At 34.9% G+C, this 115,343-nt stretch carries 94 protein-coding genes (2 of these 94 running past the window's edge); 33 read left to right on the top strand and 61 right to left on the bottom strand.

All coding sequences use genetic code 11. From position 1 onward, the window contains the following. From EGI22_RS02300 to EGI22_RS02220, 17 genes are all read right to left on the bottom strand, one after another. Positions 1-324, bottom strand: the 5' portion of a protein-coding gene (locus EGI22_RS02300) for a MarR family winged helix-turn-helix transcriptional regulator (protein WP_255066037.1). Its footprint begins 141 nt before the window's first position; the window shows 324 of its 465 coding nt (coding positions 1-324); the start codon lies at positions 322-324; the stop codon falls past the left edge of the window. Positions 325-414: 90 nt separating this feature from the next. Further along, complete coding sequence (locus EGI22_RS02295) at positions 415-906, bottom strand: penicillin-binding protein activator LpoB (protein ID WP_255066034.1); 492 nt, start codon at positions 904-906, stop codon at positions 415-417. Positions 907-910: 4 nt separating this feature from the next. Next, positions 911-2,242, bottom strand: a complete 1,332-nt coding sequence (gene rseP, locus EGI22_RS02290) for an RIP metalloprotease RseP (RefSeq protein WP_255066033.1) — start codon at positions 2,240-2,242, stop codon at positions 911-913. Positions 2,243-2,481: 239 nt separating this feature from the next. Beyond that, positions 2,482-3,234: a succinate dehydrogenase/fumarate reductase iron-sulfur subunit gene (locus EGI22_RS02285; protein WP_255066070.1), complete on the bottom strand. Its 753-nt coding sequence runs from the start codon at positions 3,232-3,234 to the stop codon at positions 2,482-2,484. Positions 3,235-3,270: 36 nt separating this feature from the next. Beyond that, positions 3,271-5,259 carry a fumarate reductase/succinate dehydrogenase flavoprotein subunit gene (locus EGI22_RS02280; protein ID WP_255066031.1) on the bottom strand — a complete coding sequence of 663 codons (1,989 nt, stop codon included), beginning with the start codon at positions 5,257-5,259 and terminating at the stop codon, positions 3,271-3,273. Between the two features lie 13 nt (positions 5,260-5,272). Continuing rightward, entirely contained in the window at positions 5,273-6,052 is a 780-nt protein-coding gene (locus EGI22_RS02275) for a succinate dehydrogenase cytochrome b subunit (RefSeq protein WP_255066030.1), read from the bottom strand. Positions 6,053-6,291: 239 nt separating this feature from the next. Continuing rightward, the gene (gene serS, locus EGI22_RS02270; protein ID WP_255066029.1) at positions 6,292-7,563 is read right to left on the bottom strand and encodes a serine--tRNA ligase; all 1,272 of its coding nucleotides are present in this window, start codon (positions 7,561-7,563) and stop codon (positions 6,292-6,294) included. Beyond that, positions 7,551-7,994: a DinB family protein gene (locus EGI22_RS02265; RefSeq protein ID WP_255066027.1), complete on the bottom strand. Its 444-nt coding sequence runs from the start codon at positions 7,992-7,994 to the stop codon at positions 7,551-7,553. The genes serS and EGI22_RS02265 overlap by 13 nt, the downstream gene beginning before the upstream one ends. Before the next feature lie 3 nt (positions 7,995-7,997). Continuing rightward, complete coding sequence (locus EGI22_RS02260) at positions 7,998-9,326, bottom strand: aspartate kinase (protein ID WP_255066025.1); 1,329 nt, start codon at positions 9,324-9,326, stop codon at positions 7,998-8,000. Positions 9,327-9,396: 70 nt separating this feature from the next. Continuing rightward, entirely contained in the window at positions 9,397-9,876 is a 480-nt protein-coding gene (ribH, locus tag EGI22_RS02255) for a 6,7-dimethyl-8-ribityllumazine synthase (RefSeq protein ID WP_255066024.1), read from the bottom strand. Between the two features lie 87 nt (positions 9,877-9,963). After that, complete coding sequence (locus tag EGI22_RS02250; protein ID WP_255066022.1) at positions 9,964-10,659, bottom strand: tetratricopeptide repeat protein; 696 nt, start codon at positions 10,657-10,659, stop codon at positions 9,964-9,966. Between the two features lie 124 nt (positions 10,660-10,783). After that, positions 10,784-11,803, bottom strand: coding sequence for a pyruvate dehydrogenase (acetyl-transferring) E1 component subunit alpha (gene pdhA, locus EGI22_RS02245; protein ID WP_255066021.1), 1,020 nt, complete (start codon positions 11,801-11,803; stop codon positions 10,784-10,786). A gap of 47 nt (positions 11,804-11,850) precedes the next feature. Further along, positions 11,851-12,135, bottom strand: a complete 285-nt coding sequence (locus EGI22_RS02240) for a 4a-hydroxytetrahydrobiopterin dehydratase (protein ID WP_255066020.1) — start codon at positions 12,133-12,135, stop codon at positions 11,851-11,853. Further along, the gene (locus EGI22_RS02235) at positions 12,132-12,806 is read right to left on the bottom strand and encodes a hypothetical protein (RefSeq protein WP_255066019.1); all 675 of its coding nucleotides are present in this window, start codon (positions 12,804-12,806) and stop codon (positions 12,132-12,134) included. Before EGI22_RS02235 ends, EGI22_RS02240 begins: the two co-directional genes overlap by 4 nt. Continuing rightward, on the bottom strand, positions 12,797-13,531 hold the full coding sequence (locus EGI22_RS02230) for a hypothetical protein (RefSeq protein WP_255066018.1): 735 nt from the start codon (positions 13,529-13,531) through the stop codon (positions 12,797-12,799). The genes EGI22_RS02235 and EGI22_RS02230 overlap by 10 nt, the downstream gene beginning before the upstream one ends. A gap of 14 nt (positions 13,532-13,545) precedes the next feature. Then, positions 13,546-14,307 carry a hypothetical protein gene (locus EGI22_RS02225; protein ID WP_255066017.1) on the bottom strand — a complete coding sequence of 254 codons (762 nt, stop codon included), beginning with the start codon at positions 14,305-14,307 and terminating at the stop codon, positions 13,546-13,548. Then, on the bottom strand, positions 14,304-14,636 hold the full coding sequence (locus EGI22_RS02220) for a PadR family transcriptional regulator (RefSeq protein WP_255066016.1): 333 nt from the start codon (positions 14,634-14,636) through the stop codon (positions 14,304-14,306). Before EGI22_RS02220 ends, EGI22_RS02225 begins: the two co-directional genes overlap by 4 nt. Before the next feature lie 150 nt (positions 14,637-14,786). Between EGI22_RS02220 and EGI22_RS02215 the strand changes: the two genes are divergently transcribed. After that, positions 14,787-15,890: a DNA replication and repair protein RecF gene (locus tag EGI22_RS02215; protein ID WP_310588110.1), complete on the top strand. Its 1,104-nt coding sequence runs from the start codon at positions 14,787-14,789 to the stop codon at positions 15,888-15,890. 100 nt (positions 15,891-15,990) lie between these two features. Here the strand turns inward: EGI22_RS02215 and EGI22_RS02210 are convergent, their stop codons facing one another. From EGI22_RS02210 to EGI22_RS02200, 3 genes are read right to left on the bottom strand one after another with little or no spacing between them, the layout of a single operon-like run. After that, entirely contained in the window at positions 15,991-16,773 is a 783-nt protein-coding gene (locus EGI22_RS02210) for an SDR family oxidoreductase (protein ID WP_255066015.1), read from the bottom strand. A gap of 18 nt (positions 16,774-16,791) precedes the next feature. Next, entirely contained in the window at positions 16,792-18,354 is a 1,563-nt protein-coding gene (locus EGI22_RS02205; RefSeq protein WP_255066014.1) for an aldehyde dehydrogenase (NADP(+)), read from the bottom strand. After that, complete coding sequence (locus EGI22_RS02200) at positions 18,355-19,182, bottom strand: fumarylacetoacetate hydrolase family protein (protein WP_255066013.1); 828 nt, start codon at positions 19,180-19,182, stop codon at positions 18,355-18,357. 90 nt (positions 19,183-19,272) lie between these two features. Here EGI22_RS02200 and idi point away from each other — a divergent pair, with 90 nt between their 5' ends. Then, a complete protein-coding gene (idi, locus tag EGI22_RS02195) occupies positions 19,273-19,785 on the top strand; it encodes an isopentenyl-diphosphate Delta-isomerase (protein WP_255066012.1) in 513 nt (170 codons plus the stop codon). A gap of 5 nt (positions 19,786-19,790) precedes the next feature. On the opposite strand, the gene EGI22_RS02190 is transcribed toward idi, so the two are convergent. Then, positions 19,791-20,459 (bottom strand): DUF2461 domain-containing protein, encoded by a 669-nt coding sequence (locus EGI22_RS02190; RefSeq protein WP_255066011.1) that lies wholly within the window; start codon positions 20,457-20,459, stop codon positions 19,791-19,793. 156 nt (positions 20,460-20,615) lie between these two features. Then, positions 20,616-22,289, bottom strand: coding sequence for a hypothetical protein (locus EGI22_RS02185; protein ID WP_255066010.1), 1,674 nt, complete (start codon positions 22,287-22,289; stop codon positions 20,616-20,618). Between the two features lie 303 nt (positions 22,290-22,592). On the opposite strand from EGI22_RS02185, the gene EGI22_RS02180 reads away from it, so the two are divergent. Both EGI22_RS02180 and EGI22_RS02175 read left to right on the top strand, forming a co-directional pair. Then, positions 22,593-22,772 (top strand): hypothetical protein, encoded by a 180-nt coding sequence (locus EGI22_RS02180; RefSeq protein ID WP_255066009.1) that lies wholly within the window; start codon positions 22,593-22,595, stop codon positions 22,770-22,772. A 55-nt stretch (positions 22,773-22,827) separates the two neighbouring features. Continuing rightward, positions 22,828-23,472 (top strand): hypothetical protein, encoded by a 645-nt coding sequence (locus EGI22_RS02175; protein WP_255066008.1) that lies wholly within the window; start codon positions 22,828-22,830, stop codon positions 23,470-23,472. A gap of 3 nt (positions 23,473-23,475) precedes the next feature. Here EGI22_RS02175 and EGI22_RS02170 read toward each other — a convergent pair whose 3' ends face one another. Continuing rightward, on the bottom strand, positions 23,476-24,090 hold the full coding sequence (locus EGI22_RS02170) for a MarR family winged helix-turn-helix transcriptional regulator (RefSeq protein WP_255066007.1): 615 nt from the start codon (positions 24,088-24,090) through the stop codon (positions 23,476-23,478). A gap of 137 nt (positions 24,091-24,227) precedes the next feature. Here EGI22_RS02170 and EGI22_RS02165 point away from each other — a divergent pair, with 137 nt between their 5' ends. The 6 genes from EGI22_RS02165 (at position 24,228) to EGI22_RS02140 (ending at position 29,641) form a co-directional block, all read left to right on the top strand. Further along, on the top strand, positions 24,228-24,917 hold the full coding sequence (locus EGI22_RS02165) for an ABC transporter ATP-binding protein (protein WP_255066006.1): 690 nt from the start codon (positions 24,228-24,230) through the stop codon (positions 24,915-24,917). Beyond that, the gene (locus EGI22_RS02160) at positions 24,910-25,878 is read left to right on the top strand and encodes an HlyD family secretion protein (RefSeq protein ID WP_255066005.1); all 969 of its coding nucleotides are present in this window, start codon (positions 24,910-24,912) and stop codon (positions 25,876-25,878) included. Before EGI22_RS02165 ends, EGI22_RS02160 begins: the two co-directional genes overlap by 8 nt. Positions 25,879-25,882: 4 nt before the next feature. Further along, entirely contained in the window at positions 25,883-26,998 is a 1,116-nt protein-coding gene (locus EGI22_RS02155) for an ABC transporter permease (RefSeq protein WP_255066004.1), read from the top strand. A 288-nt stretch (positions 26,999-27,286) separates the two neighbouring features. Beyond that, positions 27,287-28,597, top strand: coding sequence for a TolC family protein (locus tag EGI22_RS02150; protein WP_255066003.1), 1,311 nt, complete (start codon positions 27,287-27,289; stop codon positions 28,595-28,597). Positions 28,598-28,826: 229 nt separating this feature from the next. Beyond that, positions 28,827-28,952, top strand: coding sequence for a hypothetical protein (locus EGI22_RS02145; protein ID WP_255066002.1), 126 nt, complete (start codon positions 28,827-28,829; stop codon positions 28,950-28,952). 5 nt (positions 28,953-28,957) lie between these two features. Then, complete coding sequence (locus EGI22_RS02140; RefSeq protein ID WP_255066001.1) at positions 28,958-29,641, top strand: hypothetical protein; 684 nt, start codon at positions 28,958-28,960, stop codon at positions 29,639-29,641. Between the two features lie 282 nt (positions 29,642-29,923). Here EGI22_RS02140 and EGI22_RS02135 read toward each other — a convergent pair whose 3' ends face one another. The 4 genes from EGI22_RS02135 to EGI22_RS02120 all read right to left on the bottom strand — a co-directional run bounded on the left by EGI22_RS02135 (position 29,924) and on the right by EGI22_RS02120 (position 33,684). Further along, the gene (locus EGI22_RS02135) at positions 29,924-30,967 is read right to left on the bottom strand and encodes a Fic family protein (protein WP_255066000.1); all 1,044 of its coding nucleotides are present in this window, start codon (positions 30,965-30,967) and stop codon (positions 29,924-29,926) included. A gap of 200 nt (positions 30,968-31,167) precedes the next feature. Continuing rightward, positions 31,168-32,235, bottom strand: coding sequence for a DUF2971 domain-containing protein (locus EGI22_RS02130; RefSeq protein WP_255065999.1), 1,068 nt, complete (start codon positions 32,233-32,235; stop codon positions 31,168-31,170). A 53-nt stretch (positions 32,236-32,288) separates the two neighbouring features. Next, positions 32,289-33,299 (bottom strand): type II toxin-antitoxin system antitoxin SocA domain-containing protein, encoded by a 1,011-nt coding sequence (locus tag EGI22_RS02125; protein WP_255065998.1) that lies wholly within the window; start codon positions 33,297-33,299, stop codon positions 32,289-32,291. A 37-nt stretch (positions 33,300-33,336) separates the two neighbouring features. After that, positions 33,337-33,684, bottom strand: coding sequence for a hypothetical protein (locus EGI22_RS02120; protein WP_255065996.1), 348 nt, complete (start codon positions 33,682-33,684; stop codon positions 33,337-33,339). A gap of 158 nt (positions 33,685-33,842) precedes the next feature. Here EGI22_RS02120 and EGI22_RS02115 point away from each other — a divergent pair, with 158 nt between their 5' ends. The 5 genes from EGI22_RS02115 (at position 33,843) to EGI22_RS02095 (ending at position 40,766) form a co-directional block, all read left to right on the top strand. Continuing rightward, complete coding sequence (locus tag EGI22_RS02115) at positions 33,843-36,014, top strand: radical SAM protein (protein WP_255065994.1); 2,172 nt, start codon at positions 33,843-33,845, stop codon at positions 36,012-36,014. A gap of 121 nt (positions 36,015-36,135) precedes the next feature. After that, positions 36,136-37,191, top strand: coding sequence for a DNA-binding protein (locus EGI22_RS02110; RefSeq protein WP_255065993.1), 1,056 nt, complete (start codon positions 36,136-36,138; stop codon positions 37,189-37,191). Then, complete coding sequence (locus EGI22_RS02105; RefSeq protein ID WP_255065992.1) at positions 37,188-37,625, top strand: type II toxin-antitoxin system death-on-curing family toxin; 438 nt, start codon at positions 37,188-37,190, stop codon at positions 37,623-37,625. The genes EGI22_RS02110 and EGI22_RS02105 overlap by 4 nt, the downstream gene beginning before the upstream one ends. A gap of 173 nt (positions 37,626-37,798) precedes the next feature. Next, positions 37,799-39,889 (top strand): alpha-glucuronidase family glycosyl hydrolase, encoded by a 2,091-nt coding sequence (locus EGI22_RS02100; protein WP_255065991.1) that lies wholly within the window; start codon positions 37,799-37,801, stop codon positions 39,887-39,889. Beyond that, positions 39,879-40,766, top strand: a complete 888-nt coding sequence (locus EGI22_RS02095; RefSeq protein ID WP_255065990.1) for a Nif3-like dinuclear metal center hexameric protein — start codon at positions 39,879-39,881, stop codon at positions 40,764-40,766. The genes EGI22_RS02100 and EGI22_RS02095 overlap by 11 nt, the downstream gene beginning before the upstream one ends. Before the next feature lie 33 nt (positions 40,767-40,799). On the opposite strand, the gene EGI22_RS02090 is transcribed toward EGI22_RS02095, so the two are convergent. Continuing rightward, positions 40,800-41,822, bottom strand: coding sequence for an acyltransferase (locus EGI22_RS02090; RefSeq protein ID WP_255065989.1), 1,023 nt, complete (start codon positions 41,820-41,822; stop codon positions 40,800-40,802). A 38-nt stretch (positions 41,823-41,860) separates the two neighbouring features. Next, positions 41,861-42,943, bottom strand: coding sequence for an alpha/beta hydrolase (locus tag EGI22_RS02085; protein ID WP_255065988.1), 1,083 nt, complete (start codon positions 42,941-42,943; stop codon positions 41,861-41,863). A 330-nt stretch (positions 42,944-43,273) separates the two neighbouring features. On the opposite strand from EGI22_RS02085, the gene EGI22_RS02080 reads away from it, so the two are divergent. Next, a complete protein-coding gene (locus tag EGI22_RS02080) occupies positions 43,274-43,612 on the top strand; it encodes a DUF5668 domain-containing protein (RefSeq protein ID WP_255065986.1) in 339 nt (112 codons plus the stop codon). Positions 43,613-43,676: 64 nt separating this feature from the next. On the opposite strand, the gene EGI22_RS02075 is transcribed toward EGI22_RS02080, so the two are convergent. Then, a complete protein-coding gene (locus tag EGI22_RS02075; RefSeq protein ID WP_255065985.1) occupies positions 43,677-46,616 on the bottom strand; it encodes an FAD-binding and (Fe-S)-binding domain-containing protein in 2,940 nt (979 codons plus the stop codon). A gap of 283 nt (positions 46,617-46,899) precedes the next feature. Here EGI22_RS02075 and EGI22_RS02070 point away from each other — a divergent pair, with 283 nt between their 5' ends. From EGI22_RS02070 to EGI22_RS02050, 5 genes are all read left to right on the top strand, one after another. After that, on the top strand, positions 46,900-49,914 hold the full coding sequence (locus tag EGI22_RS02070; RefSeq protein WP_255065983.1) for a SusC/RagA family TonB-linked outer membrane protein: 3,015 nt from the start codon (positions 46,900-46,902) through the stop codon (positions 49,912-49,914). Between the two features lie 30 nt (positions 49,915-49,944). Next, the gene (locus EGI22_RS02065; protein ID WP_255065982.1) at positions 49,945-51,438 is read left to right on the top strand and encodes a RagB/SusD family nutrient uptake outer membrane protein; all 1,494 of its coding nucleotides are present in this window, start codon (positions 49,945-49,947) and stop codon (positions 51,436-51,438) included. Between the two features lie 112 nt (positions 51,439-51,550). After that, positions 51,551-52,105, top strand: coding sequence for a hypothetical protein (locus EGI22_RS02060; protein ID WP_255065981.1), 555 nt, complete (start codon positions 51,551-51,553; stop codon positions 52,103-52,105). Then, positions 52,106-55,450 (top strand): VCBS repeat-containing protein, encoded by a 3,345-nt coding sequence (locus EGI22_RS02055; RefSeq protein WP_255065980.1) that lies wholly within the window; start codon positions 52,106-52,108, stop codon positions 55,448-55,450. After that, a complete protein-coding gene (locus EGI22_RS02050) occupies positions 55,447-58,758 on the top strand; it encodes a VCBS repeat-containing protein (protein WP_255065979.1) in 3,312 nt (1,103 codons plus the stop codon). Before EGI22_RS02055 ends, EGI22_RS02050 begins: the two co-directional genes overlap by 4 nt. Here the strand turns inward: EGI22_RS02050 and EGI22_RS02045 are convergent. The 4 genes from EGI22_RS02045 to EGI22_RS02030 form a co-directional block, all read right to left on the bottom strand. Then, the gene (locus EGI22_RS02045) at positions 58,737-61,133 is read right to left on the bottom strand and encodes a TonB-dependent receptor (RefSeq protein WP_255065978.1); all 2,397 of its coding nucleotides are present in this window, start codon (positions 61,131-61,133) and stop codon (positions 58,737-58,739) included. The genes EGI22_RS02050 and EGI22_RS02045 overlap by 22 nt on opposite strands. A gap of 16 nt (positions 61,134-61,149) precedes the next feature. Next, positions 61,150-62,367, bottom strand: a complete 1,218-nt coding sequence (locus EGI22_RS02040; RefSeq protein ID WP_255065977.1) for a DUF4249 domain-containing protein — start codon at positions 62,365-62,367, stop codon at positions 61,150-61,152. Between the two features lie 103 nt (positions 62,368-62,470). Continuing rightward, entirely contained in the window at positions 62,471-64,954 is a 2,484-nt protein-coding gene (locus EGI22_RS02035; RefSeq protein WP_255065976.1) for a carboxypeptidase-like regulatory domain-containing protein, read from the bottom strand. Between the two features lie 578 nt (positions 64,955-65,532). Then, positions 65,533-67,254: an alpha-glucosidase gene (locus tag EGI22_RS02030; RefSeq protein WP_255065975.1), complete on the bottom strand. Its 1,722-nt coding sequence runs from the start codon at positions 67,252-67,254 to the stop codon at positions 65,533-65,535. Positions 67,255-67,372: 118 nt separating this feature from the next. On the opposite strand from EGI22_RS02030, the gene EGI22_RS02025 reads away from it, so the two are divergent. Both EGI22_RS02025 and EGI22_RS02020 read left to right on the top strand, forming a co-directional pair. Continuing rightward, the gene (locus tag EGI22_RS02025; RefSeq protein WP_255065973.1) at positions 67,373-67,627 is read left to right on the top strand and encodes a hypothetical protein; all 255 of its coding nucleotides are present in this window, start codon (positions 67,373-67,375) and stop codon (positions 67,625-67,627) included. Beyond that, positions 67,624-67,884 carry a Txe/YoeB family addiction module toxin gene (locus EGI22_RS02020; protein ID WP_255065972.1) on the top strand — a complete coding sequence of 87 codons (261 nt, stop codon included), beginning with the start codon at positions 67,624-67,626 and terminating at the stop codon, positions 67,882-67,884. The genes EGI22_RS02025 and EGI22_RS02020 overlap by 4 nt, the downstream gene beginning before the upstream one ends. 1 nt (position 67,885) lies before the next feature. On the opposite strand, the gene EGI22_RS02015 is transcribed toward EGI22_RS02020, so the two are convergent. Then, positions 67,886-69,010: a cysteine desulfurase family protein gene (locus EGI22_RS02015; protein ID WP_255065971.1), complete on the bottom strand. Its 1,125-nt coding sequence runs from the start codon at positions 69,008-69,010 to the stop codon at positions 67,886-67,888. A gap of 253 nt (positions 69,011-69,263) precedes the next feature. After that, positions 69,264-69,458 (bottom strand): hypothetical protein, encoded by a 195-nt coding sequence (locus EGI22_RS02010; protein WP_255065970.1) that lies wholly within the window; start codon positions 69,456-69,458, stop codon positions 69,264-69,266. A gap of 766 nt (positions 69,459-70,224) precedes the next feature. On the opposite strand from EGI22_RS02010, the gene EGI22_RS02005 reads away from it, so the two are divergent. Further along, the gene (locus EGI22_RS02005; RefSeq protein ID WP_255065969.1) at positions 70,225-70,566 is read left to right on the top strand and encodes a n-acetylglutamate synthase; all 342 of its coding nucleotides are present in this window, start codon (positions 70,225-70,227) and stop codon (positions 70,564-70,566) included. Here the strand turns inward: EGI22_RS02005 and EGI22_RS02000 are convergent. The 6 genes from EGI22_RS02000 to EGI22_RS01975 all read right to left on the bottom strand — a co-directional run bounded on the left by EGI22_RS02000 (position 70,563) and on the right by EGI22_RS01975 (position 79,092). Further along, a complete protein-coding gene (locus tag EGI22_RS02000) occupies positions 70,563-72,059 on the bottom strand; it encodes a response regulator (protein ID WP_255065968.1) in 1,497 nt (498 codons plus the stop codon). The genes EGI22_RS02005 and EGI22_RS02000 overlap by 4 nt on opposite strands. A gap of 1 nt (position 72,060) precedes the next feature. Further along, entirely contained in the window at positions 72,061-73,197 is a 1,137-nt protein-coding gene (locus EGI22_RS01995; RefSeq protein WP_255065967.1) for an FIST signal transduction protein, read from the bottom strand. Positions 73,198-73,264: 67 nt separating this feature from the next. Beyond that, positions 73,265-75,766 carry a PAS domain S-box protein gene (locus EGI22_RS01990; RefSeq protein ID WP_255065966.1) on the bottom strand — a complete coding sequence of 834 codons (2,502 nt, stop codon included), beginning with the start codon at positions 75,764-75,766 and terminating at the stop codon, positions 73,265-73,267. Beyond that, positions 75,766-76,305: a heme NO-binding domain-containing protein gene (locus tag EGI22_RS01985; protein WP_255065965.1), complete on the bottom strand. Its 540-nt coding sequence runs from the start codon at positions 76,303-76,305 to the stop codon at positions 75,766-75,768. The genes EGI22_RS01990 and EGI22_RS01985 overlap by 1 nt, the downstream gene beginning before the upstream one ends. An 11-nt stretch (positions 76,306-76,316) precedes the next feature. Beyond that, positions 76,317-78,356: a tetratricopeptide repeat protein gene (locus EGI22_RS01980; RefSeq protein ID WP_255065964.1), complete on the bottom strand. Its 2,040-nt coding sequence runs from the start codon at positions 78,354-78,356 to the stop codon at positions 76,317-76,319. Beyond that, complete coding sequence (locus EGI22_RS01975; protein ID WP_255065963.1) at positions 78,340-79,092, bottom strand: DUF4184 family protein; 753 nt, start codon at positions 79,090-79,092, stop codon at positions 78,340-78,342. The genes EGI22_RS01980 and EGI22_RS01975 overlap by 17 nt, the downstream gene beginning before the upstream one ends. A gap of 49 nt (positions 79,093-79,141) precedes the next feature. Between EGI22_RS01975 and EGI22_RS01970 the strand changes: the two genes are divergently transcribed. The 4 genes from EGI22_RS01970 (at position 79,142) to EGI22_RS01955 (ending at position 82,431) form a co-directional block, all read left to right on the top strand. Continuing rightward, positions 79,142-80,278 carry a response regulator gene (locus EGI22_RS01970; RefSeq protein WP_255065962.1) on the top strand — a complete coding sequence of 379 codons (1,137 nt, stop codon included), beginning with the start codon at positions 79,142-79,144 and terminating at the stop codon, positions 80,276-80,278. 3 nt (positions 80,279-80,281) lie between these two features. Beyond that, complete coding sequence (locus EGI22_RS01965) at positions 80,282-80,566, top strand: hypothetical protein (RefSeq protein WP_255065961.1); 285 nt, start codon at positions 80,282-80,284, stop codon at positions 80,564-80,566. A gap of 7 nt (positions 80,567-80,573) precedes the next feature. Then, positions 80,574-81,806 (top strand): oligosaccharide flippase family protein, encoded by a 1,233-nt coding sequence (locus tag EGI22_RS01960; RefSeq protein ID WP_255065960.1) that lies wholly within the window; start codon positions 80,574-80,576, stop codon positions 81,804-81,806. 238 nt (positions 81,807-82,044) lie between these two features. Beyond that, the gene (locus EGI22_RS01955) at positions 82,045-82,431 is read left to right on the top strand and encodes a PleD family two-component system response regulator (RefSeq protein WP_255065959.1); all 387 of its coding nucleotides are present in this window, start codon (positions 82,045-82,047) and stop codon (positions 82,429-82,431) included. A gap of 303 nt (positions 82,432-82,734) precedes the next feature. On the opposite strand, the gene EGI22_RS01950 is transcribed toward EGI22_RS01955, so the two are convergent. The 5 genes from EGI22_RS01950 to EGI22_RS01930 all read right to left on the bottom strand — a co-directional run bounded on the left by EGI22_RS01950 (position 82,735) and on the right by EGI22_RS01930 (position 90,684). Further along, positions 82,735-83,922 (bottom strand): glycosyltransferase, encoded by a 1,188-nt coding sequence (locus tag EGI22_RS01950; protein ID WP_255065958.1) that lies wholly within the window; start codon positions 83,920-83,922, stop codon positions 82,735-82,737. A gap of 12 nt (positions 83,923-83,934) precedes the next feature. Continuing rightward, entirely contained in the window at positions 83,935-85,647 is a 1,713-nt protein-coding gene (locus EGI22_RS01945; RefSeq protein ID WP_255065957.1) for a cellulase family glycosylhydrolase, read from the bottom strand. Next, on the bottom strand, positions 85,648-86,859 hold the full coding sequence (locus tag EGI22_RS01940; protein ID WP_255065956.1) for a hypothetical protein: 1,212 nt from the start codon (positions 86,857-86,859) through the stop codon (positions 85,648-85,650). After that, on the bottom strand, positions 86,860-89,979 hold the full coding sequence (locus tag EGI22_RS01935; RefSeq protein WP_255065955.1) for a hypothetical protein: 3,120 nt from the start codon (positions 89,977-89,979) through the stop codon (positions 86,860-86,862). It lies immediately after the preceding gene. Between the two features lie 120 nt (positions 89,980-90,099). After that, positions 90,100-90,684 (bottom strand): ribonuclease HII, encoded by a 585-nt coding sequence (locus tag EGI22_RS01930; RefSeq protein WP_255065954.1) that lies wholly within the window; start codon positions 90,682-90,684, stop codon positions 90,100-90,102. A 178-nt stretch (positions 90,685-90,862) separates the two neighbouring features. Between EGI22_RS01930 and EGI22_RS01925 the strand changes: the two genes are divergently transcribed. Further along, on the top strand, positions 90,863-92,041 hold the full coding sequence (locus EGI22_RS01925; RefSeq protein WP_255065953.1) for an MFS transporter: 1,179 nt from the start codon (positions 90,863-90,865) through the stop codon (positions 92,039-92,041). A 38-nt stretch (positions 92,042-92,079) separates the two neighbouring features. Here EGI22_RS01925 and EGI22_RS01920 read toward each other — a convergent pair whose 3' ends face one another. Beyond that, positions 92,080-93,285, bottom strand: coding sequence for an ATP-binding protein (locus EGI22_RS01920; protein WP_255065952.1), 1,206 nt, complete (start codon positions 93,283-93,285; stop codon positions 92,080-92,082). 213 nt (positions 93,286-93,498) lie between these two features. After that, positions 93,499-94,158, bottom strand: a complete 660-nt coding sequence (locus EGI22_RS01915; protein WP_255065951.1) for a phosphatidylserine decarboxylase family protein — start codon at positions 94,156-94,158, stop codon at positions 93,499-93,501. A 126-nt stretch (positions 94,159-94,284) separates the two neighbouring features. On the opposite strand from EGI22_RS01915, the gene EGI22_RS01910 reads away from it, so the two are divergent. Both EGI22_RS01910 and dnaN read left to right on the top strand, forming a co-directional pair. Further along, positions 94,285-96,837 (top strand): hypothetical protein, encoded by a 2,553-nt coding sequence (locus EGI22_RS01910; RefSeq protein WP_255065950.1) that lies wholly within the window; start codon positions 94,285-94,287, stop codon positions 96,835-96,837. Positions 96,838-97,023: 186 nt separating this feature from the next. Beyond that, positions 97,024-98,148: a DNA polymerase III subunit beta gene (gene dnaN, locus EGI22_RS01905; protein ID WP_255065949.1), complete on the top strand. Its 1,125-nt coding sequence runs from the start codon at positions 97,024-97,026 to the stop codon at positions 98,146-98,148. Between the two features lie 202 nt (positions 98,149-98,350). On the opposite strand, the gene EGI22_RS01900 is transcribed toward dnaN, so the two are convergent. The 12 genes from EGI22_RS01900 to mraY form a co-directional block, all read right to left on the bottom strand. Further along, complete coding sequence (locus EGI22_RS01900; RefSeq protein ID WP_255065947.1) at positions 98,351-98,983, bottom strand: hypothetical protein; 633 nt, start codon at positions 98,981-98,983, stop codon at positions 98,351-98,353. A gap of 77 nt (positions 98,984-99,060) precedes the next feature. Continuing rightward, on the bottom strand, positions 99,061-99,819 hold the full coding sequence (locus tag EGI22_RS01895) for a hypothetical protein (RefSeq protein ID WP_255065945.1): 759 nt from the start codon (positions 99,817-99,819) through the stop codon (positions 99,061-99,063). A 13-nt stretch (positions 99,820-99,832) separates the two neighbouring features. Further along, a complete protein-coding gene (locus EGI22_RS01890; RefSeq protein ID WP_255065944.1) occupies positions 99,833-101,059 on the bottom strand; it encodes a M14 metallopeptidase family protein in 1,227 nt (408 codons plus the stop codon). Positions 101,060-101,072: 13 nt separating this feature from the next. Beyond that, complete coding sequence (locus tag EGI22_RS01885; RefSeq protein ID WP_255065943.1) at positions 101,073-103,178, bottom strand: penicillin-binding transpeptidase domain-containing protein; 2,106 nt, start codon at positions 103,176-103,178, stop codon at positions 101,073-101,075. Between the two features lie 12 nt (positions 103,179-103,190). Next, on the bottom strand, positions 103,191-103,571 hold the full coding sequence (locus EGI22_RS01880) for an FtsL-like putative cell division protein (RefSeq protein ID WP_255065942.1): 381 nt from the start codon (positions 103,569-103,571) through the stop codon (positions 103,191-103,193). A gap of 106 nt (positions 103,572-103,677) precedes the next feature. Beyond that, complete coding sequence (gene rsmH, locus EGI22_RS01875; RefSeq protein WP_255065941.1) at positions 103,678-104,595, bottom strand: 16S rRNA (cytosine(1402)-N(4))-methyltransferase RsmH; 918 nt, start codon at positions 104,593-104,595, stop codon at positions 103,678-103,680. 153 nt (positions 104,596-104,748) lie between these two features. Beyond that, a complete protein-coding gene (locus tag EGI22_RS01870) occupies positions 104,749-106,170 on the bottom strand; it encodes an amidohydrolase (protein WP_255065940.1) in 1,422 nt (473 codons plus the stop codon). Between the two features lie 111 nt (positions 106,171-106,281). After that, positions 106,282-107,097, bottom strand: coding sequence for a glutaminyl-peptide cyclotransferase (locus tag EGI22_RS01865; RefSeq protein WP_255065939.1), 816 nt, complete (start codon positions 107,095-107,097; stop codon positions 106,282-106,284). A gap of 428 nt (positions 107,098-107,525) precedes the next feature. After that, complete coding sequence (dinB, locus tag EGI22_RS01860) at positions 107,526-108,758, bottom strand: DNA polymerase IV (protein WP_310588109.1); 1,233 nt, start codon at positions 108,756-108,758, stop codon at positions 107,526-107,528. Positions 108,759-108,934: 176 nt separating this feature from the next. Next, positions 108,935-109,804, bottom strand: a complete 870-nt coding sequence (locus EGI22_RS01855; RefSeq protein WP_255065938.1) for an ion transporter — start codon at positions 109,802-109,804, stop codon at positions 108,935-108,937. Further along, positions 109,785-112,553, bottom strand: a complete 2,769-nt coding sequence (locus EGI22_RS01850) for a S9 family peptidase (RefSeq protein WP_255065937.1) — start codon at positions 112,551-112,553, stop codon at positions 109,785-109,787. The genes EGI22_RS01855 and EGI22_RS01850 overlap by 20 nt, the downstream gene beginning before the upstream one ends. A gap of 89 nt (positions 112,554-112,642) precedes the next feature. Further along, positions 112,643-113,833: a phospho-N-acetylmuramoyl-pentapeptide-transferase gene (gene mraY, locus EGI22_RS01845; protein WP_255065936.1), complete on the bottom strand. Its 1,191-nt coding sequence runs from the start codon at positions 113,831-113,833 to the stop codon at positions 112,643-112,645. A 163-nt stretch (positions 113,834-113,996) separates the two neighbouring features. Between mraY and EGI22_RS01840 the strand changes: the two genes are divergently transcribed. Then, complete coding sequence (locus tag EGI22_RS01840; RefSeq protein ID WP_255065935.1) at positions 113,997-114,599, top strand: Crp/Fnr family transcriptional regulator; 603 nt, start codon at positions 113,997-113,999, stop codon at positions 114,597-114,599. A gap of 202 nt (positions 114,600-114,801) precedes the next feature. Further along, positions 114,802-115,343, top strand: the 5' portion of a protein-coding gene (locus EGI22_RS01835) for a hypothetical protein (RefSeq protein ID WP_255065934.1). 202 nt of this gene lie beyond the right edge of the window; 542 of the gene's 744 nt are visible here — the first part of the coding sequence; the start codon lies at positions 114,802-114,804; its stop codon lies off the right edge, out of view.

Below are 115,343 nucleotides of genomic sequence, written 5' to 3'. Positions count from 1 at the left end.
AACACCTAACCTGGCAAAATTTCTTTTTTCTTTTCCCAAATCAGTCAAAAATACATTCACAAATCGTTTATCTTGAGGATTAATCTCTCTATATATCCATCCTTTTTCTTCTAAAGACTTTAACATTCTGGTCAAGCTCCTAGGCTCCATGCCAATAGATGGGCCTATTTTAGTTGCAGGCGTTCCTTTTTCTAAATCAATATTTAGCAAAACATAACCGATAGACATTGTCATATCTTCACTTGCAGCATACACATTATACATACGCGATATAGCATGCCAAACCCATTTTATGTGAAAATCTATGGTTTGCTCTTTTTTCATTCTGACGTATCGGTTTTATAAAACATTCTTGCAAAACTAAGCATTTTTAATATTATGCAAGCATACTATAACCAATTTTCTAAATGAGAATTAAAAAGGCCAGGTAGAAATTCGAGTCTTAGTATTATAGACAACTGTCTTTTTTTGAGAAGGATATATAATATTTACAAGGTTAGTTTGGTCTTCAAACAACTCTTGCATAATAGCATTATAAAGTGTAAAACCTTTGATTTCCTGACAATCAAATATTTCTAAATAAATCCATGTGGCTTCACTTTCCTTTTCTTTTCCATAGAACTTCCCAAACTTAACTTCTTTTTCTGGAGAGACTAAAGCAAGATTTTTTCTGATATATTGCTCAATCAAAGGATCTACTTCTGATTCAGGATCTTCCATTCTAACTAGTTTTCCTTTATTAAAATTAGTAAGAGCAGTTTCCAAATCATCTGTAAAAACCCTCACAGATAATTCTAATGATTTAGACTTGGGATTGAAATTAATCTCAGTAAGGGAAGTATGAAAATCATGCTTTAGGCTTGAAAAATTACAAAATATCAATATAATTAAAAAAGCCCTAAGCATATTTTTAGAACATTAGTTTTATGGTATCATTGAAGAGTACATAAACCATTAACGCCAATAAAATAAATGTGCCGACTTGCTGAGTTCGTTCCATAAATTTCTCGGAAGGCTTGCGGCCACTGATCATTTCATAGAGCAAAACTATCACATGTCCACCATCCAAGGCTGGTATCGGCAATGCGTTCATGAAAGCTAAAGCCATAGAAAGCAATCCAGTTAAACTCCAAAATAATTCCCAATCCCATTTAGGAGAGAACATTTGAGCTAAACCTACTGGCCCTGTCAGTGCATTTTTAGGAGAAATATGTCCCTTAAAAATTCGGGCAAACCCATTGATTTGTTGAGGAATTATACTCAATGCTTCTAAAGAACCAACTTTAAAAGCCTCAGGGAACGAATATTTGGCTTTAGTAGAAACTAGCAAACTTTTTGGATAGAATCCGATAGTGGAATCAGCAGTAACAACTGGAAAAATCTTTAACAACGTACCCTTTCTCTCAATTTCAAGTTCAATTTTCTTATTTGCTTCTTTTTTAATAAGTGGTTGAATCTGCTGGTAATAAGTAATCGGAGTTCCATTTATTCCAACTATTTTATCATCTACTCTTAAACCTGACTTTTCAGCAGGCATACCTTTTGAAACACTTTTAACAGCAAAAGGCATCATTGGCTCTAAAAATAAGTTTCTTTGAGCTACTTTATCAATCATCTCATTCGGCACAGGAATATCTAATTCTGAACCATCTCTTGCTACGGTAAGTAAAAGATTCTCATTGGTAATTGACCCACGCAACTCACTCATAGTTTTATAGTCTTTCCCATTGATTTTCAAAACTTTATCACCAGTTTTTAAACCTATTTTCTCAGCCAATGGATAAGCAAACATTCCCCTTTTATTAATTTCAGCTTTCGTGTAGTCTTCATCACCCCACACAAACTTTACACCTGTGAAAATTATTATTCCCAAAATTACATTGACAATAATTCCTCCCAACATTACCAATAATCTCTGCCAAGCCGGCTTTGCTCTAAACTCCCAAGGTTCTGGGGTAGCTGAAAGTTGCGAAGCATCTTTGGTTTCGTCTATCATACCTGCTATATCAACATAGCCACCCAAAGGAAACCAACCTAAACCATATTCAGTATCGCCTTTTTTTCTCTTCCAAAGGGCGAAATTCAGAACATTAGGTAAAGGAAAAAGAAAATCAAAGAAGATATAAAACTTGTTAACTCTAATGTTGAAGATTCTTGCAAAAATAAAATGCCCAAATTCGTGTAATCCAACTAAAATTGTAAGTGCCAGCAAAAGCTGAGCGGCCATAATTAATCCTTCCATATTTTATCGGCTAAGCCTAATAGTTTGTCTTTTCTTTGTGAAACACAAAAATCGTTATAAAAATTAGATACAAAAAGTTAAACGAACTTAAAATACTCAAAATGTCCTATTTTTATAAAAAAAGGCATAAAAAAACACCCAAACCGGAAACCGACTTGGGTGTCACGCTACTAAATCCACACAACTTTGATGCAAAGTTAAAAAACTTTTTCAATGTTGCAACATATATTTTTGATTTTTTAAAGTTCTTGACTGCTAATACTAGCACCTAAAAATTCCCTATTTAATCTTGCAATGTTATCTAAAGAAATTTCTTTTGGACATTCAGCCGCACAAGCACCTGTATTAGTGCATGCACCAAATCCTTCACTGTCCATTTGAGCTACCATATTCAATGCTCTTACCTCTCTTTCAGGTTGGCCTTGGGGCAATAACGCTAGCTGCGAAACTTTTGCCGAAACAAAAAGCATGGCAGAGGCGTTTTTACACGCTGCTACACAAGCTCCACAACCAATACAAGCTGCTGCTGCAAAAGCCATATCCGCTTTATCTTTTCCAATAGGCAAATTGTTTGCATCTTGAGCATTACCAGTATTGACTGATACAAAACCTCCAGAAGCAATAACACGATCCATTGCTGTACGGTCAACAACTAAGTCTTTGATAACCGGAAAAGCTGAAGCTCTCCAAGGTTCCACAACGATTGTATCTCCGTCTTTAAAGCTCCTCATATGAAGCTGACAGGTGGTAACACCCTTCAGTGGTCCGTGAGGCTGGCCATTTATATACATCGAACACATACCACAGATACCTTCGCGGCAATCATGGTCAAATGCTATCGGTTCTTTATTGTCCTGAACAAGTTGCTCATTTAGCACATCAAACATCTCCAAAAACGACATATCGGGAGAGACGTGATCTACGGTATAATTCTCCAAATGACCGCTTGAATTAGCATTTTTTTGCTTCCAAACTTTCAACTTTATGGTCATATCTCCTTTACTCATGATTCAAAAATTTTGAAATAATTATTTATAGTTACGTTGAGCTATTTTGATATTCTCATATTTAAGCTCCTCTTTGTGTAATTCCCACTGGTTTTCGGCTTTATATTCCCAAGCCGCTACGTACATGAAGTTCTCATCATCTCTCATTGCCTCACCTCCATCCTCTTGATATTCCTCTCTGAAGTGGCCTCCACAAGATTCTTTACGGTCAAGAGCGTCAATACACATCAACTCGCCTAGTTCTATAAAATCAGCCACTCTACCAGCCTTATCTAACTCAGGGTTAAATCCTTCTGCATCACCTAAAACTCTCAAATCACTCCAGAACTCTTTCTTAAGGGCTTGGATTTCAGAAATTGCTTCAAGTAACCCTTTTTCATTACGAGCCATACCACACTTCTCCCACATGATTTTTCCTAAACGCTTATGGAATGACTCAGGTGATTGTTTTCCTTTAATAGCCAACAATTTTTCAATACGCTCTTTGGTAGCTTTTTCAGCCTCCACAAAAGCTTCGTTGTCAGTTGGAATCGGTTTCGTTTTTATTTCTTGTGACAAATAAGCACCGATGGTATATGGAATAACAAAATATCCATCAGAAAGCCCCTGCATCAAAGCTGAAGCCCCAAGTCTGTTGGCTCCATGATCAGAGAAATTAGCTTCCCCGAGACAATAAAGACCAGGAACCGTAGTCATTAAGTTATAATCAACCCAAACACCACCCATAGTATAGTGAACAGCAGGATAAATCATCATTGGCACTTCGTAAGGATCTTCCCCAGTGATTTGTTTGTACATATCAAACAAATTACCATATTCTTCTTTTACTACTTCTTTTCCAAGACGTGTAAGAGTTTCTATATCTGGATTTTCTATACCGTGCTTTGTTGCTTCAGCTCTACCATATTTGTTGATTAGATTATATTTAAAATCTAAATAAACAGCCATTTTTGTAGCACCTACACCATAGCCCGCATCACATCTTTCTTTTGCTGCTCTGGAAGCGATATCTCTAGGTACAAGGTTACCAAATGCAGGGTAACGACGCTCTAGGTAATAATCTCTTTCTTCTTCAGGAATATCATTGGCAGCTCTTTTATCGTCTTTTTGTTTTGGCACCCAGATACGACCATCGTTTCTTAAAGATTCTGACATCAATGTCAGCTTAGACTGATGATCTCCAGAAACAGGAATACAAGTAGGGTGTATTTGTGTAAAACATGGATTGGCGAAAAACGCACCTTGTTTGTGTGCTTTCCAAGCAGCGGTAACATTGCTTCCCATTGCATTGGTTGATAAATAAAATACATTACCGTATCCGCCAGTACAAAGCAAAACTGCATGACCGAAATGTCTTTCAAGTTCACCAGTTACTAAGTTTCTTGCAATGATTCCTCTTGCCTTTCCGTCTATTTTGACTACATCAAGCATTTCGTGTCTTGAGTAATTTACTACAGAACCTTTTCCAATTTGTCTTTCAAGTGCAGAATAAGCTCCTAAAAGCAATTGTTGACCAGTTTGTCCAGCAGCATAAAACGTACGCTGAACTTGGGTACCGCCAAAAGAACGGTTACGCAACATACCACCATAATCACGAGCAAAAGGTACGCCTTGGGCTACGCATTGATCGATGATATTTGCCGAAACTTCAGCAAGACGATGCACATTTCCCTCACGAGAACGGTAGTCACCACCTTTGATGGTATCATAAAACAAACGATAAGTAGAGTCACCATCGTTTTGATAATTTTTTGCTGCATTTATACCTCCCTGAGCGGCAATTGAGTGTGCTCTGCGAGGGGAATCTTGAAAACAGAAAGTCTTTACTTTGTAACCCATCTCAGCTAAAGATGCCGCAGCAGAAGCACCAGCAAGGCCAGTACCAACTACAATCACCTCAAGACTTCTCTTATTTGCAGGATTTACTAAAGGGATAGAAGATTTATATTTTGTCCATTTTTCGGCTATTGGGCCCTCAGGTACTTTAGCGTCAAGTTTGAATGTATCCATGATTAAGCTGAAATTATTTAATGAAATAAAAATAAATTGGCATAGCTGCATATCCTATCGGAATCAGAATGGCAAAAATCCATACTCCAATGTTTTTTACCAATGGGGTATATTTTGGGTGACTCCATCCCAGTGTTTGGAATGCACTTTGAAAACCATGAATCAAGTGAAACGAAACCGCAAACATGGCCAAAACATAAAACAAAACCAATAAAATATTTTGGAAAGAATAAGATACAACTCCATAAAGGTCTTTTACTATTACGGTTCTAGTACCTGCTTCTTCATTGAATGTCTCTATTTTCTTTACTTCTTGCGTATAGCTGTCATCCAAATAGGTAGTGCTTATTTGACCAGTACTTACTTGTTCTGTGTATTGTACATAAGGCAAGTGCTCATTGTGGTATCTGTACCAAAAATCACTCATGTGAACTACTAGATACACCAGCAAAATAGTTCCCATTACCGCCATGTTTCTACTAAAAACGGAAGATGAGTTTCTAACCACGGCATACCCAATTGGGCGTGACTGACGATTTTTGTAAGTAATATACAATCCCCAGAATGCATGAAACAAAATCAAGGCGTAGTTTACATAAGAAACTATCTTGATCAATGGAAAGGTCGTCATAAAAACTGCGTAGTTATTAAATGCATAACCACCGTCGTTTTTAAACAATTGCAAGTTTCCTATCAAATGCACCACCAAAAAGGTACATAAAAACAAGCCAGTAAGAGCCATTAGGAGCTTTTTACCGATGGAGCTTGTCAAAGTTTTTGTTATCCAAGACATATTATAAATTAATTTTTTGATGTTAGTAAATACTTAGAAAAATCCAATTTACTTTCGAGTGTCAAATCTAAGGCAGAAACGGTTTAGAATCAATATAAATATAAAAAAAATATTTAAAATCCTTTAGATAAAACTCTTGAATAAATCAAAATAATACATGTTTATATGTAAACAATATTAGAATAATTATGTTTTAAAATTTCAAAAAAAAGCCCCTAAAATAATTTAGAGGCTTCATTTTAATTTATTAATTCAAATCCGCAGAAGGCTTGCAATACTTTTGGTACTCTTATCCCTTCAGCCGATTGGTTGTTTTCCAAAATAGCTGCCAAAATTCTAGGCAAAGCCAAAGCCGAGCCATTTAAAGTATGTAAAAGTCTTGTTTTACCATCTACTTTATATCTCAATTTTAGTCTGTTAGCTTGATAAGCTTCAAAGTTAGAAACCGAACTAACCTCTAGCCATCTGCCTTGTGCAGCAGAAAATACTTCAAAGTCAAATGTAAGTGCAGCCGTAAAGCTCATATCTCCTCCACAAAGTCTTAAAATCCTGTAAGGTAATTCTAGCTTAGTTAATAGACCTTTTACATGTTCAACCATTTCTTCCAAAGCTTGATAAGATTCTTCTGGCTTCCGGATCTGAACAATCTCCACCTTATCAAACTGGTGAAGTCTATTTAACCCACGAACATGAGCTCCCCAGCTTCCTGCTTCTCTTCTAAAGCAAGGCGTGTATGCTACGTTTTTTGCAGGCAATTCGGCATCAGAAAGTATTACATCGCGATACATATTGGTAACCGGCACCTCAGCAGTAGGTATTAAATACAAATCATCGGCTGTAGCGTAGTACATTTGTCCTTCTTTGTCAGGCAATTGACCTGTTCCGAAACCCGAAGCAGCATTGATAACTATTGGTGGTTGAACTTCAAAATAACCCGCAGCCTCTGCTTCATTCAAAAAGAAATTAATCAATGCTCTCTGGATTTTTGCACCTTTACCTTTGTAAAAAGGAAAGCCTGCACCAGAAACTTTATTTCCTAATTCAAAATCTATAATGTCGTATTTTTTGATAAGTTCCCAGTGCGGTTGGGCATCGCCTGCCAATGTCGGAATTTCGCCTGCAGAAAAAATATTAAGATTCTCTTCTGGTGTTCTACCTGGAGGCACACTTTCATGAGGCAAATTAGGTAATGTCACCATTATTTCCTGTAGGCTTACCTCTAAAGCTTTCAGTTGCTCTTCTAATTCTTTCGAAGTTGTTTTTAATTCAGCCGTTTTACCTTTTATGGCTTCAGCTTCTTCCTTTTTACCTTCTTTCATCAAACCTCCAATCTCTTTAGCTAGGTTATTTGCCTGAGCCAAAGTATTGTCAAGTTGGAGTTGTGTATCTTTTCTGTTTTGATCTAAATCTAAAACCTGCTCAACAGTTTCGGCGGCGTTTTTAAAATATTTACGCTCTAAACCTGCGATAGTCAAGTCTTTGTTTTCTTTGATGAAATTTAGTTGTAACATAATATTCTTCTATGATAATTAATTTGTCCTAAATGATAGTTAAGGTGTCCAACAAGATGAATCAAAAAGTAATCGGTTTTCATCTCGAATCCAAATACATTGTCGGGGTAAATTTGCTCAAAAACTTTTGAATCTAAATTGGTAATAACTGTCTTTACCATTTTTGTGGTTTCTTCAAGAGCATTAATCAAATCTTCTTTTGAAACTTTATCAGTAAATTCAGTAGGTCTATTTCTGATATACCCTGTATTTCCTAAAATAGCTCCAATGTAATTGTTCAAATTTCCAATTATATGTGAACAAAGATTTCCTGCCGAATTGCTAATTCCTTCAGAAACCAGCCACAAATTGGCCTCATCATTGTATAATTCGATTTCCTTTTTTAAACGAATCAAATCTTTTTCAAAAACTTCAGCAAGTGATTTTTGCATGATTTAAAATTTAAAAAGCCCTTCATTCAAAGCCTCCAAAGCCTTACTTTTGTCTTTAGTGTCAACCAAAATAGACATATTGTGCTCAGATGCTCCGTAAGCAATCATTCTGACTGGAATATCTATTAGTGCATCAATTACATTTTTTGCTATGCCTGCTTTATCCGCCATGAAATTACCTACAATACAAATAATGCTTTGATTGTAATCATGAGGTTCTAAATCAGCAAATTGACTTAGTTCTTCTGTGATTAGATCTAAATTTTCGGGATTGTCTATAGTTACTGCCACTGAAACCTCAGAAGTAGTAATCATATCCACAGGTGTTTTGTATTTTTCAAAAACCTCAAAAACTCTTCTCAAAAATCCATATGCATTCAGCATTCTGGTAGAATGAATATAAATGGCTGTGATGTTATCTTTAGCTGCTATTGCTGTTATTTCGTTTACATTTTTAACATTAGAGGTAATCAAAGTACCTGGTGCATTTGGTTCCATTGTGTTTTTCAGTCTTACAGGCACTCCACGCATTTTAGCTGGTGTAATAGTACTCGGATGCAAGATTTTAGCACCAAAATAAGCCAATTCTGCTGCCTCCTCAAAACTCAATTCACGCACAGGAAATGTTCTTTTTACAATCCTCGGGTCGTTGTTGTGCATTCCATCTATATCTGTCCAAATCTGGATTTCTTCAGAGCGAGTAGCTCCGCCAATAAGCGAGGCTGTATAATCAGAACCTCCTCTTTTAAGATTATCCACTTCACCACGAGGGTTTCTGCAAATAAAACCTTGAGTCACTATTATTTGCTTATCTGATTGCTGAGAAAGCAAGTTGTTTAGCTTTTCCTCAATAGTGGCTAACTCAGGTTCGTTATCTGCATCTATCCTCATAAAATCAAGTGCTGGTATCAAAACCACATTATCTCCTGCTTCTTCCATATAAGCCGAGAAAATCTGGGTAGAAAGTAACTCGCCTTGTGCCACAAGTTCTTTATCTTGCTTTAATGTAAAAGGACTAATGTTGACCAAAGAACCTATAAAATCAAATTCTTTTTTTATTATTTTTTGACCTTTAGCTTTTCCTTCAGCGGTAGTGTATAGCTCTTCAATAAATGCTTGGTAATGAGCTTTTAGTTTTGTAATTACTGCATGGGCTTGGTCACTTTCATTTTGCTTTATCGCCTCACCTATTTCCAATAAACTATTTGTAGTCCCAGATAAGGCAGACAAAACCACTATTTTCCTTGTTTTATCTTCAATTACAAGGTTCCTTATCGACTTCATTCTTTCTGGCTTCCCAACAGATGTTCCGCCAAACTTCCAAACTTGCATATATTTTTTTATGTTATATTTTATTCGTTATACTTTGTCTTTAGCGTTTTTACTAAGTTTTAAAATGAAGTTATTGTAATCCCAGCATCTTTATTGCCGTTATCGCCGCTTCATCTCCTTTATTTCCATGCTTTCCACCTGCCCTATCCGCGGCTTGCTGATGTGTGTTTGGGGTTAGTACTCCAAAAATTATAGGTTTATTGTATTTCAATGAAACTTCTGTAAGTCCTCCAGCCACAGCATGGTTGATGTAGTCGTTGTGTTTTGTTTCACCTTGAATCACACATCCAATTGCTATAACAGCATCTATTTCATCTTTTTGGGCAAATACTTGTGCACCGTAACTTAGTTCGTAACTTCCAGGTACATATACTTTCAAAACATTTGCTTCTTTAGCTCCATACTTTAATAGGGTATCTATGGCTCCTTGGGCAAGAGGCTCAGTAATATCATCGTTCCATTCGGCTACTAGTACGACAAATTTTTTCCAGCTAATATCTGGTAGGTTTTCTGTTTTGAAAATACTTAAATTCTTATGAGCAGATGACATAGAAATTGGAATTATTAGTTTTTTTTGCACAAAAAAAGGATAAACCAATATGGCTTATCCCTTTGATTATCTTTATTTCAATCTTGGTTATTCGCCACTTTCAGTTTCCAATCTCGATTTGTATTTTTTCGCCAACAATGCTTCAGTACCTGTAGGATATTTGTCAACTAAGTCAGCATATACTGAAATAGCCTCTTTGGATTTCTTAGCCTCAGTATATGCTCCTGCCAACTTCATCATATATGCTGGTGTTGCAAATTTGTTAGGTTTGAAATCTACTGCTTTCTCATAATATTTGATTGCATCTTCAACTTTCTTAGTTTCCATATAACAATCTCCGATTAAGCTGTAAGCTCTTCCTTGCAAAACTTGATCATCCGCAGAAAACTTATCTAATCTTTCGATAGCCTCGGCATATTTAGCTTCTTTCATATAAGCTATACCAGCATAAAGATTGGCTAATTTACCAGCTTTAGTGCTGCCATAGTTGTCAGCCACCGAAAGTAAACCCTCATTTCCTCCTTGGCCTTTAAGTGCTTTGCTCAAAGAATCAGACTCAAATGAGAAAACTGCGTCATATATTGCAGCCTGAGCTTCTTTTTCTTGTGTGTCGTTGTAATATTTGTATCCGAAATACAAAGCAACTAAACCAATAATACCCGCTCCTATATAGGTAAGTAGTTTTGAATTCTTCTCTAGAAGTCCTTCATATTTAAAAAACTCTTTCTTAAGAGCTTCTGAATTCTCTATAATATCAATACCAGAATTGTCTTTTTTAGCCATTTTGCTGTTGTTCAAAATTTTTGGAGTGCAAATTTATGAAAATGATTTATAAGATTTATACTATTTCAATTAAAAAATGTGCCAAAAATGAGCACAATAAAAAAAAAGACCGAAAATCGGTCTTTTATTCTCTTAAAAAAGGATAGTCTTTCTGAACATATATATCTTCAAATGCCTCCTCTGGCTTTGGCCAAGGCGACTCTTCAGCAAATTTTACTGCTTCGTCTACTTGAACTTTAATTTTTGCGTCAATAGCATTAAGTTCTTCTTCAGTAGCCAATTTTTGCGTTAAAATCCTATCTTTTATTAATTCGATAGGGTCTCTTTGCTTCCATTCAGCAACTTCCTCTTTGGTGCGATACTTCTGAGGATCAGACATTGAGTGTCCTCTATATCTATATGTTTTAAATTCTAAAAATGTTGGCCCATCTCCTTTTCTAGCTCTATCCGCTGCTCTGCCTACAGCTTCATGTACGATTTCTACATCCATAGCATCAACAGGCTCGGCTGGCATATCGTAAGCTTCGGCAAGGGTATATAGTTCTCTAACATTAGATGTTCTTTCTACTGAAGTTCCCATGGCATAACCATTGTTTTCTACAACAAATATCGTCGGGATTTTCCAAGTCATGGCCATGTTAAAAGCCTCGTGCAAAGCACCTTGACGCGTAGCACCATCACCAAAATAACAAATACAAAGTTTGCCAGTATTCAAATATTTTTCGGCAAAACCAATACCAGCACCCATAGGAATCTGAGCACCAACTATACCGTGCCCTCCTACAAAACCCACTTCCTTATCAAAAATGTGCATTGAACCTCCTTTTCCTTTAGTAGTACCAGTTGCTTTACCATAAAGCTCAGCCATAATTCTACCTGGATCTGTACCTAATACCAATGGATGACCATGGTCACGATAAGCAGTGATATATTTATCGCCTTTTTCTAGAGCCGAAACTGCTCCTGAAGAACATGCTTCCTGGCCAATATACAAATGGCAAAATCCTCTTATTTTTTGCTGACCATACAATTGGCCTGCTTTTTCTTCAAACTTGCGTTGCAATTGCATAGTTTCATACCAAAAGATGTATTGCTCTTTTGAGTATTTTACCTTTGCTGCTTCTTTCTTTTTGCTGGTTGCCATAAAGTTTTCGCTTAGAATTTTTTGGATTGCAAAAATAAGGATTAAAACTATATCGAAGGAAAAATATTAATAAAATCTACGGCTTTGGCAAAAAAATAGCATTTATCCGAGATATTTTTTTCCTCATGGTTGTTGATACTAATCAAAACTTGACTATGATCAATCACCATTTCGGGATGATGGTTTTGGGTTTCTGCAATCTTAAAAACTTCGTTTGAGAACTTTATCACTTCTTGAAAATCCTTGAACTTGAATTTTTTGCTGAGTAAACCATTTTCGACTTTCCAGTTTTGGCTAAATAGCTCTTGGGTTTGTGTTGATGTTATTTTCATGTTGTTTTAAATGCTTCGGGATATTGAGAACGTAAATTTACGTGAATATTTTTATGTGTTGTAGATTCAGCCCAAACGCCAATTATAAAAAATGTAACTATGGCAGCAAGAAACCATGGCTGATACCAAAAGTACTCTTTATTTTTATCATTAAAAACAATATTGTTAAGATTTAAAAATGAACCGGAAATAGAAATCCAAAAAGGCTGATAGGTTTTTTGGACAAGTTTATGTGTTAGATCTTTTTTCATTTTTTGGAAAAAAATCAATGTATACAAGCCCAAAGGAATAAACACTGAACCAAGAATAACAACTGGATGTATTGATGGGTAAAAAGTAAAAAGCAAATAAAAAAGAACGTAAATCAAAGCAGTATATACAAATTTTGGAATCTTAAAAAACGCAAAGAATTGCTTCCAATATTTTTTTCTACTATCTGAATAAACAGCCATAGCACGCTCCTCCACAAAATCTGAAAAACCAAAAATGCCGAATGCTTTGTATTTGGATAACAACACTTTTTCAAAATCTTGATTAGGAAACTGCTCCAATTCGGTTTCAATAGCAGAAGCCAAATGATCAACCAATTCTACTTGAATATCATAATATTCAACATATTTACTTTTTACAAAAGCCTCTATTTCCTCTATTTGTTTTTGATTTACGGCCATTGGATTTTGGGTTTTAGTTCAGTGAATTTTAGAAAAACTTGAAAAGTTATAATAGATAAAAAACACATTATTAACGAAACAATAAAACTAAATGGGTTCGAAAGATCATTAAAAAGATAGTTTTTGTTAAAAATACTATTGAGCAAATTATTGAAATTTACTATGAAAATTAATAGTGTGTTTTGAGCAATTGCGAGAGATCCTATCTTCATGTTACCTTTCAGTAGTTTTACTCTTTCTTTTATAGCCAATTGGTATTCTGGATAAAACATTTTAATCGAAAACTTTGCTTTTGAAAGGAATAAAATCAGTAGTAAATTAATTAAAATGATTGAAACAGTACCTATGAAGTAGTATTTTCCATATTGCGGAAATTTGTAGAAGACATAGCTAATACAAGCCCAAATTATCAATCTCCACGAAGTAATTTGCTTAAGAAAGGCTTGTTTTTGCATCTTGGAATATGAACTAGAATAGTTCATAACTGCTTCCATTTCATAAGCTTTAATTCCATAATATTCTGTATTTTTTCTCGATAATACCTTTCCTGTAAATTTTTTTCCAGTGATATTGAATGCTGTATAAAAATCCTCCCCATTACCCATTTGAGTTTCAATGTCCGCAATGAAATGGTCTAGCATCTCGTCATAAAACGATCTATATTCAATTTTCCAATCAAGGATATATTTTTCGATTTCCTCTATTTGTTCGGTGGTAAGTTTCATCTAAGATTTTAGAATTAGATTTTTAAAATATTTATATCTTTAAAAAAGAGTTTTGTTTTAGTCAAATAAGCTATAGTAGTTGAAAAAATAAAAGCAAAAAGTGTAACAAAAACAGTCAAACTGATTTTTGAAATTGGAAAGTTTAATAAGGCAAAAAACTCAAAAAAGAGAATAATTGTCAAAATTGAAAAAATAAAAAGTTTAAGGATTGCAATTTTTCTAATTCCAAATCGGGCATCTTTCTTAAAACTAGTATTTAGCAAAAATTTGAAACTTGAGTTTTTAAGACTATCTATCAAGGACGAATTACTAAAAGTTAAAGCCAACAAAAGATAGGATATTCCTATAAAAAATCCACCCAAGAAGCTCCACTTAGAATTTTCAAGAGAAATTATATCAAATTGATTATACAAAAATTTATATTGGACAATTATTACTATAATCCAAAATAAGATTCTTGGACTGAAAAGTTGTTTTAAAATAAACTTAAAATATTCACTTTTTACTTTTTTATCAACCGCGGAATATTGAGAGCTTTCTAAAGCTTTAAGTCCATAAACTCTTGTTATTTCACCCCATGAAACCTTTTCTTCCAGATTTTCAAATTGTTGATGTGTTTCATTGAATGCTGTATGAAAATCAATTCCGTTATCCATTTTGGTTTCTATTTCAGTACAATAGTGGTCAAACATTTCATCGTAAAACTCCTTATAAACTAGATTCCAATCTGAAAAATATCCTTCAATTTCAGCTATTTGAATTTTATTTAATTTCATGATAAACTTAGTTTAGGGTTTAAAATCAAGTTCAAATTTTCGGCAAATGCTTTCAGCTCTGCTATTCTATCTACAGCCACGGCATTGCCTTTTGGTGTGATTTTATAATATTTTCGCACTCTACCATCTACTTTTTCTGTTTCTGCGGTTAAAACTTCTTCTGCCTCCAGCTTGTGTAAAATTGGATACAAGGCACCTTCGGTGATTTGTATATCGTCTTGCGTCAATTCTTTTACCTTTTGGGTTATCTCATAGCCATACATTCGGCCATTATCGTGCAGTAACTTCAATATTATAGTACTTAAACTTCCTTTTAAATGCTGATTCATTAATAAATAAATTTATGCCACAAACATACATAATTTTCTTATGCATCCAAATGTTAGGTATAGTTTTTTTTCTAAAATTCAATTTTACTAAAATAAAATATCACAATGATTCAAAATACCGATTTCAAAATTTAAAGATTCCCTAAGAACTTGAACAAGCCGAAATTCTTCCGCACCTTTGTACACGATATGCATTTAGAAAAACTCCAATTGTCCAATTTCAGAAATTACGAAAACCAATTCTTTGAGTTTTCGGAAGGACTAAACTGTATAGTTGGCAAAAACGGAAGTGGCAAAACCAATCTTTTAGATGCCATTTACTTTTTATCTCTTTGCAAAAGTTCGATACACAGCCAAGATGCCCTGAGCATAAAATTTGACGAAGATTATACGCAAATAGAAGGCCGATTTGGTGAAGAACTCATTACCTGCTCGCTCATTAGAGGTGGCAAAAAGTCATTTTTCTACGATAAAGTACCCTACGAAAAGCTCTCAGAACATATCGGAAAATATCCGGTAGTACTCATTGCTCCAGACGATACCGACCTGATCAGAGACGGAAGTGAGACACGCCGTAAACTTTTTGATGGCATACTTTCGCAAATAGACGCCGACTATCTGAAACTTTATCTGTCTTATAACAAGTCTCTTGACCAAAGAAATAGTCTTCTGAAACAGTTTGCTGAGCATAATTATTTCGATGAGGACCTGGTGAGAATTTATTCTGACCAATTGTTGGCCACGGGTAAAAAAATTCATGCTTTTAGAAAGGAATTTGTTGAAACCTTGATTCCACTTTTTAAAAAACATTATGATGAAATATCTGATGGTAGAGAGGAGGTAAACATAGTTTATACCTCAGACTGGTTTGATCAAAATTTCGAAGAAGCTTTTCATAAGTCCATTGGAACTGACCTTGCTGCCCAAAGAACCACCAAAGGCATTCATAAAGATGATTTTGAGTTTTGGATGGAAGAAAAACCCGTCAAAAAATTCGGTTCACAAGGCCAAAAAAAGTCCTTTATCATGGCCATCCGAATGGCTCAGTTTGATATTTTGACCCAAACCAAAAACCAAAAACCCATACTCCTACTCGATGACATTTTTGATAAACTTGATGAAAAACGTATTCAGAAACTGGTAGAAATGGTGGATGCTGGCGTATTTGGACAGGTATTTTTGACTGACGCCAGACCTAATCGAACAAAGGAATTGTTGAAAAATATAAGTGTTAAGTTTGTGGAAATTGTATGAGGAAATTGTGTTGATTGTGGGGACACAAACAACTGCCAAATTGTGTTGATTGTGAGGACACAAACAACTGTCACACAATCAATGGCAACACAATCAATGGTTATAGAAGTGCTCTGTCCAAATGTACATAACCGCCATCAACGTGAATCAATTGACCAGTAGTGTGGCTAGAGCGATTTGACATTAGAAAAACCACCATATTAGCTAATTCTTCCGTGCTTGTCATTCGCTTTCCTAATGGTATTCTTTGGTTTATCTTTTCTAAAACCTCCACTTGATTTGGCATTGCAGCTAACCAATCTTTATACATTGGCGTAAGGCATTCAGCCACAATTACAGAGTTTACCCTTATTCCGTATTTTAATAATTCAACCGCCCACTCTCTCGTTAGTGCATTTCTTGCACCATTTGCTGCCGCATATCCAGAAGTGCCGCCTTGACCTGTTTCAGCTACTTTCGAACTGATATTTACTATTGACCCTTTTGTAATTTTTAAAGCTGGCAGAGCATAATGAGCCAGCAAATAATAATGCACAGTATTTTTATGATAGGATGACAGAAAACCTTCATATGTACCGTTTTCTAAGCTTACGCCATCATTTGAGCCTGCATTGTTTACTAAACCGTGAATAGTACCAAACCGCTCCATTACCAAATCAATAGCTTTTTTGCATTGATCAGGATCTGTAAGTTCAACCTCAACAGTAAAACCAAAACCTCCCGCAGCCATTATTTTCTCCAATGCCAATGCATTGTCATTTTCATTATTTCCAACAATTACCGGAAAAGCTCCCTCTAATGCCAATTGATTTACAATGCCTTCGCCTATTCCTTTGGCACCTCCAGATACTATTATTACTTTTTCTTTTAAGTTGAGATTCATATTAGTCTTTTGAAAAGTTTATTTTTCAAGATTTCCATTCACCTTTCTCCAAATCCCCAAAGAATTTTCGTTTTGCAGTTCTGCCGGTAACAAAGTATCGGGCATGTCTTGAAAACAAACTGGACGCGTAAATCTAGTTATGGCCATTGTGCCAACCGATGTGCTTCGGCTATCTGTGGTCGCTGGAAACGGCCCTCCGTGCACCATAGCGTGCGTAACTTCAACACCTGTAGGGAATCCGTTAAATATCAACCTGCCTACTTTTTGCTCTAACAATTCTATAAGATCGGCGTATTCGGCCAACTCGTCTGGCGAACCAAAAACAGAGGCGGTCAAATGTCCTGACATCGTACGAGCAACTTCTAACATCTCAGCTTTTGAGCTCGCCTCCACCACCAAACTTGATGGACCAAAAACCTCTTCTTTTAAGGCATCGTTGTCATTAAATGTCTGATAATCTGCTTTAAAAATCACAGGCTGAGCAGCAGTAAAACCTTCCGATTTTTTACCAAAATTGACAACTTTGGCATATTTCTGAAATTCTTCCACACCTTTATGGTAAACGGATTGTATACCCTTATTGAGCATGTTTCCGCCAACGGCATCTACAGATACTGATTCTAGTTTTCCCACAAAATCATCATTTTTTTCTATTACCAAAAGCCCTGGATTGGTGCAAAATTGGCCAACACCCAATGTTACAGAATTCATATAAGCCGATGCCAAAGAATCGCCTTTTTCTTGCAAAGTTTTTGGCAAGATGAAAACTGGATTTATACTTCCCATTTCAGCGTAAACCGGTATGGGTTCAGGTCTTGCAGCGGCAGCATCAAAAAGCGATTTCCCCCCTCTGAACGAACCCGTAAATCCTATGGCCTTAATCAGTGGATGTTTTACAAGTGCTTGTCCAATTTCGATACTATCATCAAAAACCAATGAGAATACCCCATCTGGCATATTGGTTTTTTCGGCTGCGGCCAATATGGCCCTACCAATCAACTCTGAAGTACCCAAGTGCGAGGGGTGGCCTTTAAAAACTACTGGACACCCAGCAGCTAATGCCGAAGTAGTGTCTCCACCAGCTACAGAAAATGCCAAAGGGAAATTACTTGCTCCAAATACACCAACTGGACCCAATGGTCTTTCCATTGCTCTAAGGTCGCACTTTGGTAGCGGCTGCCTGTCTGGCTGGGCGGTATCCACTATGGCATTGACCCATGAACCTTCTTTTAACAGACTTGCAAATAACCTCAATTGTCCACAAGTACGACCTCTTTCGCCTTGAGCTCTGCCCATTGGCAACGCACTCTCGGCTACATATCTTTCTATTAATTCGTCTCCAAGAGCTTCTATTTCTGTTGCGACGGCTTCAAGAAACTGAGCTTTTTCTGCACCTGATTTTTTTCTGTAAATTGCAAAAGCAGCATTGGCTTTATGAACAGCCAAGTCGAGTTCACTTAATGTAGCTTTAAAAAAAAGTGGGCCGATTGGCTCACCCGAAGCGGGATTAATAGCCTGAATTCCGACTGTACCTTCTGAGGATTCTGTGTTTCCGATTAAATTTTTTCCTAGCACTTGCATTTATTCAACTGTATTTATAAGTGTTCCTATTGATTCTATACTAATTTTAACTATATCGCCACTGATCATGGTGAAGTCATCTGGCGGTACTGTACCTGTGCCGGTCATTAAAAAACATCCTTGCGGAAAACTACACTCTCTAGTCAGAAATTCAACTAATTCGGGTAACTCTCGCTTCATTTGAGACAATTTTGTGCCTCCTGAAAACACTGTTTTTTCTCCTCTAAGAATTTCAACAGAAATAAAAACTTCTTTACTTATGGGCTCCTTAAAAACAGCAATACAAGGGCCAATAGCGGCACTTTTGTCGTAACTTTTAGCTTGCGGAAGATAAAGAGGATTTTCGCCTTCTATGTCTCTAGAACTTACATCATTGCCAATGGTATAACCGGCTATCTGGTTTTGATTGTTTACAAAAAGCGTTAGCTCTGGCTCAGGCACATTCCATTTGGAATCTTTTCTGATTCGGATATTTTCTAAATGACCGACCGTCCTGGCGGCAGTTGCTTTGAAAAATATTTCTGGTCGGTCTGCATCATACACTCTGTCATAAAAATCGCCTCCTCCGGCATCTTTTGACTCTTCCATTCGGGCAGTTTTACTGCGTAAATAAGTTACACCTGAAGCCCAGATTTCCTGAGAAACAATGGGAGCCAAAAGAGTGGACTCATCTAATCCTGCTACAATTGGAGCAGTTTTGATTTGTTCGGACAAAAAAGAAAATAAATCAGGTTGATTAATAAACGAATCCCAGCTAAAATCTGAAATTTGATAGAACTTGGCTTCGTTTTCAACAATAATTCCTTTGGTAGTATTGTATATTTTCACGGGTTGATTTTTTGGCAATTTAGCAAATTTTTAATTATTCGAAACACTTAAAGCTAAGATTGTGTTAACATTTAAACGCAAACTATTAGAATGTCGCTAATTATAAATATCCCCCTTGTAGATGATCAAGATAATATCATTGGACATGCCGAAAAATTGGATGTGCATGTAAGAGGATTACTTCATCGGGCTTTTTCTATTTTGGTGTTTAATGAAAAAAAAGAAATCCTAATTCACCAAAGAGCTTTCAGCAAATACCACTCTCCAGGTCTTTGGACCAACACCTGTTGCGGGCATCCGAATGAGGGTGAAAGCATGGAATCAGCAGTACATCGTAGATTGTTTGAAGAAATGGGTTTTGATTGTGACCTTAAGTATTCTTTTACATTTAGATACCTCGCAAAATTCGACAATGGTCTGACTGAGAATGAAATAGACCACGTTTATACGGGAGAATATAATGAAGATTTTACGGTTAACCCTGATGAAGTGGCAGATTATAAATGGCTTTCAAAATCAGAAATAATAAATCAGATAGCCGAAAATCCTGAGAATTTCACGGTTTGGTTTAGGGAAATAATGAAAAAGGATTTTAATTTTTAAAGAATTTAATTTCTATTCAAAAAATCCCCCAACGGCTTTAATGTTTTAAAAACATTGGCTGCAGTATCTAAGAAATCATCTTTCATAATTTCTTTGTCTGAAACTTTGTGAGTAGCTAAGAAACTTTTTAATTTTAGCAATTCAATATGCTTGTGATCTTCTGGATATCCTTTAGGCATTTTCTTTAGTTTTTCGCCTTCAATTTCCCCAAAAACATTTCTGAAATCAGGATTTTCGAGAATTTCCACCAAGTCATTTCCATTATAATCTATCTCTTGTCTAATTCCTTTGAGCCAATCTCCCTGTGGAAGGTAGGCTCCACCAGCCAACATGGTTTCGCCAGATTCAATATGAATATAATATCCTGACCGTGAATGAATATCTGATTTGGTATTAGCTGCTGTGATGTGAGCTCCGAAATGTGTTTTGTATGGTGACTTATCTTTTGAAAACCTCACATCTCTGTATATTCTAAAAACACAATCCTTGGCTTTGTGTTGAGCTATCGAAGGATCAAAAACGGCTATTTTTGCAATAAGTGCATCTATAAAGCTTTCAAAATCTGCTTTAGCTTCTTCGAAACGTTTTTTGTTTTCCAAAAACCACTCTCTGTTATTATTTGCTTTTAAGTCTTTTAAAAAACTTATGATTTCAGGAGAAATGTTATTTTTCATTTCAAAAGTTTAAGAATCATAAAAAAGTAAATTTTATGCAATTTAATAACATAAAAAAAGCAAAAACTGTTTTTCTAAAATTTATAGCAATAGCTAAAGCTAATTCTATTAACAAAGAAAAACAGCCTATTTATATTGAGTTTTACTTTATGGGTCTTATTCTAAGTGCTTACCTATCGTGTCTAAAACACTTGTGTCTATTTTTCCATCGGGACTTTTAGTTGGTACAATCGGGTTGCCACTTTCTAAAACCTCGTTCGCCGCATACCAAAGTATAGCTGGGACTTTATTTGGATGTTCATTTATAAATGTTTTCATCAATTCCAGCTTTTCTTCCAATTGTGGCAAGGTAGCTTTCGGAATTACCTGACCATCTTTTTGAATTATTGAACTTCTTTGATAAAGATTCTCAAATCCAGTAGAAAGAACAGGAATAAGATTTACAAAAGAATCCTTAAACTGGTTCATAAAAATATTACGTGCTTTTACTTCAGCTTTTATCATCATATCTGCATCACCAGAACCCATACTTAGGGTATATGAACTTGCAGCATTGGCATTATACTTTTGATAATCAGCAAAATCTCCTGGATAGCCACCTATAGAGAAGTAAACCACATAGATATCTCCGCCACCCTTCGCTCTCATATAACTTCTGTATTTCTCTAAGTCACCAATGTCATCTATCGTAAAATACAAAACAGGTTTGTTATCAATCTTAAACCAATAGTCTTTCAACATCAAATCTGTGATATAATTTATCTCTGTTTCGCTTCTGTTTGGTGCTACCATAAAAGTCATTTTCATGTTTCTTTTATGTTCTGAAGCCACAAACATCAGACGTGCTTCACTTAAAGGGCTATTGTCATTGTAGTAATTAAAACAAAGAAAATCTATGCCCGCTTCATCATAATATTGAATTTCTCTGTCTGCATCATCTTGACTTTTGTCGTATTTTACGGTTACTTCTTTTTCGACTTCGTCGTAGATATTCTGTCCTGATGCCTGATCCCATCTTACGTTATATCTAATCTTAATTTTTTCAGGATCATGGTATTGACCATAAAAAGGAACTACATTAAACTGGTCTCTCCACTCTGATGCCACCAATCTGGTTTCTGATACATAGTTTATCAATGGATCGTATTTCGGATTTTCGTCGTTCCAATAATCACGGTAGTAAACATCCCACATAATCATACCTACAGGTATCTTGATTTTTTCAATAAACGGTGGTTCTACTATAACAGTGTCTAATACAGTTGTATCTGGTACTACTTCAATAACTGTGGTGTCTACCACTATAGTATCTGGGTCCACTGGGTCAATAACTATAATTATTTTACTGTAAACGCCTTCAGCGTTTTTGGTGTAACCATTCTCTTCCCACCAAGCAATCTCCCATTTAGCAGGCAGGTCTCCAGTTTTAGAAGCTTTTAAACCTCCAGACTTTGTCACCTCGTTTGCCAACCTTGCACTATTGAAAAGTTTATCAATTTGGACATTCGGGTCGTATACAAAATTCCTACCTCTGATTACATAATAAGATCTTTGCTTATCTGTTTGCAACAACCAAAAAGTATTGTTTGTTTTTTTGATAACTAGCACACTGCCAGGCACTAAAGTATAAGTACCTATTTCTTCTTCGTCTTCATTTGCCAAAACAGAAAATGAAGTTCTTGAAAACTTTAAATAGGCTGCACCATAAGGGTTAATACCTACAGGAGATGCCGACTTTGTAGGCGAAAAGATTGCTTCAGATCCCATGGTTTTCGAAGTAAAAACACAGGTGTAAACAAAAATTAGGAAAAACAATCTCGAAAGATTCATGAAAATATTTATTTAATAATCAGGAAAAACAAATTGTAAAGTCTATAAAAAGAAATAAAAAAACACGTTTTTTCCAATAAATGGAATTTCAGTTCAAACCACGATTACTTATTAAACGGTATTATTTCTGAAAAGGGTGTCTCAAAAACTTTGCCAATTTTCTAAAGTGTTTTAAATTTTTGATTAAATAACTGATAAAGAACGAAATAAATGATACCTAATCTCCGAAATTTTGATGTGAAAATTTAAATCTTTAAAATTTAATCAATACTTTAGGAGCAAAGAACTTAACCCTATAAAATAATGAAAAACAGAAGATTAGTAATGCTAGCCGTGTTATTGTTACTTTCCATTACCACATTTACACGCATTGAAGGAAATGATGGTATTCGAACAATTCAGTTTCTCTCAATTTTCGCAATTGGAGCTATTACTTCGCTTATCATTAGAGAAGTAGCTGAGAAAATAAAAGCCGGAAAATAATTTTTCTTTTGTAGAGTGCTTTTTATTTTTGTTGAAAATCCAGAATTCAATAAAAATGAAGAAAATCCTGCTTTTAATATTTCTATCTCTTAACCTATTAGCACAAAACAGAAAAGGTCAAAACGAAATAGCTTTGCCTCTTCATCCTTGGATAGCACTAACGGGCAGCTTTTATGGCGACTTCGAACATTTTCATTCTCCCAGAAGATCCACAACCATTAGAATCGGCCATCAAGGTGATAGTTTTTTGATTTCTTATTTTTCCAACCGGCATTTTCAAGGCAATAGACTTGACCTAGGACAAAGGTGGTACCTGAATGGAGAGACTGCAAAATCAGCTAGGTTTTTTGCAGGAATAAACGCGACTTTTGAACTTTCAAAGCTGACAATAAATGACAGAGGCTTCAACTTGCCACTAGATTCAATACAAACTAAAGGTCTGAGTTTTGCACCTGAAATAAATGGTGGAATGAAATTAGTGATTCTCAAACATTTTACAATTTCGCCGAGTCTAGGCTTTAGATATTATTTCAACACCATGAAGCCCGAAAACCTCACTAAAAATCCCTCCTATTGGGCTTATGATAATTGGGTCAACAGTAAACTAACTTGGCAAGAAAACAGAGAAGAAATTTATTTAAAAAACTTCCGAAAAGGTTTGACTATCGTACCTTATCTACATTTTGGGTGGATTTTCTGAAAGTCAACTTTGACTCACCAAAGTTTTATAAGCCACCTCTAAACTAGCATTTCTGACATTAAGATAGTGTGTTTTATGAAAATCATTAAGACGATTTAATAACTCTATCAAAAGTGCTTTTTCTGACTCAAGCAATTGATTAAAAGCCATATCTGATATTTTTTCCATCCACGGAAGGCTTTTTCCTAGTATTTCAATTCCGGCTGAAGTAATTTGAATGCGTTTAGATCGCTTGTCCAATTCGTCTGCAAATTCATGAACAAAACCCGATTTAACCAAGCGTTTGATTACGTCAATGCCAGACGGAAACTCCGAAATCATGTCATAAATCAGTTCACTTTTCTTTGGGGTTCCCATTTCTCGGAGTCTCATCAAATACACCCAATCTTCAATATTATTCAATGAAAATTTCTCCAAGGCTTTTTTTGAATAAAAACCTGCATATTTAGAAAGTTTTCCAGTCAAGCTAGCCAATTGACCATTCACGGATATAAAACTAGGTTTCTTTTCTTGGTAATCTTTCAATATAAAATCCATACAGAAGTCTTTAATCTCTGCCTCAGGATTTTTGGCTTCAAAATCAGCCCAAAGGTTTACCAATTGTACAAGTTTATTCACAACACTGTTCGATTGTTATTATTTTAAACAAAACTAACACTTATTCTGTTTTCATATTAAATTATGATAAAAATTTATAAATATCAATTTATTTTATAAATAATAAATTATATTTACTACGTTTTCATACAAAAATAATGATAGCGGAACTAAAAAACGTAAGCAAAGAATATAAAACTGGCGACCAAACCATAGTTGCACTTCAGCCCACCAACGTAAAAATAAATGAAGGTGAATTGGTGTTAATTATTGGTCCTTCTGGTTCTGGCAAAACCACTTTGCTTTCTTTGATCGGTTGTGTGATTTACCCAAGCAAAGGCGACCTCTACGTAGACGGCAATCATGTAAATACCATGAGTGAAAAAAAACTGGCCAAACTCAGGTTAAACAACATAGGTTTTGTTTTTCAAAACTTCAATCTTTTGGCTCCGCTCAATTCTCTCGAAAATGTGGCCATGCCTTTGCAATTATTGGGATTGTCTGCAACAGAAACCAACAAAAGAGCTAAAGCGGCCTTGAAAATGGTGGATATGAGCGACAGAGAAAAGAGTTTACCCAAGGAGCTTTCGGGAGGACAACAACAGCGGGTAGCCATAGCTAGGGCTTTGGTAAGCAATCCGAAAATCATATTGTGTGACGAACCTACTGCATCGCTCGACAAAGGCTCGCTAGGCGTGGTAATGGAAGAACTCCAACAACTGGCCCGAAAAGGAAAAGCCGTAGCAGTAGTCACCCACGACCCAAGACTAAGAAAATATGCCGACAGAGTGCTGGAGGTGGAAAATGGAATAGTAACAGAAGTTAAAGATTTTTTGAAAAATGAATAAGAAACTACTTTCGATTAGTATAATATCGGGCTTTATTTTGGCCTTGGCTATGTCTTCTTGTGGCAACAGCAAGAAGGAAAAAGCAGCCGCTGTTGCGGATTCTTTGGCCAAAGCCACGCCTTTAGAAATAAACAAAGTAATGGGCATAGCTATAATAGAACCCGCAGAACAGATTGCCAACTTGGCGTCGGAAAGCAATGGTGTTATAGAAAAAATAAATGTAAAAGCAGGAGAAAGTGTGTCGGCTGGCCAAACAATTTTAAGTTTAAACAATGACCTAGAACTGGCCCAAATACAGCAAGCTAAAAGCAAAATAGGTACACAAAAACAAGTGATTGCAGCCGCAGAAGCAAATTTGTCGCAATTGAAAACCCAAATAGAAAAAGCCAGGCGAGATTTGAACCGTGACCAGGGATTGTTTGATGGAAAAGCCCTTACGCAAGAAACCCTAGATAACTCAAAATATACCATTGAAAATCTAGAAAAGCAGATGGCGAGCCAAAGAGTAGCCATAGAACAGCAAAAAGCCAAAATTTCGGAGATCAATGCCGATATAAAATATTATCAAACCTTGCTTTCGAAAAAAGTCGTAAAAGCTCCACAGGCTGGTGTTTTATTATCCTTAAATGTACACCTAGGTGAGTTTTTGGCTACCAGCCAAAGCATTGCAGATTTTGCTCCAAACGGCCCTACTATAGCTCTTACCGAAATAGACGAGCTTTTTGCTTCAAAAGTAAAAGTGGGGCAAAAAGCCGAAATAAAAAATCAGGGAAGTGGAGACGTGATAGCAACCGGAACGGTGATTTTAACTTCACCTTATTTACGGAAAAAGTCATTGTTTTCTGAAAACTCAAGTAATCTGGAAGATCGACGTGTACGCGAAGTGCGTGTTCAACTTGATGATGCCTCAAAGGTGATTTTGGGTGCTCGTGTGGAATGTTGGATAGATACCAAAAACTAAGACGATGTTTAAAACCGCCATTCGATTTTTGATGTTTGACAAAGCCAAGACTTTCGGAGCCTTGTTTGGTATCATTATATCCACGTTTTTAGTTGGGCAAAATGTCGGCATCTTTATTTTTTTGAGCAATGCCATGAAGGCAATTGTGGCCAATAATACGCAATACATTTGGGTAATTGACGACAAAACCCAAAATGCAACCCAGCTTTCAGCACTTGACATGCGTATCAACCGTGAAATAAAAAGTATTGATGGAGTTTTCAACTCTTATCCTATGGTAGTCTCGGCTGGAGCGGCAAAGTTTAGCAATGGAAAAACCTCCGGATTGGTACTAGTGGGCACTCAGGCACCAGAGTTTGCTGGAATTTGGGGTTTGTATACTGCCAAAAAAATGGATTTATTGCCAGAAGGTGCTGTTGTCACAGAACTATTTGACTCCAAAACTTTGGGCGGATTAAAAGTGGGCGACTATTTCGAAATAAACGGCAAGAAAGTTTATAATGCAGGCCTAACCAAAGGCGTAAGAGGATTCGGCGGGGTTTATGGATTTACAACCATAGAACGTGCGAGATATTTGACCAATTATTCGGTAAACAAAGCCAATGCGTTCTTGGTAAAATGGAAAACAGGTGCCGACAAACAAAAAATTATTAGTGAAATAAACGCAAATATTCCAGGTATACGAGCTTGGGATGGGAACGAATTGGCGAATGCTACGCTAATGGAAGTGCTGAAAACCAACGGGATAGCTACTTCATTTGGGAGTTTAATAGGCTTCGCTATACTTTCTGGATTTGTCATAATTGGCTTGACGCTCTTTTCGGCAGCAGTAGACAGAATGAAAGACTACGGTACACTTAAAGCCATAGGAGCTACGAATGGCTACATCACCAAATTAATTGTTTTGCAAGCCGTTTTGGTAGCTATTTTTGGATTCATAATTGGCCGATTGATGGTGCAGGGCTTCAAAGCTGGTATAGCTAGTTCGGGTACAATTTTCCAGTTTCCGTTTTATATAGAAGTGGCTTTGTTTCTTGTAATTCTGATAATTTCGGTTGGGGGAAGTTTGTTTGCAGTACGAAAAATCAACTCGCTAGAGCCTGCTGCTGTGTTTAGATGAAAAAATATAAAATTTGAATTTAATAAATGAATTGGTTCCTTAAAATCATAAAATAGTCCGTTCTAAAAAATTGACATGGTGAATATTTAAATTTTAAAAAATGCTATCAATTTTTTAGAGAGGATCATTATTTTTTGACTGTTTTTTGAAGGTCGGCCGTTGCCGTTACTTTTTTTCGAAAAAAAGTAACTCCGCCTGAAAGGCAACACAAAGAGAATAAACACTTTAAACAAAAATCTGTGGTTTAATCTTTTTAAATAAAATTTTGATGAATATGAAAGTATTAAAATGAAAACCTTAATAAAAATTTTACTTCTACTGCAAATTCCAGTTTTTGGTATTACCCAAACATTTACCCTCGAAAACGCTTTAAACGAAGGGCTAAAAAATCGCATTGAAATCAAAAACCAAAAGCTTTTGAGCGAAATAGCCAAGCGTCAAAATGCCAAAATAGCTGCACAATGGTTGCCCCAAATAAGTGGCTCTGTAGATAAGAGATGGAATACCCAATTGCAAACAACGATTTTGCCTTTTGATATTACAGGTCAAAATCCCGACGGAAGCTCAAAAGTGAAATTTGGCGTGCCCTTTAACAATCTCGTCGGACTACAAGCTGACCAAAAAATATTTGACGCCAATAAAAAAATTGATATTGCCATAAATGAAAATACGATTACACAAAGAGAAATCGATTTAGAAAAACAAACAGTTGCCATAAAACAAGCAGTTTCTGAAGCCTATTATGCGGTAATATTGCAACAAGAGCAGCGAAAACTTAATCAGGAAGCTTATGATAGAACAATAAAAGCCAAAGAAAATGCCCGCACAAAATACCAAATGGGCACGCTTCTCGAAAACGACTACAACAGATTCATTCTTGATGAAAACAATGCAAAAATCTCCATCGAAAAATCAAATCTGGAAGTAGAACTGGCCCTCAGCACTTTGAAATACCAAATGGGTTTGCCAGAAACCGCCAAAATAGAAGTACAAGAAGACTTAAATACCATCTTAGCAAAAACCTCCAAATCTTATGATTTACAATACGAAAACCGTCCAGAAATAAAAGCTGAGGAAACGGCTCTTAAACTAAATGCCCTGAATGTAAACAAACAAATGGCCAAAAACAAAGCTACAATTTCGGCCTATGGCAATTATTCACTCCTGCAACTCAACACTAAGTTCAATCCATTTTCGGCTAATACCTGGTTTCCGTACAATTACGTAGGTATCAAACTCAACTTGCCGATTTTCAACGGAAAACAAAGCAGTCTTAACGCCACAGATTTTAAAATACAGCAAGAGATAAACCAAAACAACCTCCAAAAACTTAGGGCTGATTTTGAACAAGAAACTATCACCAGCACCAAACAAATGGTACAAGCCAAACTTGACCTAGAACAAACCCAAAAGAACATCCAACTCGCACAAAGCATTTATGGTATTGATAAGTTCCGTTTCGAAAGTGGCGTATTGGTACTCTCAGACCTCAAAAACTCCGAATACAGCCTCAAACAAGCTGAAAGCAATTATCTAAACGCCATTTATTCCTTCCTTTTGGCGGAGCTGAAGTATAAGAAGGCTACGGGGAATTTGTAGAGTTGAGAAATAATTTACAAATTTAGATCTTAAAAGAATAGGAATAAGTTTTCAGGACTTATTCCTATTTTTGTTTTTAATTGAAAATCGAACTTTTAAAGGATTTTTGTAAAAAAACAATTACTAGCCTCAAAATTAAAATCAATTTTAAAAATTATTTTTATCTTAGAAAAAAGAAACTTGAACACTAAATTTTAATAACTCAACTTTGACAAAAAATTAAATCAATATGAAAATTCTTAAGACCAAGAAGCAAGAAAATCATAGATTTTTGGATGAGGCTGGTGATACAAATTTTTCGGCAAGAAAAAGAAAGTTATCCTCGGAGAGGATGGCGTTTCCAAATGTTTCATAATTGGAATGGTTAAATTTAAAGAACCGCTAGAACAAGTAAGAAATAATGTAAAAGAACTTCAAATAGAAATCCAGAACAATCCTTTTTTTGAAACCTCAAGTTTATTGAAGAAGAAAAATTCAAAGGGAGGTTACTACCTTCATGCCACTGACGATATTCCAGAAGTAAGGTTAAAAATGTTTGAACTAATTTCTACTATAAAGTGCTCATTTGAAGCAGTAGTGGGCAGAAAAAACACCGAGAGATATATTGAGAGGCATAAAGGTAAAGAGGAGTATTTTTATGCGGATATGTTATCTCACCTACTAAAAAACAAGCTTTCAAAATCTGAGAAAATAGTCATGCATATTTCTGAAAGAGGCAAAAGTACAAAAAACCTAAATCTAGAATTAGCTTACAAAAAAGCACTGCAAAGGTTTAAAAAGAAAGGCGGTGAAGAAAATGAGGAGAACAAAATCGTATTCAATGTAAATGTACCTACATCCGAACCATTACTAAATGTTGCAGATTACTTTTGCTGGAGTATCCAAAGACTGTTTGAAAAAGGAGAGGTTAGATATTACAATCTGCTTAAAGACAAAATTTCTCTTGTTGTTGATATCTATGATTCAGCCAACTATGAAAATTACAGAAACTACTATGGCCCTAAAAATGAACTTAAAAAGGAGAATAAAATTCCTGAAATTTGAGCAAAAAAAATAAGCCCACAAATACACTAATCTCGAAATTTTATCGAGAAACGACATGGAGTCGACGTTCATGCACAGCAGACTTACGATACAAAAGTACAAATATTATTAATTACAACCAAATATAGAAGTCACTAATTATTAAGTGCTTATAAATCATTTAACTAAGAATTGTTAAAATTCATATTTATGTACGACGAACAATAATTCTACAAAGTAAATTGGAACTTATTCCTTCATGCAAAGCTGAAGTATAAGAAGGCTACGGGGAATTTGTAAGTCTTAGAAATACGTTTTCACCGCAAATTCGTATTGGTCGATGAAGATTTGTTTCATCGGTTGTACATTATTTTGTTCATAAAATACGAGCATAGCTTTCTTGTATTCTAAAGAATCAACAGTCCTAAAGGATGTAGGGCAATATTTGTTAGCAATCAGAATAGCATTGCTAACGATACGGGCAGTACGTTTATTCCCGTCTACAAAAGGCTGGATATAAGAAAGTAATACCAAAGCAAGGAAAGATTTTTCAAATATAGATTCCTTTTTATTGATCAATTTACACATTTCATACAAAGCATCTTTAATCTGAAACTCGTTGTCAATGGGCATGTAATTAGTTCCCGAAATTCCAACTTTCCCTATTCGGATGTTTCTTTCTATCCCTAATTCTTTTATCAGAATGCTATGGATGTCTTCGATTCTGCTTAAAGAAAGTGGACTCAGATAATCGGTATGCTCCAAGATAAAATCAATAGCATCTTTGTGGTTGAGGAGCATCACGGCGTCATCTTTGGTTTTGCCTTTTGCCGTTAACTTTTCTTTTAAAAGCAATTCGGTTTCAAGCAAAGAGTACGTATTTCCTTCAATTTGAGACGATTTCCAACTTAAATCAATGACCAGTCGCTCCATTTCTTTGTTATACTCAAAGGCGGATAGTTTGCCGATATTTTCTAGAAATTGACCTTGAAGCTTTTCAAGTTTTTCAAGTTCAGCCTCTGTAAACAGATTTACCTTGCTGAGCGTTTCGGGCATAAGTTCAAAATCAAAACTGTCTTTTATTTTTCTTTGATCAACTTCTTTTCCAAAATAAATTTCTAGATCAACAGGATAAAAAAGCTGATAAGACTTTGAAAAAGAATATGTAGTGGCTTTTCCGACGCCATTTACTTCAATAAGTTTTTCTGCAGCGAGTTGCGAGAGCAATCTTTTTAGTGTAGCATAGCTAATGGGCAGATTGATTTTGTCAAAAATGTCTTTTGAAGAAAGCCCCTGATTTTCTTTCAGAAATCCTATCACCTCAGACGCATATTTGCCCTTTATCATATTTGTAGCTCAAAATATTGTCAAATTTAGCTTATTTTTTGATATTTTGAGCTTGAAATCGAAATATTTTGAGCTTGAAGTTGACTTGTGGCTCAAGTATTTTGAAAATATAGCTTAAAATGTAGGAATTTTGAAATTTATTTGGATTAAGAATTATGATTTATTTTCAATAAGGATTAATTATTAATTGTATTACTTAATTATTCAAACTTATCTTTTTTCCAATTTAAACCACCATATTGTTTATACTGATAATCCTGAAGAGGATACCATTGTATTAAATCTTCTTCAAAAGCGTTGGAACAAGCAATAAAATGGTCTGCATAAAATAAATATTGGTCTCTATTTAAGGGATAAACTCCAATCAGTTTTAAGACTTTTTCAGAATCAAATAAATTTATAGTACTTATTTTAGTGGCAAAATTTTCTCTAAAAGCCTTTAGAAAGTAATTAATTTCGACAATATTTAAAAGAGGTGTTTTTACATATACATAATAATTCTCAACCATTTGATTATGATTGGTTTTCAATATTTGAAAGGAATATTTGTCTATCGAGTTTACAATATTTCGTTTATTTTCATGTATTAGCTGCCATTTAAACATATAAGAATTTTTTTCTTTAAATGACTTGTAAAATTTAATATTCCTATTATCTAATGCTTCGATAAGCCTATTTTGATATGAATCTGGCATATTCACTCCAAAAAATATTGACGATAGTGCTGATGAATGATAATTTTTTAAAGACGAATTATTATAAATCAACCTTATCTCTTTTTCATATTCCCAATCTTTAGATTTAGTAGCAAACAATTTTATCGAAAATGTCTTTTGATTTAAAATATCATCAATTTTTAGTTCTGGTGTTTTTTCTAAATATTCTACTTGAAATAAATCTTCGAATGAATTTTCAAAACCACCTAACTTTAATTTATCAATATTATATTCCAAGCAATAACCTTTTCCACCACTAGCATAATGTGACCATAACAATTTGTGTGAATTCGTCTTTGATAATGAATAAATTCCAATTTTAGATTTAAATGCTAAGAGACTATATAAAGCCTCTTTGACATTTTCCCCACCACCATTTCCCATAAGGTTAAAAAAATCTAATGATTTTTCGAGCTTTTCTATAATTACAGACGCTTCAAATGGGTCATTTAAATCTTCAATCTTCGAAGCGAAAATTTGATTATTAATAATACTATTAAAATCTCTTTCAAATTCTTCACTACCCAAGCCTCTAAATTTATATCCTTTCATACTTTTTTGATATCATTATCTTAGCTTTTCTATAACTACTTGTATCCAATTGTTTAATTCAATTCAAACCCCCACCGATAGCTAATCAAACCTTTGGAAGGATAATTTTCAATCCAAGCTTTTTCTTGGTGACTGCGGGCTATGAGGTCTTGGGTTTTTAGTATTGCAAGAGTTTCTGCCACAGTTCTTAAAGTATTGAGTTCAATTTCAGTAAAGAGATCTTTGTCGAAGATTTGACCGTTTTTCGGCAAAAACTGCTCCCCTATTCCGCCATTTTCAAAACTCGTACTTTTTATTTCTACCAGATTTTGGTTAGACATATATTCAAAAATACTACTGAAATTATTAGGCACCGGACCCATCTCTATAGCTCGGTATTTTACGCCACTCATAGAAAAACCCGTAAGAGCAAATGTCTGAAAATCAGCGTAAAAAAGCAGTTTGTTGAGCTGAGTTTTCCAAGGTTTTAGTTTTTCTGCAAAATATATCACCATGTGGGCGAGTTTTTGCATATTAGGCCTTTGATAACCAGTGTATTCGTTGGGCAAGTCGGTATTGAATAAGTAGTGTTCCAATCCTGCTTCCTCTGCTTGGTCAGTGGTCAAAAGCTTGTCAATTTTCTGCAGCAAAGTTTCCTTTGCCTTTGGCTCTAATGCGTCGGAGATTTCTACCAAAGACCTGAATTTTAATGGATCTGAGGCCATTTGAATCAACTTCCCATTAGACAAACTTGGCACTTCTCCTGCTTCATATTGCCTGAAGCCATTTACGCCAAAACCCAGTATGTCAGACATCTTGCTGGCAGAAAGACCGTATTTTTGACGGGTCTTCAATACTTCAGCCGGAAAAGGCAAACGATGTTTTTCTCTGTATAAATTATACACCTGAATTTGGTTCAATTCGTCCAATTCAGAGTTTGTAAATTCCTGCAATTCACCATTTGGCAATTTGTCTTCAAAATAATGATAAACTATTTCGAATGTTTCTTTTCTAAAACTCAACTGAGCAGATCGGGTTTTTACATTCAAAATATTATCTGAAAAGGGGCTATTTATTTTTCTCATTTTGTCTAATTGTTATTTAATTTTTATTTTTTGTGGATTACTTAAAAGGATATTTCATGGGAAATTCTGCTATGTGAAAAGAAATGCAAATGGTGCTTTTGTTTGGAAGTCCCATAGAAATTTTTATATATACTTCTTTGTTTTTCAATGTTTTACCAAATACCCAAAGGTCGTTCCCTACAAAATTCTGGTCAGGAATAGGCCCCTCACTATAATCTTCCACTTTTAAGTTTTCAATTACTTTTCTCCTTTCCAATGGCTTAATTTCCAAATCAAGCAATGTTTGAAGATTCTTATTTCTGCTGTCCAAAAAGATGATGTCGTAGATTCTTAATTTCAATTTAAAATCATGTAGAAACTGTTCGACGGATTCTCTCAAAGTCATGTCAATAATTTTAAAATACAAATTTAATGCCTTTTTGTATATATTTTCAACTTTAAAATGGTTTTGCTAATATTTTTAGAATAAAATAGCTATTCGAATAATCTAAATGCAATCAGTTTTCCCAAAACAAATCCTTAATTTTACAAAAAAAAACGCTTTTGAAAGACCTCCTTCTCATTACGCCGCCATTTACGCAGCTCAATACGCCCTATCCGGCTTCGGCCTATTTGAAGGGGTTTTTGAATACCAAAGGTATCGGGGCTTTTCAGATGGACTTGGGCATTGAGGTTATTTTGGAGCTTTTTTCTAAGGATGGCTTGCGTTCCATTTTTGAGAAAGCACAGCTTGAAGGTATTTCTGAAAATTCCCAAAGGATTTTTGGTTTACAGCAAGATTATATCCAAACTATTGAAGAGGTAATTGCTTTTCTCCAAGGGCATAAGCCTACTTTGGCTCGGCAGATTTGTAGCGGAAATTTCCTGCCTCAAGCGACAAGATTTTCTCAGGAAAATGATTTGGAATGGGCCTTTGGCAACATGGGCATGCAAGACAAAGCCAAGCATTTGGCTACGCTGTATCTCGAAGACTTATCTGATTTTATAGTGGAATGTCTCGACGAAAACTTTGGCTTTAGCCGCTATGCCGAGCGGCTCGGTAGAAGTGCCAATTCGTTTGATGAATTGTATGAACATCTACAAAAAACGCCAACATTTATAGACGAAATAACACTCAGGATTTTAAAACAAAAACTAGAGGAAATCCAACCCAAATTGGTCTGTTTTTCGGTACCTTTTCCAGGCAATTTGTACAGTGCATTTCGGTGTGCTGCTTTTATAAAAGAGCATTTTCCAAAAGCAAAAACCGCCATGGGAGGTGGATTTGCCAATACCGAACTCAGAAGTGTAAAAGACACTCGAGTTTTTGAATATTTTGATTTCATCACCCTTGACGACGGCGAACTTCCGATAGAATTATTGGCAAAACACGTTTTGGATGAAGACGAAAACTCAACGTTTAAGCGAACTTTTTGCCTGCAAAATGGCGAAGTAAAATATATCAACAATTCCACCCAAAAAGACTACAAACACAGCGAGGTAGGTACGCCAGACTACTCAGACTTGTCATTGGACAAGTACATTTCGGTAATAGAACTGACCAATCCTATGCACAGCCTTTGGTCAGACGGTCGCTGGAATAAGCTCACGATGGCCCATGGATGTTATTGGGGCAAGTGTACTTTTTGCGATATTTCACTAGATTATATCAAACTTTACGAACCCATCGCCGCCAGAATTTTGGTAGACAGAATGGAGCAAATGATAGCCCAAACTGGCGAAAATGGTTTCCATTTTGTTGACGAAGCCGCACCGCCCGCTCTCATGCGTGAGGTGGCTTTGGAAATTATGAGACGCGGACTGGTAGTAACCTGGTGGACCAACATCCGATTTGAAAAAAGCTTTACGGCCGACCTCTGTGTTTTGCTTAAATCTTCGGGTTGCATAGCGGTTTCTGGTGGACTAGAAGTTGCATCTGATAGGCTTTTGGCTTTGATAGACAAGGGTGTTACGGTAGCCCAAGTGGCTCAGGTAAACCGCAATTTTGTGGAGTCGGGCATTATGGTGCATGCATATCTGATGTATGGCTACCCAACACAAACCGTGCAGGAAACAGTGGATAGTTTAGAAATGGTACGGCAGATGTTTGAATTGGGCATTTTGAATTCCGGATTTTGGCATCAGTTTGCTCTTACGGCCCATAGTCCTGTAGGTTTGAACCCTGAAAAGTTTGGTATTTTGCCTGATTATAAAGACATTACATTTGCCGACAACGACATCCAGTTTAAGGATTCAACAGGCATTGACCACGACAAATTTAGTTTTGGACTGAAAAAATCGCTCTTTAACTATATGCATGGACTTTGTTTTGAATATCCGCTGCAAGATTGGTTTGATTTCAAGATTCCGAAGACCAAAATTCAGCCAGATTTTATAGTAGAATGTCTGGAAGAAGAAGACCATACTTTGATAAAACCTAATGCTAAAATAGTCTGGATTGGCAATGAACCAATTGTAATAGAAACCAAAACAAAAAAAGGCCAAGCTTTGACTTTTACGTTTCATGAAAAAATGGAGACTTTCACGATTAGCATAGAAAAAGAGAAAGGCGAGTGGTTTTTAGAAAATCTATCATTAATGAATGTAAGAAATTCAAAAACCATCGCCTTCGGTGAATTGAAGACTTCTTTCGAAAAGAAATTTGAACATTTTGAGCTTTTTTGGTACGCTAAACCCATCAACGAAATGCGTGAGCAGGGGCTTTTGGTTTTGTAGGATTTTTGTATATTTGGGAAGGAATTTACCTACAGGGAAAATTTCATTTTGTGATTTCATTATAATTAGACTCATTTCTTATTAATCAACCCAGACTTCTTTCTTAATGTAAAAATTTAAAATGACTAAAGATTTAACTACTTCGGATTTACATCGAAAAAATATTTTAAACAACCAATTTGCACTTGATGAAATTCAAAAGGAAGTTTCTTTTATGGGTGTAGTATTCAAAGGTTCTTTTAGATACACTAAAAGACAAATTGCAGATTTTTATGATGTAGATGAAAGAACTATAGATAGGTATATTGAAAACCATGAAGATGAGTTCAGAGAAAATGGTTACGAGGTTTTAAGGGGAAATGATTTAAAAGAATTTAAGGAGGCATTTGAATTATATACGAATAGTATTAATGATGGTAACGACATTGATGTCGCTACCATAGAAGAAAACATAAAAAAAATTTCTGTTTTAGGAATCTTTACGTTTAGAGTATTTTTAAATATTGGAATGCTATTGACAGAAAGTGAAAGAGCAAAACAACTAAGAAGTTTAATTTTAGATATTGTTTTAGATACAATTAATAAGAAACTTGGAGGTAATACAAAGTATATAAATCAAAGAGAAGAGGATTTTTTACCAAGTGCAATTAGAGAAAACAATTATAGAGTAGAATTCACTAAAGCAATAGATGAGTGTGTTGAGCATAGTAAATGGAAATATCCACAGTTAACAGATGCAGTATATAAATGCATTTTTCATGAAAATGCTAAAGAATATAAACAGATTTTGAAATTAGAGAAAAATGAAAACTTAAGAGAAACTTTATACTCTGAAATTCTAGATTTGGTGGCTGCTTATGAAAACAGTTATGCAGAGTTATTAAGACAAAGAATGAAGCAATTAGGTCGACAGCTTCGACTTTCAGAAGCAAATCAATTATTTAAAGAATTAGAAGAAAAGCATTTTGATTTTTCTAAACCTCTATTAGACAGAGCAAGAACACTTATGGCAAGTAGAGATATGGCTTTTAGAGATGCCTTACACGAGAAACTAAAAGATTATATAACTCATCTCAATGAAACTGAATTTGATAAATTCTTAGGGGAAAAGAGCAAATCAATACAAGAAAGAATTGAAGAAAACATTGATGTATTCAAAAGATTAAAAGATAGATGATACAATTTCTATACTTCAATAAGGAATACGCTATTTTAACTCATGATTTCATAATTGAGAAATCAGGAGGTTCGCACGGGACAAAAGACATTGGCCTTTTAGAAAGTGTTTTAGAACATATCCAGAACGACATATACTACCCAGATATTGAAAGCAAAACGACACACTTGGTGTATTCAATAAACAAGAATCATGCTTTTAGCGACGGAAATAAAAGAAGTAGTATAGCTTTGGGAGCGTATTTTCTAGAAATCAATGGTTTAGAATACTGTGTAGATAAATTCATAATAGAAATGGAGAATATTTCTGTTTACGTCGCAGATAATAAAATTAACAAAGAACTACTATTTGAAATAATTTTTTCAATAATCAATTATAGCAATTTTAGTGAGGAATTAAAACTCAAATTAATAGAGGCTATAAATTTAGATTAGAGAAAAGAATCATAAATACTATTTCATCCTAAAAATAGCCTCAGGTCAATCCAATTTGGAAGAATGTAAAGAATGATTTGCAGCCAATACAATTCCTCTGAAATAATTCATTTTCTCCCTAAATCTTCCTCAATTTCTTCCGATATTTGTATTTATTCAATCAAAAAAACTACATGAGAATCTTACTTTTGCTCGCCTTCAGCCTATTTACATTCAATACTTTTGCTGACGATGGTTACAGACTTTGGCTAAAATACGACCGTATTCAAAACGAAACTTTAAGGAAAAATTATAGCCAAAAACTTTCGACTATTCATATAAATTATAACGACGAAACCTCAAAAGTTACGCTTTTAGAAATCGAAAAAGCAGCGACTGGATTATTGAAAATCAAACCTCAAATAATTCAAAATTCCACACAGGCAAAATTGGTTTTAAAACTTGGAAAAATCGAAAATGCCAATCCAGAAGCCTTTGAAATAAAGACACTTAATAAGCAAATAATAATATCTGGAAATACTTCGAAAGGTATTTTATACGGTGTTTTTGAAATGATTAGAAGAATGCAAACTTCGGAATCTTTAGAAAACTTAAAGATCACATCTGCACCGAAAATCCAACTGAGAATGCTCAACCATTGGGATAATAACAACGGTACCATAGAGCGTGGGTATGCAGGAATGTCGCTTTGGAAATGGTATGAACTCCCCGAAAGAATTGATACAAGATATATTGAATATGCCAGAGCAAACGCTTCAATAGGCATCAATGGAACAGTACTCAACAACGTAAATGCTTCAGCAAGATTTATAACGCCAGAATATCTCGGCAAAGTAAAAGCTTTGGCAGATGTATTTAGACCTTACGGTATTAAAGTATTTTTATCAGTAAACTTTGCTTCTCCAAAAATACTGGGAGGCTTAAAAACCGCTGACCCGCTAGACCCTGAAGTAAGCCAATGGTGGAAAAACAAGGTGGATGAGGTATACAAATTGATTCCTGACTTTGGTGGATTTGTGGTAAAAGCCAATTCTGAAGGCGAGCCAGGTCCAATGGACTTTGGACGCACGCACAAAGACGGTGCAAATATGATGGCCGAGGCTTTGGCACCACACAAGGGATTGATAATTTGGAGAGCTTTTGTTTACAATTTCGATCCAAAGGGCGACCGATTTGCCGCAGCTTATAACGAATTCAAGAAATTTGATGGAGAGTTTTTACCGAACATTATAATTCAAGTAAAAAATGGCCCGATAGATTTCCAGGTTCGAGAACCAATTTCGCCGCTTTTTGGTGCAATGGAAAAAACGCCGGTATCAATGGAATTTCAGTTGACGCAAGAATATTTGGGTTGGGCTACCCACTGGGTTTACGAAGGACCGATGTTTGAAGAAGTCCTTAAGACCGATACCTATGCAAAAGGCAAAGGTTCAACTGTAGCAAAAGTAATTGAAGGTGAAGTTTTTAAATATCCAATAACTTCTATGATAGGTGTGGCTAATACTGGTTCAGACCGCAACTGGACGGGCCATCCGATGGCTCAAGCCAATTGGTATACTTTAGGCAGGTTGGCATGGAATCCAGAAATGACCTCAGCTAAAATAGCCGATGAGTGGGTAAAAATGACTTTTCATACCGATGCAAAATCTACGGAAACCATCAAAAAAATCATGCTGGAATCTAGAGAAATATATACCAATTATACCAATCCTTTAGGCGTGCATCATGTGATGGGCGAAAGCCATCATTTTGGACCAGAACCATGGGTAGAAAAAGCCCCAAGACCAGACTGGACTGCATTGTACTATCATAAAGCAGATTCACTAGGCATTGGCTTTGACCGTACGGAAAAAGGAAGCAATTCATTGGCACAATATCATTCTGGTTTAAAAGACTTATACAGCGATATTGATAAAATACAACCAGAGTTTTTGTTGTGGTTTCACCATGCACCTTGGAGAATGAAACTTTCAACAGGCAGAACCGTTTGGGACGAAATGGTCAGCAGATATTATGAAGGAGCCAAAGCTGTGGAGCAAATGCAAGCAGATTGGGCAAGTGTAAAAGGGAAAGTCGATCAAGAAACATTTGAAAATGTGGAAGCTAGACTAAAAACCCAAAGAAAAGAAGCTCTTTGGTGGAGAGATGCCTCAGTTTTATACTTCCAGAAGTTCAACAAAATGCCAGTAGCTGCTCCTTACCAAAAACCAAGTAGAACATTTGAAGAAGTAAAGCAAATAGTCGATGTGTATCATGTCAGATAATTCAAAAAACAATACTCTGGTAAAGTACCTGAAAGTCTCTCTTTTTTTAGTAGTTCTTTTTGTTGGAAGTAAGGCAAATGCACAGTCGCATTTGACTGCCAACCAGGTGATTGAAAAAATAAGGAAGAATGTCACCATACCTTGGATGCAGGAAACTCGAGATGTAATAATCTATGGAAAAGGTGAAACTGAAGTCAAAGGAATTGCGGTTACGTTTATGTCTACATTGGCTGTTTTACAAAAAGCAAAGGAAGCCGGTTGCAATTTTGTGATAACTCATGAGCCTACATTTTACAGTCATTACGACGACCTTAAAATACATAATGGCGATCCAGTTCAGGAAGCCAAAATTAAGTTTATTGAAGAAAACAACATGGTCATCTTCAGGTTTCATGATCACCAACACCGCACTTTCCCTGACCAAATCTATGAAGGCGTAGTAGAAAAAATGGGATGGAAACAGTATTGGAAAGTAGGAAGCAAATCTTTCGAAATGCCTGAAACCACACTTGGTAAATTTGTAGCAGATTTACAAAAGCACTCAGGAGGTAAAACCATCAGAATAGTTGGAGACCCAAAGATGAAGGTAAAAAAAGTTGGCCTTGCCCTTGGTGCAGCTGGAACGGATACCCATTTTAAAGTTCTAAAAGAAACCAATTGCGATGTACTCATAGTAGGTGAAAGCAATGAGTGGGAAACTGCCCCTTATTTTCAGGATGCTCAGACTTTAGGGCAAAACAAAGCTCTGGTAGTAATGGGACACGCCGACTCGGAAGAAGCTGGAATGGTATATTTTAAATCTTGGCTTCAGAAGTTTTATCCAAATACTAAAATTGAATTTATCGAAGCCGGGAACCCTTTTTGGGCTGGGAAATAAATTTGAAAACTTAGGAATTATACCAACTAAAAATCAGATTCTGGATTTAAAAGCTAATGCTCTCTTTTCTATTAAATGCCAAGAAATATAGCCTAAGAATATAGAAATAATTGAAGCAAATATCATCAATCTGATAGGTTCCAAGTTAAAAAAATGGAATAATGTTTGTTGAACCGGCCACCCATAAATATAAATTCCATAAGAAAGATCCCCAATATTTTCTCCTATATTTTTGATAAAAGGCGTCTGAAAAAGCCCTAAAGGCAATATAACCATAGGAATAATAATATAATTGAAGCTTCTAAAGTTATTCAACCAAATAGAGCTAAAACAAATAATCAAACCTAAAGAAAGTATGATTCCCTTATTTTCAAAAATGAAATCCTTGATTGTGGAAGCCCAGGCTCCGATTACAAAAAAGCAGCCAAAATAAAGCAAATACTCACCGCTAATAAAGAAATAGTAATTGGGTTGGTCTTTATAAAAATAGATATTGTAGCAAATTAAACCAATGCTAAGGAAAAATAAGACCCCTTTCGATAGGCTAATATTATTTTTAAAAACGAATAATAAAATAATAAAAATATACAAGGCGAACTCGTACGGAATAGTCCATAAAGAGCCGTTAATTTGTGGCAGCGGGTTAGTAGCAAAAAGGTCATAGAAAGTAGTATTTGATAAAAACAAAAAAGGGGCTCTTATGAAATATTTATAAACTGGCCAATGCGTAAAATAGTAAAAAGACGATCCTTTGTAAACAAAAACACCTAATAAACATATAATAAGCGTCATGAAAACTATTCCCGGAAAAATCCTTAAACCTCTTTTAATCAGATAGGTACTAATAGATTTACTCCTCTGTAAACTTGGAAATATAAAAAAGCCACTCGCCAAAAAAAATCCAGTTAATGCAATGTCTTGCAATAAAAGTTGCTCATTCGTTATTCTAAAGATAATATCCCTCTCACTTGACCCACTAATAGCGTAGCTGTGGCCGATTATTATAAAAATCGAAAATACTAATCTCAAAAAATCAAAGTTGTTCTTATCCTTCATTGTCAAAAGGCATGGAAGCTATATAACATTAATAATACTCAATAATACAACCAATCCAATGCCTTTGGAAACTCCTGTCCCCAACGTTTTTCGTTGTGTTGTCCTTCTGGATCAAGTTCGGCTTTAATTTCTATTTTGTTTGAGTCAAAACCTTGACTATCAATAGTGTTTTTTAGTTTTTCTATATTTGGAAGCATACTTTCACTTTCTTTTCCACCGCCATAAAGATATATCTTGGTATCCATAGGGTTAAAAAACTCGACAGCATCAAAATATATTTTGGGTGAAGTCCAAAGCGATGGCGAAAACACCATCAATCTACCGATAGACTCTGGGTACATCATACCTGTATAGATACTTATCAAACCACCCATGGAGCTACCACCAATTCCTGTAAATTGTCTCTCAGACAAGGTGCGATAAGTTTGATCTATATGAGGTTTTAAAGTTCTTACTATAAAAGTCGCGTAACGCATTCCTTGTCCTTTTACCCTATTTTTATAAGGCGAAAACTCAACTTGGCGGTCTTCCTCGCCATGATTGATTGCCACTATTATTACATCTGACTTACCTTGTTTTTTAAGTAAAGAAAGTCTTTTGTCAATTTCCCAGTTACCATATACAGAGCCTTTGCCAAAAAGGTTTTGGGCATCGTGCATATACACAACTGGGTATCTTTTTTCTGGATTTCTGTAATAATCACTAGGTAAAATTACACTTACTGTGCGGACTCTTTTTAACTGAGGTATCTCCATTTCCATAGATTCTACCAAGGGCATGGTTTCGGCATAATATGGCGTGAACCCGTTTTTACGCCAAAGTGGAACTACATCAATATTTGGCTTAAATTTTGGCTCCAAAGTTCTATTTTTGCTGGTATTGCCAAAAATATCTAATTCTACATGTTCCCATCCACCTTTGGTATATTTGTATTCCAGAGGATTGTCTATCGTAAAATCCTTGTCAAAATCAATTCTATATTTCCCTTCTCCAATTTTTTTCATCAAAAAATCTGAATTAGAAGGATTCCAATTACAAAAACTTCCGGATATATAAACCGGCCTATCGTCGTTTATTAAAGTATTTACCTCTAAGTACATTCCTCCTCTCGCTTTATTCATTAGGTAATTTCTACATTTTTTGGGGTCGCAAAAATAATATTTTAGGATTAGCTATCAAATATTTACAAAAAATGAATAAAAAATTATTCAACAATTATTAGAAATATTATATAATTGATTTAAATCAACTATGATTAGTCCTAAAACGTACATTCTATAAGCATTAGAAACTAACAAACTAACCATTAAAATGTTCGAAATTTAAAATCTCATATATCCATTTATCGGCAAAAAACATTAGTTAAACTATATTTTATACATAATTCATCGAAAACCGATACTTCAGCGACCAAAACAGACATAATTTTGAAGAAAAAAACAAAACATATTATGAAAAAGTATAACCACTCTTCGTCTATTATTTTTGCCATCGCCATCATTGCACTTGGAAGTTTATTTTTACTAAACAATTTCAATATGCTGGGTTTTAATTTACCCGCAAACTTAATGAGTTGGAAGCTGATATTCGTTATTATTACAATTAAGGAATTTTCAAAAGGCAAAATCTTCAGTGGAATTGTTTGGGGCTTTGTGACTTACGTTTTTTATTATCCAATTATCCTATCCCAATTTTCACTACACTCTGTTTTTGAACTTTGGCCTTTGTTATTGATTGGATTAGGCTTGGATATGATTGTAAGAAGAAATAGAACTTTAAATAGGTGTTAAAACAAATAGACAAGATTTCTTTTGATATTGGTATCATTAGAAATCTTGTCTAAAATTATTTTTTTCAAACCAAAGCCTCAAAAAGTATCTCAATCGGATGTAAAGACTTTTTACCAGTTCCATCATGAATCTGATGGCGACAACTGGTCCCAGGAGCTGCAATAATCACATCCTCAGCTTGTTGGCGTACAGTTGGAAACAATACCAACTCTCCTATTTTCATCGAAATATCATAATGTTCTTTTTCATAACCAAATGAGCCTGCCATTCCACAGCATCCGCTTGGAATCAGTTGCACCTCGTAGCCTTTTGGTAAACTCAACATTTTCTTAGTCGGAACCATTGAAGCCACAGCTTTTTGTTGGCAATGACCATGCAATTTTATCAAACGTTTCTCAGACTTGAAATTTTTGCCATCTAATTTCTTGGCATCTATTTCTCTTCCAATAAATTCATCAAACATTAAGGCATTTTTAGCTAATAGAGCAGCTTTTTCTGCTAATTCCACAGAAACTAACTCTGGATATTCATCTCTAAAAGTCAAGATTGCACTTGGCTCTATGCCTATTAAAGGTGTATTTTCTGAAATAATATTAGACAGAAGCTCCACATTCTCATTGGCTAATGCTTTAGCTTCGTCTAGCATTCCTTTTGATAAATAAGAACGACCAGAGTCCACATGTCTAGGCACTTCGACTGAATAACCCAATTTAACTAATAATTGAACTGCTTTTTTGCCAATTTCTACATCATTGAAATTCGTAAATTCATCAATAAATAAGAAAACTTTTCTTTCACCTTTTCCAGCAATGTTTCCATAGGTTTTCTTAAACCAAGCCTTCAAGGTTGTGTCTGAAAGCAATGGCATCGTTCGGTCGGGATGAAAACCTACAATAGAGTTCGCCAGTTTTCGCAAAGGTTTGTTTTTGAAAATCAAGTTATAACCCCATGGCACATAAGAAGCCAATTGAGACATTTTAGGATAATTGGCTATCATTTTTGAGCGAAGCGGCACACCATTTACTTTTTGATATTGGTAGGTAAACTCCATCTTAAGTTTGGCCATATCCACATTAGATGGGCACTCAGACTTACAGGCTTTACAAACCAAACACAAGTCTAGCACCTCCTTTATTTCTTTCGAATCAAACCTATTTAAGTTATCCGACTGCGTTAGTGTTTCCCTCAGAATATTTGCTCGGGCTCTGGTAGTATCTTTTTCACTTTTGGTAGCCATATAAGACGGACACATCGTGCCTCCACTCAAATGTGATTTACGACAATCACCAGATCCATTACACTGTTCGGCATGTTGCAAAATGTCTTGGTCTTTAAACCTAAACATTGTAGTAAACTCAGGCGTTTTTTGACCTGGGGTATATCGCAAAAACTCGTCCATTGGAGGCGTATCAACAATCTTATTGGCATTGAAGATATTGTTTGGATCCCAAACCTTCTTCAAATCCTTTATCAATGCATAGTTTTTCTCTCCTATCTGTTGTTTTATAAATTCTCCACGAAGCCTACCATCGCCATGTTCACCGGATAGTGAACCTTTGTATTTCTTTACCAAAGTCGAAATTTCTTCAGCTATCATCCTAAACTGAACTTTCCCTTCTTCCGTTTTAAGATTGATAATAGGTCTTAAATGCAATTCTCCTGTACTGGCATGAGCATAATGCACACTGTACATGCCATTTTTTGCCAAGATTGCATTAAACTCAATAATAAATTCTGGCAAATCATTCACATCAACCGCAGTATCTTCAATCACCGCCACCGCTTTTTCGTCGCCTGGAAGGTTAGATAAAAGTCCGAGTCCGGCTTTGCGAAGCGTCCAAACTTTCTTTATATCATCACCAAAAAGAACAGGAAAATGATAGCCATAACCTGCAGCACGCATTTCAGCTTCCATTTCGGCAGCCAATTGTTTTACTTCTTCTATCGAATCTCTTGAAATCTCCACACATAGCAAAGCACCTGGATCACCTTCCACAAAAAAACGATTGGCCATCTGCTCCTTATTGGATTTGGTACATTCTAATATGTAATGATCCATAAGCTCAACTGCACTCGGTTTGTATTTCAGTGCAATCAAATTGGCCCTTAAAGAATCATCAATTGTGTTGCAATGAACAGCAACCACGCCTTGAAACTTTGGTGGGAGATCATTAACATGCAGTTTCATTTCAGTGATAAACATCAATGTACCTTCAGATCCTGCAATCAGTTTACAGAAATTAAACTTTTCGGTAGAAGATTCTGTAAAAACTTCGGTCTCTAATAGTTCATCAATCGCATACCCTGTATTTCTACGAGGAATACTCCTTTTAGGAAACTGCTCACGGATTTCATTTTGATTTTCTTTTACTGAAAGACTTTCAAAAACATTCAAATAAACTTTATCCTCAAGTGAATGCTCTTCCCTTTCTTTTATTACAGTAATTTTCTCAAAAAAATCTACTTTTGAAATATCAGAGAAGGTAACAAAACTTCCATCACTTAAAAAGCCTTGAACTTCCATCAGGTGGTCACGAGCACTTCCATATATCACAGAATTTGAACCGCAAGAATTATTCCCAACCATTCCACCAACCATTGCTCTGTTGGCTGTAGAAGTTTCTGGTCCAAAAAACAAACCTTGTGGTTTCAGGTGCATATTGAGCTCATCTCTAACCACCGATGGCTGCAAACTTACCCAAGATTCTTCCTTATTTACTTCAAATATTTTAGTAAAAGTTTTTGAAATATCAACGATGATTCCTTTTCCGACAACTTGACCAGCCAAAGAAGTCCCTGCTGTTCGGGGGATTAACGTCACTTGGAATTTGTTAGCAAAATCAATTAAAGTTTTAATGTCCTTATTATCCTTCGGAAATACCACCGCCAAAGGAAACTCTCTATATGCAGAAGCGTCTGTAGCATACAGAGTCCTCATTATTTTATCTAAAAATATCTCTCCCTTAAAGTTTTCTTTTAAGCTTTCAAAGTTTATACTTTTCATCTAAAAATGCTTGATTTCAAAATTTCCCAAAGATAATTCCAAATAATTTCATATGAGAATAAAATACAACCAAATGGCAAAGTGTTACGTAGAATAACAATATTAATCATTTAAATAAATCAAATTATGTAAAATTTTCTTTTTCATTTTTTTGGACTTTAGGAACTTCTTTTTGTAGTTTTGTGGGTTGATTCTAAAAATCATCCAACATTTAAACCGAATGTTGAAATGATTTGAAGAAGAGATAATATTAAATTACTTTAATTTTTTAAACAATTAACCTATGATGAACAGATTCTACCAAAGTGGTCGAATGGTCTTCGGCTTTGGGCTAGACAAGCTAACGAGCAAAAGCTCTGCCGCTTTTTTACTCTCATTGTTTTTCTCAATTTCCGTTTTCGCTCAAGACATTACAGTTAGCGGAAAAATTTCGGACAAATCAGGAGATGGTCTCCCTGGCGTAACTGTGCAAGTAAAAGGTACGTCAAAAGGAACAGCTACTGACATGGAAGGAAAGTACTCAATTGCAGGTGTACCTAGTAACGGTACTTTGGCTATTTCTTTTGTAGGTATGACCTCTCAAGAAGTTGCTATCAATGGACGTTCTACTATTAACGTAACACTATCTGATGATGCTGCCCTATTAGATGAGGTGGTAGTAGTTGGTTATGGTACCGTAAAGAAAAAAGATGCAACTGGAGCAGTAAACGCCATTGGAACGAAAGATTTCCAAAAAGGTATTGTTACTTCTCCTGAGCAATTAATGCAAGGAAGAGTAGCTGGTGTACAAATCACTCAGAGCTCAGGTGAGCCAGGTGGTGGCATAAACGTGCGTATCAGAGGAACATCTTCTGTTTACGGTGGAAACCAACCTTTATTTGTAATCGATGGTGTGCCATTGTCATCTGACAATACCTCAGATGGTGGACAAACGCAAGGTATCGGTCGTCAGCCTGCCAAAAACCCTCTAAATTTCTTGAATCCTGAAGATATTGAGAGCATTGACATCCTTAAAGATGCATCTGCTACAGCTATCTATGGTTCTCGTGGTGCTCAGGGTGTGGTATTAATTACTACTAAAAAAGGTAAAGGTAAAGGAACATTAGATTATGGCGTATCATTAGGGGCAAGTACTATTACTAAGAAATATGACTTATTAAATGCTTCAGAATTTGCCGCTGCCAATTCTTCCCAAAACCAAGGTGGAAATACTGATTGGCAAGATGAGCTATTCAGGACTGCAATGACACAGCAGCATAACCTATCTTATGGTGGAGGTGATGCTACAGGCAACTATCGTTTTACTTTAGGTTATTTAGACCAACAAGGAATCATAGAAACTTCTGGAATCAAAAGATATTCAGTTGGTTTTAATGGAGGAAAGAAATTTATCAACAATAAATTGAACATTACTTCTAGTGTAAACCTTGCAAACAACCAAGATAAAGGTATTGCAATATCTGACAATGCTGGATATACAGGTGACTTGATGGCTGCGATTCTAAAGTCTAATCCAACAAGATCGGTATACAATGCAGATGGAACATACAACCAACCTGGAATAGTAGAACCCAATCCAGTTGCTGTTGTAAACTTGACAAAAGATAGAACTAGCACATTAAGAGCTTTAGGTAATATAGCAGCTGAACTTCAAATTGTTGAAGGTTTGAAATTCAAAACTGTATTAGGTTTTGACCAATCTATGTCTTCTAGAAAATCTGCATTATCAAGCGATTTGGCACTTGACGGAGTATTAGGTATTGGTAGATTATACCTTAGAGATATTCAAATGAATAATCAACTATGGGAAAACTACTTCACTTATGACAAAGAATTTGGAAAAACATCATTGAATGCTTTATTAGGCTATTCATACCAAAGTTTTGATACTTTTGGAAAATATGCAAGTTTAGCAAATTTTGCTACTTCTGATTTAGATGTAATGACAAATAACTTGGCGTCTGCTAACTCTGGAAAAGCCCCAAGTAATGTAGTAAATAACTCTTACAGAAACTTTGACGAACTACAATCATATTTTACACGTGTTAATTTAAACATGGGTAAAATTTTGTTAACTGGTACACTTCGTGTTGATGGATCTACAAAATTTGGTGGTAATAACAAATATGGATATTTCCCTTCAGGAGCAGTAAAATATAAGTTGATTGAAGAAAACTTCGTTCCAAAAAATGTGTTTTCTGATTTAGCTTTAAGAGTTGGATATGGTCTAGTGGGTAACCAAAACATTCCTCATAATTTGTACGACAGAAGAGATAGATATAGCGATTGGGGTCCTAACCAAGGTGCCACTGACATCTCAGGGGGAGGATTAAATGCAGTTGCGTTCAATAATCCAAACTTGAAATGGGAAACAACTTCTACATTGAACATTGGATTAGACTTTGCTTTGGCTGGTAATAGAGTTTCGGGTAATGTTGAATTCTATGACAAACATACCAAAGATTTATTAATGAACGTAGTTTCAGCTCAACCTGCACCTACGCCATTTGTTTGGAAAAACTTAGATACTGATATTCAAAACCGTGGTCTTGAATTAGGATTAAACGTTGTAGCTGTAGACAGCAAAGCATTTACTTGGGAAGTTGTAGCAAACGCTGCATTCAACAAAAACCTAATTAAAAACTTAACTGGAGTATATGACACAGGTGAAATTAACGGACAAGGTTTAACAGGAGCATTTGCTCAACGTTTAGCTGAAGGTCAGCCTTTATTTGCATTCTTCTTGAGAGAGTTTGGTGGATATGATTCTGAAGGTAACTCATTGTATCCTAACGGTGACTTCCAAACATTCGTTAATGCAAGCCCTAATCCTACAGTTACAGCTGGTTTAACTAACAATTTCAAGTTTGGTAACTTTGATGCGAGTATATTCTTTAACGGTGTTTTTGGTAATTATATTTATTCAAACACTGCTAATGCGTATTTCACTAAAGGATCAATCACAAACGGTAGAAACGTAACTAAAGACGTTGTTACTTCAACTGAAGGACCTTTCAATGCTCCTGATGTTTCTACAAGATTCCTAGAGAAAGGAGACTTTGTAAGATTGCAAAACTTAAACCTAGGTTATAGAGTTCCAACAAAAGGAATGAAAAATATTCAAGGCTTAAGATTCTACTTAACTGGTCAAAACTTAATGACTTTTACAAAGTATAGCGGACAAGATCCTGAAGTTAGTACCAATAAATCAATCAATGGTATTCCTTCTGCTGGTATAGACTATTCAGCGTTCCCAAGATCGAAAACTTGGACAATTGGAGCGAATATTTCGTTTTAATTAATAATTATTTTTAAAAGAATATTGAATATGAAAAACAATAATTTAAAAAGATTTTTAATCGCAAGTTTAGGCGTAATGTCCTTTACTGCTTGTACGGATCTAACAAACAATGAGACAGACTCTATCGTAAGAGCTTCTGAAGGTGGTTCAGGTTTTACGCCTGGTAACCCTTCTGAATTGTTGATCTCTGCATACAAAGATTTATCTACTTATACTGACCAAGCAAATATTTATGCATTGGGTCAGCATACATCAGCAGAAATGATTCCTCCTACAAGAGGGGTTGACTGGGGTGATAATGGTGTTTGGAGAACATTAGATCAGCATACTTGGGATGCCACGCACTCGGGAGTAATCAGTGCTTGGAATCAATTGAATCAAAGAGCATACAAAGCTAACGAAATCATAGCTTCTAATCCTTCTGCTACGCAGAAAGCTGAAGCTCAATTTTTAAGAGCTTTCAACATGTTCCACGTTATGGATTTTTATGGTCAAGTACCATTTAGAGAAGTTACTGATGGTGTTGATGTTAATCCTAAAGTACTTTCTAGGTCTGAGGCTTTTGATTTTATTTTGAAAGACTTAACTGAAGCTTTGCCTAATTTGCCTAAAGTAGGTCCTCAAGCAATACAAGGAACAGCCAATAAAGCCGCAGCTAATTTCTTGATTGCTAAAATGTATCTAAATAAGGCCGTTTATAAAGCAGCCACTCCGGCTGGACCTTATACTTTTGATAAAGCTGATATGGACAAAGTAATCGCTGCAGTAGATGCAATTACTGCTGATGGATATAGCCTAAGTTCTGATTATTTCCAGAATTTCTCTTCTAGTGCTGCAAATGAAACTATCCTAAGTTCACAAGAAGGAACTCCCCAAAACCGTTGGATGATGACTCTTCACTATGATCAAAACCCTTCAGGATGGAATGGATTTGCTACATTGGCAGATTTCTATGATACTTTTGAAGATGGTGATATCCGTAAGGGTGTTAAAGCAAAAGGTGATGGAACTGAATTCTCAGGAATTGGTCATGGTTTCCTTGCTGGTCAGCAAATTAACGATAAAGGTCAAAACATTACTGATTCGAGATCTAAAAAACCTTTGGTTTTCTCTCGTGACGTAAACTTGGCAGGTACTCCTACAGAGAAGGGTATCCGTGTCATCAAATATCACCCAGCTACAGCTGGAAAGTATATCTTGATGAGATATGCTGAAGCTTATTTAATGAAAGCTGAGGCTATGTTGCGTGGTGGAAATGCGGCAGGTGCACTTACTATGGTTAATGATTTGAGAGCTAAGCGTTCGGCAAAAGCCGTTGCTTCTGTTACCGAAGCTTCTTTATTTGACGAAATCGGACGTGAATTGTATTGGGAAGGTGGAAAAAGAACTCATGAGGTTCGTTTTGGTAAATTTACAAAAGGTACTGGTACTCTAATTCAAGAGGACTACACTGTATTGTTCCCAATTCCATCTCCTGCTATCGTTTCTAACCCGAACCTTAAGCAAAATGATGGCTATTAATTTATAAGCTATATTTGAAAAAGCTCAGCCGAAAGGCTGGGCTTTTTTGTTTTTATTTTGATGCTTTTGATTTATAATTATAGTATTTTTGTTATTACTTTAATAAAAACCTATGATGAAATACTTATTTGGCATTTTGATGATTGCCACTACAATATCATGCTCTAAAATTACTAATGAAAACTTTAGTGAAGAGCTGATAAAACTTGAAGATAATCAGGCCAAAATTTCAATAAACATTAATCAAAAAAACTTTTATGAAGGCCAAGAGACCTTTACTGGAAGTGGTTTTGCCTCAAATGATAATGGTGTTAAAATTAGCCTTAAAAATCAGTTTTTCGGAAATATTATTGTAAGTCTAGAAGGTAATTTAAATATCGAAAAAATGCCGCTTAAACTTACTTTTAAAAATGGTTTTCCAGAAGGAAGCACTTCTGGCTCATTTCTTATAGGCAAAATAACTGATGCTTCAAAAAATGCTGGTGAAGGATATATTTTGACGGATGGTGGATTTGAAATCATTCAATTAGATTCAAGTGCAATAATTATTAAAGTAAAAGGACAATTGAGAAAACCTTTTGGAGATAGCGGACTTTCGACAATTGACGGAAATATCGTTTGGAAAAAACCAGAAGTAAGTATAAATAAGAATTCAATAAAGGAATAAGTGAAAAAGATATTGTCAGGTATTTGTATTTCAGCGTTTAGTCTATTTTTTTCTTGTCAGAAAAACGCAAACAACGGTATATTTGAGTTAATACCTAGTAGTGTATCTGGGATAGATTTTGAAAATACCGTCAAAAACTCTGAAAATTTCAATATTTTCAATTACAGGAATTTTTATAATGGAGCAGGGGTAGCCATTGGAGATATAAATAACGATGGGCTTGCGGATGTTCTTTTGACATCCAATATGGGTTCGAATAAACTTTTTTTGAACAAAGGGCTAGACACCGAGGGGAATCCAACTTTTGAGGATATAAGCAAAAAAGCGGGCATAGAACAAACTGGAAAATGGAATACTGGTGTGGTAATGGTCGACATTAACCACGATGGTTGGTTAGATATTTATATTTGCAATGCTGGTATAGACAAATGGAAAAAACAAGATGGAAATGCCCTTTTTATCAATAATAAAAATCTGAGTTTTACTGATAAAGCAGTTGAATATGGCCTAGATGATAAAGGCTATTCCACACATGCTGCATTTTTTGACTTTGATTTAGACGGCGATTTAGATTGTTATGTCCTTAACAATAGCTTTATACCCGTAAACACGCTTAATTATGATAACAATAGAGATTTAAGGGCTGAAGATTGGCCAGTTAAAGATTTCTTAAAAGGCGGAGGTGACAAACTCTATAAAAATAATGGGGGTCATTTTGAAGACATTTCTAAAGAAGCTGGAATTTATGGAAGTTTAATAGGCTTCGGGTTGGGTGTTACGGTTGGTGATGTCAACAATGACAATTATCCTGACATTTATATTTCAAACGATTTTTTTGAAAAAGACTACCTATATATAAATCAAAAAAACGGCACTTTTAGTGAAGAACTTGAAAAACGTATCAATCATACAAGTTTGGCTTCAATGGGTGCTGATATGGCAGATATTAATAATGATGGCCTCCAGGAAATATATGTAACAGATATGCTACCCAAGGAAGAGGAAAGGTTAAAAACGACGACTTCCTTTGATAATCATTACGTATATAAACTCAAATATGAAAAGGGTTTTTACAACCAATATATGCAAAATAGCCTTCAACTAAACAATGGAGATGGTAGCTATAGCGAAATCGCCAATTACAGTGGCGTAGCAGCAAGTGATTGGAGTTGGGGTGCATTAATGTTTGATGCGGACAATGATTCTAGAAATGATATTTATGTAAGTAATGGAATATTTCATGATGTAATTGACCAAGATTTCATTGATTTTTTTGCCAATGATATCAATCAGAAAATGGTGATGTCAGGCCAAAAAGAGAAATTTGACAATATCATAAAACACATGCCTTCGCGTAGAATTGTAAACAATTTCTTTCACAATGATGGAAATTTACAATTTTCGGAAATGTCAAAAGAGTTCGGTTTTTCAGAACCCTCATTTTCAAATGGAGCTGCTTATGGCGATTTAGATAATGACGGCGATCTTGATTTAGTGGTTAATAACGTAAATCAGCAGTGTTTTGTTTACAAAAACAAAAGCAATGAACAACCAGAAAAAAACAATTACGTAAAAGTAAAATTAAAAGGCCAAGGTGAAAATACTTTCGCTATTGGATCAAAAATATTGGTATATACAAATGATGGAATTTTAACAAAACAAATACATCCCTCTAAAGGATTTCAATCAAGTACAGAATATGCTCAAACTATCGGAATAGGAAAATCAAGAATAGATTCTTTAGTGATTTTTTGGCCAAATAATACTAAGAGTATTTATAAAAATATTGAAACTAACAAACTTCTGAAATATGATATTACAGAAGGGGTCAAAATTGAAAATGATATAAAAAACATAAAAGAGACTCAACTTTTTGAAAAGGTAAACTTTTCAATATTTGAAAAACATACTGAAAATGACTACGAAGATTTTTATAACGAAAAGAATATACCTATTATACTATCTAAAGAAGGGCCAAAAGCTGCAATCGGGGACATAAATGGTGATGGTAAACAAGATGTATTTATATGTGGTGCAAAAAATCAGGCCGGCCAACTTTATATTCAAACAAATGGTGGATTTACAAACTTAAAAAATGAAGACCTAAAAAATGCTGCATTTTTTGAAGATACCGCAGCGGAGTTTTTCGATGCTGATGGAGATGGAGACCTTGACTTGGTAGTTGGTACTGGTGGAAACGATACGGAATCCTCGGAAAGAATGTATTTGAATAGACTTTATCTAAATGACGGCAAGGGAAATTTCAAATACAATAATCAAGCACTACCCTACAACGGATTCAATACATCATGTATAGCCCCCTTTGATTTCGATTCAGACGGAGACCTTGATTTGTTTATCGGAAATAGATCAACACCAATGGCTTATGGATTAAATCCGCAACAGTATATTTTACAAAATGACGGAAAGGGTAATTTTAAAAATATAACTAAAGAAGTTTGCCCTGAACTGGCCAATTTAGGAATGGTAAGATCTGTGGCTTGGGCAGATATTAATGGAGATAAAAAGAAGGAATTGGTAATAGTTGGCGACTGGATGAGCCCTAAAGTTTATGAATTCAAAAACAAAAAATTTGAAACCATTAACTCAGGACTTGAAAATTTATCAGGTTTCTGGGGTGAAATTAAGGCTGCCGATCTAGATAATGACGGAGACTTAGACTTGGTTTTGGGAAATATTGGTGAAAACTTTGCTCTAAAGGCTTCAGAAGGAAATCCACTCAAACTTTGGGTGGCAGACTTTGACGAAAACAATCAAATAGACAAGATTTTAACCAAAAGAGTCAATGGAAAAGATGTGCCTGTTTTTTTAAAAAGAGAAATGATGGAACAGTTTCCGATACTAAAAGCAAAAAGCTTAAAACATGAAGATTATGCCAAAAAGAGCATTGAGGACCTTTTTGACAATAAAAAAATAATGAATGCTCAAAAGAGCGAAGTTAATACCCTTAAATCAATAATAGCATTAAACAATGGAAAAGGGCATTTTACAATTACAGTATTGCCATTCCAAGCTCAACTAAGCTGTATAAATGCGGTAAACATAACAGACATTAATCATGATGGACAACCCGATATTTTATTAGCCGGAAATTTCACAGGATACATTCCACAGTTTACACGGTTAGATGCTTGCAGAGGAATAACAATGATGAACCAAGGAAAGGGAAAATTTGAGGTCATAAAAAACATTAAAAGTGGGTTTACAACTTCGGGAGAAGTAAAAGATTTAAAGTTTATAACAGTTGGAAATAAGAAACTATTAATCTCATTATCAAACAATAGTGTTCCACAGTTTTTTGAATTGAAAAACCAGATTCAATGAAGAATTTAATAATTATATTGATTGGTATTATCATTTTGGCTTGTTCTAAAGAAAAGGAAAAAAAAGAGATATTCAGAGTAAAAGAAGCCTCTGAAACAGGAATTTCTTTTTCAAATGACCTAGCTCCGAGCGGTGATCTCAATATATTCAACTACATGTATTTCTATAACGGAGGCGGAGTGGCTACTGGGGATTTAAATAATGATGGCAAGCAAGATTTGATTTTTACTTCCAATCAAAATCAGAATAAAATATACATAAACAAAGGAGAATTAAAGTTTGAAGACGTTTCTGAGGCTGCTAACTTCAAAAATGAGAAAGGTTGGTCAACTGGAGTTTCTGTTGTTGATATCAATCAGGATGGTTTGCTGGATATTTATATTAATAGAGTTGGAAAATTTGAAGAACTAAGTGGGCATAACCTTCTTTTTATTTGTGAAAACATTGATGATAAAGGAATACCACATTATAAGGAAAGCTCTGCTTCTTATGGTTTAGATTTGGTTGGTTTCAGCACCCAAACAGCTTTTTTTGATGCAGATTTAGATGGTGATTTAGATATGTTTCAATTGAATCATTCGGTCCACCAAAACGGAACCTATGGCAAAAGAGATGTTTTTTTAAATACTTTTCATGAACTAGCAGGTGATAGATATTTTGAGAATAAGGATGGTAAATACATTGAAACAACTAAAACAATTGGCATCCATAGCTCAGCAATAGGCTACGGGCTCGGCATTGCACTTTCAGATGTAAACCTTGATGGTTATCCAGATTTTTATATTGGAAATGATTTTCATGAAAATGATTATCTATATATCAACCAAAAAAATGGCACGTTCAAGGATGAAATGCTTGACAAGATTGACCACACAAGTAGGTTTAGCATGGGCGTGGATATGGCAGACCTTAACAACGACCTATTCCCGGAAATATTCACACTAGACATGCTTCCTTATGATCCAGAAATACTAAAACGCTCAGAAGGAGAAGATGCATTTTATAATTTTAAATTCAAATTGTCGCAAGGCTATAATATTCAGTTTGCCAGAAACAACCTTCAACTGAATAATAAAAACGGATATTTCTCAGAAATAGGGATGTATGCGGGAGTACATGCTACTGACTGGTCTTGGTCAACACTTTTATTTGACTTTGAAAATGACGGTAAGAAAGATATTTTCATCTCTAATGGCATAAACAAAAGAATGAACGACCTTGATTACATAAATTTTGTATCAAGCGATGAAATTCAAGAGAAAATATCGAAGAAAAAATTTGATGAGTCAGATGAGTCCTTGGTTGATTTATTACCCGAAATTAAAATTCCAAATAAGTTCTATTCCAACGCAGGAGAGGTTAAGTTTAACGATTTATCAGAAAGCGTTAGTGGCAATGAGGGCTCATTTTCAAATGGATCTATTTACGTTGATTTAGACAATGACGGAGATTTAGATGTTGTAACCAATAACATCAATCAAAAAGCTTTTTTGTACGAAAACCTCAGCAATGAATACGCTCCAGAAAACAATCACCTAAGCATAAGTTTATTAGGATCGGATAAAAATAAAAATGCAATAGGTGCAAAGTGTATTGTATACGCTGACACCACAACTTTTTTTCAAGAAAAATTTCCGGTTAGAGGTTTCCAATCTTCTATAGAAAGTCCGCTTACTTTTGGCTTAGGCAAAGTTTCAAAAATAGATTCAGTTGTGATTATTTGGCCAGACAATACTTTTGAAAAGCTAAAAGGTGTAAACCTAAATACCGTTTTAAAAGTAAAATATCAGACTGGATTACCGAAATTTGACTACCAAGTTTTTCATAAAATAGCAAACGAATTCGTCGACATTGCTGCTGAAATCGGTTTAGATATAAAGCATGACGAGAATGAATATAATGAGTTTGATCGTGAGGCTTTGATTCCAAACATGATGTCTACCGAAGGTCCGGCATTAACAGTTGGAGATATAAACAATGACGGTTTAGAGGATATATTTGTTGGAAGTTCGAAGTGGAAAAACTCAAAAATATTTGTTCAAAACTCAAGTGGGAAATTCGTAAATCTACCGCAAAAAGCATTAGAAGCCGATAGTGTTTTTGAGGATGTAGATGCGGTTTTTGCAGATATTAATGGTGATGGTTTTAATGACCTAGTTGTAGCCTCAGGCGGAAATGAATTTTATGGAAAATCACCCAATTTAGCACCTCGACTTTATTTAAATGATACAAAAGGGCAGTTTATTCGTAAGCTAGATGCCTTTAAGGATTTGTTTTTAACATCGTCTGTAATATTGGCGAAAGATATAAACAACGATAAGAAAATAGATTTGTTTTTGGGTGCTAGAGCTGTGTCATGGGCTTACGGTGAAATTCCTAGCTCATATTTACTAATTAATGACGGTAATGGAAACTTTACAGATCAAACAGAAAAAATTGCACCTGAATTAAAGAAATCAGGTTTTGTAAAAAACGCAGTTTGGGTTGATTACGACGGCGACAAACAAGAAGAATTAGTAATAGCTTACGAGTGGGATGGCATAAAATCTTTTAAAAATGAAGGGGTAAAGTACAAACAAACTTATTTGACAGACAAAAAAGGCTGGTGGAATTTTGCGATGCCAATGGACGTAAATGGAGATGGTAAAATAGATTTTGTATGCGGAAACTTAGGTGAAAACAGCAGATTGCATGCTTCTGAAAAAGAACCTATCAGAATGTATGTAAACGATATAGACGATAATGGAAGGTTAGATCATATAATCACGCTATATATGCAAGGCAAAGAAACCATATTTGCTGATAAGAGAGAGATTGAGAAACAGCTACCATTTGTGAGGAAGAAGTATATCTTTTCAAAAGACTTTGCCAAAGCGAGTCTAAAGGATGTGTTTGGAAGTACTAAAATATCTGATGCAAAGGTTTTTGAAGCCAACTATTTTGAAAACTCTGTTTTGATAAATAATGGCGATGGTACATTTAAGCTGGAAGCTATGTCAGGAAATACTCAGTGGACTCCATACTTTGCAGCGGTTGACATTTCGGCTTATAAAAAATCAGAGTTTATGATGTTGGGTAATTTTTATGAATGTAATATTCAAATGGGTCTTTATGATGCTGACCAAGGGAATGTTTACCAATACATTTCTGAAGGAAAAACATTAAAAAATCCGATAAGGCAAGCACCAATAAAGGCTCAAACCAGACGAATAAAGCCTATTAAAATAAATGGAAAAATCATTTATTTGGTAGCCAACAATAATGCAAAAATGATGGCTTTAAGTCATCATTCAAACTTGAAATTATAAGCAAGCGAAACAATTGGTGCTCCAAAGATCTGCAGTTTGTAAGCTTTTATTGAGCCGTTTTCTGTTTTGAAATATACAGAATATGCATTTTTGTGAGCATAAAGATTGTATACAGAAAATGCCCAGTTTCCTTTGTATCTCCTGTCTTTCATACTTGGATTGGTGATATTCCAAGAGAAATCTAACCTATGATAGGTTGGTATTCTAGCATTGTTTCTTTCATCATAAAACGGATAAAAGTTATTTTGGTAATTCACAAAACCTACTGGCTTGCTATAAGGCCTTCCTGAACTCAATACAAAATTGAAAGCAAATGAATTATGCTTATCTACTGCGATATCAATTGAGGTATTAAATGTGTGCGGTCGGTCGTAATTTGCTCTGTAACTATTTCCATTGTTTACCAAATCCAATACATTGGTGTTAGCATAGACTTGATTAAAAGTTCTGGCATAAGTATAATTTGTCCATCCAGTAAGGTTTCCTTTCTTTTTAGAAAACATTATCTCTGCACCATAAGATGTGCTAAATCCTTGAACCAACTGCGTTTCAGGGAATTTTTGTAATAAAAAATCTGCCCCTGGTTTGTAATCAATGATATTGTTTGACCTTCTGTAGTATCCTTCAATACTGATGTCGTATACGTTCCCTTCTAAAGTCTTGTAAGATCCTAGCGTAAACAAATGACTTACTTGAGGAGCTATATTTGCATCAGAAGTTTTCCATCTTGATGTAGGAATAGGCGTTGTAGTATTTGACACTATTTGAAGATATTGACGCATTAAATTATAGCCCATTTTCAAAGAAACGGTTTCATTTAAAAGATACCTTAAGCCAAACCTTGGCTCCAGCCCGCCATAAGTTTTAATGATTTCACCTTTGTTGTAAAACGTAGAACCCGTAACCGAAAATTCATCTCTAGGCTGTTCAGCATCATAAGTTCTCACTTCAGAGGCACCTAAAGCTGTAAAAAATGAATATCTCAAGCCGGCCGTAACAGCTAGTTTTTTTGAAAATTCATATTCGTCATCTATGAAAATACCGTATTCGTTGGAGTATTCTGTCGGCACTTCAATATAGTTTACGCCGGAGGCTTTTCCTGGATCTAAAGTGCCAGGTCTAATCTTTGTTTGTGTGAAGTTCAAACCCATCTCGACCTTTTGCTTATCTTTTTGATAGTTAAGGCTAGATTTGTAAATACTTTGATCCAGTCCTGAATTTAGCTTAACCTTATAATTGGTAAGATTTTCAATAGTACCAATAGTTGGGTCATAATTTGCCCTTGTAAAACTTGTAGATAAATCTAAGTTATTGTTTATCAAATAAACCCATTTGGCGTTATAATTTGTGGTTTTATGCTCGAAAAAAGTAGCAGAACCTATTACGTTTGGTAGATTTGACAACAAGTCTGTTTGAAAAAAGTCATTGCTTCCATACCTCATTAAGGTTAAAGTATTCTTATTGTTTACCCTCCAAAAACCCTTTAATACACCTTCGTAAAAATTGGTCTTTACGTTTTCGAGTTGCGGACTTAGCCTAGGTAAAAGAAAATCAGTAAAGGCACCCCTTCCTGCAAAATATATCCCTACCCTATCCTTTATGACAGGTACTTCTACCATCAATTTATTGGAAACTATGCTGATTCCACCCTTTATTTTAATACTCGAAAGGTTAGGGTTTTTTAAGGTTAAATCCAAAACAGAAGCCGCCCTACCACCATATCTGGCGGGAACATTTCCTTTGTAAAGGTCGAGGTTGCTGATAGCATCCGGTGGAATCACAGAAAACAAACCAAACATATGCGTTGGATTGTAAATAGGTGTATCGTCAATCAAAATCAAATTTTGGTCTGTTGTGCCTCCTCTGATATTTACACCATTTGAGGCTTCTCCTACACTAGACACCCCAGGCAACATTTGTATGCCTCTTAAAAAATCTACCTCACCAAAAGCTGAAGGTATTTTTTCTAAAGTTTTAATATTGATTTGATTTACCCCAAGCAATGGTTTCTTGACATTTTCATCTATCCGGTTGGTCGATACCACAACTTGCTCCAGCTCATTAACCACTTGCCTCATTTTTATAACATAATTAGTCGAGACCGAGTTAGCATCAGTATATAACCAAAACGGCACATAGCCTACATAACGGACAGAGATAGCGTGATCCTCTTTGGTTAGGAATACCTTAAATCGACCTTTATCGTCGGTTTTTAAGGATAAAGACTTTCTCTTAAAGTCTAGAGAGACTGTGGCATTTTTTAATGGCTCACTGGAAATAGAATCAACCACAACTCCAGTAATCTCAAGGTTTTGAGCAAATACTGAAGTAGAAATCACACCAAAAAAAAGGAATAAATATATAAATTTCATCATAGTTTTTTAAAATGGATTATCTACCAAACTGCCAATTTCGAGGTGCTATGGCTGTTCTACTAGCACTTGGTTTACAAATAGCGACTGGAATAATAGGTCTTTCGTCTGACTCATATTCTGGAATAGGGTCTCTTTTGTTTTGGTATTTAAACAAATTGTCTTTTATGGCACTTCCATCACCTGCTCGATTGAGCATGTACCTAACTTCTGATACAGCCGATACCCCAAAATACCCCAAAACTATTTCTGATTCATTGTTGACATTTCTAACATTACCTTTGATAGGAGCTGGCGGGGTGTCTGCAAGTGTGCCCGTATTTACCGATTGGTCTTCTATTAGCTTAAGGTATCTGTATGCATTGGGATTCATGGAATATTGTTGAACTACAACCAAACATGGGTTTGATTGGTACAAAGGAATTTGAGCAACCAACTTGTCGTATTGGGTTTTGCCGTCTGTGTAAAGATCCGAAAATATGTCAATTTTTGAACCTAAAAATATATCCCAACAAAGAGATTCACAGAAATAATCAAAGTAGTTGATGCTCGGAAGCGAAAGGTCTTTTATACACTCTCCTACTGGACTTAAATTTGTTCCCGAACGATAATACCTACCTTGTTTACAAGTTTCGCAGATATTTTGAATCTCGTAAGAAAACCACTTCCATCTATAAAAATTCTTCTCACCTGCTGGGTCTATAAAATCAATGTAAATATCATGGGTGGAGATATTGCCAGTATTTGAACTTTTGTCTTTTATTCCCTTCTCATTAAATTTACTTAACAACGTAGCAATTTCGGGTACAGGAACTATTTTCTCAGCAGTCGAATGATATTTTTCGCCTTCTTTTGTAGTAAAAAACAGAGCATATTCTGATCCAACTTTTCCAACAAACCCGGGAGGAGTTTTATAATAACCTGGTTCATATTCAAACAAATCTATTTTATTGCTCCCATTTTCCATAACCCAAACGGTCGCCTCTTTTACAGGAAAAATATCATCACTTTTAGGAGCTATCGTTGCGGTAAATTCTGAACTAGCAAAATTTGCTGCTTTGTTGGTTCTAAAAATTGAAATTACTTGCTGTTCGTCTAGGTCAGAAATAATTCCGTCAACTATTAAATAAGACTTGGATGCGTCAACCGAAACTTTTATTGGATCAATACATGAGGAGACAAAAAATACAAAAGAAAGAATTATCGCCCAGATGGGTTTATGGATATTTTTTATCATAGGTTAAAATTTTACCAAAGGTAAGAAAAAATCAATCCTTTTGACCTTTATAATAGATTTAAAGTAGGATTTAGAACAATGAGAAAGGTTTTATAATAAGCATTTATGGTTTATAAAACCCTTCTATAATAAATACTTTCTTATCGTTTTTGTTCTCTTTTTTAGGTTTTTCATGGATAATCTCAGCTTCACTTAAATTTTCATTTTTAAATAAATCCTCCACCATTTCCTTCCTTTTTTGTAAACTTTCCCATTCACCTTTGTTCATTAGCAAGGTCCAATTTATAGGTCTTTGTTCTGCGAAAACTGGAGGTAAGCTCGGAATTGTGTCTAAATTCACTTCACATTTATTGCAGATATAGGTCAATTGTTTTTTGCCGAAAAAATCTAAACCTTCTATTTCAAACTTATCCAAGGTATTAATGTCAAATATTTGCGGTTTTACATTTGTGGTATCAGATACATCATCACTCACCATAAACTTAATATCCACAGGCTTTATGAAAACAGTTCCGTTAGATTTTAAGACAGTTCCAGAAACTTTAAGTCCTTTTTCGTACTCATATTTTCTATCATAATCAAACATATAACTTATTGGCTCTTTAAAAGTCAGATTGCTTTTAATAAAATAGTCCTTACTCATACTATCCACCAATTGTGTTTTTTCTGCAATAACTTCAAAGTCTTCGTCTAATAAAAAAATTGAAAGGTTAGAAGATTGAAAAGGAATATCAAGGTTAAGAACATAAGAATTTAAGTTGTTGATGATTTTATTATAATATACTATTTGTCCAGATTTTACTATGGCAATATTCACGGAGTCTATCGTCAACCCCTTGTTTTGAATCTGCATCCTCAATTTTTCAGTAGAACTTATATAATCCGCCGCTAGTACCATTCCTTTCTTTTCTACTGCTGGCATTTTGAACGATTTGTTTCCTCCTAAAATCTTGTATTCACCATCTTCGGTAGGAATAAACTCAACCAAACACATTCCTAAAGAATCTGTTGCAGAGACCACAACTTCATTGTTTTTAGGAGATACTATTTTAAAAGAAGTAGGCATATTTCGGCCAAAATTATCAAGGCTTTCAATTAAAATTCTAGATTTCAAACCATTCACTAGGGCTGTATTTGCTTCAACATGAACTTTTATATCCTCTAACCCAATGTTAATATTATCAGGCATTTCCTCCATGAAATTTTTACCAAAAACTGTAAAATCTACTTTAAGAAATCCAGCTTCCGAAAAATTTCTCATCCAGTTGGTATACATTCTAAGCTGATAGTTACCAGTTGTCAAGTTTTTTGGTAGCTCAAATCCAAGCTTCGCCTGAGCATTATTAACCTTTAGTTTGAAATTATTAATAATTTCCCCCTTTCCTAAATCGATAAAATCAGCATATAAAATCTTACTGAAAGTGGCAGAAAATCCACTTTGAATATCTTTAATATTTAAATCCACATTTAAATTTTCTCCCGCCAAATAATAAGGTTGAAGATTTTCTATTTCAATTTCCTCTCTAGGATTTCTAAACTTTTCGTCAACTTCTTTGGGCAAGAGTAAGGTCAATTCTTCAAAATCAAAATCCAATAAATCGCCTATTTCATAGTCAAAAGGCAGCAGATTGGCCATTCTACGGTCTGCCATACCGCCTGAAATCTCAACAGACATAGGATCAAACAAATTTCCAAGTTCATCTACTTCTATCGGAACCTCTTGTTTTAGAATAGACCGCTCAACCCATCTGTTTCGATTCCAATATCTTACAAAAACTCTATGGGCAAAATTCACCAAATACATATTCTCAACATTGGTTTTATATACCAAAGTAGAATCATTAAATTTCAAACTTGGATGTTTTCCATACGCCTCTTCTTCATTAAATACTTTATACTCTGGGTCTGTCTCAAGATATTCACTTGAAAAACCCTGCTCTTTTATTTGACGATACAAAACAGATTTAAAGAAATGCTTTATAGATCCCAAATAGGCAGCTTTTCGGTTCTTTTCCCAAAGCTCTTCTTCTACTTTATCTTTGGGGGTCATAACCTCAAATCTAGGAATACCATTTATGCCAATTTTTCTTTGATCTTTTTGAAAATAATCAAGAATAAAGAAAACTTTATACCCCATTTTCTTATTTTCAATAATGATTGGCTCAAAGGAAGAAGCACTCAATATTTCATTTTTTCTTTCAAAATTCACCACTTCTTTGTTGGCAATTTTGACATCTTTCTTTTTAAAATTATTACCCAAAAATTCCCTAGAGAATTCTTTGAAATTCGCCTCCCACTCTTTATCCCTTTTGGCTACAATTTTAAGCTCTTTTAGAGCCTTTATATCTTCCTCAAGTTTTATACTAATTTCCTCTATATTTTTGTCCACAGTCAAAACCTGCACATCAGGTTTGAAACTCACCATAGAAGCGACTAGTCGGTACTTTCCACCTTTTATCTTACGAATAATAAATTTGCCTTGGTCATCAGTTTGCGTGCCAATAGTTGATCCTTGGAAGTAAACATTTACAAATGGTAAGCCTTCTCCTGTTTTGGCATCTTCTACTTTTCCACTGATGGTATACATATTCTGCCCGAAAACTAAGCTAGCAAGAATACAAAAGCAGATTGTATAAAAAGTTTTTTGCATAAAGTAAGACAAGGTTGAATTCAAAAATAAGGATTTAATTCAATTCCAAATGCAATCGAAACGAATTTAACAAACAATTCAGTTAAAATAGAATTTGAAAATATAGAAAAACAAATTTCATGATTATTTTAGTCCTTTAAACCTTCAACCACTAATGGAATTTTCAAAATCAGAAAGGGCGAAAGCCAGAGAATTGCTCAAAAAGGCAGTTGAGATAGCGTTTTGCGATAGGTCTTCAAAAATTTGACAAAATAATAGAAGGCTGGAAATATAGAAAAACTGATTCGAGAGAAAGCTATTATGCTATTTTTCAGGAAGAAAAAGACTTAGATAAACTTATCACTTGGCGATATGATGGCGTAAGAAACGATGATCTAGAATTCAAAATTATTCAACTATACACTGAAAAAATACTTCAAGACCAAGATTTAGGGTTTTTCAGACCCGAAAATCAGAAGTTTATTAAAATGAAAAGAAATACCAAATAAGATTAGCATTTCTTTTCACATTCAAAATCACTTCACTTCATAAATTCTTGCCTCATAAGGTCTTAGAATTATTTTGTCAGACTTAACCGAAGTCGATGAAGGGTAGTTATTTAATAATAACTTGCCCAATTTCAAATCAAGTTTTGTGCTTGCATCGTTTTTAGAAAAATTCAAGACAATCAATAGTTTTTTGCCATCCATTTCTCTTGTATAGGCATATACATCAGGGTTGGCTTTGTCTAAAAGCGTATATTTCCCATAAACCAAAACAGGATTGTTCTTCCTAAAAGCCACTACTTTTCTAAAATAATTCAATGGTGAATTGGCGTCTTTTTCTTGTGCAGCTGCATTAATATTAGCAAAATTCGGGTTTACTTTTAGCCATGGTTCTCCCATAGAAAATCCCGCATTTACAGAAGAATTCCATTGAAAAGGCGTTCTTCCATTATCACGGCTAGATATTTTTTGCTCTTCAAGAAATTTCTTCAAATCTCCCCCTGTTTTTTGGAGATAAACATATTCGTTTTTAAGTGGCATATCTTTATAGTCTTCCACATTATCAAATCTAATGTTGGTCATCGCCAATTCATCACCATTGTAATAATACGGCGTGCCACGCATAGTCATAATAAACGTAGTCAACATTTTTGAAGAAACATCTCTAAAGGCAGGGCTATCATTTCCGAATCTGGTAACCATACGAGCTTGGTCGTGATTGGCTAAAAATATCGAAAGCCAGCCATTATTGGCAAACGCCGAGTCCCATTTTGTGAAAACATTTTTAAAATGCAAAAGTGAGTAACCATTAGGTTTAGCAATGTCCACACCTTCAAATGCATAAGCCATATTGAGCTCTTTTCTGTCTGCATCCACCAGATTATGAGCATCTTCCATAGTGTTACCGGCACCTTCAGCTACACTCATCACATTGTATTTGCTAAAAACCTGCTCGTTCATTTCTTTTAAATATTGGTGCAAGTGCGGACCCATGGCTATGTATTTTATAAAATCTTTCTCGTAGCCATCTGGCCAAACAGGGAAAGTGGTATCCTTTGAAGCAAACTGAAAAGCATCTAATCTAAAACCGTCAATACCTTTTTCTGCCCAAAACTTCATCACATCATATATCTCTTGGCGAAGTTTTGGATTTTCCCAATTCAAGTCGGGTTGCTTGGTAGAAAAATAATGCAGATAATAAGCATTTGTAGTTGAGTCATACTTCCAAGCATCATGATTGATGTCAAAAAGGCTGTATCTGTAAGGTGGTTTTCCGTTTTCGGCAGGCCACCAGTGGTAATAATCGCGATAAGGACTCGTGCGAGAACTGCGACTCTGCTTAAACCAATCGTGCTCATCACTGCTATGGTTTACTACCAAATCCATCACCATTTTGATGTTTCTGTCGTGAAGACCTTTCAACAAAACATCAAAATCTTCCTTAGTACCAAACTCCTTCATTATACCACGGTAATCGCTGATGTCGTAGCCGTTATCATCATTCGGCGAGCTATAAAACGGATTAATCCAAACAGCCGTGATGCCCAAACTTTTGAGATAATCAAGTTTTGAAATAATGCCTTTCAGGTCACCAATTCCGTCGCCATTGCTGTCTTTGAAACTCCTTGGGTAAATCTGATAGACAACGGCTTCTTTCCACCATTTTTTGTCAGTTTCGGGTTTTTTCTGGGAAAACGAAGATTTGCTAAAAAGCATAAATAGGCCTAAAATAGGCAAGAAGAATTTTTTCATTATATCATAGGTATTGTATAAAACAAAAGTAAGGATTTTTAGGAAATTCAAAAATTCAAAGCATTAAAATATAGCATCTTAATAAGATTTGACTAATTTTGAAAAAACTAAAATTGGAATGAATACTTTGATATATCACCTAGAGGCAGATAAAATTGACCACAAATTAATCGAGAGTATCAAAGCTTTTTTTGGAAACAGAAAAATTGAAATTTCTGTAAAAGAAGAAATGAGTGTTGATGATTTGATTAAAAAAAACCATGATTCAAAAACATATTATGAGTTTTCTTCCGAAGAGTTTGATGATTTTGCCAACAAAATTTTAAACGAAGAAAAAGTAGATTATGAAAAATATATGAAGACTAAGTCATGAGAAGTATTAAATTTCTGGGAGAATCATTTGAGGAATTTAATAATTGGGGAATAGAAAATAAGCAGATTCAGAAGAGAATTGTAAGATTAATTCAAGAAATAAGAAGAACGCCATTTGAAGGAATAGGAAAACCCGAACCACTAAAAAACACTTTGTCTGGCTTTTGGTCAAGACGAATTGATGACGAACACAGAATCATTTATGAAGTAAAATCTGAAGAAATAATAATTCATTCAATTAAAGGTCATTACATATAAACTACCCAATTACCTCCTTCATCCAATCCAAAACTTCATCTAGTTGCTCCATAGTATTTCCCCAACCAAAACTAAACCGTAAACTCGCAAAAGCATCTGATGAACTTAGTCCCATTGCTGTCAACACATGAGAAGGAAAAGTAGTAGCAGAGTTACACGCCGAACCGTTAGAAACAGCAATATTATGCAACTTAAGCATCAAATCTTCTCCATCGTATCCAGTAAAACAAACATTCGAGATATTCGAAACCCGAGAAGAATCAGCAGCATTTATAATAGATTCGGGAAATATCTCTTTTATTACACTTTCAAATTTTGATTTAACACTGCCGCAATGGTGATTATATTTTTCGATATTTTGCTGGGCCAATTTAGTGGCAAGTCCAATACCAACGATTCCTGGGATATTCAATGTACCACTCCGTAGACTCCTTTGTTGGCCCCCTCCTACTATCTGCGGCGAGAGTTTTAAGCCTTCCTTCACTAACAAACCCCCAACGCCTTTTGGACCGTATATTTTATGAGCTGAATAACTGAGCATATCTATCCCTCGAAAATCTATGTCTAGTTTTCCAACAGCTTGCGTGACATCAATATGTAACAAAAAATCGTACTTTTCTTTGAGTTTAATAATTTCGGCCATAGGATGAATGAGCCCCGTTTCGTTATTTGCATACATTAATGAAAGTAAACTAAAGCCTTTTTTTAGTTCATTTTCCAAAACTTCCAAATCCAAATCTCCATTTGGTTTTACACCTAAAATAGTTACTTGACTACCTTTGCTTTTGAGAGTTTCAGCAACTTCGAGTGTGGCCTTATGCTCCGTGTTGTAACTAATAAATCTTGTTTCAGGCTGATATTCAAAAAAACCTTTTAAGGCTAGATTTATAGATTCAGTAGCCCCACTCGTAAATACGACTTCATTTTTTTTGCATTTAAAAGCCTTAGAAATCTGCTCAACTGCAGTATCAAAAGCCTCCTCAGCAAACCAACCGTAAGCATGATGTCGACTAGAAGGATTTCCATAATTTTCGGTAAAATATGGGAGCATAGCCTCCAAAACCTCAGGAGAAACAGGCGTAGTGGCCGCATGATCAAGATAAATCGGAAGTTTTTTCAAAGACATTTTTGGTTAGTAAACCAAATTTATGCTTTTCGGATTAGAGCACCAATTATTGCGGAAAAGTTTGTGAATAATAGTAAATCAATAAAAACAAAAAGCCCAACAAAAATCCCCAACTACGTATAAAATTTAGAAGATCTTTAATTTTTAAAAAATCCATTTTTGCTTTTTTTTACAAAAATAGAAGTTGAATATTATCTAAATGTTAAGCCAAAATTAAGAATGTTTTAAACTAAAAATGTACAATATCAACGTTTTAACCAATAAAAACACTTTTCTTCGCTACCACAGGACTTTCATATCTAAAAGTTCCAAATTCGATATCCATCATATTTCTACGAGAAGTTTTTACAGTTTTATTTTTATGACATTTTTTAAAGATGGGTTTCGAAATACCAGAGATAGGTATCATAATAAAAGCGATAAGGATTAAAGATTTAATGTTTTTCATTTTAAAATATTATTAGGAAAGAAAAAATACATGTTTTGAAGTTTTAGCAGGAATAGCAAAAGAAAAATGAAACGGAAATATAACATTATTTAAAAATGTCAACTTTTCGAATAATACTTTTGCAATCGAACTTTTCATTTACTTTTTGGTTTTAAATTTCTCGTATTTAAATATACGTGAATTGATTTAAATCAATTGCAAAACTAAAGCATTTATTCCAAAAAATAATATTTAGAAATAATCAAAATTGACATAAATCAATTAGAAAAATAATATATAATATATTGAATTTTAGAATTTTATATTCATACCAATACCATTGAATAACATTTTAGAAATCTATATAATACTTATTTAACGGCGACAAAAAAATGCATAGTAATCATCTATTGGAATAATTAATAGCAGATTGAATTCAAAAAAAACACTATTCCTCCTTTATTTAACATTGTCTTTAACCCAAAACAATGCTAATTCTGAACCTTAGTACTCTAGAGCTAATAATACAATTTATAATCTTTACACTCCCTTGGCTTAGTGTATTTCAATGATAAGTGAAGGAAACAAAAAAACAAATCTAACTTAAAAGAAAATTATGGATAGCTAAAAAATGAACCAATTATGCAAACTCAAATTTAAACTTTGAAAAAAATACTCCAGTCCCCAACATTTTCCCTTAACTTGGAATAATAAAGGAATATTTGGAAAAATACCTACATTTAAATCTACAGAAAAACGAATTTAAATTGGCAGAAATAATACTAGCATGATTGATTACAACCAGAAAAAATTTAAACCAGTTACAAACACCGAAAACGGTGATACTTCATCTGAAACCATTTTTGAATATTTTCAAAATAGAAATACCCTTACTTCTGAATACTCAGGAGGAAAAATTATTGCTGGGCATTTGATAGGCATTGTTGATGAGCTTGGGAATATTGACATGCGGTATCATCATATCAATATCGAAGGTGAAATAATGACGGGTATTTGTAAATCTATGCCAGAGATATTGCCAAATGGCAAAATCAGACTGCACGAAAAATGGCAGTGGACTTCGGGTGATTGCTCAGAAGGAGAGTCTATTTTAGAGGAAGTAAATTAAATAGCTCTTTTTATGGCATCAAATAAATCTTTTGGGTTAAAAGGCTTAGTTAAGTAATCGTTCATTCCGCTTGCAAAAACTTCTGTCTGGGTGTCATTTGAAACAGAAGCAGTTAGAGCAATAATAGGCGTATTGTTTCCTATTGCTCTTATATGTTTGGTCGCTGTAATCCCATCCATTATAGGCATTTGGAGATCCATTAAAACCACATCGTATTTGTTGTTTTTAATTTTTTCTACTGCCACTTGTCCGTTTTCTGCTAGATCTATGATGATTTTCCAATTTTCCATCATCTTTTTTGCTACTATCACATTAAACTTGACATCTTCAACTAATAAAACTTTTACCCCTTCTAGTGTAGCGTGTACCTCTTGTTCGTTATTAGGGGTTTCAATTTGAATAGTTTTATCCACATCAAATAACAAGGTAAAATAAAATTTGGAACCTTTATTGAAAGTACTCTCAACATAAATTTCGCTATTCATTAGTTGTAATAATTTTTTAATTATTGTCAAACCTAAGCCAGAACCGCCATGAACTCGTGTTATATTTGAATTCGCCTGGGTGAATCTTTCGAATATTTTTTCAATGTTTTCTTTTTCAATTCCGATACCCGTATCTTCAACAGAAAACTTTATAAATGAGTTATCTGAATTTTGTGATACTGCCGAAATATTTACATTTATTTCTCCATTTGTCGTGAATTTTATAGCGTTTGAGACTAGATTGTTAAGCAATTGACCTAACCTTAAAGAATCTCCTAAAACCATATCTGGAACATTAGGGTCAAAATTTACATTAATTTTATTTTGGTGTTCGTCAGCTCTGAATTTATTCGTTGAACTAATGTCTTTTAATAAGGTTTTTAATGAAAATGGTTTTTTATCTAGCTTAATTTTTCCATCTTCTATTTTACTAAAATCAAGAATGTCGTTTATCAAATTAATAAGGTTCTGAGCTGAAATTTGAAGCGTATTAATAAATTCCTCTTGGTGAGGTAAATGATGTTCTTGTTTTAAAATATGAATATTTCCGATTATGGCGTTTAATGGCGTACGTATCTCATGGCTCATAACGGATAGGAAGTCTGACTTGGCTTTAGCGGCTTTTTCAGCGTTTTCTTTTGCATTCAATAAAGTTTGTTCAAGCTCGTTTTTTACGCTTATTTGATTATTTAAAAGATCAATGATCTCAAAAAGATCGTCAGAATCTTTAATAGTTGAAGCGTTATTTTCATCAAGTACAATTAACGTTTGTTTTACTTTTTCTATAGATTCTTTTTTTAAGTCATTCTCTTTTTTTAGATCTAATAATACATCTTGATATTCTTGCTCACTTATTTCGAAAGCATGTTCCGTTATTTTTTTATCTCTTTCATATGATTCATAAGAGGCAGATACAATTTTTATTATTTTTTGAAACTGAGGATTGTCTAAAGCATCATCTCCAAGATACTTCGAGATTTGTTTTGACAATAACGGGTGTATTTCCATCTTATATTTCTTTTAAAGTGGTTATGGTCATTGTTTGGTTTTGAAGTTCGCATTTTTGAGATTTCACTAAGGGTGAAATTTCCCCATAAGAATAGAAGCCAGCAACAGCTGTGTTTTCTCCAAAAATATTTTTTGCAATTTCTATCTCTTCCTCCACTCTTTCATTTAATATAAGTTTTCTTCCAACACAGCTTATTAGTAATGCAAGATCAGGGTTTTTAAGATTTAAAGATGCTGCTTGTTCTGCGGCCATGCCTGAGGCACTTATAATTTTGTCAAAATTAGCTTTCATTAATCTAACCTTGCTACCTATGGGCAAATTTCCTGCGAAAGTCATAGATTGTTTTTCTTCGTCTATTGACAAAATAGTTCTGACATTTTTTGAATCATATTCATCACTGGTTAAAGATAAAGGAAACAATAATGCCGAACCAGGCAGTTCTTCTGCATAAGCTCCAAGATATTGTTTATAAAGTTCCAGTGCATTTTTATTGTCTAATTCAAATAGAACATTTTTTTCAGACTTTGTAATAATCCGTTCCGGGCCAAATTCGTCCCATCCTCCTAATGAACCATGGCCCACTTGAATACTATCTCCATAGAATCCTACGCCAACAACATTTCCAGTTTCGAGGTTATTATTAAGTCCTACCAAAGTTGATTCAAACCTTGCCCCATCTCCAGCTAAGCCACCCGTAATGAGTATTTGATTACTATTTTCTTTATTTATACCATCTAACAATTCAGTGCCGTTTATAAGCCCGCCATCTGAAATTATGAGAATATACTTTAGGCCATTTTTGGGGATTTGAGCAAATAAGCTCAGTCCTAACTCAAAGCTATTTTCAAAGTCTTTTATATTGACAACTTTACTATCAATAAGTGTATTTTCAAGCTGAATAGCAGTAATTGAAAGTTGCTCATCGAAAAAATCATAGTTTGAAATCTCTCCTGATGTGGATGCTGATATTATTTGAGCAATTGGGTATTCGTTTTTTAATTCATTTATTAAGTCTACATTAATATTTGTTTTTCCTCCAAAAACCAAAACTATTTGGCACAATTCTGCCTGAAACCCGTCTGTGGTATTCGTTGTATCCCAATTTTCGCTTGATTTAACTTTTTGCTGTATTTTCATTAATTATATTTTATTTCAATTAATTGATAATAGGGTATTTTGTTTTCAATTAAAGTTTAGAAAAAAACTAATTTTTCAAGTTATTATATTCTGATTTTACTAATTTCAATAATTCAGGGAAATTATTAATGAATAATTTAGCTCTATTTTTTATTTGGTCGTTTATACCATTTGCTTTAATTTCAGACTCTATGCTTTTTAAAAGAGCTTCAGTATTGTTAAGGCCTACCATTGCGAAAGAGGGTTTCATTTTATGACCTAGTTTTGCAATTTCACCCCAGTTCTCTGATGAATTAAATTCCTTGAATTCTTCGATTTGATATTCAATTTCTTCTAAAAAAGTTTCGAAAACAATTTTCTTGAAATTATTATCATTTCCAAAATACGCATCAACTATCTCTTGATTTATTTTTTCATCAATATATTCAGTTTGCATAGGTTGATCTTCAATTTTTATTTTTCGGTTTGTATTTAAGTATTGGTCTAGAATTCTTTTTAACTGATCTGGAGTAAAGGGTTTTGTTAGAACGTTATCCATGCCAGCATCTTTGGCTTTGTTTTTTTCAATGATCATTGCAGAAGCTGTAAGTGCTACTACTGGAATATGCTGATTTGGCCCTGGTGTTTGTCTCAAAAAAACTGTTGTTTCGTAGCCATCAACATAAGGCATTTGAATATCCATTAATACTAGATCAAAAGTATCTGACATTAATAATTCTATTGCTTCTCTTCCATCGTGTGCATGTTTAAACTTAATACGCCATTTTGACAATAAAGTACTTAAATACTTAAAGTTCATTGGGTTGTCCTCCGCAATCAAAATGTTTTTTTCTTCAAAATCAATAAATTCTTCAATTAATGATGAATTTGTCTCTCTTGAAGCTGGCTTAGCAGTAACCTCGAATGGCAAATTAAAAAAGAAAGTAGACCCTATATTTAATTCTGTTTCGAGATAAATATTTCCCCCTTGAAGCTCAATCAATTCTTTTACTATTGCTAATCCTAAGCCAGTCCCTTTGGTCTTAATTGAGTTTTTTTCATGTATCTGTTTAAACTTTTGGAAAACCAGTTTAGCTTTTGCTTCCTCCATTCCATGTCCGGTGTCTTTTACGGCAAAGTTTAAAATGTATATATTTTCATCTAATTTTTCGCCAATTTTCAAAGATAATGTAATGTTTCCATGATCTGTAAATTTCTCAGCGTTGCTAAGTAAGTTATTTAATACTTGATTTAGAATAAGTTCATCACCAATAACAAGAGTATTTAAGTCTGGATCAAGTTCTAGTAATATTTTTACACCTTTAACTCTAGATTTTAATTCATAGGTTTTATGCAATGTCCGTAAAACACCAATAATATCAAACTCTGATCTTTTTATTTCTACTTTGCCTGCTTCTATTTTGGCCATGTCAAGCACATCTGATATCAAAGCATGTAAGAAGTTAGCTGAATTTTTAACAATATCTAAATATTCGATTTGCTCAGGGCTGGGATTTGTATCGAACAATAAATGAGACATACCAATAATGGCATTTAAAGGAGTACGAATTTCATGGCTCATATTGGCCAGAAACGATTGTTCGGCCCTTTGAGAAGCTTCGGCCAGTTCTTTTGCTATGGCTAATTCATGTTGAATTTTTTTCTGATTTGAAATGTCGTAATGAATTCCTACAGAACCTATTATTTCTCCTTTGTTATCAAAAACTGGTCCTCCACTAATTAATACCCAAAACAATGAACCATCTTTGCGTTTCATTTCTACCTCATAACTTCCAACTTCGCCTTTTTTTCTGTTTTCGTCTTGTTGGTTTAGTACGGAGACATATTTTTCAGTCAAAAATACTTCATTAGCTATTTTACCTACTAATTCGCTTTCTTCATAACCAGTCATTTTACAAAGTCTATCATAAACTCTGACTATTTTTCCTTCTAAGTCAACTTCCATGAAGCCTAGCTCCATGTTTTCCATTATTAGGCGATATTTTTCTTCACTTAGTTTTAATTTTAGCTGAGCATAGTATATGTCTGTGATGTCACGAGCCATTGCTTTAATCCCATTGAAAACCAAAACATCGTTTTCTAATATAAAATCAAGTTGGAAGTTTTCTCCTAACCAAATTATTTCACCGTTCTTTTTTTGAACTGGAAATTCTATATAACCCTGAGTTATTTTGTTCTTGAGGCAGTTTACTATATACTCTTTTACAATTTCTTTATGTGTTGGGGCTACAAGTTCTAAAAAAGTAATAGTTGATATTTCATCTTCGGAATATAACAATAAGTGATAAGCCGCAGGATTTACATATAAAAGTTGAAAGTTTTTATCGACTTCAAATACAATTTCATTAGCAGACTCAACTAAAGTTTTATACCTAATTCTACTTGAATTTAGGTCTTCGGTTCTTTTTTTTATTTGAGCTTCTAGGCTCTCATTTAGCTTTAGGAGATTATTATTAGCTTGGTAGAGCTCTAATGCTTTTTGTTCGAGAATACGCTCGGCTTCTTTTCTAGCTAGCTTTTCTCGCTCGAAGCGACGTTCTAACATTTCTATTTTTTGATTTCCTTCCATTACTTTTTAGTAATCACAAATTTCACATTACTTCCTGATTCGTTTAAGTCTTCTTTTACTATTTCGGCTGATTCATTATAATGCTTTAAACAACCATTTATCAATCCTATGGCAAGATCTCCCATGCTCCTTTCGGATGTGTAATACATTATTATCTGATTTTCACTTATTGTTTCTACTTTAAAAGTTGGTAATTGAGCATCTGGATACAGTTTTTTAACTTGAACATGAATGTATGTTTCTATGCTAGATAGCATGGCAAAAGCATCATTTACATTTTGAAATATATGACCATATGCTTTCATTAATGAATTGAAAAGATATTCGCCAAAAGCCTCCAAAAGTTGAGATAGAGGAATTTGTGTGTTTTTATGCAAGTTCACCACTAAGGTGATAATTTCTGAATGGGGATATGTACCCACAGCTGAATAAATTCCCTTAGACGGGAGGTCCGATTCGGTCAATAGTTTATCAACCATTTCATAGCCAAATCCTTCTTCTACCATCTCTAAAAACTCTGTAAATACTATTCCTTTCATATAATTTTTTTTTAAAAAGTATGTTTATTGATTATCCAACCTGCATTTATTCCCCATTCACTATAAGTAAATCCCTGAACACTTGACCCAGCCGAATTTGATTTTAAATAGTACAATAATGCGTGGATTCTAGGTGTAATTTTCAGACCACTCTTTATATCAAATCGATATATTCCTTGGTACTTTTCTGACGAAATTTTTTGGAACCCTTTTGCAATCGTGGCCTGATAAATAAATTTAGTTTTCGGCTTTCCTAAGTTTTCTGCAGCTACAAAAACTTCGTAGTTTCGAAACTTATCTGGGCTGAAGTATAATAATGGAACTTGGTTTTTAAAGCCGAAGCCACCATAATTTACACCAAACTTAAGAACTGGAGCTTCGAGAGCCAAATAATAAAGGGAAGCAAAAATTAAATTTCTATTGTTCCCATCTGAAATATTAGTATGAATAAGTTGGCTATAAAGGCCAATTTTGCTTGGTAAAAACAGATTATAATTTAAGTTTAGGTTTTTTTGTTTCAGATTTTGATTTATGAGGTCAGCATTAAAAGTTTGCAGTTCACCCCTATAATTTAATTCAATAATTTGGTACTTGCCTGCTTTCCATTCTGTATTGATGTCTGTCACAAGAGAATTTCCAACGGGAGCTTGAATTAAAGACAAAGCTCCTCCATATTTCAAAAAACCATTTTGCCTTTTTGAAGCCCCAACGGTTACTTGCTTTACTATTATAGAATTTCTGTCGGCTTTTTCTTGATTGATATTATATACTTCTCTTTGATAATATTGTATAAAAGTATTGGTTAATGCTGAAGGGTCAATAGACCCTTTTAGCGAAATGTTTTGAGAGGCATTGCCTCCATTGTCTTTGCTGAAAAATACTTTTGGCGTAAAATTGGGGTCATGGCCCATATATAGCCTATTTAAAAACTGTGTGGCATCAATTTGATTCGGATAATATCCTAATGTTTTTCTGACATACTCAAATGATTTATTATCCATTCCCATAGCATGGTTGGCGTCAGCAAAACCCAAGTTTCCTTCGAATGACTTCGGACTTATTTCCAATAATTTTAAATAATAACTAGCCCCAACTTTAAAACCTTTGCTCCAAATACCAATTCTACCCCTTGCAGCCAAAGTACCTTCTTTTTCCTTAGGAAAAGCTATCTCTAATTCAGAAATTTTTGCAAATGCTTCCTTGAATCTTTTGTTCCAGCCAAGGGCATCAACGTACCCCATTTGAGCTTTGAAAGAGGTGCTCGTATCTGACAGACTAATAGCCTTCTGCATCCATTCCAAGGCCTCCGAATTCTTTTTTTGTTTGTTTTTTACATGGGCGATTCCAATGGCAGCGTCTACTTTTTTTGTACTTGAGGTCAACAATTTGTTATAATTGACCAGAGACTCCTCATATTTACTCATTATTGAATATAGTGTAGCAATATTTATAATTGCATCTTCATCTTCAGGGTTATTTTCTAAAATTTTCATTAAAAGCATTTCGGATTCATCTCTATTCCCTATACCCATCATAGCGGCTGATTTTCCCAAATACATGTATTTTTGACTAGTAAGTGCATTGGCATTTGTGGGCTGTATTTGGAGAGCTTTCCCTATGTACTTCAAAGCGGCATCATAATCCTTTAGTTCTGAATTTGCATTGGCTAGACCTAAATTGGCGGAAAAGCTCGAGGAGTCTTTTTTTACGAGTGTTTCATAGTTACTTTTTGCAGTTAAAAAGTCTTTATTCCACATATATGCTTCAGCTATATTTAAAGCTACTTCATAACTTTCTGGGCTTTTTTTTCTAAGCTCTTCAAATATCAACAGAGCTTTGTCTGCATTTCCAGACAAGCCCAAACCTCTTCCATAACAGAGTTGAGCGGTTGGGTTTTGGGGGTCTATTTTAAGATAGTTTTCAAAAAAAACCGTAGCGTTTTTAAACTCTCCTTTTTCAAGCATTTCAAACCCACTTTCCATAGGGTTCTGGGCCAAAGAAATAGTTTGGAAAAAGAAAAGAAAAAAACTTACCCTAAAAAGGACTTTCATGTTTTTTCGGATAAAATATCGAAACTAGCGTTAAAGCATACAAACTAGAACCTATTGATATGACTATAAACTGTCCAATTGGTTTTTCATCAGGAATACCTATCAAATATCTAAAAGTAAAAATTATCGAAGAAAATAGAATAACTAAAGCCCAAAATCTATTTGTATGATTTTGGTTGTTTTCAGATTTTAAATTTTTCATAGGTAGCCTAAAAATTACTAGCAAAAATCCTACCAAACCAAGAATTGAACTAAGAATTTGCAAAAATAAATAGACAGGCATCGAAAAATTCTTAAAATAAAGATTCTCACTCAAAAAAGACAAGTAAAATGGTGATACATAATTTGGTTCATGTGTTATGTTATCCCAAACAAAATGAGTCAAAATTCCAACTAAAACAGAGAAAATAACTTTTATTAAATGAGACTTTAAGTAATCAGTCCAGTCAAAACCTAAATAGTCGATAAACCTTGATTTTATGAAATTAGGACTAAATAATATCAATTTGTCACGTACCCAATAGTGAAAAATTAAACAGAGTAATATTGAAATAGGCAAATCAAAAAAGAAAATGCCTTTAAATGTATGTCCCCAAATACCGTATAATGTGTTTCGAAGGAAAAATTCAAAATCAGGAGCCATGCTCCCCATAATTAATCCGGAAATTGAAAAATACTTCCTAACTTGATGGCGAAAAGGTAGTACAGCCACGACATGCGACAATGTAAAAGGCATTAATGGTACAGTTTTTGACTACAAATAAACAAAATCTAATTTACATAATATGAAAATATTGGCAGCCGATGACCAACCAATTATTCTAAAATCATTAAAACACAAACTTGAAGAAGTAGGGTTTGAGGTTTTTGGAGCAATTGATGGGCAGCAAGCAATTGATTTTTTTAACGAACATAAGCCAGATCTTGCTATTTTAGATTTAAATATGCCCGAAAAATCGGGGTTTGAAGTTATAAAGCATATCAGGACAATTATGAAATCTGAAATTCCGATTATTATAATGTCTGGTAATGATGAAGAAAAAACCATCCTCGAGGCTTTTAATTTAGGTGCGGATGATTACATAGAAAAACCAGTTGGATTAAACGAAGTAGCAGTAAGAGTCAAAAGACTTTTGAAAATTCCAATTTTGGTTGGAGATAATGATTCTTCAAAATCTTCGGGAATTTTGAAAAAAAATGGTATTGGAGTGGTTATTCCGTGCTATAATGAAGAATCTAGACTTAAAACAAAGGACTTTGCACATTTTATCAACAACAATCATGGTTACATGCTTTGTTTTGTTAATGATGGTAGCTCAGATGGCACCCTAGAAGTTTTAAAATCTTTCGAAAAAGAGCATAAAAACACAATTACTGTATATGATTGTGTTCAAAATGGAGGTAAAGCGGAAGCTGTTAGGCAAGGTGTCCTTCATCTAATAAAAGACCCAAGTCTGGATTATATTGGATTTTTGGATGCGGATTTATCTACCAATTTTGATGATTTTGAGGACTTAGCGTCCACCATTTCAAATTCAGATTTTAAATTGGTGGCTGGGTCAAGAATAAGTAGAATGGGGGCTCAAATAATAAAGCAATCTTCGAGGGGATTTATTAGTAAAGGTATCAATTTTATTATCAGAAAAATTCTAGGAATGGAGTTTCAGGATACGCAATGTGGTGCAAAAATTTTTACGAGGGACGTCGCAGAAAACCTTTTCAATGAACCATTTCTAACCCGTTGGATTTTTGATGTCGAGTTGTTTTTAAGGATGAAAAAATTCTTCGGAAAAGACAAAGTATTACAGGTTATTTGCGAGCAACCATTGAAGAGATGGATTCACGAGGATGGCTCTAAGCTTTCATTTAAAGATTCTTTGAAAATATTTAATCAATTATTAACAATTGTAAGAAACTATTAAAAAATGGCTCATCAAATTAATATTTCAGGCGATTTTTCTACAGAAGAAGCATTAAAGTGGAAAAAGGTTCTTAACGTAGACGCATTAAAAAAAGAATCTATCTCAATAGATATGGTAAACGTAAGAACGGCGGACATTACCGGTATAAATGCATTAGCCACAACTCAAAAAATCTTGCTAGGATTTGGTAAAACCTTATCAATTTCAGTCAAAAAAAATAGTCAATTGGCAAATCTAATTAACCTAACAAAACTGAATTCTTCTATAAGTGTCATAACTATTGAGTAATTGAAGTATGCATATTAAAAGCAAGGCACTTATAACTGATGCTAGTTTTCTGTTCGCAAGTACCCTTATAGTAAATGCAGGCAACTATGCTATTAACCTTCTTTTAGGCAGATGGCTTGGCCCTGCAGATTTTTCAGAGGTTAGTCTTATAGTAACACTCTTGCTTATTATTTCTTTTTTTGCTTTGGCATTTCAACTAACTGCAGCAAAGTTTACGGCAACATTTGAGGCACTTTCTCCACCTAAATCCTCCTATCCATTGTTGATATTTTTAAACCATAAAGCAATCAGAGGAGGCTTTGCTCTGGCTATTGGCTTTGTGGTTCTGGTCTTTCTTTCGAAAAACTATTTTCGTTTAAATTCAATAGCTCCTTATATTATTTTTGGAATTTCTATGCCGTTTTATTTACTTATGAGTGTAAATAGAGGTATCCTTCAAGGAAAACTATCCTACAAAAACTTGGCGATGACCTATCAGTCTGAAATGTGGGTTCGTTTAGTTTTTACTTTGCTGTTGGTTTATTTAGGTTTTCGAGTAAATGGAGTGGCTTTTGCGTTGTTATTGTCTCTTATAGCTACGTGGTATATTTCAAAGAAATTTACTGCCTCTAAAACAGACAGTGAAACTATTGATAAAAAAACAATAATGTCATTCTTTAAGGTAGTGTTGGTCTATGAGTGCAGTCAAATATTAATAAACAATAGTGACATTGTACTGATAAAACACTTTTTTGAGCCCACAGATGCTGGCCTCTATGCTGCTTTGGCTTTAGTAGGAAGAATCGTATATTTTGGTACTTGGACTATAGTTACTTTGCTTTTTCCGATGGTCATAAAACTTGAGAAAGAAGGTAAAAACACACTGCCACTATTCTTTGGCGGTTTAGGTACGGTGATGACCATTGCTGCTGTAATTACAGGCATTTGTTATCTTTTTCCAGACTTGGTAATGAATACGCTTTTTGGAGCACAATATCTTTCTGTGGCACCATTACTTTGGAAATATGCCGTAGCTACATCACTTTTTGCGGGCTCTAACGTGTTCGTGTATTATCATATGTCGCTCGATAGACACTTACCTATTTATTTATCTATTGGCTTTGGAATCTTGCAAATATTGTTTTTATATATCTACCATGCAAATTTCGAACAAGTGATTTATGTTCAAATTATTCTTATGGGGATCTTATTGATCCTAATGGTTTTGTATCAGCTATTTTACAAAAAGATAAAAATATAGATATTGTCTTTTAAAATAGGCTAAACTAAAGTTGATTTAAAGTCAATTGTTTTGGTTTTTTTTAAAGATTTCAATTTTTAAAGTGTGGATTTATAGAGAAATTTTTACCACTGAAATTCAACAGCAGGAATTTTTAAATCGTAACAAATTATTACAATAAAACATTAATTGTATAAGTTAATCTGGTTTAAAAAATGGAATAATTATTGATGTAAATTATTTAAAGAAACTTTTATATATGATAATTTTAGCAGCTGACGATCAACCAATTGTACTAAAATCATTGACTCACATTTTAAATGAGGTTGGTTTTGTTGTGCATGGATCCAATAATGGTCAAAGTGCCATTGATATTTTTAATGATAAAAACCCTGATTTGGTAATAATGGATATTCATATGCCAATAATGACGGGGTTTGAGGTGATAGATTACATTAGAAATGTAAAAAAATCAAAAATACCTATAATCATAATGTCAGGTATCAAAGACGATGCTACCATTCTTAAAGCATTTAACTTAGGTGCTGATGACTATATTGAGAAGCCAATGGGTCTAAATCAAGTGGTACTTAGAATTAAAAAACTACTAAAGCTCCCTGCTGACTTTGGCAAATCGTTAGTTTGATTGGGAATTAATATTTGAAAATATATTTTTTGTGTTATAAATTGATTCTTTGAACATAGCAATCGTGGTGATTTACTTCTAGAATTTTAAATGATTTAGAACTTGTATTCTTCCATATATTTACAGCATAAGCTTTTATTTGCTTCGGTTTTTTTGTCAAAAAATTTTATTGAAGCAATTTTTATGGAATTAAATGAAAGTTTTACTGTACAAAAGCCATTATTAAAGCCTAAAAAACTGAATCACATTCTTATAAAGATGAAATCCAGCTTAATATAGTTTAATGATTTTTTTGTCTAAATCTTACTTTACAAGCGTCTGAAAGTGTAGATTGTACCAATCTACCAAATCGGACATTGGAAGTGATGCCGCTGCAAAATAATTTTGTTTAGCTAACTTGATCCTATATTGTTCATCTTCTAATACTTTCTGTATAGCATCTGCTAAACTTTCTTTAGAGTCTGGCTCAAAAAACTCTCCCGCGTAGCCTTCGTCTTGTACCAACATAGCTAAGTCGCCTAGGTTTGGCATTATCGCAGGTTTGCCGTAGCTTCCAGCTTGGTGAAGGACACCCGAACTACCTGTTGTAGATGTATAAGGAAAAACAACTACAGCACTTTCACCAAAGATCTTAGGTACATCTTCTTCTGCCACATATCCCGTAAATCGAAGGTTTTTAACCCAACTATATTGTTTTTGTACACTATCTAAATATCCAGGAGTATTCGGACTGTCAGTTCCTGCGACCACTATTTCCAAATTTAGCGAGGTTCTAGACCTAATAAGTTCAACAGATTCAATCATCATCTCAACTTTCTTGTAAGTGCCAAACTTGCCAAATGCCATTACTTGCATAGGTCCGTCTACTAAATCGAAACTTGGCAATGGAGGAAGCTCAAAACTACCATGGGGTAAAAGGGCAACGTTTTTTGCTTTATATTTTGATTCTAAAATAGTTACATACTTAGGGATAGTAACACCTAGTATATTGGCTTTTAAGATTATTCTGGTGAGTACACCTCCAATGAAATTGTAGACAGAGGCCAGAAGTTTATTTTCCGTAATTCCAGCAGCATTTAAGTCTACTTGTTCAAGTATATTATGTAATAATACTACCGAAGGAAAGCCAAATAGTCTGGATAAATAAGGTGTTATTAAACCCAAAGCGGCAGCAACTTTTTTGTCTCCAAACGACAGGAATTGAATATTAAAAAGGACTACATCGGGCTTGAATTTTCGTATAGCACTTAATATACTAAGTGGATTTGTTATTTTATTAAAATCCCAAACCTCTTGAGCCGCCATTTTTACACCTTCGGCCGGGAATTCAAATTTTTGGCCTTCAGGTAGCTTGTCAGTTAAAAGTAAAATTTCAGAATAATCGTCTGTTTTAAGTTTAAAATGATTGGCTAAATAAAAACCATATTCATTCAAAGTCCTTTTACTAGGTGGATAGCTGGTTACAATAGCCAACTTTAATTTCTTCTGCATGTAGTTAGACAGTTATTTTTTAAAAATTTCTTTTAAGCCTTTAAATTTATAGTTTTTTAAGTACCCAAAAATGCTTTTAAGTTTTGTAAAATTTCTAAGTATAAGTGCAAAAATCGCACCAAGAACCAAATACGAAATCATAAAAGGAGGAATATTATCTAAAAAACTTGGATTATAGTCTCTAATGTTTTTCTCAAAAATCGAAAGGGCACTTTTGGGTTTTCCGTTTATATCTAAAAGTCCAAAAAACTTTTGAGGATTTTTTTGCCAGGGCATTCGACCAGCTACATCGCTTGATACTTCTTTAAAGTCATAAAGAGTCCAGAAATACGAAGGGGTATTTTGGTTTTTTAAAACTGTGTAAACATTTGCTATATCATTAAATGTTTGAGATTTAGAGTTGCCAATAGGCAAAATTTTACTTTGGTAGGTAGACTTGCCGAACTCGCTTACTACCACCATTTTTTCAGGGGCATTTACAGTCAAAAAACCAAGGTCTTCTTCTAAAATCTTTGGTGATTTATAAAAGTGAAAAGAAATAAAGTCTAATTTGTCTTTAAACTTTAAAGCTTCAATACCGTTGGACCACCCTATAGTAATTAGTCGTTCTGGGTCATATATTTTTGCTTTCGAAATAACAAAATCTAACCATTGGTTTACTAAGGTAGAGTCTTGATAGTTGTAGTCTATATCAGGCTCATTTTTAAGGTCATAGGCTACTATCGCAGGATGGTTTTTAAATGTTTTAAGAATGGTTTCTAACTGGCGGTCAGTAGCTGGAAAATTAAATAAATTAAAGTCTGAATTGAAATCAAACAAAGTTAATATAACAGAAATTTTGTTTTGTTGAGCTATATCTAATAAATGATGTAATCGATCCAGCATTTCTGGAATTACATTTCCTTTTCCAAACTGCTCATAGTTTATAAATATTCTAACTGAATTAAACTTAAGTTTTTTTATAAGATTAAAATCTTTTACTATTTGGACAGAATCATAATTTATCCAAAAGTCCTTAAATGGGGCCTCTTGAGGATAGTAATTTATGCCTTTTGCATTTTTAAGTTTGGTTAAGTACTCAGCTTTAGAAGATCCTTTCTGAAGAGGGTTTAAAGAGGGTTTAACTGGCAAAACCTCTACTTGTTTTAAATTATGAATTCGCCAGTAGCCATCTTCCAAAATCATAATCACTTGATAACTTAAGGTAACTATCTCATATGCGAGCATTTTTTTGTCTTTGTTCCAGACTCTCTCTACCTCCACAGAGGCATTGTCTAAAAACCCAACAATTTGCCCATCCGCTGAATAGTAATTTAACTGAAGATTATGCTCAATTTCTATGTGTTCCTTTATTATTCCTTTATCTTTTGAAATAGACTTTTTAAGTTTTTCTCTGCCTAGTTCGGTAAAATAATCTTGAATAAGTAGTGTATCTCCTGAAAGAAGAGCGAGGTTTCTTTGATATAATGCCCGAATATAATCTTTTTTGAGAATATCCCTAGTAAAGTCTTCCATTGGCCTCTCAACAGGCTCGTCTGGCAGCCATGTCAATTTTGGTGTATATATATCAGGGGTATCTTTCACCTCTAAAAACATTTCGCTATTAGTTCTACTTACACTCAAAAACACCCATATTTGAGCAACTCCGTAAGTGAGGATACTCACCAATATTATTACTCCTAATATCAGAAAAATTTTAAAAGTATTTTTTTCGTTTTTTATCATTTATAAAACAATAATTTCTTTAGAAACACCACCAATCTCTACGGTTAAAGTATCTCCTATTTCGGATTTTTTAAATAAATCAAAAGTCGCAACGCCGTCCTTCAGAAATGTAGTATACTCATTATTCTTCTTATTTTTATATATTTTAACTTCTGTACCATCTGAAACATACTGGCCCATCTTTGCCAGAACTGGACCGATATTTAAGGCGAAATTTTTAGCAATAAAACTGAGTTTAAAATCTGATACATACGGCTGAACATTTAGCGATATACTTTCACTTTTTAAAACATTGTCCACTACAGCATAAATTTTAATATTTCCTTTTTTAGCAGGATTTTTTAGATTAACGGATGCTTTTCCGTCCATTACAAATGACCTATAAATACTCTGTAATCCGTCTTGATCCACAACTATAAACCTAAGCAATACTCCATCTGATACTCGGTTGCCAAATTTATCTAAAATGTCAGAAGTAGTAACTTTAAAATATTGTCTCCCATCTGCTACCAATAATTTTGTATTTGTAAATAGACTAAATGAATTAGGAATGTTGGGTAATTCCAAAAGTTCTTTTTCTTTACTATCTGAAAGTTCAGTGCTTGAAGCTAAAAATGTTTTACCTATGTTTTGCTGACTCTTTATTTTTAAATAAGCTATGCCGTTTTTAGTTATTGGTTCAGCTTCAAGATATGAGCCATTTGGTCTAGTAGATTTAATAGTTATTTTACTACCATCGTCTATTATGTTGTGATATTTATCTACTGGTAATACCGTTAGCATAGACCAGTGTATGCCGCCATCTGCTGGTATGGATTTGGAGCCTATATAGGATGATAAGATTCCGTAGCTTTCGTTTGGCAAAACCTCAATTCTTTTTTCTTCCTTTTTTACACTATTACACCATATGCTCAATTTGTGAATACCAGCCTCAGAAACAATACTGTTGGGTAAAACCAAGGCAGAATCTAAACTAAAGACCAATGTGCCCCAAATCACATTGGCTTTTAAAATACATCCTTTTGATGCTTTAATTTCAATTGCAAGTTTATCATTGGCTTTAAATCTAGCAGGTATTTGATTTAAGACCGGCTCAAACTTAAATGATTCTAAAACCGTTTCTTTATTTCTCAAATATTTGAAAACAGCAAAAACAAGCAATAGTATTACTAATGCTAATCCACTAACTCGTATGTATGCGTTTTTTAACATTTAATATAAAGTTGGGTTTGCTATGTATCCATCGGGAATAATCTTTATCCAACCTGCTTTGTATTTTATTCCATCTTCTTTCATTAATTTTTTATTCAACACTTCCACATTGGGCAACCCATTAACAAAGAAATCTTTATTTTCGCCGATTTTGATTACGGCAAAGTCTTTAAAGTTAATGAAAGGCAACTTAAAATCTCTTTTCCTTTGAGGACGAACCCCCTCTCTCATAAAATAAGTATCAAGCCATGTGAGGTCACCTTTTGCATCCGAATAAGCTATTAAAAGTTTAGGTACACTTATTTCCTCTGTTCCATAGTTTAATAGTGACCCTTCGAAATGATTTTTAGTAGCTTTAAGGTTCTGAATATCATAAGACCTATACAAATCATTTTTATCTACTACAGCTCTTGCTAAAAGTTTGAATTGAGTCGGAGCCGAACTATATTTAAAAGGACTAAATTCATTTGGATTAAATTTAATAGATTTTTCCTCATTTTTGTAATTCCAAGCCGTTGATTCAAACGCTACCTTGAAAGGTATTTTTTCAAGGGGTAGAATACGATGAATCGTTGCAAACTTAGCATTATAACTTACGAGTTTTCGGTTGTTTTTGTCATATAATTGAGCACTGATGGTGATATGTGCAGGATATGCATCTACATTTTGGAGCTCCCCAATTACAAAATAACTACTGTCCATTTTTACCAAACTGGCATTTAAAATTTGTAACTCAGGTCTATCCAACACATCATCATGCTGCGTTGGAGATGTGCCGGCTTGTCTTTTACCATGGCCATGTATACCTTGAGCCTTTTCTATCATAAACTGGTCTGCGGGTATACTTAAATCAAATTTGGGGGCTTTCAGATACCATTTTCCTTTGTTTTTGATTACGATATGTGTGGCTTCAGTAAAATATTCTTCAACAGGAGTAATCCATTCGGCTACTATATGAGCTTCATATTTAGTCTCAGTAATTTTTTTTAAGTCAACTTTAAGATTGTTTAGCTTGGCATAAGATGCCAATATGCCATCTTCGACAGAGAGTTTAACAAAATAATCGTCAAATTCAGGTCGATCAGAAGGATCAAAATAACTATGAGCAGTTTCAAAATATTTAAAATCAACAGCATCATAATAGGCCACCACAACGTCTTTGGGGCTTTGGTAGGGACTAAAGCTAGCGATTTTAAAGGAAACATATGTTACAATAGTTACCACAACAAAAATCCATGCTCCGAGGAAATAAAGGGTCATTTTTCTGAGCGGCGGGACAACAATATCATCTGAGTCATTATATCCATCATCATAAAAAGACAAATTCCTAACTTTACTATACCAAAGTAATACGAAGTTAACTAAAAAGGCTATGGTCAGAGAGAAAAATGGCATAATTCCCCACCAAAGTTTGATGATTTTTGGCAAGTCTTTTCTTGGTAAAACGGTAGGCAGTGGAGGGATGTCTTGTTTCTGCCAAACCATTATTCCATTTTCAAGTCTTTGCACTCTTTCCCATCCAGAAAAATATAGAATAGGGTCATAAAACTTGTCGTTAGAGAAAATAAACTTCAGAAAATATTTCTCTGGAACGGTCAAAAACTGCTGTAGTGAACCTATGCCTTCAATTCCTTTAAATTTTGAGTTTTCTAGACGTTCAAGAGGCCTCGTCGTCATTTCAGGCAGCCTGCGAGCCGAGTGATAGTTTCCATCAACTGATTGAGCCTTAGTTTGAGCTGAAAGCCAGGCCATCTGGTCGCCAAAACCAAGTGTCATGTATCTCCAATGGTCATGGTTATCTCTTTCTAGAAACTGAACAATAGGTTTTATGTCAATTTTGGGTGGCTGTAATGGTCTGAAATTACCAAGACTAACAATGAAAATTGTTAAAACGGCCACTGTTCCACCTAAAAAGCCGGCAAATAGTCTGTAGACGATGGTTCCATATTTTCTCCTTAATATATCTCGATAATCTCCCTCAACTACTCGATAGAAGAATTCACCAAGAAACGGAGTACCAATAATGGATGCCCAAAATGTAAATCTGTCTAGTGTTAAAATATTAAAGGCGTTTTTTCCTAGCATCATAATAGGAATTGGGGTAGTCCCACCTGTACCTAATATAAATAATAGTGTAAAGGAGAGTCCAATAAACATATTTCTTTTGGTCCAAACTCTAGAAAAAATATAAGGTAGTAGTAATAATTGTACACCTAAAGGAATTAAGAAAAACATTAATCCAGATGATGGAACTTTTATGAATGAATCTCTTGAGCCATGAGGTATTGATACCTGAGTAATAGGGTCTGTTGCTGACCAATAAAAATATGGAAAAATAAGTAACATAATAATAGGGACACAAGCACCAAAAATTACTATTTCTTTCCATTTAATACGTACTTCGGCTAATATATCAAAAAAGCTAAAATTATATACTTGCTGTTGATGGCTAACACGCGTACTATAACTTTGATTATTTTCAGATTGTTTAAATGAACCTTTTGCTAAAATAGAATCCAAAACAGCAAGACCGATCACTGGAGCAACAAAAAACACCATACCAAAAATTGTTGTTACATGATGAGATGTTACACCAACTCCCATTATAGTTATGGCGGTAGCTAATCGATAAATTTTTCCATATCTAATCCATCTATATATTTCAGGTAGAGAGTTGAGAAGGCAAGCTATTCCAAAAAGTGTAGGAATTTGTCCAAATAGATGAAACGCCTCGTTTATAGAAGCTCCAAAACATGTCAAAATTGCAGCATATCCAGCAGCTCTGCGATTGGTCCATAGCAATGAAAATCTGTACATACCTACCATGAGTATCTGCATAACAATGGCAGCCAAAAGTAAGAATGCATTTCGCAAACCAATAAATTTAGATAGAAAACCAGTAAGTTGGTGAACTAAAGGAGGATAGCTGGTAACATTAAAACCTGTATACCATCGATTATCCCATGTATCAAACCAATTTCTTGCGTAGTGATCTCCAAAAAACATATGTACGAAAGCATCGTAAGTGGAATCTACAGTAAAAAAGAAGAGTGTTCCATGAAAAACCAAAGAAATAACCATTGCTACAAACAATAAGTTAAATGGTTTTTTTGGGGTCATAATTTTAGAATAATTTGTTTTAATAATAAACTTTATCAAAAACTGTTCCTTTCAAATTGGATGATAACTATTTAATATTACGCCTTTATTAATAAATTATAAATTTATATACAAGAATTACTAAATCCTAACTTTGAAGGTTAATCTATGGTGCGGCGTGTAGCCATATTCTAAAATGGCTTTTCTATGAAAAATAGTTGGGTAACCAGCATTTTTTTGCCAATCATAACGAGGATATTCGAGAGCTAATGCTTCCATTGTTTCGTCACGATAAGTTTTCGCTAAAATGGACGCTGCAGCTATTGAAAGATATTTACCATCGCCTTTTATGATACATGTATGAGGAATCATGGGAAATGGCGTAAATCTGTTCCCATCAATGAGCAGATGCTCCGGTATTATTTTTTCAGAAATTTTTTCAACGGCACGGTGCATAGCTAAAAAACTAGCTTTCAAGATGTTTATTTGGTCTATCTCTTGGTTTGTGGCTTCTGCTACTGCCCAAACTAATGCACTTTTTTCAATTTCAGTTCTCAGTTCTAGTCTTTGATCTTTGTTGAGCTGTTTGGAGTCATTGAGCCATGGATGTTCATAGTCTTTTGGCAAAATCACTGCCGCAGCCACTACTGGACCCGCCAAACATCCTCGTCCTGCCTCATCAAGGCCAGCTTCTATGTAATTTTTATTGAAATAAGGCAGGAGCATAGGGAAATGGAATTGCTAATTTTTTTACAAAAAACAACCTTATAATTACAAAAACCAAAATCATTTCCCAATTATGTGAATTTAGAAAACATGTTTATTTAATTTTCTTTGAAAATAATTGATAGAATTGAACCTCTAATTGATTTTTTTGATTTAGAAATTAACTCTAAATACTCTGATGCTTTTTAAAAACGCTTATAGCGGATTGTCCCCCAAGATTTGGTTATTGGCCTTGGTAATGCTCATAAACCGAGCAGGTACCATGGTAGTGGCGTTTATGTCGGTTTACACAACCCAAAAACTCCACTACAGTATCGAGCACGCAGGATACGTAATGATGATGTTTGGTGCAGGAGCTATTGTTGGAGCTTGGCTAGGCGGTAAACTAACCGATTTGCTTGGGCATTATTTGGTACAATTACTAAGTTTGGGCATAGGCGGATTGCTGTTTTTTGTAGTGGTTAGATTAGAAACTTTCGAATATTTATGTGCAGGAGTTTTTGTTTTGGCTATATTTGGAGAAGCATACCGACCTGCAAATACGGTAAGTATTTCCCATTTTTGTAAACCTGAAAACTTCACAAGGTCCGTTTCGTTGGTACGTTTAGCTATAAACTTGGGTTGGGCAGTTGGGCCAGTTTTAGGTGGTTTTTTTGCTTCCAGAAATTACGATTACCTTTTTTATGCAGACGGCATTACCAATATTTTGGCAGCGGGTTTGGTATGGCAATTTCTAAGAACTAAAGTTGTAAAAACGCCGAAAATTAGTAAAGAACAAAAAGCTCTTAACAAAAAAGATTCTCCTTGGCGAGATACCTATTTTCTGATTTTTGTGGGATTATCGACTATTTATGTGATGTCTTTTTCTCCACTTTTTACTGTTTTGCCAGTTTTTTATAAAGAAGCCTGCAATATTGATGAACAACAAATCGGACTTTTAATGGGCCTAAATGGCCTATTGGTGGCTGCTGTTGAAATGATTTTGATATATAAGTTGGAGAAGAAATACACAAAAATGCAATTTATATTTTTTGGGTGTGTGCTTCTAGTAATAAACTATTTCATGTACTATTATTTGAGAAGTTTTGGATGGTTGCTTATTGGAATTACTTTCGGTACTTTTTCTGAAATCTTCGCTCTGCCTTTTATGAATACTTTCTCTTTAGAAAGAGCCAAAGGTCATAATCTTGGTCAATATTCAGCGGTATATTCCATGTCTTGGCCAATAGCACAGATTATTTCTCCACTTTTAGGAACGCAAGTAATCGCCCTTTTGGGCTATGATGCATTGATTATTACACTTGGAGGAATCGCCCTTTCAGCCACAATTGGTTTTTATTTCATGGCAAAAAAGTAGAGCGATTTTACGTATGCTTCGAATTTGTTAATCAAAATTCATTGCATTAGACCAAATAACCAAAGTGGAATATTTTTTCCGTATCCAACTTCAATATTGTCTTTTACAATATATGAATTAGGTACCCCTTCTACTTGTTTCTGCTTTTTACTTTTGCCTCCAACTTCAAATGTATATTTTCCATCAACAACAAAATCTCCTTGTTCTGCTAATTCTGCCTTTAGGTTCATATTTTTCACTTGATTTATGAAAAATGTCTCTCTTAATGTTCCTTCAACTGGATTTCGGGTAAGAGCATAACTAAAGTTTGTGTTTTCAAGCAATATTTTGTCTGGTTTTTGAAGAGTTGATGTCCCTTTACCAATTTTGGAAATGTTGTTTATCAAAGCGGCTTTTTGCAAATGCTCCAAAAACATTAATAGCGTATTTCTGCTCAATTCAAGCTTGGCTGCTAGTTCAGATGTATTTGGAACATATGGTACGGAGTCTGCTAAAATTGATAATAGTTTTTTTATTTTAGTTTGATGTATAACAGAGTATTCGTTTATAAATGCCATGTCATAAGCTAATGTGGCATCAATTATTTGAAAAATCTTGGTAAGGTATTCATCTTCTTGACTTTGACTTGAAATCTTATTTGCGATTGGCAGGTAGCCATATTTTAAATAATTTTTGAATTGAATTAGAGGATGCTTCAAGATATCCAACGTGGACATGGCTATTTTTACGTGATTTTGCACAATTTCAGACAATTCTACTGATGGTAATTCCGCTATTCTGTTAAATGCCAAATATTCTCTAAAAGACAAACCATGAAGGTAATAAGTCAATACCCTTCTACTTAAGTCGGCTTCTCCTCTGTAAATATCTAATGCTGAAGATGCAGAAAATATAATTTTCATTTTTGGTAAGCCGTCATAAATATTTTTTAATTCCTGTGACCAGTTTTTGTATTTATGTACTTCATCTATTATCAATAAAGTGCCGCCTAGTTTATTCCATTCTTCAGCAGTTGATAATAAATCATTTTGATAAAAATATGGATGGTCTAACGTCACATAGAGCGATGTCTCCAAGTTTTGAGTTTTCAAATACTGAAGCATTAATGTAGTTTTTCCAACACCTCGAATTCCCTTTATACCAATCATTCTATTTTCAAAATTGATATTGTTATACAAGTACCTTTTGAAATTCAGATTAATATTTCTTAACAAGCTGTTTTGAAAAGAGAATAGTTTTTCCATGATTTGTTCTCAATTATTTACAAAGATTCATTTTTTTGCTCTAAAGTCAAAACAATTTTAGTATTTTTTGTTTCGAATACAATACGATTTTTAGGACATTTTGTATTCTATAGAAAACAAAACAAAGGAACTTCGTTTGAAAAATCATCAAATGAATAGCTGAACTTAGCTCAATATGTAGGTTTTTTTAAGAAATCGATTTGAAAAATCGCTCTACGCTAGTTCTGCGATAACAGTTTCTCCACCAACAGGTCTATCTTCAAGATTAACCAAGATTTTAGCATCCAAAGGCAAATAAATGTCAATTCTTGAGCCGAATTTGATAAAGCCAAATTCTTCGCCTTGGGTTACTGTTTGGCCTTCTTTTACATACCAGCAGATTCTTCTGGCCATGGCTCCAGCTATTTGTCGGAAAAGTATTTCAGTGCCATTAGGGTGTTTTGTCACAATTGTTGTACGCTCATTTTCAGTACTGCTTTTTGGATGCCATGCAACCAAATACTTGCCTGCGTGGTATTTGAAATAGGATATTACACCCGAAAGAGGGTTAAAGTTTATGTGAACATTTAGAGGAGACATAAAAATAGAGACCTGGATTCTTTTGTCTTTAAGGTATTCAGTTTCTATAACTTCTTCTATTACTACGACTTTGCCGTCAGCCGGAGCTATTATGTGTTTTGGGTTTATTGCTGTTTTTCTCGTAGGTTTGCGAAAAAATTGTAATACCAAAAAGAAAAGTCCAAGGCATACTACAAATAGTAAAATATGGAATATGTTTTGATCTGGAGTGAAGTATTTCAAAACGCTGAAAACAACTCCTAGAGTCAAAATAGAAACAATTAAAGTGCCTTTACCTTCTTTGTGAATAGTCATCCTGGGTCAATGAATTTTAAGAAAAATTTGGCAAATATACACTTTTTACCTTTTCGATGCTGTTTAGTTTAGGGCAAATAATCTAATCTTTAGAAAAAATATTAAAATAAGGACCTTTTGAATAATATGAACAATCATTTGAGTTTTTGGAGAATCTGGCACAACAAAGAAAAATGGCCTTTGTTTTTTGGCTTATTTATAGTTATATTTTTAATTACTTTCAGCCTCTACGCATGGAACATCGGCCTAGAGAATATCATTCACTGGAATGTATTAAGCGAACTTCATGAAAAAATAATTTCTTCCAACTCGTTTTATTACGACGAGTTCAAGTTTTCGGCATCTACCCCTGTTTGGTACATCAAAGAGCGATATATGCCTTCTTTGGTGATTGTCAACAGCCTTCCATTTTATATACTTTTAGGAGGTTCTTTTGTAGGTTTGTCTTTTTTGTTAATTGGTTTTGCTCGGTTAAAGGGCATTAGCTTCCTGATTGGAGCCTTAGTTTTAGGAGGGATTCTCATCGGTTTACGATCTGAAAGTGTCTTTTTAAGCAATTCTAACTGGCCATTTTTGGTCACTTTTGTATTATCTGGAGGTTTATACTATTATTTCAATAATTTCGGACAAAAAATCGATACCAGCAAAAACCTTATTTTTTGGCTTTTGCTTTGGGCTTTATTAATTATAGGAGCCTATTTTTTTTCTGCCATTAACCAACCATTACTTTCTTTGGCAGCTTATGGTTTAGTTGGCTTCATGCTTATTACAGCTATTTTTATTTTTATGGTTTCACACGAAATCGTAGCTGGCTTGGTTTGGTTGGTCTCAAAAAATTCTCAAAAAGGCAAAAGTTCATTACCTCAGTTTCTTCTTATTTCTGGTATATTTTTAGTGAACATTTTATTGGTTTATCTAGAAAACTCAAAAGCTATTGAAAAAAGCTCATTTGTGCTAGCACCCATTTTTATTTTTGTTCTTAGCGTAATACTAGGTCTTTGGGGATTCCGACAATATGTTGACCAAAAAGAAGTATTTAGTTTTCAAAGAAGTGGTGTTTGGCTATATCTTGGCTTTGCTATTATTTCTTGCTCCACTATTGCATTTATTTTTGCAACAGGCAATGACCCCCTCATAGAGGTTGCGGAGGATTATATTAGTATTACACAACTCACAATGGGTTTGAGTTTTGTAGTTTATGTTCTCATAAATTATATTCAGCTTCTCAAACAAGGTTTAGAAGTCCACAAAGTGCTGTATAAAGCCCCATTTAATAAATTGGTCTATGCTAGGACAATAGCAGTATTCTTAGTTTTGTTTTTATTTTCATACAAAAACTTTTACGCTTATAATCAAGCCCTTGCAGGTATAAATAATACAATCGCTGATTTTTATTTAAAAGAAGGCGACCTTAAAACTGCCGAAACTTTTTATAAAAAATCTACGCATTTCGAACTTTACAATCACAAAGCCAACATTTCCTTAGCATCTTTGGCTTTGAGTCAAAACGACAAAATAAATGCGGCTTTTTTCTTTAATCAAACCATTTCTCAGAAACCCAGCCCTTATGCTTTTGCTGGTTTGAGTGCTAGTCTCGAAAACGAAAATATGTATTTTGATGCACTCTTTGCTTTGCAAAATGGCCTAAAGACTTTTCCAAAAAACAATCAATTGTTGACCAATCTGGCTTATTTGCAAGGAAAATCAAATTTGACCGATAGTGTCTTGATAAATTTGGATATAGCACTAAAAGCTTGCGATAAATGTGAGACAGAAAATACAAACTTCTTAGCTTTTCTGATTGAAAATGCCAAACTTGAAAAACTGCAAGAGATGACAAATCTTTCTGAAAATTTGAATTATAATAGTTTGAAAGCCAATAGGTTTGCTATTGACAGGATACTTGAAAAAGAAAACACTTTTGCTGATTTTGAACTAACAAAAGATTCTGCTTTAGATATGAGTCGAGCGGCGTTTTTGTTTAATGCCATCAGCAATCCTAAAACTGAAAATAAGACCAAAATAGATGCCAAAGCATTAATGAGTCTTCAGAAAAACAGCTATAATGAGCAACTATTTGAGTCTTTAAGCTGGGTATTTGCTGAGCAGCAATACTATCGTCAGTCGAAAGCGGAAGGTATAAAACAACTTTATGCCTTGGCTGAAGCTAATACAAAAAACAAGTTGATTTACAACCAAAATTTAGGTCTGTGGATGATGAAAGAAGGCATTGCAGATAAGGCCATCGAAAGACTAAGAATGGCGGGAGATTTAAGTTCTGTAGCATTATTAGAAAATGCCAATTTACAGTCAAAAATGAAGGTAGATTTAGAAAAACAGGCCCAGAATTTAAGTGTTGGATTAAATGAAAATAATTATAAAGAAGCAATAAATAAAGCTCCTTTTAATGCATTTTTGATTAAAAACATATCAGACATGTTGAGTGCAAAAAATAAAGATTTAGAGGCGTATAATGTTGTTTTTTATGCTGCAGATGTCAATTCTACCTCATCTTTACTTTTAAAAACGCTTGTAAAAAAAGCTATTGCAATTTCAGAATTTGAATATGCTCAAGATGGTATAAATAAGTTAGAGTCGATGGGATATCTAAAAGAAGCTTCGGAACTAAAAACTGAATTGAAAACCAAGAGAGAGAAGATTCAATCTGACGTATTTTAAATTTGTTTTTTGCATAAAATAATCAGATTTTTAGGTATTTTTGCATAAAATTTAGGTGAAAACATACAAAGTCCTATTTAATCGTTTAGATTCAAAAATTTAAATCGTTGATTATTAAATAAAAGGCCATTTACTAAATTTGATTTTAATTAGTTTTAACCATATTATCTTATAAAACAAAACAACATGAAGTTTGTCGTTTCGTCATCAGAATTAGTTAAGAATCTTTCAAATATAAGTGGCGTGATAGCCCCAAATCCACTAGTCCCAATTCTTGAAAATTTCCTTTTTGAGCTCGATGGTACCAATTTAGTAGTTACAGCTTCTGATATGCAGACAGTAATGGTTGCTGATTTTTTGGTAGACTCTAGTGATAAAGTTTCGGTAGCAATACCAGCCAAATTATTGATGGATACGCTGAAGAGTTTACCTGAGCAACCTATTAGTGTAAACGTAAACAGTGATACCTTTGGAGTTGAAATTATCACATCAAATGGTAGGTTTAAAATAGCTGGAGAAAATCCAATGGATTTCCCAAAACCACCTCAAGTAAACAAAAACTTCAATATTGAGTTAGATTCGCATATTTTAGCTTCTGCTATCAACAATACGCTTTTTGCTACGAGTACAGATGACTTAAGACCTGCAATGACGGGTGTCTATATCGATATTCAGGAAGAAAGCACCACTTTTGTAGCTACAGATGGACATAGATTGATAAGATACAGAAGAGAAGATATCAAGTCTTCTACGCCTACTACAATGATTTTGCCTCGCAAGGCATTGAACCTTATCAAGATTTCGTTGCCTTCAAATAGCGTTCCAGTTGTAACTGAGTTTAGCAATTCCAATGCTTTCTTTAGCTTTGGCAACATCAAATTGATTTGTAGATTGATAGATGAGCGTTATCCAGATTATGAAAATGTGATTCCGAAAGCGAACCCTCACAAAATGACGGTTGAAAGATCCAAATTTTTGAGTTCTTTGAAAAGGATCGCTATATTCTCAAACAAAACTACACATCAAATCAGACTTAAAATTACAGCTGATGAGTTGACTATCTCTGCGGAAGATTTAGACTACTCAAATGAGGCAGTTGAGAAAATAGCTTGTGAATATGTAGGTGAAGATATGGAAATAGGCTTCAATGCTAAGTTTTTAGCTGAAATGTTAGGAAATATTAGCTCGGCGACAATCACAATGGAGCTTTCGCTACCAAACAGAGCAGGTTTGATAATACCTTCTGACAAAGAAGAAAACGAAGATATTTTGATGCTTGTGATGCCAGTTATGCTGAACTCATATTCTTAAAAACAATAATAAACCTTTTCTTTATAAACGTAAGCCCCGGATTTCTGGGGCTTTTTTGTGTTTTGTGCATAAAAAAACCTCAAATCTTAATTTGAGGCTATTTTTAGAACTAAATATTATTTGCAACTATAATGTACATATACAATTCGCTCAAACTTGTTCCAGTCTGACTCTTTTTTTAGGATAAAAATTAATGAAAATTTCATTTAGAGTTTCCACAGCTACTGTTATAATCTCTTACTATTTCCCTATATTTAATTACTGAATACTGACCATTTGAAACCTTTTCTGAAACTGAAGGACAATCGGACGTAAATTCAGACCAGCTTTTTTTAAATTTAAAGCTTGAGAAAAATACCTCTCCTGTTTTTTTTCTAAAAGCCAAAAATTTATAGTTTGTAGTTCTCCAACTTCCTGGTGAAGAACGATTGGGGCCATTTTCCGCAACCCACGAATTTCGTTTACCTTTAATTTGAAGAGTTTCTATAAAACCATCTTCTATAACGATTCCAAAAAGGTTTTTCCCTAGTTTTTTATTTAAAAAGTTATACTGATACAATAGAGAAACATATTTTTTCTTAACTCCATTATATTCAAACTCAAAAAAAGAAATATCATTTGCTTTCCCTTTTATGCTTTCATTTGAATTTAAATCAACAAAATGAATACTATTTTCCATACCGTACCAATCTACTATTGACCCAAAAAACTTCTTAGGTAATAATATTTCTACTTCTAGTTTTTCTCCTGATTTATACTCCAAAATACCTTTTTGAGCGGAAATTTTAAATTGAATTAAAGTCAATAAAATACACAAATAGAAAGTTGTTTTCATTTAAATAGATTTTATAGTTAAAACTAAAATCTACTATAACAAAAATTATTCCATTCTGATATAATGAAAACAAACAACTACCTCAATCTTCTAATTATTCTAGAATTACGAAACTCCCCTACACAACTTAAGACTTTAAAGGTAAGTTCATAGTCAGTAGCATGAAGGATAAAATCTTGTGTCGGTTTACAGAATTCCATAAAATCATCAAGATCTTCGGGCCCTAAGTGGGTGATTTGTGCTACTACTTGTTTGTTGTATTTTAGATCGGCATAAAAGCTTTTTGCATCTTGAAACTGCATATCTGCTAGTTTTCTGTTCATTTTGCCTTCTTTACTAAACATTTGGTAAAGAGCATCGATAGAAATCCCAATCCCTGGCTGGGTCGTGTTGGTATTTAGCATACTTTTTAATAGCTCATTTCTGATAGCTTTGGAATCATTTGGATTTGCTAAAAAATCTTGGATTTCCTTGTGTATATCGCTTAGTTTTTTGTCCCTTACTACCAATTCTTGCAACATAAACGGTTGGAGTTTAACAGCAATTACTGGATTTTTATTTATCCCATCCCATTTTATACCTTTCCTTTCATATCCAAAACTCGTTATTATGATAGAGTCGCCAACTGCGGCTCTTGTATAAAAATCTCCTTTTTCATTTGTTGCTACAACCTGTCCTGTCCGAATATTTAATATATTCAGTGTATTGATTCCTTTTTGGGTAACATTATCTATAACTTTCCCATAGACGGATTTTTCCTGACTGAGAGCAGAAACAACACTTATAAGTATAATTACGAGGGTTTTAAAAGAACTATCAAACAAATTTACTTTCAATATATTCAATGGTTTATGCTACTATGCTTCCGTTTAGAATCAAGATTTGTTTTTCGCCTAAATCTAAGACAAAACTTGCCGATTCACCTTCTAATACCTCTTCAGGATACTTCGCCAATTTATGTTTTTCAATTATTTCGGGATATTCGCTAATGGGCTTTAAAACTCCTCCATTAGCATCTAAAGTTTGAATTCCCCAAAAAACAGAAAGATCACCTATGTCATCTATAACGCTGGTATTTATGAAATCGCTTGCTTGAGCAATATTTTTTTCTTCTATATTGATACCGACCTCCACGGTATATGCTTTTTCATTTTTAAGCATTGTAGCATTGAGTATTTTTAAATCAAAAAGGTATTTTTCATTTTGTGGAATAGTGAGGTAATCTGATAGCGAATATTCTAAGATGGAATTAGCAGCAATACTATACAAACCACTAAGAATAGTCACAAAATTTAATTTTCTCAAAAACTGTTTTTCGGGGTCATTTGGAAAACCTCCAGACTCTATTAAAATTAGACTACTTCCCCATTTTTGAATATTATCACCAAAAGCTCTGGGCTCAAACTCATCTGAAAACCTTCCTATACCATTAGGAATAAACTCTTGAAGCACTTCGTTCATTGCACTTATAGTTTGTCTTGCTTTTATGCGGTTTTCGTTCCAATCGCAATCTTCATTATAGGCAGTTGCTAAGAACGAAATACTAGCCTGTTTAGGGCTTTTTCCAGCCGAGTATCTTGTGTTTTGATCGTGAAGGTTAAATGAAAACTCAGGCTTTAGGCTTTCCACAAGGTCTTTCAAGATTTTACTTTCTGGGCATTTCAGTGCCAAGGCATCTCGGTTCATGTCTATGCCTTGTGCGGTTCGTCTTATAAATCTTTCGGCTCCATCAGGATTGAGCATGGGCACAAAGTGTAACTCTAGGTTTTGAAGAATGTAACTTTTGAATTTATCGAATCCGTCATTTTTTGATTCAAAGAAATTAAAAATATCAAAAATGGCCATCGTTGCTGTGGCCTCGTTGCCATGCATTTGTGACCAAAGCAATATTTTCCTTGGGCCATTCCCAATCTTTACTTTCTGGATTTTTCTTCCTTCAAAAGACCTTCCTACCTCCTCTTTCGAAAACTTTAACTTTTCTATTAACGGAAGGATATCTTTATGTTTAAATCGCCTTTTGCTCAGGGTTTTTTCTTTGAAATTCTCGTATTTTTCAAACAGCTCTGTAGTATACATCTGGCCTAATGGGTTATTTCAGCACCAAAGCTACGACATTTTTGCTTTCTATAGAATAGTCTCTTACTTTACCAAAGCCAGAATATTTCACTCTAAATCCTTGGTTTTCAAGAATGGGCAAGGCATCTTTAAGTGTTAACCCACGGATTTGACTAATATCTTTTTCCATATTTTTCAGCTGCCATGTTACAGAGTCCCTTTTTAGAACTTTGGGCTGGGAGTATCCATCTCCATCTGGCTGATTATTAATACCTAGAGTTTGAGCTATAATTTTTTGATCAGTTATTTTTCCTGCACTTTGTTTTTCGGCAAGTTTCTGAACATTGCTTTGCAATACTAACCTTGGGTGCATAGATATGTCGTAGGCAAATATCTTATCTGCAATGTTTTTGAATACTGGGGCACAAACATCCGCTGCATATATATTAGCTCCTACTGGTTCATCTATAACTACTATACAGCTATATTTTGGTTGATTGGCAGGAAAATATCCAATAAACGAAGTATAGTAAATGCCTTTTTTATAATTCCCGTTTACTCTTTTTTGTGAGGTCCCAGTTTTACCAGCTATTTGGCAATTACCGCCATTTACGTTTTTTGCAGTTCCATTTTGTACTACACCTTCCATCATTTGTTTTACTTTTTGGATGGTAGCTATCGAACATATAGGGTCAGAAATTCTGTTAGCTTCAAATCGCTCTAAAGTTTTGGTACCTTTTCGTATTTCTTTTACTATCATGGGTTGAATCCACTGACCATTGTTTGCTATGGCATTATAAAATGTCAGCATTTGTATTGGTGTAATTCTTGACTCATAACCTATTGACATCCATGGCACAGTAGTTCCGCTAAAAGTAGCACTTTTGGCATTTTTTAAGACAGGATAGGGTTCACCTTTTAGTTGAAAACCTGAAGGTTTGTCAAGTTTGAAGTCTCGCAGATAATTGAAGTAAGCATCGGCTGAAGAGAAGCCAAAGTGTTTTTTCATTAAACTATAAATGCCAATATTACATGACTGTTCGAATATTTGCTGAACTGTTAACGTGCCATGCTCGTGGGAGCAAGTAAAAGAAAGGCCATTGTGTTTAATTTCTCCAGGGCAATCTACCCCAAAATCGGAATTCTTGAGATTTGCTTTTTCAAGCAATGCAACCATAGATGCAAGCTTAAAAGTTGACCCAGGATCTGTCCCTTCTTTCACAGCATAGTTTTGATCTTCTATGTAGGATATTACACCTTCATTGTTAACTTTCCTAGTTAAGTTAGCGATGGCTTTTATTTGACCAGTCGCTATTTCCATTACTACGGCAGTACCATATTTTGCTTGGGTTTTGTAAACCTGAGCCCTTAGCGAGCTCTCTATAATATCTTGGAAATTCACATCCAAGGTAGTAACCACATCAAGTCCAGGTTCAGCGTTTATGTCTGATTCTAAATCTACGGGTTTTGAATACCCGCCAGCTAGTCTTTCGTAAAAGCCTTTTCCATCCTTGCCTTGAAGGTAGTTTTCAAAGCTCGCCTCAATGCCGAAATCTCCTATTTTTTTTGTTTTAGTGTCAAGTTTCCCTATGGTTCTCATCGCCAAATTATTAAAAGGCAAAAACCTATATCTGTGGATTTCAAACCGTCCGCCGCCTTTATTAGGCCCTTCTCTAAACAATGGAAACTTTGCTATTTTTTCTTTTTCTATATGGTCTAGTTTTTTATTACCGCCGATTGGCATATACCTTGATTTGGCTTTTCTAGCTTTAGATATTTTTTCTTTATATTCTAGATAGCTATAGTCTTTAAAATATTCTGAAAGCAACAACGAAACAGAGTCTAAACTACTCTCAAAAAGGTCTTTTTTTGCTTGAAATGGATCTAAAATAACCTGATAGCGAGGAATAGAGGTTGCAAGTATACTCTCGCCATCCGAAGCATAAATATTGCCTCTCGTAGCGTCAATTACCCTTTCTTTTTTTTGGATGTCGACCACCAAAGCCATCAACTCTTTCTTTTTGGTAGTTTGTAGATAAAGGATTTTTGCTATAATAGCTATACCAATCATACCTAATATAAAAATCGTCCATTGCGAACGGCTTTTAATCTGTTCTTTTATTACACTTTTATCAGACATTTCTTGGATTTATTAGAGGTTTTTAATAGCAATTTTGATAGGAGCCTGAGCATTTTTTTCAAATCCTCTGTCCTGAAGTTTTTTCTCGATCTCTGACTGTTTGCTTGCATACAAATACCGAGATTTATGAGAGATAAAGGAGGCCCTTTGCTCATTTACTTGCCTATCAGCTCTATCGAGTTTTCTGATGAGACTATCAAAATTATGCTGAAAAAATATGTAGATTGTCACCATTAAACCAATCCATAGCACCTTGCGTAAAGTACCAGGCGATAGACGTTCGTCTAATTCTAATTTTTGATTAACCCACTTGGAGAGGGGTTCTATTAGGTTGAAGTTAAAAGACCTGGACCTCTTAGGTTCCACTCTTTTTCTTGATCGGTTCTGAGACATTTTAATTCTTTTTTATGGGAAGCACTATTCAAAATTATACAATAATTTCCTTAAAACGTCTCAATGTTTTTTAAAAAATTTAAGTCCTTGCTATAAACGGAATTTTTTACGCTGATTTTTCTGCTATTCTCAACTTGGCACTTCTTGCCCTTGGATTTCTTTGAAGTTCAGCTTCGTCGGCTTCTACAGGTTTTCTGGTAATAGATTGTAGAGGCTTAATTTCGTTTCCAAATAAGTCTTTTTCTACCTCTCCAAAAAACTTCCCACTTCTGATAAAATTCTTCACTGGACGGTCTTCTAGAGAATGATAAGACATCACCACTAGTCTGCCATTTGGTGCCAAAAGTTCAGGGGTTTGTATTAAAAACTCCTCTAAAACCTTCAGTTCTTCGTTGACTTCTATTCTTAATGCCTGAAATACCTGAGCAAAAAATTTGTTTTCTTTTCCTCTCGGGGCAAAACTTTTCAATGCGATTTTTAAGTCATTTATAGTTTCTATGGTTTTGGCATTTCTAGCATTGGCTATAGCATGTGCTACACTTTTGGCGTTTTTTAGTTCGCCATACATGCCGAATATCTTGTGCAGATCTTCAGCAGAATATTCGTTAACAATTTCGGCGGCGGTTTGACCAGTTTCGGTATTCATCCGCATGTCAAGATCGGCGTCAAAGCGAGTGGAAAAACCACGCTCAGGTGTATCTATTTGATGAGATGAAATACCTAAATCTGCCAGAATTCCATCCACTTGTTTCACACCGTATACTTTCAGGTATTTGGCGATGTTTCTGAAGTTGGCGTTGATAAAAGTAAAATTTGGGGAGTCAATTTTTAGAGATTCTGCTTTAGCGTCAGCATCTTGGTCAAAACTATAAAGATGGCCTGTAGTAAGTTTTTCTAAAATGGCCCGAGTATGTCCACCTCCACCAAAAGTAACATCCACATAAATGCCTTCAGGGTTGATAGCCAAACCTTCGAGACATTCGCGGAGCATTACTGGGATATGATAGTCGGTGTTGGGTTCCAATTCTTTCTTTTATTTTTTCTGCAAAAATACGATTTTTATATGGAATTTTTTAAGATTCAAACCGATTGTTTATTGACTGATTTTTGAAATAATTCTATAAAAAAAGACTGTCAAGCGTATTGACAGTCTTAGTTTTTTTAACTTTTGGGGAAGTTAATTTCTATAGTTCAAGGCAGGTTTTCTGTCACCCAAAAGCGACTCATACTTAAAATCTCCCCCTGTTTTAGCTTTAAACTCTACCGTCGCTTTGTCAATAAGCTCTTGGTTTTGGAACAAATCAATGGCACTCAAAGCGATAGTTTTGGCAGCTATCATCATGCCTTTTACGCCTATGTTAGTTCCACCAGCAGCTACTGCTTGCCAGCTATGGGCAGGAGTCCCAGGAACCCATGTGGCTGTGCGGCAACCAACCGTTGGTACAGCCCAGCTTACATCGCCTACGTCTGTTGAGCCTCCATTTGCCGAACTTTCAAGTTTGAGTTCTTCAATCGTGTTGGTAGCATCGAGAGTGCTTTTAAACATTCCTGGCGTTGGTAATATTTTATTTGCAAACGCTACCTCTTCTGGCGTTAAAACATAGCCACCAACTTTATTCATGTTGCTGTGCATTACTTTAGCAAGTGTTTCGTTGGGTAACAATTCATATACACCACCTAATACTTCTGATTCAACTCGAGTTCCTGTACCTTGTGCTGCTCCTTGTGCAATGTTTTCCATCCATTCCCACATTTCTTTTACATTGGTACGGTTTGGATGACGCACATATAAATACAATTCTGCAAAATCAGGCACTACATTTGGTGCTTTGCCTCCACTTGTTATAACATAATGAATTCTCGAGTCTTCTTGCACATGCTCCCGCATCATGTTTATCATGTGTGTCATGGCTTCTACGCCATCAAGTGCTGAGCGGCCATTTTCTGGAGAAGCGGCAGCGTGTGCCGAGCGGCCATAAAACCTAAACTTTCCAGATTTGTTGGCTAATGAACTTGAGGCATTTGCTGAGTTCCCAGAGCCTGGATGCCAGTGCAATACCACATCGACACCATTAAAAAGCCCATCTCTTACCATGTAAACCTTGCCCGATCCTCCTTCTTCTGCTGGTGTTCCGTAAAACTTTACGGTGCCTTTTTGTCCTGTTTTTTTCATCCAGTCTTTTACGGCTATGGCAGCTGCGGCAGATCCAACGCCAAACAAATGATGACCACATGCGTGACCAGCTACGCCGTTCAATGATTCTTTTTCAGGTTTGGCTGCTTGCGATAAGCCTGGCAGTGCATCAAACTCACCTAAAATACCAATTACCGGTTTGCCTGAGCCAAAAGTTGCCACAAATGCCGTTGGGATTTCGGCAACTCCAGCTGTTACACTAAAGCCTTCTTTTTTTAGTGTTTGCTGAAGCAACTCCGAACTTTTGTATTCTTGGTAACCTACTTCAGCATACTTCCAGATGTCCATTGCTATGGAGCTATATTCCGCCTGCCTTTTTTGGATATCGTTTATTACTTGTTGTTTGGTTTGAGAAAATACTGTTACGTTGGCAGCTATTAGAAACAGAATAAAGAGTTTTTTCATGATATTGGGTTAGTTTATTGATATTCAAAAATATAAAAACATACCGTATTTACCCATTAAAATGGTTAAATACGGTATATGAGTGGACAAAATACTTAAATATGATCAATTTTAAAGAAATTTTATTCTGTAGATTTTTGGCCACAGTTTACCTGTTATCAAAAATTCGTCTTTCTCTCTGTCGTAGGCTATTCCATTCATTTCCATCAGGTTAGGATTTATTCTTTGGCTGTCTTGGTACAATTGTCCCAAGTCTACTTTGGCTACCACATTACCTGTGTTTACATCAATTTTTACGATTTGGTTGGTAGTCCAAATATTGGCGTAGACAAAGCCATCTACAAACTCAAGTTCGTTAAGTTTATCTACTGCATAGCCATTTTCACGTACATTGAGCTCTCTGATTTTCCAAAAATCTGCAGGTTTCATAAATGACAAAGCACTTGTGCCATCACTCATGATGATAAGTTGACCGTCATCTGTCATTCCCCATCCTTCGGGATTTGCGTAGGGGTATTCTGCTACTTTTTTGAAAGTTTTGGCGTCATAAACAAAGCATGTTTGGGCTTTGTAAGTAAGCTGGAATATCCTGCCGTCCTTTTCCACTATGCCTTCTCCAAAGTATTTGTTACGGTCTAGGGAGGCTTTTACGTTGATTTTACCGGTTGTGGTATCTACTATTCCGAAGTGAGATTGTGTAAACTCTAACTCTTCTGGAGAGCCCGTACTTTCAAATATTTGGCCGTTTTTAATATAAAGCCCTTCGGTAAATGATTGAACATCATGAGGATAACTACCTACTACGCTATAGTTTAATTGTGGAGTGTTGGCTGTTGCTTCTGTGGTTTCAGAAGTCTCTGTTTTGTTGTTGTTACAAGCGAATACTACAACTGCTAAAGTTAGACTTAAAAGGACGTTTTTTTTCATCTGAGAACATTGTTTTTTTCAAAATGTAAATATCGAAAGAAACGAATGATTTTTCAATATTATTACTAAACTTTGGTGGTGAAGTTTGATTTGGTGTTGCTTCCTCCAAAGTTTGTGCTTCTCCGCCAAAGTTTGTGTCCTCACAAACTTTTGTACTGCCTTTGTGTTCGTCCGCTATAGTTTGTGTCCTTACAAACTTTTGTGCTGCTATGATTTATTTTCTCATGAATTTTTGTGCTAATATGGTTTGTGTTTGACTGTCAAAGTTTCCGTCTTCACAAACTTTACCTCTTTTCGGGTTCGGCCTTTGATCTGACCGGTTGCTACCAACTTCACGCCACCGCCAAAGTTTGTGTCCTCACCAACTTTACCTCTTTTCCAAACAGGCCCTCGTTCTGTAATTAACCAATTACCGAATTACCACATTATCACTGATACATCCGTTTCAGTTTCTCCGCAGGTAGGCCGGAGCCCTCTACACGTATTTCTTTGCGGCGTTCGTAGAGCTGCATGCCGAACACCTTGCCCACGGCTTTGATGCCGTGCTTGTGGCGGATGCGGTCCATGGCTTGGTAGAGGTCGGCCATGTGTGCAGACTGGTCGAAGAGCTGTATCTGGCTGAAACCCGGCACGAGCTTGCTAAACTTCACGCCTATGAGCCGTATGAGCAGGCGGCGGTCGTAGAGTTTTTCGAATATCTCTAGGGCTTTTTCTTGTAGGTCGTGGTCGTTGGCGGTGTAGCTTACGCTCAACTGCCGCAGGTGCGTATCAAAATTAGAGTAGCGGATTTTTACGGATAGCTGCCCCACGCAGCGGTTTTTGCGGCGGAGGTCGTAGCAGAGTTCTTCGGTCATTTTTACGAGGATAGACCGCAGCAGGCTCACGTCGGTAGTGTCTTTGTCGAAGGTCATCTCTTTCGACATCGACTTCTGGTCGTGGTGGGGTATTACCGGGCTGGTGTCTATGCCATTGGCTTTTTCCCAAAGACTTGTGCCGCTTTTGCCCAATACTGCTTCGAGCATCTTTCGGGGCATTTCGGCCAGCATACCTATGCTCGTGATACCCAGATTGCGTAATTGTTGGCCCGTAACTTTGCCTATCATGGGCATTTTGTGTATAGGCAGTGGGCTGAGAAACGAGCGTTCTTCGCCTACTTTTATGAGTCGATGGCCGTTGGGCTTGGACTCGTTGGTGGCCACTTTCGACACGGTTTTGCAGGTACTCATGCCAAAGGATATGCTGAGGCCAGTTTCTTTGGTGATTTTTTCACGAAGTTCGGTGGCATATTGGTAGCTTCCGAAGTACTTGTCCATGCCTGTAAAGTCTGCGTAAAACTCGTCGATGGAGGCTTTTTCTAGTAGGGGCAGTTTGCCTTCCATTATTTCGGTGACGTCGTTGGAGAGTTTTGCGTAGCTCTCAAAGTCGCCACGTATCCAGATGGCATCGGGGCAGAGGCGGCGGGCCATTTTCCCTGGCATAGCCGAGCTTACGCCAAAGGCTCGGGCCTCGTAACTGCATGCGGCCACCACGCCACGATCGCTCATGCCACCCACTATTACGGGCTTGCCGAGGAGTTCGGGGTTTTTGAGCCGCTCTACCGACACAAAGAATGAGTCGAGGTCGAAGTGGGCGATAGTTCTAACAGATGCTGGCTTCATCATTAATGCCCTCGTTGTCAAGGGTTTTGTAATTCTTATAAGTAGTAATTCTAAATCGTCTTCAAATATGGCAAAATAATTGGCAATACAATGCTTGTATTTTTAGCAATAAAAATGATTGCTAAATTTTGGTGAATTGGGCGGAGGAGGTGAAGTTTGCGGGGACAAAAACTTGGGCATCAATGCCGATGCATATTTTTCTCGGCCAAAAAATATTCCGCTTGGCAGTATGGACACTTGACTTTGCCTTGTTCGTTTTTGTAACCTCTGATATGTTCGTTAAATCCCGAGGCAATAATACCCGCAGGTAATGCAAAAAGTGAAATACCTGTAATAGCCACAAATGCCCCGAGGATTTTACCAGGTAAAGTGATCGGATACATATCCCCATAACCTACTGTAGTCATGGTATTTACACCCCACCAAATAGACGCCGGAATACTCGTAAAAGCCTCTGGCTGGTAAGGGTGCTCTATATAATACATCAAAGAACTAGAGAAAATAATCAGGAAAAATATAAACGAAAAAGACAAAATAAGCTCTTCCCGCTTGCTGTAAAGCACGTTTTTGATAATTCGGAAAGCATGAAAATACCTGCTCATGCGGAAAAGACGAAGAATACGCAACAGACGCAACATCCTTATAAACCCAAAGTCTGCAGCAAAGGCGGACAAGTAAAACGGTGCAATGGCCAGCAAATCTACCAAACCCCAAAAAGAGAAAATGTAACTCAATCTACCCCAAAATGGATGGCTGTGGCCTTTGTTTTCAACACATGACCAAAGACGTAAAAGATATTCTACAGAAAAAATAGCTACAGAAAAATATTCGAAATCTTGAAAAAAATGGTGATAAGTTTCACCTAAATCAGGAATGGTGTTCAGGATTATAGCGATGGTATTCAAAAAAATCAGAATCGAAAGTGAGATATTAAACATAAAACTCAAACCTTTTCTTTCAGAATATCTCACGTCCAAAGTGCTCCAAACCTTCTTTCTGAAAGTCCGCTTATTGCCCATCTGAGCGTATTTAGTCGAGTTTGAATCCATAGTTTAAAGTTTTTTCGGTGGCTTTTACGCCGCTGCTCATCCACTCGGGCTGAGGGGCGTCTTTGAGATAATAGTCAAAATATTGCGACATCCGCTGCGACCAATCCATTCGGTTTTTTCTTTGGATCAGCCCATGTTTTTCGCCATTGTAGTTGAGCATCCACACAGGTTTATCGAGCCTTTTTAAACCCATAAACATTTCTATTCCCTGGTACCAAGGCACTGCTCCGTCGTCGTCGTTGTGCATCATGAGCACGGGAGTTTTAACATTTGGCAGATAAAAAAGCGGAGAGTTTTCTAGGTATTTTTTGGGATCTTCCCAAAGCGTGGCTCCAAGTCTTGACTGTGTTCTTTCGTATTGTGCCTGCCTCGAAAAACCCGACTCCCAGCGGATACCGCCGTAGGCACTCGTCATATTGGCCACGGGTGCACCTGCTTCGGCAGCTCTAAAAATATTGGTTTTAGTAACCAACCAAGCTATTTGATATCCTCCCCAACTATGACCCTGCACGCCTAGTCTGGTGCTGTCCACAAAGCCCATTTCGACCACTGTTTTTATTCCAGGTAATATACAGTCATAAGCACTTTGGCCAGGATAACCTATTTTGTATACTATGTCTGGCACAAATACGCAGTAGCCATTGCTGGTGTAAAAGCTGAAATTTATGCTAGATCGGGCGGGCTGAGGAACTATATAATTGTAAATCCCATCCGACATTTTTTCATAAAAATAAGTAATCATCGGATACTTTTTGCTTGGGTCAAAGTCGGCAGGTTTGTAGAGTATTCCTTCTAAAGGCTTGTTGTCTAATGATTTGTAAGAAACCATCTCGGCTGTTCCCCATTTGATATTGTTTTGTTGTGGGTTGGCGGCACTTATTTTTTTTACTGTTTTAAAATCATAGTCATTGCTGTGCAGCAGATCTGGGAAAATCTCGAAACTTTCGGCAGTAAACACCAAGTCATTGGTTTCTTTGGCTTTGTTTATTTTTGAACTGTATTTTAGTTTGTCAATGAGGACAGTTTCGGGCGTATTTGTTTCGCCCAAGTTTAATTTCGCATAACCACTTTCTTTAGTTTTGTTATCAAAAATGCTCAAAACCAATGTTTGCTTCGTGTTTATTTGGGTTTCTTTTTCGTCGAGAGAAATGTATCTGTAGCTAATTTGGTTTTCTCTTCCGTTTGTAATTCGTTTTGATTCTGATGGTTTTGAAGGATTTATGGCCCAAATATCATATTTATCATAGAGCCAAACTTCATCGTCGTTTTTTGTAAAACCGGCCATACCATAACTGCTCGGTTCGTCAGGGTGGTCGTCGTCCGCCAAATCCGAAAACAATGTGCTAGCGGTTAATTTATGGGTTTTATTATTGCGGATTTGATAAGAGTACCAAGCAGTGTCTTGTACAGAATACCAAATTACGAATTTGCCTTCAGGCGAAATTTGAGCGTTACTTATTCTTTTATTTTCGAGAATCTGAGTTTTTTGTCCGTTTTCGGTAGAGATGGCATAAAGGTCCGTTGGCGGATTAAAAAACCAATGTTGATAAGCATACTTTTCGTTTGAAATGCCCAAAACTTCGTTCTCTTGAGCATCTTTGCTTAGTTTTATTTTTGGTATTTCTTCAGAAGCCAATTGCGTCGTTTTTTCTTTGTCAATAGCATAAACCGCCAAAAAACTTTCCTTCAAGTCGGTTTTTAGGGTAGCCAACTGCTGCGGCATGGTTCGCTTATCTTTCCAGTTCCAGATATCTAGGTTTACCGTTTCTTCATCTAATCTATTGGTGTCTTTTATTATCGTTCTTTGATTTATTCCAAAAAACAATTTCCCGCCGTCTTTCGAGAATACAGGCTCAAAGTCGGCACTCACAAAAGGATATTTTGGGCTAAGACTATTCGAAGAATCACAAATATTTTTTGGTAAACTTTTCGAAGTCCAAGTCATTAAAGTAGGGTTTTTAACCAATGCCTTTTTCGTTGTATCAGGGTCTAAGATGGCAGCAAAATATTTGCCGCTTTCGTCAGATGCAAAATGTTTAAAGGTACCTTTTGTTGGACTTAAAAACGTAAGTTCCTGATCTGTAGTAGTGAAACTATATAGGCCTTCTTTTAATGTGCTGTCTTTTCCAGTAGTTGCAAATATTAAAGTATTTCCGGTTAGGTCAAAGTGGTATTTGTAAACATAAGGAAACTTGCGTAAAGTATTGTTAATTAAGCTATAAACGTTAAGCGTACTGCCATTTTCCTCAGACTCTTTCTTTTTCTTTTTTGCTAAAACTGATGTGTCTTTTTTGGTATCAGGATAATTTAAAAAAGCTATCCAATCCGTAGATTTTTCAGGAAAAACAAAACTTTTAACGTCTGAAAACTTAATATTCTCGAAACTAACAAAGCTATGAATCCCAATACTATCCTTGGGCATTTCTTCCTTCTTTTTCTTGGCCATTTTGGCATCTCTGGTAGTTTTTTTTGAAGGAGAAATTTTATATGCTGCCCATTTTGAATCTTGACTAATCCAGACATCTGAGGCTCTTTCTATGGAATCTATGGCATTGCCCAACAAAGGGTAAAACACCAATTTGCTATCTCCATCCTGTGGCTTAAGTATGTAGCTTACCCAGTGTCCGTTAGGGGTGATTTTTGTTTCAGTTATTGCATTCCAGCCGTCATAGTCGGTATGCAACATCGGCCTTTTTTGGGCCAAAGCAAATGAAGAAAAAATTAATGAAAAGACTAAAATTCGTATCATTTTATAAGGGTTCAATTCAGGCTAAAGAAGTTTTTATTTCAAATATAGGCCTGTTTGTCCTCAAAAACAATACTATTAAGCAGGTACTTTTATTGCAGTTTTAAAGTTACGATGCTTATCACCGCCAACACGATAGCCACAATCCAAAACCTCGTCACGATTTTAGCTTCGTGATAGCCTTTTTTCTGGAAATGATGATGCAATGGAGACATCAACAAAAGACGGTTCTGTTTAGCGAACTCCAGCCCTTTTCTTCGTTTTTGGTATTTGAAATAACCCACTTGGAGTATCACAGAGATGTTTTCTGCCAAAAATATCCCACACATAAGCGGAATCATGAGTTCTTTTCTAAGTATCAAAGCCAAGGTAGCTATTACGCTGCCGAGCATCAAGCTGCCTGTGTCGCCCATAAAAACCGATGCAGGGTAGGAGTTGTACCAGAGGAAACCTATGCAGGCACCGAGAAAGGCCGCACAAAATATTACGACTTCGCCTGAGTTAGGTATAAGCATGATATTCAGGTATTCAGCAAATATTTTGTTGCCAGACAAATACGCAAATACCGCCAAAGTAAGACCGATAATAGCCGAAGTACCCGCAGCGAGGCCGTCAATTCCGTCCGTAATGTTGGCGGCGTTGGATACCGCTGTTATGATAAACACACAAATAAAAACATAGGGTAACCAGGCCAAACTAGTTGGGAGGTAAGAAGAAAGAAGGTCGTAATCTAAGATGTTGTTTTTTAAGAACGGCACTGTGGTTATCAAAGAGTGTTTGTCCATGAAACCATTAGCCCCAAACTCCCTGATTTTCACGTTGTTGTTGAAATACAAGGTCAAACCAACTATTAGACCCAAACCTACTTGGCCTATGATTTTGAAAGTACCTTTTAAGCCTTCTTTGTCTTTTTTAAATACCTTGATATAGTCGTCGGCAAAACCTATCATGGTAGTCCAAAGTGTGGCCACGATGAGTAGGATGATGTAAACGTTGTCAAGTTTTGCAAACAATAATACGGGAATCATCAATGACGCTAAAATGATAAAGCCTCCCATGGTTGGCGTACCTTTTTTCTCTAACTGACCCGTTAGGCCTAAGTCTCTGATGCTCTCGCCTACCTGCAGCATTTGCAGCTTGCGGATGATGGGCTTGCCGTAGATGGCGGCTATCATTAAGGATAAAATAGTGGCTGCTGAAGCTCTAAAAGAGATATAACGAAACACGCCCGCACCCGGAAAATCAAAGGCTTGGTCTAAATAGCTAAAAAGGTAGTAAAGCATATTTTAAGGGAGTAAATTAGGTCTTTGGGCAAAGATAAAAGATTTTATTGGCAAAATGTAAAAGGTAGAAAAATGTAATTGGAAATTTTTTTTCTATGCAAATTTTAGCGTCCGATTATTTGTATATCTTTGAGCATCACAATATCCAAATAATTAAAAAAACATGATAATCACCAATTTGATAAAAAGTTTTAATATTTTCAATGAAGCCGAAGTCAAGAAAATTAGTAATGCTTTTGTGCCTATTTCATTTGATACCAAATCATTATTGTTAAACGAAGGAGAAATTTGCAACAAGATTTATTATGTCTATGAAGGCATTCTGAGAGAATTTTCTTATCTTGACACAGACACAGACACAGACACAGACACAGACACTAAAACATTAACCCACCATATATTGGCCGAAAATGAGTGGATATATCAAATAGAGAGTTTCCTTTTAGAAAAACCTTCAGCGTGTTATATTGAAGCATTAAGCCCCATTAAGGCATTTTACATAATAAAACAAGACTTAGAACGCCTCGTTGCCGAATTGCCGTCTTTGGCTTATGTAATGATAAAAATATATGAGAAATATCTTTTACAACTCGAACATCGAAACGCTTTTCACCGAATCAAAAATGCCGAACAACGTTTAGAGGTTTTTGAAAAAATGCAACCCAACATCCAAAACCGTGTGTCTAGTAAAGTTTTGGCCTCTTATTTAAACGTTACCCCCCAACAGCTGAGCCGTATCAGAAGTAAAAGAGCCCATGCCAAATAATATGTAGAAAAAATCGAAGCCTAATATTATTACAAAAGCAAAAAACCCAAATGAACATTTGGCAATTTTTTTATTAACATTTGGCAATTTTTTTTCTCAGAAACCTTACCGACCTTTACAAACAACAAAGCCCCCGAAGATCTTGGCAGACGAAGGGGGCTCTGGATATTTAATCTTTTAACAAAATTAAACACGTAAATTTATGAAAAAAGTATTTTGGTCAATTCAAAAACGAAATTTGTTTTTAGCATTTCTTTTTATCGTTAGTTTTTTATCAAGTTGTAAAAATGATAAACTTTTGCCCGAAACAAATGCTGTATCTACTTTAAAAGTTGAGAACATTGTTCCTGATTTATTAAGTGAATATAAAAATTCTGAAAAGCAATTTGTATTTGAAGAGCAAAAAATTTATTCATCAAATAAAAAAAGCCACATTACTATTTATTTGTGCTCATATGATAAAAACTTAATTGATGATTTCAAAAAAAATTCACATTTTGAATTAAGTATATTGAAAAAGGACAAACTAAAAGAATTTACTTCGCACTCCAATGGAAAAAATGATGGTAGTATTTCAAATTCTGAATCGATGGATTTTTGGGTAGAATTAGGGGAAAAATATTCTGAAGACCCCCAAAGTGCCTTAATATTATCTAAGGTATTTGAAAATAAAAAAGCAAAATTTAAGCCTTCTTATGCTAATTTTGATTATTATGTTGACAATGACAGCGATATAGGTGTATA

The organism is Lacihabitans sp. LS3-19 (genome assembly GCF_024343575.1).
In the GTDB taxonomy this organism is placed as follows: Bacteria; Bacteroidota; Bacteroidia; order Cytophagales; family Spirosomataceae; genus Leadbetterella.
The sequence above is the reverse complement of the archived record's forward strand: the minus strand, read 5'-3'. Positions and strand labels throughout refer to the sequence as shown.

Bases quoted from the DNA above. Each gene is read 5' to 3' on its own strand.
- EGI22_RS02295 (WP_255066034.1), bottom strand. From the start codon at position 906: ATGCTTAGGGCTTTTTTAATTATATTGATATTTTGTAATTTTTCAAGC.
- rseP (WP_255066033.1), bottom strand. From the start codon at position 2,242: ATGGAAGGATTAATTATGGCCGCTCAGCTTTTGCTGGCACTTACAATT.
- EGI22_RS02285 (WP_255066070.1), bottom strand. From the start codon at position 3,234: ATGACCATAAAGTTGAAAGTTTGGAAGCAAAAAAATGCTAATTCAAGC.
- EGI22_RS02280 (WP_255066031.1), bottom strand. From the start codon at position 5,259: ATGGATACATTCAAACTTGACGCTAAAGTACCTGAGGGCCCAATAGCC.
- EGI22_RS02275 (WP_255066030.1), bottom strand. From the start codon at position 6,052: ATGTCTTGGATAACAAAAACTTTGACAAGCTCCATCGGTAAAAAGCTC.
- serS (WP_255066029.1), bottom strand. From the start codon at position 7,563: ATGTTACAACTAAATTTCATCAAAGAAAACAAAGACTTGACTATCGCA.
- EGI22_RS02265 (WP_255066027.1), bottom strand. From the start codon at position 7,994: ATGCAAAAATCACTTGCTGAAGTTTTTGAAAAAGATTTGATTCGTTTA.
- EGI22_RS02260 (WP_255066025.1), bottom strand. From the start codon at position 9,326: ATGCAAGTTTGGAAGTTTGGCGGAACATCTGTTGGGAAGCCAGAAAGA.
- ribH (WP_255066024.1), bottom strand. From the start codon at position 9,876: ATGTCATCTGCTCATAAGAATTTAAGTATTTTCAAAACAGAAAACCTA.
- EGI22_RS02250 (WP_255066022.1), bottom strand. From the start codon at position 10,659: ATGGCTAAAAAAGACAATTCTGGTATTGATATTATAGAGAATTCAGAA.
- pdhA (WP_255066021.1), bottom strand. From the start codon at position 11,803: ATGGCAACCAGCAAAAAGAAAGAAGCAGCAAAGGTAAAATACTCAAAA.
- EGI22_RS02240 (WP_255066020.1), bottom strand. From the start codon at position 12,135: ATGAAAATAACATCAACACAAACCCAAGAGCTATTTAGCCAAAACTGG.
- EGI22_RS02235 (WP_255066019.1), bottom strand. From the start codon at position 12,806: ATGGCCGTAAATCAAAAACAAATAGAGGAAATAGAGGCTTTTGTAAAA.
- EGI22_RS02230 (WP_255066018.1), bottom strand. From the start codon at position 13,531: ATGAAACTTACCACCGAACAAATAGAGGAAATCGAAAAATATATCCTT.
- EGI22_RS02225 (WP_255066017.1), bottom strand. From the start codon at position 14,307: ATGAAATTAAATAAAATTCAAATAGCTGAAATTGAAGGATATTTTTCA.
- EGI22_RS02220 (WP_255066016.1), bottom strand. From the start codon at position 14,636: ATGAATCAGCATTTAAAAGGAAGTTTAAGTACTATAATATTGAAGTTA.
- EGI22_RS02210 (WP_255066015.1), bottom strand. From the start codon at position 16,773: ATGAATCTCAACTTAAAAGAAAAAGTAATAATAGTATCTGGAGGTGCC.
- EGI22_RS02205 (WP_255066014.1), bottom strand. From the start codon at position 18,354: ATGCAAGTGCTAGGAAAAAATTTAATCGGAAACACAGAATCCTCAGAA.
- idi (WP_255066012.1), top strand. From the start codon at position 19,273: ATGTCGCTAATTATAAATATCCCCCTTGTAGATGATCAAGATAATATC.
- EGI22_RS02190 (WP_255066011.1), bottom strand. From the start codon at position 20,459: ATGAAAAATAACATTTCTCCTGAAATCATAAGTTTTTTAAAAGACTTA.
- EGI22_RS02185 (WP_255066010.1), bottom strand. From the start codon at position 22,289: ATGAATCTTTCGAGATTGTTTTTCCTAATTTTTGTTTACACCTGTGTT.
- EGI22_RS02180 (WP_255066009.1), top strand. From the start codon at position 22,593: ATGAAAAACAGAAGATTAGTAATGCTAGCCGTGTTATTGTTACTTTCC.
- EGI22_RS02175 (WP_255066008.1), top strand. From the start codon at position 22,828: ATGAAGAAAATCCTGCTTTTAATATTTCTATCTCTTAACCTATTAGCA.
- EGI22_RS02165 (WP_255066006.1), top strand. From the start codon at position 24,228: ATGATAGCGGAACTAAAAAACGTAAGCAAAGAATATAAAACTGGCGAC.
- EGI22_RS02160 (WP_255066005.1), top strand. From the start codon at position 24,910: ATGAATAAGAAACTACTTTCGATTAGTATAATATCGGGCTTTATTTTG.
- EGI22_RS02155 (WP_255066004.1), top strand. From the start codon at position 25,883: ATGTTTAAAACCGCCATTCGATTTTTGATGTTTGACAAAGCCAAGACT.
- EGI22_RS02150 (WP_255066003.1), top strand. From the start codon at position 27,287: ATGAAAACCTTAATAAAAATTTTACTTCTACTGCAAATTCCAGTTTTT.
- EGI22_RS02145 (WP_255066002.1), top strand. From the start codon at position 28,827: ATGAAAATTCTTAAGACCAAGAAGCAAGAAAATCATAGATTTTTGGAT.
- EGI22_RS02140 (WP_255066001.1), top strand. From the start codon at position 28,958: ATGGTTAAATTTAAAGAACCGCTAGAACAAGTAAGAAATAATGTAAAA.
- EGI22_RS02135 (WP_255066000.1), bottom strand. From the start codon at position 30,967: ATGATAAAGGGCAAATATGCGTCTGAGGTGATAGGATTTCTGAAAGAA.
- EGI22_RS02130 (WP_255065999.1), bottom strand. From the start codon at position 32,235: ATGAAAGGATATAAATTTAGAGGCTTGGGTAGTGAAGAATTTGAAAGA.
- EGI22_RS02125 (WP_255065998.1), bottom strand. From the start codon at position 33,299: ATGAGAAAAATAAATAGCCCCTTTTCAGATAATATTTTGAATGTAAAA.
- EGI22_RS02120 (WP_255065996.1), bottom strand. From the start codon at position 33,684: ATGACTTTGAGAGAATCCGTCGAACAGTTTCTACATGATTTTAAATTG.
- EGI22_RS02110 (WP_255065993.1), top strand. From the start codon at position 36,136: ATGACTAAAGATTTAACTACTTCGGATTTACATCGAAAAAATATTTTA.
- EGI22_RS02105 (WP_255065992.1), top strand. From the start codon at position 37,188: ATGATACAATTTCTATACTTCAATAAGGAATACGCTATTTTAACTCAT.
- EGI22_RS02100 (WP_255065991.1), top strand. From the start codon at position 37,799: ATGAGAATCTTACTTTTGCTCGCCTTCAGCCTATTTACATTCAATACT.
- EGI22_RS02095 (WP_255065990.1), top strand. From the start codon at position 39,879: ATGTCAGATAATTCAAAAAACAATACTCTGGTAAAGTACCTGAAAGTC.
- EGI22_RS02090 (WP_255065989.1), bottom strand. From the start codon at position 41,822: ATGAAGGATAAGAACAACTTTGATTTTTTGAGATTAGTATTTTCGATT.
- EGI22_RS02085 (WP_255065988.1), bottom strand. From the start codon at position 42,943: ATGAATAAAGCGAGAGGAGGAATGTACTTAGAGGTAAATACTTTAATA.
- EGI22_RS02080 (WP_255065986.1), top strand. From the start codon at position 43,274: ATGAAAAAGTATAACCACTCTTCGTCTATTATTTTTGCCATCGCCATC.
- EGI22_RS02075 (WP_255065985.1), bottom strand. From the start codon at position 46,616: ATGAAAAGTATAAACTTTGAAAGCTTAAAAGAAAACTTTAAGGGAGAG.
- EGI22_RS02070 (WP_255065983.1), top strand. From the start codon at position 46,900: ATGATGAACAGATTCTACCAAAGTGGTCGAATGGTCTTCGGCTTTGGG.
- EGI22_RS02065 (WP_255065982.1), top strand. From the start codon at position 49,945: ATGAAAAACAATAATTTAAAAAGATTTTTAATCGCAAGTTTAGGCGTA.
- EGI22_RS02060 (WP_255065981.1), top strand. From the start codon at position 51,551: ATGATGAAATACTTATTTGGCATTTTGATGATTGCCACTACAATATCA.
- EGI22_RS02050 (WP_255065979.1), top strand. From the start codon at position 55,447: ATGAAGAATTTAATAATTATATTGATTGGTATTATCATTTTGGCTTGT.
- EGI22_RS02045 (WP_255065978.1), bottom strand. From the start codon at position 61,133: ATGATGAAATTTATATATTTATTCCTTTTTTTTGGTGTGATTTCTACT.
- EGI22_RS02040 (WP_255065977.1), bottom strand. From the start codon at position 62,367: ATGATAAAAAATATCCATAAACCCATCTGGGCGATAATTCTTTCTTTT.
- EGI22_RS02035 (WP_255065976.1), bottom strand. From the start codon at position 64,954: ATGTATACCATCAGTGGAAAAGTAGAAGATGCCAAAACAGGAGAAGGC.
- EGI22_RS02030 (WP_255065975.1), bottom strand. From the start codon at position 67,254: ATGAAAAAATTCTTCTTGCCTATTTTAGGCCTATTTATGCTTTTTAGC.
- EGI22_RS02025 (WP_255065973.1), top strand. From the start codon at position 67,373: ATGAATACTTTGATATATCACCTAGAGGCAGATAAAATTGACCACAAA.
- EGI22_RS02020 (WP_255065972.1), top strand. From the start codon at position 67,624: ATGAGAAGTATTAAATTTCTGGGAGAATCATTTGAGGAATTTAATAAT.
- EGI22_RS02015 (WP_255065971.1), bottom strand. From the start codon at position 69,010: ATGTCTTTGAAAAAACTTCCGATTTATCTTGATCATGCGGCCACTACG.
- EGI22_RS02010 (WP_255065970.1), bottom strand. From the start codon at position 69,458: ATGAAAAACATTAAATCTTTAATCCTTATCGCTTTTATTATGATACCT.
- EGI22_RS02005 (WP_255065969.1), top strand. From the start codon at position 70,225: ATGATTGATTACAACCAGAAAAAATTTAAACCAGTTACAAACACCGAA.
- EGI22_RS02000 (WP_255065968.1), bottom strand. From the start codon at position 72,059: ATGGAAATACACCCGTTATTGTCAAAACAAATCTCGAAGTATCTTGGA.
- EGI22_RS01995 (WP_255065967.1), bottom strand. From the start codon at position 73,197: ATGAAAATACAGCAAAAAGTTAAATCAAGCGAAAATTGGGATACAACG.
- EGI22_RS01990 (WP_255065966.1), bottom strand. From the start codon at position 75,766: ATGGAAGGAAATCAAAAAATAGAAATGTTAGAACGTCGCTTCGAGCGA.
- EGI22_RS01985 (WP_255065965.1), bottom strand. From the start codon at position 76,305: ATGAAAGGAATAGTATTTACAGAGTTTTTAGAGATGGTAGAAGAAGGA.
- EGI22_RS01980 (WP_255065964.1), bottom strand. From the start codon at position 78,356: ATGAAAGTCCTTTTTAGGGTAAGTTTTTTTCTTTTCTTTTTCCAAACT.
- EGI22_RS01975 (WP_255065963.1), bottom strand. From the start codon at position 79,092: ATGCCTTTTACATTGTCGCATGTCGTGGCTGTACTACCTTTTCGCCAT.
- EGI22_RS01970 (WP_255065962.1), top strand. From the start codon at position 79,142: ATGAAAATATTGGCAGCCGATGACCAACCAATTATTCTAAAATCATTA.
- EGI22_RS01965 (WP_255065961.1), top strand. From the start codon at position 80,282: ATGGCTCATCAAATTAATATTTCAGGCGATTTTTCTACAGAAGAAGCA.
- EGI22_RS01960 (WP_255065960.1), top strand. From the start codon at position 80,574: ATGCATATTAAAAGCAAGGCACTTATAACTGATGCTAGTTTTCTGTTC.
- EGI22_RS01955 (WP_255065959.1), top strand. From the start codon at position 82,045: ATGATAATTTTAGCAGCTGACGATCAACCAATTGTACTAAAATCATTG.
- EGI22_RS01950 (WP_255065958.1), bottom strand. From the start codon at position 83,922: ATGCAGAAGAAATTAAAGTTGGCTATTGTAACCAGCTATCCACCTAGT.
- EGI22_RS01945 (WP_255065957.1), bottom strand. From the start codon at position 85,647: ATGATAAAAAACGAAAAAAATACTTTTAAAATTTTTCTGATATTAGGA.
- EGI22_RS01940 (WP_255065956.1), bottom strand. From the start codon at position 86,859: ATGTTAAAAAACGCATACATACGAGTTAGTGGATTAGCATTAGTAATA.
- EGI22_RS01935 (WP_255065955.1), bottom strand. From the start codon at position 89,979: ATGACCCCAAAAAAACCATTTAACTTATTGTTTGTAGCAATGGTTATT.
- EGI22_RS01930 (WP_255065954.1), bottom strand. From the start codon at position 90,684: ATGCTCCTGCCTTATTTCAATAAAAATTACATAGAAGCTGGCCTTGAT.
- EGI22_RS01925 (WP_255065953.1), top strand. From the start codon at position 90,863: ATGCTTTTTAAAAACGCTTATAGCGGATTGTCCCCCAAGATTTGGTTA.
- EGI22_RS01920 (WP_255065952.1), bottom strand. From the start codon at position 93,285: ATGGAAAAACTATTCTCTTTTCAAAACAGCTTGTTAAGAAATATTAAT.
- EGI22_RS01915 (WP_255065951.1), bottom strand. From the start codon at position 94,158: ATGACTATTCACAAAGAAGGTAAAGGCACTTTAATTGTTTCTATTTTG.
- EGI22_RS01910 (WP_255065950.1), top strand. From the start codon at position 94,285: ATGAACAATCATTTGAGTTTTTGGAGAATCTGGCACAACAAAGAAAAA.
- dnaN (WP_255065949.1), top strand. From the start codon at position 97,024: ATGAAGTTTGTCGTTTCGTCATCAGAATTAGTTAAGAATCTTTCAAAT.
- EGI22_RS01900 (WP_255065947.1), bottom strand. From the start codon at position 98,983: ATGAAAACAACTTTCTATTTGTGTATTTTATTGACTTTAATTCAATTT.
- EGI22_RS01890 (WP_255065944.1), bottom strand. From the start codon at position 101,059: ATGTATACTACAGAGCTGTTTGAAAAATACGAGAATTTCAAAGAAAAA.
- EGI22_RS01885 (WP_255065943.1), bottom strand. From the start codon at position 103,178: ATGTCTGATAAAAGTGTAATAAAAGAACAGATTAAAAGCCGTTCGCAA.
- EGI22_RS01880 (WP_255065942.1), bottom strand. From the start codon at position 103,571: ATGTCTCAGAACCGATCAAGAAAAAGAGTGGAACCTAAGAGGTCCAGG.
- EGI22_RS01870 (WP_255065940.1), bottom strand. From the start codon at position 106,170: ATGAAAAAACTCTTTATTCTGTTTCTAATAGCTGCCAACGTAACAGTA.
- EGI22_RS01865 (WP_255065939.1), bottom strand. From the start codon at position 107,097: ATGAAAAAAAACGTCCTTTTAAGTCTAACTTTAGCAGTTGTAGTATTC.
- dinB (WP_310588109.1), bottom strand. From the start codon at position 108,758: ATGATGAAGCCAGCATCTGTTAGAACTATCGCCCACTTCGACCTCGAC.
- EGI22_RS01855 (WP_255065938.1), bottom strand. From the start codon at position 109,804: ATGGATTCAAACTCGACTAAATACGCTCAGATGGGCAATAAGCGGACT.
- EGI22_RS01850 (WP_255065937.1), bottom strand. From the start codon at position 112,553: ATGATACGAATTTTAGTCTTTTCATTAATTTTTTCTTCATTTGCTTTG.
- mraY (WP_255065936.1), bottom strand. From the start codon at position 113,833: ATGCTTTACTACCTTTTTAGCTATTTAGACCAAGCCTTTGATTTTCCG.
- EGI22_RS01840 (WP_255065935.1), top strand. From the start codon at position 113,997: ATGATAATCACCAATTTGATAAAAAGTTTTAATATTTTCAATGAAGCC.